This window comes from Roseburia sp. AM59-24XD, from assembly GCF_003478445.1.
Classification (GTDB): domain Bacteria; phylum Bacillota; class Clostridia; order Lachnospirales; family Lachnospiraceae; genus Jutongia.
Genome location: NZ_QUET01000009.1, coordinates 1 through 115,343, shown reverse-complemented (window position 1 = coordinate 115,343; position 115,343 = coordinate 1). Strand labels below are relative to the sequence as shown.

The 115,343-nt window shown below is 43.4% G+C and carries 117 protein-coding genes and 10 pseudogenes (1 of these 127 running past the window's edge); 117 read left to right on the top strand and 10 right to left on the bottom strand.

What is annotated here, in order from left to right; translation table 11 throughout:
- The 54 genes and pseudogenes from DXA20_RS06205 to DXA20_RS05940 form a co-directional block, all read left to right on the top strand.
- A pseudogene (locus DXA20_RS06205) lies at positions 1 to 570 on the top strand (ABC transporter ATP-binding protein); it begins 170 nt to the left of the window's first position.
- 52 nt (positions 571 to 622) lie between these two features.
- Complete coding sequence (locus DXA20_RS06200; protein WP_118559686.1) at positions 623 to 1,975, top strand: L,D-transpeptidase; 1,353 nt, start codon at positions 623 to 625, stop codon at positions 1,973 to 1,975.
- Between the two features lie 163 nt (positions 1,976 to 2,138).
- A complete protein-coding gene (locus tag DXA20_RS06195; protein WP_118559685.1) occupies positions 2,139 to 4,175 on the top strand; it encodes a sulfatase-like hydrolase/transferase in 2,037 nt (678 codons plus the stop codon).
- Between the two features lie 192 nt (positions 4,176 to 4,367).
- Positions 4,368 to 5,189, top strand: a complete 822-nt coding sequence (locus tag DXA20_RS06190; protein ID WP_118559684.1) for a sigma-E processing peptidase SpoIIGA — start codon at positions 4,368 to 4,370, stop codon at positions 5,187 to 5,189.
- 13 nt (positions 5,190 to 5,202) lie between these two features.
- On the top strand, positions 5,203 to 5,949 hold the full coding sequence (gene sigE, locus DXA20_RS06185; protein WP_118559683.1) for an RNA polymerase sporulation sigma factor SigE: 747 nt from the start codon (positions 5,203 to 5,205) through the stop codon (positions 5,947 to 5,949).
- A 94-nt stretch (positions 5,950 to 6,043) separates the two neighbouring features.
- Positions 6,044 to 6,820 (top strand): RNA polymerase sporulation sigma factor SigG, encoded by a 777-nt coding sequence (sigG, locus tag DXA20_RS06180; RefSeq protein WP_022306121.1) that lies wholly within the window; start codon positions 6,044 to 6,046, stop codon positions 6,818 to 6,820.
- A gap of 62 nt (positions 6,821 to 6,882) precedes the next feature.
- Positions 6,883 to 7,149: a YlmC/YmxH family sporulation protein gene (locus DXA20_RS06175; RefSeq protein WP_022306120.1), complete on the top strand. Its 267-nt coding sequence runs from the start codon at positions 6,883 to 6,885 to the stop codon at positions 7,147 to 7,149.
- A 70-nt stretch (positions 7,150 to 7,219) separates the two neighbouring features.
- A complete protein-coding gene (gene nrdR / locus DXA20_RS06170) occupies positions 7,220 to 7,672 on the top strand; it encodes a transcriptional regulator NrdR (protein WP_022306119.1) in 453 nt (150 codons plus the stop codon).
- Positions 7,673 to 7,837: 165 nt separating this feature from the next.
- A pseudogene (locus tag DXA20_RS06165) lies at positions 7,838 to 9,345 on the top strand (YifB family Mg chelatase-like AAA ATPase).
- The gene (gene dprA / locus DXA20_RS06160; RefSeq protein WP_118559682.1) at positions 9,342 to 10,436 is read left to right on the top strand and encodes a DNA-processing protein DprA; all 1,095 of its coding nucleotides are present in this window, start codon (positions 9,342 to 9,344) and stop codon (positions 10,434 to 10,436) included. Before DXA20_RS06165 ends, dprA begins: the two are co-directional and overlap by 4 nt.
- Positions 10,437 to 10,475: 39 nt before the next feature.
- Positions 10,476 to 12,545, top strand: a pseudogene (topA, locus tag DXA20_RS18345) (type I DNA topoisomerase).
- An 85-nt stretch (positions 12,546 to 12,630) separates the two neighbouring features.
- Complete coding sequence (locus tag DXA20_RS06150; RefSeq protein WP_118559694.1) at positions 12,631 to 13,419, top strand: GTP-sensing pleiotropic transcriptional regulator CodY; 789 nt, start codon at positions 12,631 to 12,633, stop codon at positions 13,417 to 13,419.
- A gap of 115 nt (positions 13,420 to 13,534) precedes the next feature.
- Entirely contained in the window at positions 13,535 to 13,933 is a 399-nt protein-coding gene (gene flgB / locus DXA20_RS06145; protein ID WP_022306114.1) for a flagellar basal body rod protein FlgB, read from the top strand.
- Between the two features lie 45 nt (positions 13,934 to 13,978).
- On the top strand, positions 13,979 to 14,425 hold the full coding sequence (gene flgC / locus DXA20_RS06140) for a flagellar basal body rod protein FlgC (protein ID WP_022306113.1): 447 nt from the start codon (positions 13,979 to 13,981) through the stop codon (positions 14,423 to 14,425).
- Between the two features lie 26 nt (positions 14,426 to 14,451).
- Positions 14,452 to 14,784, top strand: a complete 333-nt coding sequence (locus tag DXA20_RS06135) for a flagellar hook-basal body complex protein FliE (protein ID WP_118559681.1) — start codon at positions 14,452 to 14,454, stop codon at positions 14,782 to 14,784.
- An 80-nt stretch (positions 14,785 to 14,864) separates the two neighbouring features.
- On the top strand, positions 14,865 to 16,487 hold the full coding sequence (locus DXA20_RS06130) for a hypothetical protein (protein WP_118559680.1): 1,623 nt from the start codon (positions 14,865 to 14,867) through the stop codon (positions 16,485 to 16,487).
- Between the two features lie 156 nt (positions 16,488 to 16,643).
- A pseudogene (gene fliG, locus DXA20_RS18340) lies at positions 16,644 to 17,653 on the top strand (flagellar motor switch protein FliG).
- 25 nt (positions 17,654 to 17,678) lie between these two features.
- Positions 17,679 to 18,464 carry a FliH/SctL family protein gene (locus DXA20_RS18335; protein WP_334294586.1) on the top strand — a complete coding sequence of 262 codons (786 nt, stop codon included), beginning with the start codon at positions 17,679 to 17,681 and terminating at the stop codon, positions 18,462 to 18,464.
- A gap of 24 nt (positions 18,465 to 18,488) precedes the next feature.
- Complete coding sequence (gene fliI / locus DXA20_RS06115) at positions 18,489 to 19,805, top strand: flagellar protein export ATPase FliI (RefSeq protein WP_118559678.1); 1,317 nt, start codon at positions 18,489 to 18,491, stop codon at positions 19,803 to 19,805.
- 6 nt (positions 19,806 to 19,811) lie between these two features.
- Positions 19,812 to 20,267: a flagellar export protein FliJ gene (fliJ, locus tag DXA20_RS06110; RefSeq protein ID WP_118559677.1), complete on the top strand. Its 456-nt coding sequence runs from the start codon at positions 19,812 to 19,814 to the stop codon at positions 20,265 to 20,267.
- Between the two features lie 5 nt (positions 20,268 to 20,272).
- Positions 20,273 to 21,019: a hypothetical protein gene (locus DXA20_RS06105; protein WP_118559676.1), complete on the top strand. Its 747-nt coding sequence runs from the start codon at positions 20,273 to 20,275 to the stop codon at positions 21,017 to 21,019.
- A 58-nt stretch (positions 21,020 to 21,077) separates the two neighbouring features.
- On the top strand, positions 21,078 to 22,598 hold the full coding sequence (locus DXA20_RS06100; RefSeq protein ID WP_118559675.1) for a flagellar hook-length control protein FliK: 1,521 nt from the start codon (positions 21,078 to 21,080) through the stop codon (positions 22,596 to 22,598).
- Between the two features lie 25 nt (positions 22,599 to 22,623).
- Positions 22,624 to 23,445, top strand: coding sequence for a flagellar hook capping FlgD N-terminal domain-containing protein (locus tag DXA20_RS06095; RefSeq protein WP_118559674.1), 822 nt, complete (start codon positions 22,624 to 22,626; stop codon positions 23,443 to 23,445).
- 18 nt (positions 23,446 to 23,463) lie between these two features.
- A complete protein-coding gene (locus tag DXA20_RS06090; protein ID WP_118559673.1) occupies positions 23,464 to 23,862 on the top strand; it encodes a TIGR02530 family flagellar biosynthesis protein in 399 nt (132 codons plus the stop codon).
- Positions 23,863 to 24,010: 148 nt separating this feature from the next.
- Positions 24,011 to 25,651, top strand: a complete 1,641-nt coding sequence (locus DXA20_RS06085; RefSeq protein ID WP_147403709.1) for a flagellar hook protein FlgE — start codon at positions 24,011 to 24,013, stop codon at positions 25,649 to 25,651.
- Positions 25,652 to 25,879: 228 nt separating this feature from the next.
- Positions 25,880 to 26,074: a flagellar FlbD family protein gene (locus DXA20_RS06080; protein ID WP_022306101.1), complete on the top strand. Its 195-nt coding sequence runs from the start codon at positions 25,880 to 25,882 to the stop codon at positions 26,072 to 26,074.
- A 23-nt stretch (positions 26,075 to 26,097) separates the two neighbouring features.
- A complete protein-coding gene (locus DXA20_RS06075; RefSeq protein WP_118559671.1) occupies positions 26,098 to 26,907 on the top strand; it encodes a motility protein A in 810 nt (269 codons plus the stop codon).
- The gene (locus DXA20_RS06070; RefSeq protein WP_118559670.1) at positions 26,907 to 27,698 is read left to right on the top strand and encodes an OmpA/MotB family protein; all 792 of its coding nucleotides are present in this window, start codon (positions 26,907 to 26,909) and stop codon (positions 27,696 to 27,698) included. The genes DXA20_RS06075 and DXA20_RS06070 overlap by 1 nt, the downstream gene beginning before the upstream one ends.
- Before the next feature lie 54 nt (positions 27,699 to 27,752).
- Entirely contained in the window at positions 27,753 to 28,268 is a 516-nt protein-coding gene (locus DXA20_RS06065; RefSeq protein ID WP_022306098.1) for a flagellar basal body-associated FliL family protein, read from the top strand.
- A gap of 114 nt (positions 28,269 to 28,382) precedes the next feature.
- On the top strand, positions 28,383 to 29,363 hold the full coding sequence (fliM, locus tag DXA20_RS06060; protein ID WP_022306097.1) for a flagellar motor switch protein FliM: 981 nt from the start codon (positions 28,383 to 28,385) through the stop codon (positions 29,361 to 29,363).
- Positions 29,364 to 29,367: 4 nt separating this feature from the next.
- A complete protein-coding gene (fliY, locus tag DXA20_RS06055) occupies positions 29,368 to 30,507 on the top strand; it encodes a flagellar motor switch phosphatase FliY (protein WP_118559669.1) in 1,140 nt (379 codons plus the stop codon).
- Between the two features lie 25 nt (positions 30,508 to 30,532).
- The gene (locus tag DXA20_RS06050) at positions 30,533 to 30,922 is read left to right on the top strand and encodes a flagellar biosynthetic protein FliO (RefSeq protein WP_022306095.1); all 390 of its coding nucleotides are present in this window, start codon (positions 30,533 to 30,535) and stop codon (positions 30,920 to 30,922) included.
- 14 nt (positions 30,923 to 30,936) lie between these two features.
- Entirely contained in the window at positions 30,937 to 31,782 is an 846-nt protein-coding gene (fliP, locus tag DXA20_RS06045) for a flagellar type III secretion system pore protein FliP (protein WP_118559668.1), read from the top strand.
- A 31-nt stretch (positions 31,783 to 31,813) separates the two neighbouring features.
- Complete coding sequence (fliQ, locus tag DXA20_RS06040; RefSeq protein ID WP_022306093.1) at positions 31,814 to 32,083, top strand: flagellar biosynthesis protein FliQ; 270 nt, start codon at positions 31,814 to 31,816, stop codon at positions 32,081 to 32,083.
- Positions 32,084 to 32,112: 29 nt separating this feature from the next.
- Complete coding sequence (fliR, locus tag DXA20_RS06035; protein ID WP_022306092.1) at positions 32,113 to 32,880, top strand: flagellar biosynthetic protein FliR; 768 nt, start codon at positions 32,113 to 32,115, stop codon at positions 32,878 to 32,880.
- Between the two features lie 124 nt (positions 32,881 to 33,004).
- Positions 33,005 to 34,138: a flagellar biosynthesis protein FlhB gene (gene flhB, locus DXA20_RS06030; RefSeq protein ID WP_118559667.1), complete on the top strand. Its 1,134-nt coding sequence runs from the start codon at positions 33,005 to 33,007 to the stop codon at positions 34,136 to 34,138.
- A 63-nt stretch (positions 34,139 to 34,201) separates the two neighbouring features.
- Complete coding sequence (gene flhA / locus DXA20_RS06025) at positions 34,202 to 36,235, top strand: flagellar biosynthesis protein FlhA (RefSeq protein ID WP_022306090.1); 2,034 nt, start codon at positions 34,202 to 34,204, stop codon at positions 36,233 to 36,235.
- Positions 36,235 to 37,503 (top strand): flagellar biosynthesis protein FlhF, encoded by a 1,269-nt coding sequence (gene flhF, locus DXA20_RS06020; protein WP_022306089.1) that lies wholly within the window; start codon positions 36,235 to 36,237, stop codon positions 37,501 to 37,503. Before flhA ends, flhF begins: the two co-directional genes overlap by 1 nt.
- Positions 37,503 to 38,393: a MinD/ParA family protein gene (locus DXA20_RS06015; protein WP_118559665.1), complete on the top strand. Its 891-nt coding sequence runs from the start codon at positions 37,503 to 37,505 to the stop codon at positions 38,391 to 38,393. The genes flhF and DXA20_RS06015 overlap by 1 nt, the downstream gene beginning before the upstream one ends.
- A gap of 68 nt (positions 38,394 to 38,461) precedes the next feature.
- The gene (cheB, locus tag DXA20_RS06010) at positions 38,462 to 39,517 is read left to right on the top strand and encodes a chemotaxis-specific protein-glutamate methyltransferase CheB (protein WP_118559664.1); all 1,056 of its coding nucleotides are present in this window, start codon (positions 38,462 to 38,464) and stop codon (positions 39,515 to 39,517) included.
- Between the two features lies 1 nt (position 39,518).
- Positions 39,519 to 41,612, top strand: coding sequence for a chemotaxis protein CheA (locus DXA20_RS06005; RefSeq protein WP_118559663.1), 2,094 nt, complete (start codon positions 39,519 to 39,521; stop codon positions 41,610 to 41,612).
- Between the two features lie 28 nt (positions 41,613 to 41,640).
- Complete coding sequence (locus DXA20_RS06000) at positions 41,641 to 42,123, top strand: chemotaxis protein CheW (RefSeq protein ID WP_243100558.1); 483 nt, start codon at positions 41,641 to 41,643, stop codon at positions 42,121 to 42,123.
- 18 nt (positions 42,124 to 42,141) lie between these two features.
- A complete protein-coding gene (locus DXA20_RS05995) occupies positions 42,142 to 42,759 on the top strand; it encodes a chemotaxis protein CheC (RefSeq protein ID WP_118559662.1) in 618 nt (205 codons plus the stop codon).
- An 8-nt stretch (positions 42,760 to 42,767) separates the two neighbouring features.
- Entirely contained in the window at positions 42,768 to 43,256 is a 489-nt protein-coding gene (locus DXA20_RS05990; protein WP_022306082.1) for a chemotaxis protein CheD, read from the top strand.
- 30 nt (positions 43,257 to 43,286) lie between these two features.
- Positions 43,287 to 43,574 (top strand): hypothetical protein, encoded by a 288-nt coding sequence (locus tag DXA20_RS05985; protein WP_118559661.1) that lies wholly within the window; start codon positions 43,287 to 43,289, stop codon positions 43,572 to 43,574.
- 33 nt (positions 43,575 to 43,607) lie between these two features.
- Positions 43,608 to 44,384, top strand: coding sequence for a FliA/WhiG family RNA polymerase sigma factor (locus tag DXA20_RS05980; protein WP_118559660.1), 777 nt, complete (start codon positions 43,608 to 43,610; stop codon positions 44,382 to 44,384).
- A gap of 58 nt (positions 44,385 to 44,442) precedes the next feature.
- Positions 44,443 to 46,047 carry a DUF342 domain-containing protein gene (locus DXA20_RS05975; protein WP_118559659.1) on the top strand — a complete coding sequence of 535 codons (1,605 nt, stop codon included), beginning with the start codon at positions 44,443 to 44,445 and terminating at the stop codon, positions 46,045 to 46,047.
- A 71-nt stretch (positions 46,048 to 46,118) separates the two neighbouring features.
- Positions 46,119 to 46,436, top strand: a complete 318-nt coding sequence (locus tag DXA20_RS05970) for a hypothetical protein (protein ID WP_118559658.1) — start codon at positions 46,119 to 46,121, stop codon at positions 46,434 to 46,436.
- A 31-nt stretch (positions 46,437 to 46,467) separates the two neighbouring features.
- The gene (locus tag DXA20_RS05965; RefSeq protein ID WP_118559657.1) at positions 46,468 to 47,217 is read left to right on the top strand and encodes a DUF6115 domain-containing protein; all 750 of its coding nucleotides are present in this window, start codon (positions 46,468 to 46,470) and stop codon (positions 47,215 to 47,217) included.
- A gap of 15 nt (positions 47,218 to 47,232) precedes the next feature.
- Complete coding sequence (locus tag DXA20_RS05960; RefSeq protein WP_118559656.1) at positions 47,233 to 47,850, top strand: hypothetical protein; 618 nt, start codon at positions 47,233 to 47,235, stop codon at positions 47,848 to 47,850.
- Complete coding sequence (gene hisA, locus DXA20_RS05955) at positions 47,847 to 48,617, top strand: phosphoribosylformimino-5-aminoimidazole carboxamide ribotide isomerase (protein WP_118559655.1); 771 nt, start codon at positions 47,847 to 47,849, stop codon at positions 48,615 to 48,617. Before DXA20_RS05960 ends, hisA begins: the two co-directional genes overlap by 4 nt.
- 343 nt (positions 48,618 to 48,960) lie before the next feature.
- On the top strand, positions 48,961 to 49,500 hold the full coding sequence (locus DXA20_RS05950; RefSeq protein WP_118559654.1) for a cell wall hydrolase: 540 nt from the start codon (positions 48,961 to 48,963) through the stop codon (positions 49,498 to 49,500).
- 177 nt (positions 49,501 to 49,677) lie between these two features.
- The gene (locus DXA20_RS05945; RefSeq protein ID WP_118559692.1) at positions 49,678 to 51,351 is read left to right on the top strand and encodes a glutamine--tRNA ligase/YqeY domain fusion protein; all 1,674 of its coding nucleotides are present in this window, start codon (positions 49,678 to 49,680) and stop codon (positions 51,349 to 51,351) included.
- Positions 51,352 to 51,380: 29 nt separating this feature from the next.
- A complete protein-coding gene (locus DXA20_RS05940) occupies positions 51,381 to 52,232 on the top strand; it encodes a DUF2225 domain-containing protein (RefSeq protein WP_118559653.1) in 852 nt (283 codons plus the stop codon).
- A 151-nt stretch (positions 52,233 to 52,383) separates the two neighbouring features.
- On the opposite strand, the gene DXA20_RS05935 is transcribed toward DXA20_RS05940, so the two are convergent.
- A complete protein-coding gene (locus DXA20_RS05935; protein ID WP_118559652.1) occupies positions 52,384 to 53,106 on the bottom strand; it encodes a DUF6062 family protein in 723 nt (240 codons plus the stop codon).
- A 303-nt stretch (positions 53,107 to 53,409) separates the two neighbouring features.
- On the opposite strand from DXA20_RS05935, the pseudogene DXA20_RS05930 reads away from it, so the two are divergent.
- The 6 genes and pseudogenes from DXA20_RS05930 (at position 53,410) to DXA20_RS05905 (ending at position 62,349) form a co-directional block, all read left to right on the top strand.
- Positions 53,410 to 53,695 (top strand): annotated as a pseudogene (locus DXA20_RS05930) (co-chaperone GroES).
- Between the two features lie 56 nt (positions 53,696 to 53,751).
- Positions 53,752 to 55,376, top strand: a pseudogene (groL, locus tag DXA20_RS05925) (chaperonin GroEL).
- Positions 55,377 to 55,635: 259 nt separating this feature from the next.
- Entirely contained in the window at positions 55,636 to 56,073 is a 438-nt protein-coding gene (locus DXA20_RS05920) for a hypothetical protein (protein ID WP_147403708.1), read from the top strand.
- Between the two features lie 182 nt (positions 56,074 to 56,255).
- Positions 56,256 to 57,709: pseudogene (gene guaB / locus DXA20_RS05915) on the top strand (IMP dehydrogenase).
- Between the two features lie 69 nt (positions 57,710 to 57,778).
- The gene (locus tag DXA20_RS05910) at positions 57,779 to 58,477 is read left to right on the top strand and encodes a peptidoglycan recognition protein family protein (protein ID WP_022306065.1); all 699 of its coding nucleotides are present in this window, start codon (positions 57,779 to 57,781) and stop codon (positions 58,475 to 58,477) included.
- Between the two features lie 293 nt (positions 58,478 to 58,770).
- On the top strand, positions 58,771 to 62,349 hold the full coding sequence (locus DXA20_RS05905; protein ID WP_118559650.1) for an InlB B-repeat-containing protein: 3,579 nt from the start codon (positions 58,771 to 58,773) through the stop codon (positions 62,347 to 62,349).
- Between the two features lie 164 nt (positions 62,350 to 62,513).
- Here DXA20_RS05905 and rpsT read toward each other — a convergent pair whose 3' ends face one another.
- A complete protein-coding gene (gene rpsT, locus DXA20_RS05900) occupies positions 62,514 to 62,777 on the bottom strand; it encodes a 30S ribosomal protein S20 (RefSeq protein WP_022306816.1) in 264 nt (87 codons plus the stop codon).
- Between the two features lie 184 nt (positions 62,778 to 62,961).
- Between rpsT and gpr the strand changes: the two genes are divergently transcribed.
- The 5 genes from gpr (at position 62,962) to hemW (ending at position 68,365) form a co-directional block, all read left to right on the top strand.
- Positions 62,962 to 63,864, top strand: coding sequence for a GPR endopeptidase (gene gpr / locus DXA20_RS05895; protein WP_118559691.1), 903 nt, complete (start codon positions 62,962 to 62,964; stop codon positions 63,862 to 63,864).
- Positions 63,865 to 63,917: 53 nt separating this feature from the next.
- Positions 63,918 to 64,364, top strand: coding sequence for a hypothetical protein (locus DXA20_RS05890; RefSeq protein WP_118559649.1), 447 nt, complete (start codon positions 63,918 to 63,920; stop codon positions 64,362 to 64,364).
- A gap of 14 nt (positions 64,365 to 64,378) precedes the next feature.
- Positions 64,379 to 65,281 carry a stage II sporulation protein P gene (gene spoIIP, locus DXA20_RS05885; RefSeq protein WP_118559648.1) on the top strand — a complete coding sequence of 301 codons (903 nt, stop codon included), beginning with the start codon at positions 64,379 to 64,381 and terminating at the stop codon, positions 65,279 to 65,281.
- A gap of 74 nt (positions 65,282 to 65,355) precedes the next feature.
- Complete coding sequence (lepA, locus tag DXA20_RS05880) at positions 65,356 to 67,170, top strand: translation elongation factor 4 (RefSeq protein WP_118559647.1); 1,815 nt, start codon at positions 65,356 to 65,358, stop codon at positions 67,168 to 67,170.
- The gene (hemW, locus tag DXA20_RS05875; RefSeq protein ID WP_118559646.1) at positions 67,160 to 68,365 is read left to right on the top strand and encodes a radical SAM family heme chaperone HemW; all 1,206 of its coding nucleotides are present in this window, start codon (positions 67,160 to 67,162) and stop codon (positions 68,363 to 68,365) included. Before lepA ends, hemW begins: the two co-directional genes overlap by 11 nt.
- A gap of 197 nt (positions 68,366 to 68,562) precedes the next feature.
- On the opposite strand, the gene DXA20_RS05870 is transcribed toward hemW, so the two are convergent.
- Positions 68,563 to 69,789, bottom strand: a complete 1,227-nt coding sequence (locus DXA20_RS05870; protein ID WP_118559645.1) for a UTP--glucose-1-phosphate uridylyltransferase — start codon at positions 69,787 to 69,789, stop codon at positions 68,563 to 68,565.
- Between the two features lie 196 nt (positions 69,790 to 69,985).
- On the opposite strand from DXA20_RS05870, the gene DXA20_RS05865 reads away from it, so the two are divergent.
- The 11 genes and pseudogenes from DXA20_RS05865 to DXA20_RS05815 all read left to right on the top strand — a co-directional run bounded on the left by DXA20_RS05865 (position 69,986) and on the right by DXA20_RS05815 (position 81,891).
- Positions 69,986 to 70,651 carry a hypothetical protein gene (locus DXA20_RS05865; RefSeq protein ID WP_118559644.1) on the top strand — a complete coding sequence of 222 codons (666 nt, stop codon included), beginning with the start codon at positions 69,986 to 69,988 and terminating at the stop codon, positions 70,649 to 70,651.
- Positions 70,641 to 71,054, top strand: coding sequence for a holo-ACP synthase (gene acpS, locus DXA20_RS05860; protein WP_243100557.1), 414 nt, complete (start codon positions 70,641 to 70,643; stop codon positions 71,052 to 71,054). Before DXA20_RS05865 ends, acpS begins: the two co-directional genes overlap by 11 nt.
- Before the next feature lie 50 nt (positions 71,055 to 71,104).
- Positions 71,105 to 72,652: an NAD(P)H-hydrate dehydratase gene (locus DXA20_RS05855; RefSeq protein ID WP_118559643.1), complete on the top strand. Its 1,548-nt coding sequence runs from the start codon at positions 71,105 to 71,107 to the stop codon at positions 72,650 to 72,652.
- A 66-nt stretch (positions 72,653 to 72,718) separates the two neighbouring features.
- Complete coding sequence (gene alr / locus DXA20_RS05850) at positions 72,719 to 73,891, top strand: alanine racemase (protein WP_118559642.1); 1,173 nt, start codon at positions 72,719 to 72,721, stop codon at positions 73,889 to 73,891.
- Between the two features lie 179 nt (positions 73,892 to 74,070).
- Positions 74,071 to 74,418 (top strand): type II toxin-antitoxin system PemK/MazF family toxin, encoded by a 348-nt coding sequence (locus tag DXA20_RS05845; RefSeq protein WP_022306827.1) that lies wholly within the window; start codon positions 74,071 to 74,073, stop codon positions 74,416 to 74,418.
- Between the two features lie 78 nt (positions 74,419 to 74,496).
- Positions 74,497 to 74,976 carry a 23S rRNA (pseudouridine(1915)-N(3))-methyltransferase RlmH gene (gene rlmH, locus DXA20_RS05840; RefSeq protein ID WP_022306828.1) on the top strand — a complete coding sequence of 160 codons (480 nt, stop codon included), beginning with the start codon at positions 74,497 to 74,499 and terminating at the stop codon, positions 74,974 to 74,976.
- A gap of 87 nt (positions 74,977 to 75,063) precedes the next feature.
- Positions 75,064 to 75,752 (top strand): annotated as a pseudogene (locus DXA20_RS05835) (response regulator transcription factor).
- Positions 75,728 to 76,993 carry a sensor histidine kinase gene (locus tag DXA20_RS05830; protein ID WP_118559641.1) on the top strand — a complete coding sequence of 422 codons (1,266 nt, stop codon included), beginning with the start codon at positions 75,728 to 75,730 and terminating at the stop codon, positions 76,991 to 76,993. Before DXA20_RS05835 ends, DXA20_RS05830 begins: the two are co-directional and overlap by 25 nt.
- Before the next feature lie 177 nt (positions 76,994 to 77,170).
- A complete protein-coding gene (locus DXA20_RS05825) occupies positions 77,171 to 77,845 on the top strand; it encodes an ABC transporter ATP-binding protein (protein ID WP_118559640.1) in 675 nt (224 codons plus the stop codon).
- Positions 77,842 to 80,286, top strand: a complete 2,445-nt coding sequence (locus DXA20_RS05820; RefSeq protein WP_118559639.1) for an ABC transporter permease — start codon at positions 77,842 to 77,844, stop codon at positions 80,284 to 80,286. The genes DXA20_RS05825 and DXA20_RS05820 overlap by 4 nt, the downstream gene beginning before the upstream one ends.
- A gap of 717 nt (positions 80,287 to 81,003) precedes the next feature.
- Positions 81,004 to 81,891, top strand: a complete 888-nt coding sequence (locus DXA20_RS05815; protein WP_243100556.1) for a carbohydrate kinase family protein — start codon at positions 81,004 to 81,006, stop codon at positions 81,889 to 81,891.
- A gap of 147 nt (positions 81,892 to 82,038) precedes the next feature.
- Here DXA20_RS05815 and DXA20_RS05805 read toward each other — a convergent pair whose 3' ends face one another.
- Positions 82,039 to 82,476 carry a MerR family transcriptional regulator gene (locus DXA20_RS05805; RefSeq protein ID WP_022305961.1) on the bottom strand — a complete coding sequence of 146 codons (438 nt, stop codon included), beginning with the start codon at positions 82,474 to 82,476 and terminating at the stop codon, positions 82,039 to 82,041.
- A 424-nt stretch (positions 82,477 to 82,900) separates the two neighbouring features.
- Here DXA20_RS05805 and tnpB point away from each other — a divergent pair, with 424 nt between their 5' ends.
- The 18 genes from tnpB to DXA20_RS05725 all read left to right on the top strand — a co-directional run bounded on the left by tnpB (position 82,901) and on the right by DXA20_RS05725 (position 95,688).
- Positions 82,901 to 83,254: an IS66 family insertion sequence element accessory protein TnpB gene (gene tnpB / locus DXA20_RS05795; protein WP_118559637.1), complete on the top strand. Its 354-nt coding sequence runs from the start codon at positions 82,901 to 82,903 to the stop codon at positions 83,252 to 83,254.
- A gap of 95 nt (positions 83,255 to 83,349) precedes the next feature.
- Positions 83,350 to 83,661, top strand: coding sequence for a hypothetical protein (locus tag DXA20_RS05790; protein ID WP_118559636.1), 312 nt, complete (start codon positions 83,350 to 83,352; stop codon positions 83,659 to 83,661).
- A gap of 55 nt (positions 83,662 to 83,716) precedes the next feature.
- Positions 83,717 to 84,571 carry a carbon-nitrogen hydrolase family protein gene (locus tag DXA20_RS05785; protein ID WP_118559635.1) on the top strand — a complete coding sequence of 285 codons (855 nt, stop codon included), beginning with the start codon at positions 83,717 to 83,719 and terminating at the stop codon, positions 84,569 to 84,571.
- A 140-nt stretch (positions 84,572 to 84,711) separates the two neighbouring features.
- Entirely contained in the window at positions 84,712 to 85,236 is a 525-nt protein-coding gene (locus DXA20_RS05780; protein ID WP_118559634.1) for a GNAT family N-acetyltransferase, read from the top strand.
- Between the two features lie 142 nt (positions 85,237 to 85,378).
- Positions 85,379 to 86,071, top strand: coding sequence for a class I SAM-dependent methyltransferase (locus tag DXA20_RS05775; RefSeq protein WP_330420668.1), 693 nt, complete (start codon positions 85,379 to 85,381; stop codon positions 86,069 to 86,071).
- Between the two features lie 60 nt (positions 86,072 to 86,131).
- Positions 86,132 to 86,611, top strand: coding sequence for an NUDIX hydrolase (locus DXA20_RS05770; RefSeq protein ID WP_118559633.1), 480 nt, complete (start codon positions 86,132 to 86,134; stop codon positions 86,609 to 86,611).
- An 89-nt stretch (positions 86,612 to 86,700) separates the two neighbouring features.
- Positions 86,701 to 87,531 carry an ornithine carbamoyltransferase gene (locus tag DXA20_RS05765; RefSeq protein WP_118559632.1) on the top strand — a complete coding sequence of 277 codons (831 nt, stop codon included), beginning with the start codon at positions 86,701 to 86,703 and terminating at the stop codon, positions 87,529 to 87,531.
- A gap of 185 nt (positions 87,532 to 87,716) precedes the next feature.
- On the top strand, positions 87,717 to 87,965 hold the full coding sequence (locus DXA20_RS05760) for a DUF3791 domain-containing protein (protein ID WP_118559631.1): 249 nt from the start codon (positions 87,717 to 87,719) through the stop codon (positions 87,963 to 87,965).
- Between the two features lie 78 nt (positions 87,966 to 88,043).
- On the top strand, positions 88,044 to 88,217 hold the full coding sequence (locus tag DXA20_RS16380) for a DUF6019 family protein (RefSeq protein WP_199877058.1): 174 nt from the start codon (positions 88,044 to 88,046) through the stop codon (positions 88,215 to 88,217).
- Between the two features lie 67 nt (positions 88,218 to 88,284).
- Positions 88,285 to 88,539 carry a hypothetical protein gene (locus DXA20_RS16375; RefSeq protein WP_172749925.1) on the top strand — a complete coding sequence of 85 codons (255 nt, stop codon included), beginning with the start codon at positions 88,285 to 88,287 and terminating at the stop codon, positions 88,537 to 88,539.
- Positions 88,458 to 89,189: a phosphotransferase gene (locus DXA20_RS05755; protein WP_118559630.1), complete on the top strand. Its 732-nt coding sequence runs from the start codon at positions 88,458 to 88,460 to the stop codon at positions 89,187 to 89,189. The genes DXA20_RS16375 and DXA20_RS05755 overlap by 82 nt, the downstream gene beginning before the upstream one ends.
- A 24-nt stretch (positions 89,190 to 89,213) precedes the next feature.
- On the top strand, positions 89,214 to 90,023 hold the full coding sequence (locus tag DXA20_RS05750) for an HAD family hydrolase (RefSeq protein ID WP_118559629.1): 810 nt from the start codon (positions 89,214 to 89,216) through the stop codon (positions 90,021 to 90,023).
- A 300-nt stretch (positions 90,024 to 90,323) separates the two neighbouring features.
- Positions 90,324 to 90,563 carry a DUF6061 family protein gene (locus DXA20_RS05745; RefSeq protein ID WP_006859036.1) on the top strand — a complete coding sequence of 80 codons (240 nt, stop codon included), beginning with the start codon at positions 90,324 to 90,326 and terminating at the stop codon, positions 90,561 to 90,563.
- A gap of 249 nt (positions 90,564 to 90,812) precedes the next feature.
- Positions 90,813 to 91,502 carry a response regulator transcription factor gene (locus DXA20_RS05740; protein ID WP_009265522.1) on the top strand — a complete coding sequence of 230 codons (690 nt, stop codon included), beginning with the start codon at positions 90,813 to 90,815 and terminating at the stop codon, positions 91,500 to 91,502.
- Entirely contained in the window at positions 91,499 to 92,530 is a 1,032-nt protein-coding gene (locus tag DXA20_RS05735) for a sensor histidine kinase (protein WP_006859034.1), read from the top strand. Before DXA20_RS05740 ends, DXA20_RS05735 begins: the two co-directional genes overlap by 4 nt.
- Before the next feature lie 151 nt (positions 92,531 to 92,681).
- Entirely contained in the window at positions 92,682 to 93,347 is a 666-nt protein-coding gene (locus DXA20_RS05730) for an ABC transporter ATP-binding protein (RefSeq protein WP_006859033.1), read from the top strand.
- A gap of 14 nt (positions 93,348 to 93,361) precedes the next feature.
- Positions 93,362 to 93,601, top strand: a complete 240-nt coding sequence (locus DXA20_RS16720) for a hypothetical protein (RefSeq protein WP_243100554.1) — start codon at positions 93,362 to 93,364, stop codon at positions 93,599 to 93,601.
- On the top strand, positions 93,595 to 95,688 hold the full coding sequence (locus tag DXA20_RS05725) for an ABC transporter permease (protein WP_243100553.1): 2,094 nt from the start codon (positions 93,595 to 93,597) through the stop codon (positions 95,686 to 95,688). The genes DXA20_RS16720 and DXA20_RS05725 overlap by 7 nt, the downstream gene beginning before the upstream one ends.
- A 195-nt stretch (positions 95,689 to 95,883) precedes the next feature.
- Here DXA20_RS05725 and DXA20_RS05720 read toward each other — a convergent pair whose 3' ends face one another.
- From DXA20_RS05720 to DXA20_RS05700, 5 genes are all read right to left on the bottom strand, one after another.
- On the bottom strand, positions 95,884 to 96,591 hold the full coding sequence (locus DXA20_RS05720) for a DUF6040 family protein (RefSeq protein WP_008394183.1): 708 nt from the start codon (positions 96,589 to 96,591) through the stop codon (positions 95,884 to 95,886).
- Positions 96,569 to 98,290 (bottom strand): MobA/MobL family protein, encoded by a 1,722-nt coding sequence (locus tag DXA20_RS05715; RefSeq protein ID WP_107029154.1) that lies wholly within the window; start codon positions 98,288 to 98,290, stop codon positions 96,569 to 96,571. The genes DXA20_RS05720 and DXA20_RS05715 overlap by 23 nt, the downstream gene beginning before the upstream one ends.
- Positions 98,247 to 98,618: a hypothetical protein gene (locus tag DXA20_RS05710; RefSeq protein ID WP_044998624.1), complete on the bottom strand. Its 372-nt coding sequence runs from the start codon at positions 98,616 to 98,618 to the stop codon at positions 98,247 to 98,249. The genes DXA20_RS05715 and DXA20_RS05710 overlap by 44 nt, the downstream gene beginning before the upstream one ends.
- The gene (locus tag DXA20_RS05705) at positions 98,618 to 98,932 is read right to left on the bottom strand and encodes a relaxasome subunit MobC (protein WP_072522126.1); all 315 of its coding nucleotides are present in this window, start codon (positions 98,930 to 98,932) and stop codon (positions 98,618 to 98,620) included. Before DXA20_RS05705 ends, DXA20_RS05710 begins: the two co-directional genes overlap by 1 nt.
- A gap of 140 nt (positions 98,933 to 99,072) precedes the next feature.
- On the bottom strand, positions 99,073 to 99,303 hold the full coding sequence (locus DXA20_RS05700; protein WP_004843519.1) for a helix-turn-helix domain-containing protein: 231 nt from the start codon (positions 99,301 to 99,303) through the stop codon (positions 99,073 to 99,075).
- 171 nt (positions 99,304 to 99,474) lie between these two features.
- On the opposite strand from DXA20_RS05700, the gene DXA20_RS05695 reads away from it, so the two are divergent.
- The 21 genes and pseudogenes from DXA20_RS05695 (at position 99,475) to DXA20_RS05600 (ending at position 112,772) form a co-directional block, all read left to right on the top strand.
- On the top strand, positions 99,475 to 100,104 hold the full coding sequence (locus DXA20_RS05695; RefSeq protein ID WP_008369918.1) for a helix-turn-helix domain-containing protein: 630 nt from the start codon (positions 99,475 to 99,477) through the stop codon (positions 100,102 to 100,104).
- Positions 100,105 to 100,190: 86 nt separating this feature from the next.
- A complete protein-coding gene (locus DXA20_RS05690) occupies positions 100,191 to 101,486 on the top strand; it encodes a tyrosine-type recombinase/integrase (protein ID WP_117593971.1) in 1,296 nt (431 codons plus the stop codon).
- Between the two features lie 193 nt (positions 101,487 to 101,679).
- Positions 101,680 to 102,528: an HAD-IIB family hydrolase gene (locus tag DXA20_RS05685; protein WP_118559628.1), complete on the top strand. Its 849-nt coding sequence runs from the start codon at positions 101,680 to 101,682 to the stop codon at positions 102,526 to 102,528.
- A 143-nt stretch (positions 102,529 to 102,671) separates the two neighbouring features.
- On the top strand, positions 102,672 to 103,439 hold the full coding sequence (locus tag DXA20_RS05680; RefSeq protein ID WP_118559627.1) for a GNAT family N-acetyltransferase: 768 nt from the start codon (positions 102,672 to 102,674) through the stop codon (positions 103,437 to 103,439).
- Positions 103,440 to 103,487: 48 nt separating this feature from the next.
- Positions 103,488 to 103,712: pseudogene (locus DXA20_RS18615) on the top strand (GNAT family N-acetyltransferase); the annotation flags it as partial.
- 40 nt (positions 103,713 to 103,752) lie between these two features.
- Positions 103,753 to 104,514 carry a nucleoside phosphorylase gene (locus DXA20_RS05670; RefSeq protein WP_118559625.1) on the top strand — a complete coding sequence of 254 codons (762 nt, stop codon included), beginning with the start codon at positions 103,753 to 103,755 and terminating at the stop codon, positions 104,512 to 104,514.
- A 149-nt stretch (positions 104,515 to 104,663) separates the two neighbouring features.
- Positions 104,664 to 105,497, top strand: coding sequence for an alpha/beta hydrolase fold domain-containing protein (locus DXA20_RS05665; protein ID WP_118559624.1), 834 nt, complete (start codon positions 104,664 to 104,666; stop codon positions 105,495 to 105,497).
- A gap of 72 nt (positions 105,498 to 105,569) precedes the next feature.
- Positions 105,570 to 106,046, top strand: coding sequence for an NUDIX hydrolase (locus DXA20_RS05660; protein WP_022306792.1), 477 nt, complete (start codon positions 105,570 to 105,572; stop codon positions 106,044 to 106,046).
- A gap of 27 nt (positions 106,047 to 106,073) precedes the next feature.
- Positions 106,074 to 106,253 carry a hypothetical protein gene (locus DXA20_RS05655; RefSeq protein ID WP_118559623.1) on the top strand — a complete coding sequence of 60 codons (180 nt, stop codon included), beginning with the start codon at positions 106,074 to 106,076 and terminating at the stop codon, positions 106,251 to 106,253.
- Between the two features lie 174 nt (positions 106,254 to 106,427).
- Positions 106,428 to 107,117, top strand: a complete 690-nt coding sequence (locus DXA20_RS05650; protein WP_118559622.1) for a flavodoxin family protein — start codon at positions 106,428 to 106,430, stop codon at positions 107,115 to 107,117.
- A gap of 40 nt (positions 107,118 to 107,157) precedes the next feature.
- A complete protein-coding gene (locus DXA20_RS05645) occupies positions 107,158 to 107,583 on the top strand; it encodes an N-acetyltransferase (RefSeq protein ID WP_118559621.1) in 426 nt (141 codons plus the stop codon).
- Entirely contained in the window at positions 107,568 to 107,825 is a 258-nt protein-coding gene (locus DXA20_RS05640; protein WP_118559620.1) for a hypothetical protein, read from the top strand. The genes DXA20_RS05645 and DXA20_RS05640 overlap by 16 nt, the downstream gene beginning before the upstream one ends.
- 79 nt (positions 107,826 to 107,904) lie before the next feature.
- Positions 107,905 to 108,255, top strand: a complete 351-nt coding sequence (locus DXA20_RS05635; RefSeq protein WP_330420657.1) for an MmcQ/YjbR family DNA-binding protein — start codon at positions 107,905 to 107,907, stop codon at positions 108,253 to 108,255.
- Between the two features lie 25 nt (positions 108,256 to 108,280).
- The gene (locus DXA20_RS05630; RefSeq protein ID WP_118559688.1) at positions 108,281 to 108,733 is read left to right on the top strand and encodes a GNAT family N-acetyltransferase; all 453 of its coding nucleotides are present in this window, start codon (positions 108,281 to 108,283) and stop codon (positions 108,731 to 108,733) included.
- Positions 108,734 to 108,813: 80 nt separating this feature from the next.
- Positions 108,814 to 109,323, top strand: coding sequence for a DNA topology modulation protein FlaR (locus tag DXA20_RS05625; protein WP_118559618.1), 510 nt, complete (start codon positions 108,814 to 108,816; stop codon positions 109,321 to 109,323).
- Positions 109,324 to 109,366: 43 nt separating this feature from the next.
- Positions 109,367 to 109,642, top strand: a complete 276-nt coding sequence (locus DXA20_RS16715; protein WP_243100552.1) for a hypothetical protein — start codon at positions 109,367 to 109,369, stop codon at positions 109,640 to 109,642.
- Positions 109,643 to 109,655: 13 nt separating this feature from the next.
- Positions 109,656 to 110,027: a type II toxin-antitoxin system death-on-curing family toxin gene (locus DXA20_RS16710; protein WP_243100550.1), complete on the top strand. Its 372-nt coding sequence runs from the start codon at positions 109,656 to 109,658 to the stop codon at positions 110,025 to 110,027.
- A gap of 91 nt (positions 110,028 to 110,118) precedes the next feature.
- The gene (locus tag DXA20_RS05615) at positions 110,119 to 110,577 is read left to right on the top strand and encodes a GNAT family N-acetyltransferase (RefSeq protein WP_118559617.1); all 459 of its coding nucleotides are present in this window, start codon (positions 110,119 to 110,121) and stop codon (positions 110,575 to 110,577) included.
- A gap of 42 nt (positions 110,578 to 110,619) precedes the next feature.
- Positions 110,620 to 111,813: an esterase/lipase family protein gene (locus tag DXA20_RS05610; RefSeq protein ID WP_118559616.1), complete on the top strand. Its 1,194-nt coding sequence runs from the start codon at positions 110,620 to 110,622 to the stop codon at positions 111,811 to 111,813.
- Between the two features lie 85 nt (positions 111,814 to 111,898).
- Positions 111,899 to 112,429, top strand: coding sequence for a hypothetical protein (locus tag DXA20_RS05605; protein ID WP_147403707.1), 531 nt, complete (start codon positions 111,899 to 111,901; stop codon positions 112,427 to 112,429).
- Positions 112,430 to 112,547: 118 nt separating this feature from the next.
- Positions 112,548 to 112,772: a Lar family restriction alleviation protein gene (locus tag DXA20_RS05600; protein ID WP_022306804.1), complete on the top strand. Its 225-nt coding sequence runs from the start codon at positions 112,548 to 112,550 to the stop codon at positions 112,770 to 112,772.
- Positions 112,773 to 112,783: 11 nt separating this feature from the next.
- On the opposite strand, the pseudogene DXA20_RS18610 reads toward DXA20_RS05600, so the two are convergent.
- A pseudogene (locus tag DXA20_RS18610) lies at positions 112,784 to 114,150 on the bottom strand (MATE family efflux transporter).
- Between the two features lie 233 nt (positions 114,151 to 114,383).
- Here DXA20_RS18610 and DXA20_RS05590 point away from each other — a divergent pair.
- On the top strand, positions 114,384 to 114,887 hold the full coding sequence (locus tag DXA20_RS05590) for a DUF2798 domain-containing protein (protein ID WP_118559614.1): 504 nt from the start codon (positions 114,384 to 114,386) through the stop codon (positions 114,885 to 114,887).
- Positions 114,888 to 115,036: 149 nt separating this feature from the next.
- Entirely contained in the window at positions 115,037 to 115,255 is a 219-nt protein-coding gene (locus DXA20_RS05585) for a hypothetical protein (RefSeq protein WP_118559613.1), read from the top strand.
- The last annotated feature ends 88 nt before the right edge of the window (positions 115,256 to 115,343 follow it).

Here is a 115,343-nt window from a genome sequence, read left to right as displayed (position 1 = left end):
CGTCTCGGTGTGCTTGGACTGAACGGTTCCGGTAAGAGTACGCTGCTTAAGATCGTGTCCGGTGTGTTAAAGCCGACAACAGGATATGTACAGACCAAAGGTAAACTTGCGCCTCTTCTGGAGCTTGGCGCGGGCTTTAGTCAGGAGTATACCGGCAGAGAGAATATATATCTGTACGGTGCGGTTCTTGGATATTCCAAGGAGTTTCTCGATGAAAAGTTTGATGAGATTGTTGATTTTTCGGAGCTTGGAGAGTTTATTGATGTACCGATCAAGAATTATTCCTCCGGTATGAAGTCGCGTCTGGGATTTTCCATTGCGACAGTAGTAGAGCCGGAGATCCTGATCCTCGATGAGGTTTTGTCGGTCGGAGATAAGAAGTTCCGCCGTAAAAGCGAGAAAAAGATCATGGATATGTTTGACAAGGGCGTGACCGTGCTTTTCGTGTCACATTCCCTGGAGCAGGTTCAGAGAATCTGCGACCGTGCGATCATTCTTGATGGTGGTCATCTGGTTGCCAAGGGACCGGTTGACAAGGTTGCAAGAATCTACAAGAACATGACCGAGTAGCAGAATCAGATGTTTACCGGTGAAGATCTAAACAGATAACAGGAGGGAGAACATGAAACGGAACAACTGTATCTTTAAGAAGGCGCTGGGGATCATACTTGTGTTGGCGGTATGCATCAGTCTGGCAGGTAACAGCTCTGTCAGCAGAGCCGCTTCCAGATATAAGATCAAGGTTAACAAGCAGAAAAACTGTGTTACGATTTATAAAATGAATGCAAACGGAAAGTATAAGCCGGTCAAGGCAATGGTATGCTCTACAGGAGCAGCCACACCGGTAGGAACATTCCCTCTGGGAGAGAAGATGCGCTGGCATACTCTGATCGGACCGTGTTATGGTCAGTATTGTACCAGGATCCACGGCGGCATTTTATTTCATTCCGTATGGTACTATAAGCCGTCACCGTCCACACTGTCGTCAGAGGCATATAACCGCCTTGGAACAACAGCATCCCATGGATGTGTACGCCTTACCGTAGCAGATGCGAAATGGATTTATGACAATGTACCGTCCGGATCTCCGGTAACCGTTTACAATTCGTCCAAACCGGGACCGCTCGGCAAACCTTCAGGAATCAGGCTGCCGTCCTCCAGCAGATGGGATCCGACCGATGTATGGAGCTCCGGTAATCCGTGGAACAAGAAGAAGCCGACTATTTCCGGTGCCAGGAATCAGACCGTGCCGTATGGCGGCAGTGTTTCTGTCAAGCGCGGCGTAACCGCAAAGAATACGACAGGCTATGATGCAACATCACGGATTAAGGTTTTGATCCGTTATAATGGTGAAGTTGTCAAAAAGGTCAACACCAAAAAGCCGGGTATGTATAAAGTAATCTATAAGCTGAAGGATGAGATTGGACGTAAGGTTCAAAAGATTGTTAAGATCAAGGTAACAGCAAGTCTTCCGATTCCGAAGATTACCGGTGCCGGCGATCTATATGTACAGTCAGCAGATCAGCTTACCAAGGCAAATGCACTGAAGAAGGTCACGATCACCCAGAAGGGGAAAGCTCTTGACCGTAAGTATGTAAAAGTAATCTTTAAGAAGCTGAAAGAGGGCGTTTACAAGGTGACCTATCAGGCACAGAATGCCAGTGAGCTTGCACAGGTCAGTGTAAAGGCTTATGTGGACGATCAGGCTCCGAAGATCACCGGCGTGGAGGATGGAAAGAGATATCCGGTAGATCCGTCTGTTACCGTCACTGAGAAATATGCAAGATCGCTGATCAGTGTATCGGATAATATTTCAACGCTGCATGTTTCGGATGTTCAGGTGAAGATCACAAAGCAGAACGATGGAAGCTATCAGGTTGTTTATGAGGTTCAGGATCAGGCAGGCAACAAGACGAAGATAACGATCCTTCTGACAGCAGCGGCACAGACAGCGTCCGGGACTGCTGTTCAGTAGCGCGAATAATGAAGAAAATGGTTTCATAAAATTTTAAGAAACCAATCATAAAATTTTCGTGCAATTTGAAAAAGAAAGTGATATACTATCGGCGTGAGTAGGTCTTTATCTGCCTGCGCCGATATTTTGCATTACAGGAAACTGATATAAAGGAAGGTTGATCATGGGAGAAAAATTATTACGGCTCAAAAAGTTTGTGACTTTTTATGTTTTACTGCCGGTTATATTGGACGTCGTGATTGAGAGCTTGAATAGAAAGTCTTTATTTTCGGCATTTTCGTATATGGTCGAGCAGCCATTTTTGTTTTTATTTAATGTACTCATTATTATGCTGACTCTGTCAGTTGCAATGTATTTTAAGCGGGAGATTTTTGTTCTCGTTTTCATGTCTGTTGTCTGGCTTTTATTCGGCATTGTCAATTTTGTGATACTGCACTTCAGAGTGACACCGTTTTCTGCGGTCGATTTTACACTGATCAGCAGTGCAATCAGTGTGTCCGGTCATTATCTGACGGCGTTTAATGTGGTGATGATCTTTTTTGCAATTGCCCTTCTGGTGGTTTCCCTGGTTGTACTGTTCCGCAAGACGCCATGCATTCAGAAGAACAAGACAAAGAAGGCATATATGCTTTCTACGTTCGTGGTGCTTGTAGTTATTACAAGTATTTTTGTGATGCATAAGTCGAGTACGTCCGTTCAGGCACTGGCAGAGAATTATACCAATATCTCAGAGGCTTACGAGAATTATGGATTTGTGTACTGCTTTGCCAACAGTATCATAGACACCGGCATCAAGAAACCGGAGGATTATTCTGAGGAAAGTGTTTCAAAGCTTAAGGCTTCTATCAGTGACAAGCAGAAGGATACGAAGGTGAAGCCGGATATCATAATGATCCAGCTGGAATCCTTCTTTGATATCTGTGATGTGAAGAAGATCAGCTTTTCGAGAGATCCCCTTCCGAATTTCCATCGGCTGCAGAAGGAGTATACGAATGGACAGCTGACAGTGCCGACTGTGGGGGCAGGAACTGTCAATACAGAGTTTGAGGTTCTGACGGGAATGAGCCAGCATGATTTTGGTGTCAGCGAATATCCGTACAAAACAGTTCTTAAAAGCAAAACCTCTGAGAGTATATGCAATGATCTGGCTGAGATCGGTTATACCAGTCATGCAGTTCATAATAATACAGCGACATTTTACGGTCGTAACAAGGTCTTTTCCAATCTCGGCTTTGACAGCTTCACATCCGTGGAGTATATGAATAACATTACCCTGAATCCGAATGGCTGGGCGAAGGATGATGTGATGGTGGATGAGATTCTTAGGACATTGAACACTAACCGAGAGAAGCCGTGCTTTACCTTTGGGATTACGGTGCAGAGTCACGGAAAATATAATGATGTCGATCCGGATGCCAAGGATCCGATCGAGGTCTATAATTCTCCGGAGGGCAAAGAGGACAGTTACCGCTATTATGTCAATGAGATCAATGAGGTCGATCAGATGATCGGCAGATTGATCAGTGCGCTGGAGAAGCGTAAGAAGCCGACTGTGCTTGTGTTGTATGGAGATCATCTGCCAAGCCTTGAGCTTACCAATGAGGATCTGAATGACGGAAGTCTGTATGAGACACAGTATATTGTCTGGAATAATTACGGACTGAAGGAGAAGGATCAGGATCTGACAGCATATCAGCTCTATTCGGAGGTGCTTGATCAGGTTGGGATCCATCAGGGACTGATCACAAAGTATCATCAGCAGGCAGATCGGAGCAGTGACCGCTATAAGGAGAATTTAAGGACATTAGAATATGATCTTCTTTATGGAGAGAACTATGCATATGGAGGTGAGGCTCCGTTTGAGGCAACAGATCTGCAAATGGGAACGCAGCCTGTTAAGCTTGAGAACGTCACGGTAAGGAACGGTAAAGTGATCGTTCATGGTCAGAATTTTACCCCGTACTGTAAGGTGATATTTGATGGAAAGGAACTCGAATCCAAGTGGCTGGATGAACACCGGATTGAGTTGAAGGAGATCCCGGAACGCTCTGAACGTAAACTGGATAAGAACAAATCCTATGAGCCGGATAAACTGCCGAATACGTTTGTGGTTGAGGTTCAGAATGGGGACAGTGTGAAGCTAAGCTGCAGCAATCCGGTCCGTTTTAAGGATACCTCGCTGGCAGAAGAGGCGCAGTAGGGTGCAGAACAAATACACAGATAAACCTGATCTAAGGAATACTGTGTGATAAAGATCAAATGAAAAGTCGTGTTTTGTCGAGATGACAGACACGACTTTTTTTGTTTTCGCCCTGATTTGACATTTTTCTTGAAGGAGCTTGCATATAATTGTCCTTAGAAAAGACAGGAAGGAGATGACGTAATAAATGCGATGACCATGCGGTTTTATTGGGATGTATATCTGGTTCTGAACTTCATAATGAACCTGTTTCTGATCGGGATGACGGCATTGCTGCGGCGCAAATATCTCAAAAAAGGATGTCTTGTGGTGGCAGCATTTCTGGGGAGCAGCCAGGAAACGCTGGTTGTATTATTGTGGCTGCGTTACTGCGTGGGGAAGGCAGGAGGAATGCAGAAAATGTACCAGCCGGGAGTGTTTCTTTTGGTGGTCGCGCTTCTCACAGCACTGGAAATGCTTCAGATCACATTTCACGAAAAGCAGCTTCGGGAGCTCTTGAAGGATATTTTTGCAATGCTGCAGGTCAGTCTTGTGACAGGGGGGATGATCTATGTGTGCCGGGAGTGGATCTGCAGGTGGCGCAGTCCCGGAATATGGATGGTCTTTGCCGGTGCAGCAGGTGTATTCCTTGTACTGTTTGTGATGGAACGCTATCTCAGACATGGGGAGAAGCGCGTGAACACGATGGACGGGATCATAGGGCTGGAGGATGGCAGGCGTTATCCGTTGCGGCTGTTGTTAGATACCGGAAACTGTCTGGTAAGTCCCTACAGCGGAGAACGTGTAATGATCATGGCACAGAGTCTGGCGCTTAAGCTTAAGATTGCCGAACAGAAACGTCCGCTCATGATCCCGTATCATTCGATCGGGGGCGATGGTGTGCTTCCGGCATACCGTATTCCGCTGCTGATCCTGCAGGACGGTTCTGTAATCAGAAACTTCCTTGCGGCGGTCAGCCGCAATTGTCAGAAGATTCTGCCGTTCAGCTTATTATGTATGGAAGAAGGTAAATAGAAAGGATGAAGAAATGATAAAAATAAGTATGCCAAATAAGTTTCAACTGCGTATCATGCCCGAACTGCGGGGATGGTTTCTCCCCCAAAAGGGGGGAGAGATCCATTATATCGGAGGGGCGGAGATCCTGCCGGCACCTTTTAGCAGGGAGGAGGAAAGCAAAATCCTTGGGCTGCTTGGCACGGAGCAGGATCAGAAGGCAAGAAGCAGACTGATCGAACATAATCTGCGGCTGGTCGTCTATATTGCCAAGAAATTTGACAATACCGGGATCGGTGTTGAGGACCTGATCTCTATCGGTACAATTGGTCTGATCAAGGCGATCAACACCTTTAATCCGCTGAAAAATATCAAGCTTGCAACCTACGCCTCGAGATGCATTGAAAATGAGATCTTAATGTACCTGCGGCGCAACAATAAGGTGAAAATGGAGGTGTCGATCGATGAACCGTTAAATGTCGACTGGGATGGCAATGAACTATTGCTGTCAGATATTCTCGGCACTGATGAGAATGCAATCTCAAAGGGGTTGGAAGAGGAGGTGGACCGCAAGCTGTTGCGGATGGCGTTAGATAAGCTCGGAGAGCGGGAACGCATGATCATCGAGCTTCGCTTTGGACTTAACACAAAGGACGGGGCGGAGCGGACACAGAAGGAGGTGGCAGATCTGCTTGGAATCTCGCAGTCTTATATTTCAAGGCTGGAAAAAAAGATTATGAAGCGTCTGAAAAAAGAAATCATGCGTCTGGAACAGGTATAAAAAAGGCGGAATCGCAAATCCTACATACATAGCCGGTGATATCATGCCGGTGCTGCACAATCACAGAAATTCTTTCGCAGAATGGAGAACGCTCATGGCAATGTATAAAGTAGAGATTTGCGGGGTGAATACCTCTCAGTTACCATTATTGACGAATGAAGAAAAAGTGGAATTATTCCGGAAGATACAGGAGGGTGACCGAAAGGCAAGAGAAAGATTTATCAAGGGGAATCTACGACTGGTGCTAAGCATCATCCAGCGATTTTCCGGTTCCGGTGAAAACGTGGATGATCTGTTTCAGATCGGCTGTATCGGTCTGATGAAGGCAATTGACAATTTTGACACGACGTTGAATGTGAAATTTAGTACCTATGCAGTGCCGATGATCATCGGAGAGGTGCGCCGGTATTTGCGGGATAACAACAGCATCCGGGTGAGTCGTTCGATCCGCGACACTGCTTACAAAGCAATCTATACGAAGGAAGCTATGATGAAGGAGTCGGATAAGGAACCGACGGTGGAGGAACTTGCCGCAAAGCTCGATATTCCTGCGCAGGATATTGTTTTTGCACTGGACGCGATCCAGAGCCCGGTATCTTTATATGAGCCGGTCTATGCGGAGAGCGGCGATAATCTTTACATTATGGATCAGATCAGTGATAAAAAGAACAAGGAGGATAAATGGGTTGAGCAGATTTCATTAAAAGCAGCGATAGACCGCTTAAGCCAGAGAGAACACAGGATCATAGAGCTTCGTTATTTCGAAGGGAAAACGCAGATGGAGGTGGCACAGGAGATACAGATATCCCAGGCACAGGTCAGTCGTCTGGAAAAAAGAGCATTAAAATCCATGAAAAATTACCTCACATGATTGGAAGGCAGCGCATAAAATAATACAAATGACCGGCTTTTGCCCAGAAATGAGGATGCCATATGAGAATGTCACAGCTTCGGGAAAAGGAAGTGATCAACATCTGTGACGGGGAACGGCTCGGAAATGTCTGCGATGTAGATTTTGAAAAGAAAACAGGGAGAATCTGCAGTCTGATCATTCCGGGTCCCTGCAAGGTGCTTGGCATATTGGGGAGAGATCAGGAATATATTGTTCCTTACGAGCAGATCAAACGAATCGGCACGGATGTGATTCTTGTGGAGGTGGAACGGGAAAAGTGCCTGCAGAAATGTCAGTGGGAAGAGTAAAATAACTGCTTGCATTTTTGGACGGTTTGAACGATAATGTTGCTAAGAACAAAAGATGGAGGTAACCGGCATGAAATGTCCGTATTGTGGGGAGGACGATACAAGAGTAATTGATTCACGCCCGGCAGATGATAATGCATCGATCCGGCGCAGAAGACAGTGTGATAAATGTGGAAAGCGTTTCACTACCTATGAGAAGGTGGAGGCAATCCCGCTTGTTGTGATCAAGAAGGATCAGAGCAGGGAGAGTTATGACAGAACGAAGATCGAGAGCGGTGTGTTCCGTTCCTGCCATAAGCGCGCAGTGTCGATCGATCAGATGAATGCGCTGGTCGATCAGGTGGAGGCAGAGATCTTTAATCAGGAGAAGCGCGAGATTCCAAGCAGCTATATAGGAGAGCTTGTGATGAATCATCTTGAAAAGCTGGATCCGGTTGCGTATGTGCGCTTTGCATCGGTTTACCGTGAGTTTAAGGATGTCAGCATATTTATGGATGAGATCAAGAAGATCCTGGACAAATAATGAATCACAAAACAATCCCGATTACATAACAGGGATTGTTTTTTGTTACTGTGGGTGTTATAATACGAAAATATATATTGAGGGGAAGCTTCTTTTGCGGAGAGTGAAAGGAGTCAGTATGTACAGTAAGACGTTTTGTGTGGCGGTTCAGGCATTGAGGGCCACATGGTTCAGATCGAGGCAGACATATCCGATGGACTGCCTGTTTTTTCTTTGGTTGGAGACCTTTCTTCGGAGACCAAGGAGGCGAAGGAGCGTGTTCGCGTTGCACTACAGAATACGGCTTTCGTTTTCCTCCACGGAGAGTTACGGTCAATCTTTCGCCTGCGGACATCCGGAAGGATGGAACCGGGTATGATCTTGCCATTGCCGTGGCGGTGTTATCGGCATACGGCTATATTTCCAAATCAGATTTCAGTAATATATTGCTGATCGGGGAGCTGAGCCTGGAGGGTGAAGTGCGCCCGGTGAGCGGAGTTTTGCCAATGGTGTACGGTGCACTTTCACAGGGGATAAGCTATTGCATTCTGTCCTCCGAGAATCAGGAGGAAGCTTCGGTAGTGTCGGAAATGAATGTGATCGGTGTGAAGAAGCTTCGAGAGGTGATCGATCTGCTTGAGGAGGATATGCTAGACAATCATGTTTACCGGGGACAACACAATGGAGAGTCTGTCTGGGAGACAGGGGCGGATTTTAAGGAGGTGCTTGGTCAGGAGACAGCGCGCAGGGCTGCAGAGGTCGCAGCAGCCGGCATGCATAATCTGCTGTTGATCGGTCCGCCGGGCTCCGGTAAGTCAATGATCGCAGGCAGGATGAGCGGTATATTGCCGACGATGACCTTTGAGGAACAGATGGAGATTTCACAGATATACAGCGTGGCGGGACTTCTTTCTGGTGAGACGCCACTGGTGCGCAGACGCCCGTTTCGGTCACCGCATCACACGGCAACCCAGCGGGCACTGATCGGGGGAGGTACTTATCCGAGACCCGGTGAGATCAGTCTTGCCTCGGGAGGTGTCTTGTTTCTGGATGAACTGCCGGAATTTGAACGCAACACGCTGGAGGTGTTAAGACAGCCCCTGGAGGACGGCTGGGTCAATGTGTCAAGGCTTCGAGGAAGCTGTCGTTATCCGGCGCACACACTGTTGATGGCAGCAATGAATCCGTGCCGGTGCGGTTGGTATCCGGATCGCAGTAAATGCAGTTGCACCCCGGGACAGGTCAGAAGATATCTCGGAAGGATCAGCAGACCGCTGTTGGACCGCATTGATATCTGCACGGAGACAATGCCGTTAGAATACCGCCATCTGGAGTGGAAAGAAGGAGACAGGCGGTGTGAGCCGGAGTCTTCTGATATCATCCGCCGTCGTGTGGAACAGGCACAGAAGCTGCAGTTTGCCAGATACCGAAATGAAAGCTTTTGCCATAACAGTGATCTGACGCCGCACAAGATCAGAGAGTATTGTGTGATGTCGGCGCAGGCTGCAGAATATCTCAAAGATATCTTTCAGAAAATGGAATTTAGTGCGAGAGCCTATCATAAGATTTTAAAAGTTGGACGAACCATTGCTGATCTGGCGGGAAGTGAAACGATTGGACAGGAGCATATTGCAGAGGCTGTGTTTTACCGTTCGATTGACCGCAGATACTGGGGAGAGGGGGGAGCATCATGACGAAGGGACTGTACGAGTTCTGGCTCTCATCGATCCCGGGGATCGGCTGCCGCAAGATACAGGCAATACTTTCGGTGTTTGGAGAGCCGGAGGCGGTTTTTCAAGCGGATAGGGAAGCACTGGCGCAGGTTGCCGGACTGCGGTCGAAGGACATTGACCGTCTGATTGTTTCGAGAAACCGCGAGCAGATCAAAAGGCGGTGGGACAGCATTTGCAGCAGGGACATTTTATTTACCTGCGTCACCCATCCGGACTATCCTGCAAAGCTTCACCATATTGCAGATCCACCGTATGCATTATATTATAAAGGAAGTCTTCCGTCAGAGCATGTGCCGTCCGTGGCGGTGGTGGGGGCGAGAAATGCGAGCCACGCCGGGATGGAGACGGCAAAGCAGATCGGAAGAGAGCTTGCGGAAAACGGGATCGCAGTTGTCAGCGGGTTGGCAAGGGGAGTTGATATTGCAGCACAAAGAGGTGTTCTTACGGTGGCAGGCGGAAGAACCTATGGTGTGCTGGGCTGTGGTATTGACCGGTGCTATCCGGATAACCATATCGAGAGTTATATGCTGATGCAGGAGAACGGAGGTGTGATCTCGGAATTTAGTCCGGGGATGCCGCCGTATCCCGGTAACTTTCCAATGAGAAACCGGATCATCAGCGGATTATCCGACGGAATCCTTGTGATCGAGGCGGGACAAAAGAGCGGATCACTGATTACTGCGGAGCTTGGACTGGAGCAGGGAAAGGACGTGTTTGTCGTACCCGGAGGCATTTATGACCCATGCTACAAGGGGAGTAACAGCCTGATCAAAAACGGAGCATTTCTTGTCACACAGACGAGGGATATTCTTGACGGATTAGGTATTTTTCTGGACGAGGATGCGTCCGTCCGAAAGAAAAAATGTGAGGTAATGCTTGAAACGTCTGAAAAAATAGTGTATTCTTATTTAGGTTTAGAGCCGATTCATATATCGGAGCTGGTCCGGATGTCGGGTTTGCCTGTGCAGCGGATCATGCAGCTTGTGCTTTCTCTCGAAATGAAGGGAGTCATCAAGCAGATTGGAAACCAGTATTATGCAATAGTATTGTAGACACCTATGCCTGCAATTTGAAAGGATGGTATGTAGGAAATGGCCAAAAATCTTGTTATCGTTGAGTCACCATCAAAGGCGACGACAATTAAAAAATTTCTGGGAAGTTCATACGAAGTCGTTGCGTCCAATGGACATGTCAGGGATCTGCCTAAAAGTCAGCTTGGAATTGATGTAGACAATGATTTTGAGCCGAAGTATATTACCATCCGTGGAAAAGGAGAATTGCTGGCGAAGCTTCGTAAAGAAGTAAAAAAGGCAGATAAAATATATCTCGCAACTGACCCGGACCGTGAGGGAGAGGCGATTTCGTGGCATCTGATGACCGCACTGAAGCTGGAAAACAAAAATACAAGCCGTATCACATTTAATGAGATTACCAAGAATGCCGTTAAGCAGGCAATCAAGCAGGCGAGACCAATCGATACCAATCTGGTCGATGCACAGCAGGCAAGACGAGTGCTTGACCGTCTTGTGGGTTATAAGATCAGCCCGGTTCTGTGGGCGAAGGTGAAGCGCGGCTTAAGTGCCGGTCGTGTGCAGTCCGTGGCACTGCGGATCATTTCCGACAGAGATGCCGAGATCAATGCATTTATTTCCAAGGAATACTGGACGTTAAATGCAGATTTTATATGGATGGCGAGAAGAAGCCGCTCAATGCGGAGTTTTACGGAACACATTCCAAGAAAATGACGATCGAAACCGGGAACGAGATGGATGAGATCATCGCTTCTCTGCAAAAGTCAAGCTTCCATGTGGAGGATGTCAAGAAATCGCAGCGTACCAAGAAGTCTCCACTGCCGTTTACAACGAGTACACTGCAGCAGGAGGCGGCTAAGACACTCAACTTCTCAACACAGAAGACGATGCGTCTGGCACAGGGACTTTATGAAGGTGTTGCTGTGAAGGGCAGAGGCACCATCGGTCTGATCACATACCTCGTACCGATTCCACACGTATCAGTGAGGAAGCAAAGGCAGCAGCGAAGGATTATATTACTGAGAATTACGGGGCGGAATATTTAGCAGGTGATCCGGCACAGAAGAAGTCCGGACAGAAGATTCAGGATGCGCATGAGGCAATCCGTCCTTCCTATATTGACCTGACACCGGCTCAGGTGAAGGAATCCTTAAACAGAGACCAGTTTCGTCTGTATCAGCTGATCTGGAAGCGTTTTATTGCGAGTCAGATGGCAGCGGCAAAGTATGAGACGACCTCTGTAAAGATTGACTCCGATAAATATCGTTTTACGGCTTCCTCCTCCAAAGTGGTATTCCAGGGCTATCTGAATGTTTACCAGACCGATGAGGATAAGGTTGACAAGAAGACACTCTCCAAGAATATTGTGAAGGGTGCAGCCATGAAAGTGGACAATCTGGAGAAGAAGCAGCATTTTACACAGCCACCGGCACATTTTACTGAGGCATCCCTTGTAAAGACGCTGGAGGAGCTTGGTATTGGACGTCCAAGCACCTATGCACCAACGATCTCCACGATCATCAACCGTCATTATGTGGCGAAGGAGCAGAAGCAGCTGTATGTGACAGAGCTTGGCGAGGTGGTCAACAGCATCATGAAGAAGTCATTCCCGAGTATTGTGGATGTTAACTTTACGGCAGCATGGAGGGACTGTTGGACTGTGTTGAGGATGGCACCGTAAAATGGAAAACCGTTATCGAAAACTTCTATCCGGATCTGAAAGAGGCAGTGGAGATTGCCCAGAAGGAACTTGAGGAGATTACGATCGAGGACGAGGTGACCGATGTGATCTGTGAGGAATGCGGCAGAAATCTTGTTGTTAAGTACGGACCACACGGGAAGTTCCTTGCCTGCCCGGGATTCCCTGAGTGCCGCAATACGAAGCCGTTCTTTGAGAAGATCGGTGTGGACTGTCCGAAGTGCGGCGGTGATCTTGTGATGAAGATGAGCCGTAAGGGCAGAAGATATTTTGGCTGCATGAATTTCCCAGAGTGCGATTTTATGACATGGCAGAAGCCGTCTGTAAAGAAGTGTCCGAGGTGCGGTGGTCTTATGTTAGAGAAGGGAAGCAAGCTTGTCTGTATGGATGAAAAGTGCGGATATGTTGAGACGAAGCCGAAGGAAGACTAAGTTTTTATGCAGGGGTGCATATTACAGATACGTTTATGGTTAAGCATTTGCAGGCTTGCCAATGGAGAAGGAACAGGGATTTACTATGAGTTTGGAATTATTGGATAAAACGCGGAAAATATACCGTCTGTTAAACCGTCAGGAGTCGGATAAGGTAGATTTTAACGATTTCTGTCGTATGCTTTCTCAGGAGATGGAGGTCAATGTGCTTTTGCTCAGCCGTAAGGGGAAGGTGCTTGGAATGCGCCTTCGCAAGGAGATCCCCGTGATCCCGCAGATGAGCGGAGTTGCTTATGGAAGCTATTTTGAACGGCAGATCCATGAACGGATGTTAAATATTCTCTCCACGAAGGAGAATGTCAATCTGATGACATTAGGTTTTTCATTTGAGGGCGTACAGGATTATCAGGCAATGGTGGCTCCGGTCAACATGGCAGGAAAGCGTCTGGGAACGCTTTTTGTGTATCGTCAGGCAGGAGCCTTTTCGATTGATGATATTATCCTGATGGAGTATGGGATGACCGTGATCGGACTTGCTATGCAGCGGGCAGAAAGCGAAGAACTCTCGGAGGAGCAACACAAAGAGAATGATGTCCGGGCAGCGATACGGACGCTTTCCAGACTTGAGGCAAAGGCGATGCTGTATGTGCTCGATGAGCTGGAAGAGAATGATTCCGACATGCTTGTGACAAGCCGTCTTGCCGATCAGGTTGGGATAACGAGATCGGTGATCGTAAACGGACTTAGAAAGTGTGAGAGTGCGGGAATTATCAGTACAAAATCTGGCGGCATGAAGGGGACGAGCATTCATTTGCTGAATGAACGATTTACACCGGAGATGATCCGGAGTTGTATGGAAGAGCAAAATCTGTAAATAGGTCTTGTATTTTTTATGAATTACTTTATAATTATATGTAGTGTAATTGGGTTTATAATAACGGCATATATTGTTGTTTTTATACTTTTCACATATAGCGAGGAGGTTTTCGATGATTTCATCAGGTGCATTTAACTATATCAATATATTGGAGAAGACCGCAGATGCAAGCTGGCTGCGGCATTCTGTTATCTCCAACAATATTGCTAATGCGGACACGCCGACCTATAAGAGAAAGGATGTGACGTTCCAGAGTTATCTGGAGGAGCAGTTGACCGGCGGAGAGTCTCTGGATGATGCAGTGGCAGACGCGGAGCTTGATCTGCTCAACGGCAGTATATATACGGATTACAGCACGGTAAGCTATCGTCTGGATGGAAACAATGTAGATATTGACACGGAGAATTCTTATCTGGCACAGAATCAGATCAAGTATTATACGGTGCTCGATTCGGTTTCGCAGGAGTTTTCGAGACTGCGCAGTGTCTGCAAGAACGGAAGCGGTAACTGATACATAGAGCAGACCGGATGATACGAATGGAAAGGATTATAGAATATGGGTGTATTTTCATCATTTGATATCAGTGCCAGTGGCATGACGGCGCAGAGGACACGTCTTGATGTGATATCACAGAATATCGCAAACGTTAATTCTACCCGCGATGCAGATGGCAATATTTATAAGCGCAAAACAGTCGTATTTCAGGAAAAGGCATACTATTCATTTGACGATGCCCTGACCAATGCGGCAGGAATGTATGGAAAGGTTGGCAATGGCGTTAAGATCAGCCGTATCACGGAGGATACGGATACCGAAGGAAGGATGGTATATGATCCATCCAATCCGGACGCGGATGAGAATGGATACGTGACCTATCCGAATGTCAACACGGTGACAGAGATGACAAACATGATCGATGCCAGCCGTTCCTATGAAGCCAATGTTACTGCTTTTAATGCTGCCAAGAATATGGCATTGAAGGCGTTAGAGATTGGCAAATAATATTTGCATAAGAATGGAGAGTATATATGGAATTATCAGCACTATCAAATGTGGATCTGATCAATGCATTTAAAGTGCCGGAGCTCTCGTCTTCCCTGGATGATACTTCGACAGGAAGCGTAAAGAGAAACGGTGCTTTTGAGGCGGTATTTAATTCGGCAGCCAACATGATCAGTGATGCAAACGACTACAGCAATGCGGCAGAGGTCGAGGAAATGAAATACTCCATGGGCGAGACAGAGAGCATCCATGACCTTCAGATCGCGCAGCAGAAAGCCAATATTTCGTTGCAGTATGTTGTTGCTGTGAGAGACTCCTTCATGTCGGGGTACAGAGAGCTGATGAATCTGCAGTTCTAACGTGCAGCTGTATGATGCACCGCAGGGCAGGGTAAGATTATCAGGTTCGGGAGACAGACAAAGATTAGGAGAGTAGTATTATGAAGGAAAGAGTACAGGAAATTCCGGCAAAGCTTGTGGAATTTTGGAATAGATATTCGAGCAGACAGAAAACGATCATCATTGCAGTGATCTGTGTGGTTCTTGTTCTGATCGGTGTGATGACGTATCTGATATCAAGACCGACCTGGAGCAGATTTCAGCAGTTTGGCAATCTGGAGGATGCCTCCAGCATGGTGAAGGCATTGGACGATGAGGGTATTGCAAACAAGAGTTCGAAGGATGGTCTGACGCTTTATGTTCATGATGAGGATATGACAAAGGCGTTTTACTGCATGAGTGATAATAATCTCACAGACAAGGGATATACCTGGGATAAGGCGTTTGATAACAGTATCTCGACCACGGAGAGTGAGAAGAGCCAGAAGAGAGTTCTGGCATTACAGAGCGAGCTGAAGGCGAGTATGGTTCAGTACTCGTTTATTGATGATGCCAAGGTGTTTATTGATGTTCCGGAAAGCTCCTACAGCATTCTGGACGAGGAAAATGTCACATCAGTGACTGCAATGGTTCAGGTTAATGAAAAAAATGAGAAGCAGCTTACTTCGGATGTGGCGCAGAATCTAGCTTATTGGCTTGCCAATGCGGTAGGAACGGACGTAGATCATGTGATCATCAATGATTACAACGGCAAGTGCCTTTATAACGGATTTACAAGTGACGGGTTGGGCGGTGATCTGACAGGTGGTTCTACGGAATACTGTGAACGTCTGCGTAATACGATCGCTTCCAATCTGGTCGATCTGCTTGTACGTTGTGGCTATGATGATGTGCAGGTGGGAACACAGGGCATCCAGTTCAATATGGATAAGATCGAACGTCTGACCAAGACCTATAGTGTGGCAGACGGCAGGGATTATGGCTATCCAACCAACTATATTCATTCTAAAAATGAGGGATCTTCCGGTACGGTAAGTGGTATTCCGGGAACCGATTCCAATGATAACGATGAGACGGATTATGTGATCAATGATGGCAACTCCAACAGCTCCTCGCAGGAATATGAGAAGCTGACCGGTCTTCTGACCGATGAGACGATCGAGAATATCAAGCAGGAGAAACCGGCAATTGAGTTAGACAAGTCTTCTCTTGGTATTGTTGTGACACGCTATATTGTGTATGACGAGGCACAGCTTGAGAAGGATGGTACTCTGGACAACATGACCTTTGATGAGTTTATGGCACAGAATAATACCACCAACACCTTTACGGTTCCAAACAGTGAGATCCAGCTGTTGGCAAGTGCGTCCGGTGTGGCTGCAAACTCGATCACGGTTGTCGGATATGAGGTTCCGAAGTTTGTTCAGAAGACATCCAAAGGACACAGTATCTCCGATTATCTGATGATCATACTTGCGGTACTGATCATTGCACTGCTGATCTTTGTGGTTGTCCGCGGAACCGCACCGGTTGCAGTTACGGACGAGGAGCCTGAGCTTTCTGTGGAGCAGCTTCTTGCGACAACCAAAGAGAACCAGTCACTGGAGGATATTGAGTTCAGTGATAAGTCTGAGACAAGAAAGATGATCGAGAAGTTTGTCGATGAAAATCCGGAAGCGGTGGCGCAGCTTTTGCGTAACTGGATCTCAGATGACTGGGAATAATGACAGGAATATTAAAGGAATTGCAGATGCAATTCCTTTATCCGCTATAAACAGCGAAATCATAGATTTCGCACGGAAAGAGGAAAGAACACTGCCTGCCGTATAAGACAGACGGTGATGACAAAAGCTGCCGTCAGGGCAGAGATGGAGGGTGAAATGGCAAAATCAGAGGAAATATCAGGAATCCAGAAAGCAGCGATCCTTTTGATCGCACTGGGACCGGACAAATCATCATCTGTATTTAAGCATTTGAAGGAAGACGAAATAGAACAGATCACACTGGAGATCGCTAATACAAGAAGTGTTTCCCCGGCTGTGAAGGATAAGGTTATGGATGAGTTTTATGAGGTATGTCTGGCACAGCAGTATATCGCTGAGGGTGGTATCGGCTATGCGAAGGATCTTCTGGAGAAGGCACTTGGAGCCGAGAGAGCAAGGGATGTTATCGGCAAGCTGACAGCCTCCCTGCAGGTGCGTCCATTTGAGTTTGTACGCAAAACAGATGCCAGCCAGCTTTTAAACTTTATTCAGGACGAGCATCCGCAGACGATCGCATTGATCCTGTCTTATCTGTCCTCAGCACAGGCATCCGTGATCATTTCGGCATTATCGCCGGATAAGCAGACAGATGTTGCAAAACGTATTGCGCAGATGGATCGTACATCGCCGGATGTGATCAAGGAAGTGGAGAAGGTGCTCGAACAGAAGCTTGCCTCACTGGTTAATCAGGATTACACGATCGTGGGTGGCGTGGATGCCATTGTCGATATTTTGAATACTGTAGACCGCGGAACCGAGAAGCATATTATGGAGAGTATGGAGATCGAGGATCCGGAGCTTGCCGACGAGATCCGCAAGAAAATGTTTGTGTTCGAGGATATTCTGTCTCTGGACGACCGTTCCGTACAGCGTGTGCTTCGTGAGGTTGACAATAACGAGCTTGCCGTTGCACTGAAGGGATCAAACGAGGAGGTTCAGAACCTGATCTTTGGCAACCTGTCAAAGCGTCTTGCTACAATGATCAAGGAAGACATGGAGTTTATGGGACCTGTTCGTATGAAGGATGTTGAGGAGGCTCAGCAGAAGATTGTAAATATTATCCGAAAGCTGGAGATTCCGGGGAGATCATCATTTCCAGAGGTGGAGGTGACGAGATCGTTGTCTAATTTGATTAAATCTGTTTATTTTCAGATGGATCAGGACGATACACGTGTGATCAACTCCGATGATCATGTCGTACAGTTTGCACCGGAGCTGTTGCAGCAGGTTGAGGCTTCTTCGGTGAATGATCCGGAAGAAACGGAACCGGTCGGAGAATTTCAGCAGGGAATGAATGTCCTTAATATGGAGGATGTCCGTGAAGAGGAGCGTGCACGTGTTCAGGAGGAGACCTCTCTGGAGATGGAAAGCATGCTGGCGGACGCAAGAGCGCAGGCGGAGGAGATCCTTCAGAATGCGAGAGAGCAGGCAGATGAGATCCGTCAGCAGGCACAGGAGGAAGGTCGTAATGCCGGCTTTGAGCAGGGGCAGGCAGAGGCGCTTAAGCACTTACAGGAGGAAGCACTCAGACAGCAGGAGCAGTTTGAACAACAGCAGCAGAAATTAAAAGAACAGGAAGAGGCACTGGAACCGAAATATGCAGAACTGATGGGGGCTTTGATCGAGAAGATTACCGGTGTACTCTGTGAAGATAAAAAGGACGTGATCGTTTATCTGATCCATCAGGCACTCAATCAGCTTGAGAAAACAAAATCCGTGACACTGCGTGTTTCCAAGCCGGACATGCTGACGGTATCCGCACAGAAGGAGCAGCTTAGATCCTGTGTTTCAGGAGAGGTGGATTTTGATATTACAGAGGATGACAGTCTGCAGGAGAACCAGTGCATTATTGAGACGGATCAGAGGATCATCGACTGCAGTCTGGATGTGCAGCTCCAGAATCTGAAGGATCAGATCCGTATGCTGACGATCATGTAGAGGAAAGCGACTGGAGGAATAAGGATGGTTGATATTGATTTATCCAAATATAATATTTTATTGAACCAGTCCTACGAAAAGAAACTTGGAAAAGTGGCAAAGGTTGTGGGGCTGACCGTAGAGTCTATCGGACCATCGGCAAAGCTTAACGATCTTTGCCATATTATTACAAAGGATCATAATCAGGTGATCAATGCAGAGGTAGTTGGCTTTCGTGACGACAGGGTGCTTCTGATGCCCTATGACCAGACGACAGGTGTTGGTCTGGGAAGCCGTGTGGAGAATACCGGAGCGCCGCTAAAGGTTATGGTAGGAGATGAACTTTTAGGGAAGGTTCTTGACGGTCTGGGAAATCCGATCGACGGATCCGGACTTAACTGTACCTGTGGTTATTCCGTACAGGCAGAGCCGCCGGATCCCCTGACCAGAGAGTTGATCGATACAGTGCTTCCGCTTGGTGTGAAGGCTGTCGATGGTCTGATTACGGTTGGAAAGGGACAGCGTATCGGTATCTTTGCGGGAAGTGGTGTCGGTAAGAGTACCCTGATGGGTATGTTTGCACGTAACACCAAGGCAGACATCAACGTGATCGCCCTGATCGGCGAGCGAGGCCGTGAGGTGCGGGAGTTCATTGAAAGAGATCTTGGACCGGAGGGCATGAAACGGTCAGTGGTGATCGTGGCAACCTCCGACAAACCGGCATTGATCCGTAAGAAGGCTGCCATGACGGCAACAGCCGTGGCAGAATATTTCCGGGATCAGGGCAGAGATGTGCTTTTGATGATGGATTCGCTGACACGATTTTCGATGGCACAAAGAGAGATTGGACTGGCATCCGGCGAACCGCCGGTGTCAAGAGGGTATCCACCGAGTGTTTACGGTGAGATGCCGCAGCTTTTAGAGAGAGCCGGGCGTTCGGATAAGGGGTCGATCACAGGACTTTACACTGTGCTTGTTGACGGGGACGATTTCAACGAACCGATCGCCGATACAGCGAGAAGTATTCTGGACGGTCATATTGTTCTTGACCGCAAGATCGCACAGAAGAACCATTATCCGGCGATCGATGTGCTGCAGAGTATTTCCCGTGTTATGAGCAGTATCGTGGATAGCAAGCACAAAAAGGCATCCGGCCAGCTCAAAAATGTCCTGGCGACCTACTCTGAGGCGGAGGATCTTGTCAACATCGGAGCCTATAAGGCAGGCTCAAATCCGTCGATCGACTATGCATTATCTAAGATTGATGCGGTAAATGAATTTTTGCAGCAGGATGTATATGAGAAGATCAGCTTTGAGGAGAGCATCAGACGGCTGGAAGAACTGTTTCCGGAGGAAGGATGATAATACATGGCGCGTTTTGTATTTTCTATGGAAAGCATTCTGCAGATCAAGTGTAAGTTGGAGGATCAGGCGAGGGCGGAATATGCTGTGCAGATGGCAAGACTGCATCAGGAACAGCAGAAGCTGGATGATCTGATCCGGTATAAGGAACAGAAGCAGACACAGCTTAAGGAACAGGTGAGCGCAGTGCTTGAACTGCTGCGGATACGTCAACTGGAGGATGCAGTAGAGAATATCAAATATAATATTAATCTTCAGAAAATTGCCGTGATCAATCAGCAGAGGCAGGTGGATCAGGCAAGAGAAAAACTGAATGAAGCGATGAAGGAACGCAAAACCTACGAGAAACTTAAAGAAAACGCATTTGAAGAGTTCAAAAAGGAACAGAATGCGGAAGAACAGAAAGAAATCAACGAACTGGTCAGCTTCCGGTTTGGCAGGAAAGCGGACAGAGAGGGGTAAGTATAATGGCAAAAAATGACGATAATATGTTAGAAAGAGAAAAAGGCGGGAGCAGAGTTGTTACTGTTCTGATCGCTCTTGCGATCGTTGCCATATGGCTGATCATTTTTGCATGCCTGATTAAGTTTGATGTCGGCGGCATCGGAAGCAAGGTGTTATATCCGGCATTGAAGGATGTGCCGGTTGTAAACCGCATTTTGCCGACACCATCCGAGGAGGAGCAGGCACGGCAAGGCAACTATGAGTATAATACATTAAAGTCTGCCAATGCCCGGATCAAGGAGCTGGAAAGCCAGCTTGCTTCTGAAAACGGAACAACAAATGCCAATGCAGATTACATAGCAGATCTGGAAGCACAGGTTAAGAAGCTCCAGAAATATAAGGATTCCGAAGACTCCTTTAATAAGCGGGTACAGGAATTTGACGAAAAGGTTGTTTTTAACGACAAGGCACCGGATATCTCTGAATATCAGCAGTATTATGAGCAGATCCAGCCTGATAATGCCGAGAAGATATATCGTCAGGTGATCAAGAAGCAGCAGTATACCAAGAAAGCAGAAACGCTTGGAACCTATTATGCCAATATGGATGCGGCAGCGGCAGCTGTCCGTTTGTCAGAAATGTCAGAGGATCTGGATCTTGTGTGTGATATTCTGCAGAACATGCAGGAGAAGAAAGCTGCAGCAATTTTAGAGCAGATGGACAGTGCGTATGCCGCACAGATCACCAAAAAGATTTCGGCAGTGAATTAGTTGTCCTCGGAGTAATCCGTTGACATAGATAAAGACACGACAGAAAGGAGGTGAAAGAATGCAGAGCGTAAATGCAATCATGCCGGATAACGGGATGACAGCAGCAAAAGTCCGGACAGCAGAGCCTTCTAAGAAGATTACGGAAAGTTTTGGATCATTTATGGCCGGGACGCAGGGGGACGACAGTTTTAAAAGTACAGCTTCTGTGATGGATAATATCGGCAGAACCTCAGGTGTCAGACAGAACCGGAAAGCAGTCCGCAGTGACGATGCGTTTACCACTTCTGATACAACGAGCCAGAATGTTCAAAATGCCGGACAAAGCACAGTTGCAGATCAGAATAAGACATTTTCCGCACAGGATTTTGCCAAGGTTCAAAAGGAGATTGAAAGTGTCGTAAAAGATGTGATGAACATGGATGAGGATACATTCACACAGACGATGGCAGCGATGGGAATTACAGCCATACAGCTTTTACAGCCGGAGGTGCTGCAGCAGTTTGTTGTACTTGCCGGAGGAGGTACGGATATGACAGAGCTGCTTACCAGTGAAACGCTTATGGATCAGTTTACACAGCTCACAGATGCACTATCAGATATTGACTGGAACACTCTGATCGGTCTTGATACTGCGGATGCAGCATCGGATCTGTCTGTGGACGAATTGTTACAGCAGATCATGGATCAGCTTACGGCACAGTCGGATGCGGTGGAAGAATCTGAAATTTCGGATTCTTTGCTGGCGCAGGGGCAGACGTCGGAAGAGGTCGTGCTGACAAATGCTTTACAGGGCGGATTGGCAGAAGATGTACAGGATACACGAACTTTCCCGAAGCAGTTCAATGAGACTGTGTCTCAGGCAGACGAAACGGATTCTGTGATTTCAGATGCTGCGAAGACGGCACAAGAGTTTTCTGCCGGAACGATGGATGCAATGTCAGAGTCCGGTTCACAGGGAGCTTCGGCAGACGAAAGTATGTGGAATCAACAGACAGCAGCGCAGACGTCATATCGTGAGGATAGTGCACCGGCAATTTCACAACAGGAAGGCACTATGCTGAACTTTGTGAAGAATATGGTACAGGCAGCCAATCAGGCAGAGCAGATTTCAGAACCGGTGAATATGCAGCAGATGATCGATATCGTCAATCAGGTGGTAGAGAAACTTCAATCCTCTATGCAGGATGGTCAGACGACATTGGAGATGCAGCTGAATCCGGAACGTCTTGGCAAAATGCTTGTCAGTGTTACCAGTCGTGAGGGTGTGATGACGGCGAACTTTACCGTACAGAACGAAGAGGCAAGAGCCGCACTGGAGAGTCAGATCATTTCCCTTAGAGAGAATCTGGAGCAGAGGAATCTTAAAGTGGATGCCGTAGAGGTATCCGTATCGGATTTCACATTTTCACAAAGTGGTCAGGCAGATACCGGTGATCAGAAGGAGTTCAATCAGGGCAATGGCAAGAGAGCCCGCTTTGATTTTGAGGCGGAAGACGAAGAAACGGCAGATACCGTGGAAGAGCCGCTTTCCGGAAGAACTTCGGTAGGGAGTGGTTCCACTGTAGATTTTACAGCATAATGCAGTTTGCAGGAAAGGAGGAAATATGAGTTTAGTTGCACCGGTCAATAACGGACAGGTAAACATTTCGGAAACCTCACAGGAAACCGAGAAGAAAACCGGCTCCGCACTGGATAAGGATGATTTTCTGATGCTTCTTGTAACACAGATGAAGTACCAGGATCCACTGGAGCCTGAGTCAAATACAGAATATGTGGCACAGCTTGCACAGTTCTCATCTCTGGAACAGATGCAGAACTTAAACAGCACAGCAACCAACACGTCAGCGTACACATTGGTTGGCAAGCAGGTACGTATCATTGAGACATCCAATACAGGCGCAGAAAATGAAGTGCAGGGAATGGTTGAGTATGTCAAGATGGAGAACGGAAAGCCGTATGTATCCGTAAACGGTGAGATGTATTCCTATGATGACATTGTTGAAGTTATTGACGAGTCATATCTGATATCACAGTATGTTCCGTCAGTAAAGCAGCAGGAGATCACATATCTGCATCATGATCCACAGAATGTTCAGATTACAGGCATTAATATGGGATCAAACGGATATGAGGCAACCGGCGTTGCGGTGGCTTTGATGGCAGAAGATGGCACAACCACCAAGATCAACTCGGATAAGATGAGTTACAAGAATGGCGTGCTGACGATCCATAAGAGTGCATTCGCAAATCTTCCGGCTGGCAAGTATGTCGTTGGAATCGGTTTTGATGATCAGAATAAGACAGTAGATTATCAGAGTGTCACACTGACGATCAAGGGAAGTGTGGAAAGCGAAGAGACTGTAAAGAATGAGGGAGCTGCCAAAGGTGAGAAAACCGGTAACAGCGAAGAAAACAAGCAGGCTTAAGGCAAAGGAGTGGATGTGATGCAAAAGCTGAATAAAAATTATTCCTCCATTGATGCGATGGCGGGACAGTTGCTGCAGAGAAAAACAGCCACAGGCAGAGAGAATTCCTCGGGCAGTGAGGTATCCTTTCAGAAGATTTTAGATACGGCAGAACAGAGTCGGGATGCCGGCAGACTGAAGTTTTCCAAGCATGCCAATGAACGGCTTGCAAACCGCAACATCAATTTGTCGGAGACGCAGATGGAGCGATTGGAAAGTGGTACAACAAAGGCACGGGAAAAGGGAATTCGAGAGTCTTTGGTAATGGTTGACAATATGGCGTTTATCGTCAATGTCAAGAATAACACAGTGGTTACAGCACTCGGTGACAGTTCAGATTCTGTATTTACGAACATCGATGGAGCTGTGATCGGATAATGAAAGTGAATGTCAGATGCCGGACCTTTTGGAGGCATGAGATCCTGACTGACAGACGGATCTTTGTGACATTCCTGCAGCGAAAGATACGGGTTTTACCGTGGGAAGCCTGAGAACGCACACCTCGCTCGGGCTTTGGCAGGACAATGTGTGCAGAAAAGAGGGTTTTAATTATGATGAGATCACTTTACTCTGGTGTTGCAGGTTTGAAAATACACCAGACCAAATGGATGTAATTGGTAACAACATTGCCAATGTCAATACCGTTGGATTTAAGTCCAGCAGTGTTAATTTTTCGGATACATTTTATCAGACACTTTCACCGGCAACCGGTCCGAATGCGACGACCAACACAGCCGGAACTAACGCAAAGCAGATCGGTCTTGGTGGTCTGGTAGCATCTATCACAACAAATGTGACAGAGAACGGTGGTACAACAACGACGAACCGTGCACTTGATGTAGCGATCAACGGTGAGTCCTTCCTGGTTGTCAATGTAAACGGTGAGCAGTATTTCACAAAGTCCGGTGCATTGAACGTAGATCCATCCGGTAATCTCTACTGTACGACCAACAACGGTATCGTTCAGGGCTGGATGGCAGATGATGATGGAAATATCATTAAGGATATCGCAACCGATCTGAAGATCATGACAGCAAAGCAGACCTCTGCAGCACCAACAGCAACAACGGCAGAGACGATCCTTGGAAATATTGATCCGAACGACAAGAACCTCACACCGGTTTATGGTGATGACGGAACAACGATTGTGAGCGGTGGTGTTCCAATGACCTTCAGCTTTTATGATAAGCTGGGTGAGCTTTACACGGTTAAGATGATGGTTACCAAGGACGAGGTGGCTGATGATGCGGCAGAAAATTCACTTGTACCGTATACGGTCCGTGTGGCAGATGTATATAACTCTGAGGGCAAATCTATTTTCCTGAAGGAAGAGCCACAGACAGATGGATCCATCAAGTATGTCAACAGTGGCGCAAAAATCACTTTCGGTACCGGTGCAAGCTTTGGTGTTGATGACTCCGTGAATGGAGACGGCATTGAAAACGGTGTGAATACCGAGACAAAGGAGTTTCGTCTGAAATCAACACAAGTGCCTTTGCTTTTCAACAGTAAGGCAGGTACCTTTGCGGCTGTAGACGCTAAGTACACAGTTGGAGCAAATGGTACAGAGGTGACACCAAACCGTACCAACAAGGATTATGCAAAAACATGCATTAACTTCAGTGTCGTTCAGGGCGATGATCCTCAGCATGTCGGCAATGACAGCACATTTCCACAGTACGATGCCGCAAACGATAACGGTGGTATCGAACTTGACTTCTCCTCTCTGACACAGTATTCTAAGGGCGGTACCTGTGAGACAACCTACAAGAGAGGTGGTCAGGATGGCAAAAATGCCGGAAATTATGCCGGAACCATGAGTGGTATTTCTGTTGACGATACCGGTAAGGTGTATGGTAAATACACAAACGGCGAGACAAAATGTCTGGCACAGATCTGTGTGGCAAGCTTTTCCAATCCGTCCGGTCTCGAGGCTGAAGGCGACAGTCTGTTTAAGGCATCCTTAAACTCCGGTCTTTTCGATGGCATCGGGGAGGAAGTGTCAAAGACAGGAAGCTTCACGGTAGGTGCACTTGAGATGTCCAACGTAGATCTTGCTTCTGAGTTTACAAGCATGATCACGACACAGCGTGGTTTCCAGGCAAACTCACGTATTATCACAACCTCAGATACAATGCTTGAGGAACTTGTAAATCTTAAGAGATAGTAAGCAGTAATTTAGCATTGCGGCAGCATTCCGTCAGGCGATGAAACGGCGGCGGATGTGATTCTTTAGAAAGTATTTCCGGTACACAACAGGTGATGCTGTTGATTTTACTGTGGCAATGTGGAATATAGCGGATGATGGGCGGTATGATTTTGTGCGATACCGCTCATTTTCTGTTGTTTTACAGAGTTGCTTTACAGAAGTGAAGACAGAAAGGAGGCTGCAGATATGATTGATGTAACCAAAATGAACGGCGGAAGTATCACGGTAAATGCAGATCTGATCGAGACGGTCGAAGAGACTCCGGACACGATCATTACCCTGACCACCGGAAAAAAAATAATTGTAAAAGAAAGTAGACAAGAAGTAAAAAATCTAGTAAAATCATATAGGAGTGAGTGCAATTCATTACGAATTGACTAATCATACATAAGGTGGTGGAAAAAATGGATATAGCTACAATAGTGGGACTCGTCATCGGTATCGCATGTTGTATTATTGGTATTATTTCATCCGGTGGTGTTACCGCATTTGGTAACTTTGTGGATCCTGCTTCGTTTATCGTTACCTTTGGTGGTGCGTTTGGCTGTATGCTCACACAGGCGAAAAGTATCCCGGAGATGGGAAAGTGTATAAAGACAATCTCTCTGGCATTTAAGGTGCCGAAGGCAGACGAGGTAAATGTCATTGAAAACATTATACGTTTATCCAATATTGCACGTAAGGAAGGTCTTCTGGCACTGGAGGAGGCTGCCAATGATGTAGATGATGAATTCTTAAAAAAGGGCATCATGCTGATCGTTGACGGAACAGATCCGGAGCTTGTTCGAAGTATTATGGAGACAGAGCTTTCTGCAATTGAGGGCAGACATAATGAGAAGATTTCATTCTGGGCAAATCTGGGAAGTATGGGTCCTGCCTGGGGTATGATCGGTACCCTGATGGGACTGGTAAATATGTTGTATAACATGGACGACATGAGTAAGCTTGGTCCGAACATGGGTGTCGCTATCATTACGACATTCTACGGTTCTATTCTGGCAAACTGGCTCTGTGTGCCGGTTTCCTTTAAATTAAAGCAGAATAACGCACTGGAGATCACGATGAAGGAGATTATGGTCGAGGGACTGTTATCTATTCAGGCAGGTGAGAACCCTCGTGTCATTGAAGAGAAGCTGAAATCATTCCTGGCACCTCAGATCCGCAATAATATGGGAGATGGCGACGGAGGAGCCGCTGAAGGTGGTGAGGCATAATGGCAAAGAAAAAACAAGAGGAAGAAATCAAAACAGACCTGTGGAAGGACACGTTCTCGGATCTGATGAATCTGCTTCTGTGCTTTTTCGTGCTTTTGTATTCCATGTCTTCGGTGGATGAGGTTAAGTATTCTGAACTGGTGGCATCCATGTCCAACAGCTTCAGTATATTCAGCGGCGGAGCGCAGTCGATCGGCGAGGGTCAGTTGATCTCAAGCGGAGCGACACAGCTGAATAATCTCGACGAGTATTATTCGGATATGGGAAAGGCTTCGGAGGATACGGATTCAGAAGATCCGATGGCAGAACAGAAGAAAAAGCAGGAAAAGGATACCAGAAAGCTTTACAGCGATGTGGTCGAGAAGACAGAGAATAACCGGATCGAGGATGCGGTCAGCGTAACGATGGATGAGAATTATCAGTATGTTATGATCTCTCTGAGCGGAGGAGTCCTGTTTGATTCGGGAAGTGCGGAGATCCGAAAGGGTGCCAAAACGATTCTCAGCCGTGTGTCATACATATTAAAGAATTATAAGGACCGTCAGATCAAGATCGAGGGTCATACGGATAATGTTCCGATCCACACAAGAGAATTTCCTAGCAACCGCTGGCTTTCCACAGCGAGAGCTACAAAGGTGTTGGAGTATTTTGTGGATGAGAAGGGACTCAGCGAAAAGCATATGGAGGCTTCCGGACGAGGCTATGTTGATCCGGTGGCAGACAACTCCACAGCAGCAGGCAGGGCGAAGAACCGGCGCGTTGAGATCAAGATCTACAGTGATATTGACTAGGAAGCAGTGTCGCTGGATCATTAATAAAAGAGAAAGGTTTGGGAATATCATATTATGAAGAAAAATATATTAAGTGTTATCATCGCAGCATTGACGGTTATCAATGTGATCCTGACAGCGATCATGTTTTTTGTGATGCTTCCGACATTTCAGAAGACCAATAATCTGATCACGCAGGTCGCATCTGTATTAAATCTGGAATTGGATCAGGGTGATTCCGAGGGTTCGCAGGATTATACACTCAAGGATCTGGAGCAGTATTCGGTTGCATTTGAATCCCAGCAGACATTAAATCTTGTTGCCGGTGATGATGGTAAGATGCATTATGCGATGATTGACGGCTACACCTTATATCTCAACAAGAAGGCAAAGGATTATAAGGATGTCAGTGAGACGATCAAAGCCAATGAGAGCAAGTTTACCGATGTGATCCGCAGTGTGATCCAGTCGCATTCTGTTGATAATATTTCGGAGGAGGTTGTCAAGAAGGAGGCACTGGACAAGATTCAGGAACTTTTGGATTCCAAGGCTGTCGTAGAAGTTTCCCTGACGAATCTTGTGTATAATTAGAAGGTTGCTTTTTATACGGAATATGGTATGATTATGAATGAGTTTATACGAAGCAGCTAATTTTGACTGAGCTTTGTACGGAATCGGACAGGGTTCAGGTGTGAGGTGAAGATAATGGGAGATGTCTTATCGCAGGATGAGATTGACAGTTTGCTCAGTGCATTAAATAGTGGTGAGATTAATCCTGATGAGATTGATGATACTCCGAAGGTTACGGTGAAGGATTATGATTTTGCCAGACCTTCCAAGTTTTCGAAGGATCATCTTCGTACACTGGAGATTATATTTGAAAATTACGGCAGACTTCTGTCAACAAATTTGCCGGCATATCTGCGCAAGTCTGTGCAGATCGAGGTCATGAATGCAGAAGCCAATACATATTCTGAGTTTTCGAATGCTTTATCAAATCCGGTACTTCTTGGTGTCGTGGATTTTGCACCGTTGAGTGGAAGTATATTGATTGAACTTGCATCCAATCTTGGTTTTGCAATTGTAGATCGTATGCTTGGAGGCGGTGGCAATCCTCTGGAGAAATCAAGAGAATTTACCGAGATCGAGCTCATCATACTGGAGCGCATCATGGAGGTGTGCACAGGACTTCTTGTTGATCCGTGGCAGAGTGTTACCGAGCTTCAGCCACGACTTGAGCGGATTGAGACCAATTCGCAGTTTGCACAGTTTATTTCGCCAAGTGAGATGACGGCGATCGTGACCATGAACATGAAGATTGGCACGGTAGAAGGATTGATGAATATCTGTATTCCATATTCTTGCGTGGAATCAGTTATTGATAAATTAAATACCAAGTATTGGTATTCTACGATGCGTGAGAAGGATGGGGACAATTATCAGGAAGCGATTGAGGGGATCATCAGTCGTGCCAGGATACCGATTCGTGCTCTGTTGGGAAAGAGTACGATCTCAGTGAATGATTTTATGAATATCCAGATTGGTGATATTGTAAAGCTTGATTCCAGGGTGGATGATGAACTGGATGTGTATGTTGGCAATATCATGAAATTCAGAGCACTGCCGGGTGCCATTTCGGATTCGTATGCGGTTCGGGTGACGTCAGTGGTAAAGGAGGAGCAGTAAATATATGGATGGTATGTTATCACAGGAAGAAATTGATGCGTTGACAGGAGCCGCAAGTACAATGACAGCAGCTCCATCGTCGACAATGACGTTGACAGACGCAGAGCGTGACGCAATTGGTGAGATCGCCAATATTAACATGGGAACCGCAGCAACAACCCTGTCGACCCTGTTAAATAATAAGGTGACAATCACAACGCCAAAGGTTTCTTATGTCACGATCAATGAGATTTCAGCGCAGTATGATAAACCATGTGTTTTTATTCATATTTCGTATATTGACGGGATTTCAGGCAATAATGTTCTGATCCTGAAGGAACATGATGTAAAGGTTATCACAGATCTGATGATGGGAGGCGATGGCTCTAACACAGACGGAGAACTGACAGAGCTTCATCTCAGTGCAATCAGTGAGGCAATGAACCAGATGATGGGTTCTGCCGCAACATCACTTTCCTCCATGTTAGACAAGAAGGTAGATATCAGCCCGCCAACAGCAAGTGTGGTTGATCTCAATGACAGCATTGATGATGTGACAGTATCCAACTTTTTATCAGACGAGCTGGTGCAGGTTTCCTTTGATATGAGGATTGGAGATCTTGTGGACAGTCAGATCATGCAGTTATATCCGTTTGATTTTGCGAGAGATTTGTATCAGAAGTTTGTCGGGGAGGTTGGAATCGGTCAGGAACCGGTACAACCGGAGCCTGTAGTGGCACCGGAGCCTCAGCAGATGCCGGAGCAGACAGCATCAATGCCGGGCATGGGAATGGATATGAATATGGCAGCTCAGCAGCCACAGATGCAGCAGGCAATGCCGCAGCAGCCGTATATGATGCCGACACCGAATGTCAACGTACAGCCGGCGCAGTTCCAGCCGTTCAATGCAGGTGTAAGTCCGCTCATGCAGCAGGAAAATATAGACCTGATCATGGATGTTCCGTTGGAAGTTACCGTCGAGCTTGGACGTTCCAATAAGTCCATTAAGGAGATTCTTGATTTCTCACCGGGAACGATCATTGAGCTGAATAAGCTTGCCGGAGAACCGGTCGATGTTCTTGTCAATGGCAAGTTTGTAGCAAAGGGTGAGGTTGTCGTGATCGAGGAGAACTTCGGTATTCGAATTACCGAGATTTCCAAATAAGATAATATAAACTGGAGGTGTAGATATGATTGTAGTGTTAGTTGGTCAATCTGCACTTGCCAGTTTTTTTAAATTGTGCATGCTTTTGATCGCATTCATTTTGATTCTGGTGGCGTCCTATTATGTGACGAGGTGGTATGCCCAATCGGGCTTTGTCCGCAGACAGAACCACAATATGGAGATTGTCGATACATTGTCGATGGGACCGAACCGCCAGATATGCATTGTACGGATTGGTCAGAAATATATCGCAGTGTCCGTCTGTAAGGATCATATCCGTTTTCTGACAGAAGTTTCCGGGGATGAGATTGAATTTGAACCGAAGACCGAGACGGAGACAAGATCATTTCAGGAGATTTTTAAGGAAATGGCAGGACGCAGATTTACATCAGACGATCACAAGAAAGAGAAATAGAAAAGGGATTAAGAATGAGTCGATTTAAACAATTATTTTTTCGTAAGTCCATATGGAAAGGTTTATTTACGATTGCTGTTTTTATGCTGGTGTTTTTTGTTTCAGCACCGGCATATTCGGTAGCGGCCAAACGTGTTGATCAGACAACGCAGGATGAGATCGCTGGAAGTGCAGATGCGGATGATGATACCTTTGATCTGAATATTTCGTCCAATCTGGGAAGCACCCGTCTGGAATCAACCCTGCAGATATTGATCATGCTGACGATCCTGGCACTGGCGCCTTCAATACTGATCATGGTGACTTCGTTTACCAGAATTATCGTTGTATTTCATTTCCTGCGTACGGCGATCGGTACCCAGACCACACCGCCGAATCAGGTTCTTGTTGGTCTGGCTCTTTTCATGACGATCGCAATCATGACACCGGTATTTACACAGGTATATGATGATGGCGTAAAGCCGTATACACAGGGACAGATGGAAGAGAAGGAGGCCGTGGAGGCAGGACTTAAGCCGCTTCGCAAATTTATGCTGGGACAGACCAGAGATAAGGATTTGAAGCTGTTCATGAAGATCAACGATACTTCGTCGGATGAGATCAAGGATTACGATGATCTCTCGATCACAACGATCATACCGGCATTTATCATCAGCGAGCTTCGGACGGCATTTATTATAGGCTTTGTCATTTATCTGCCGTTTATCGTGATCGATATGGTTGTGGCATCTACTCTGATGTCGATGGGTATGATGATGCTTCCGCCAACGACGATATCTCTGCCGTTCAAGATACTTTTATTTGTGCTGGCAGATGGCTGGAATCTTATTGTGGATCAGCTTGTTCGTTCATTTCAGTAGCCGGTGATGCCGGAATAAGGAGGAGTAACTAATGACTGCAGATGTTGTGATCGATATTGCCAGAGAAGTAGTGTGGGTGATCGTAAAGACCTCCGCACCGATGCTGATCGTTTCCCTGGTGGTTGGCTTGATCATTAGTATATTTCAGACAATTACGTCTATTCAGGAGCAGACGCTGACGTTTGTGCCGAAGTTTATTGCGATCATGGCAGTGATGGTATTAGCGGGCGGCTGGATCTTAAACAGCATGTCTGATCTTTTTGTTCAATTGGTACAGAGCATACCGCAGTATATTAAATAGTTGACGGATGAGAAAGGAGGAGGTGCTGCGTGCAGTTTACGATAGAGTATTTGGAATATATACTTCTGGTCTTTATCCGGATTGCATCTATGATGGTGACGGCGCCTTTTTTTAATTCCGGCAACTTTCCGCGGATGACAAAGATGGGACTTAGCTTTTTCTTCTCACTGGTGGCAGTTAATCTGCTTGATTTTAACGGGCTCACTTATCAGGGGATCGCCGGTTATGCGGCACTGATCCTTCAGGAGGGGATTACCGGAGCGATCATCGGTCTGGCATCGGGATTTTGTCTGTATATTCTGAGCTTTTCCGGTAACATGTTTGATATGGAGATCGGATTTTCGATGGCGATGGAGTTTGATCCGGCAACGAATGTGCAGTCGACGATCACATCCAATTTATTCAGCCAGCTTTTCCTCGCATTATTTGTTGTTTCTGATATGCATTATTTCGTGATCGATGCAATTTATGATTCCTATAAGCTGATCCCGATCGGAGGAGCGAATCTGAAGGGGGATTTTTTGTCTGTTATGACAACGTACATTACGGACTATTTTGTCATAGGCTTTCGGATCATCCTGCCTATTTTTTCCTGCATTCTGATCGTGAACGTGGTGCTTGGAATACTGGCAAAGGTAGCTCCACAGATGAATATGTTTGTGATCGGTATACAGCTAAAGGTTTTTATCGGACTGTTTCTGTTATTCCTTTTGATGGGATATCTGCCGAATATCGTTGATTTCCTGTTCGTAGAGATGCAGAAGATGACAAAACTGTTTGTAGAGCAGCTTGCTTGAGTCGTAGAACGACAGGAATATGTCACAGAAAGGCAGGGATGCTCGTTGCTATTTCGAGAAAAATGAGTTATAGTATAAAATAGTTATGGCTTAAGATAGAAGACATCTTTTGAGAGGATTATTTATGCAGCAGGAAGCATGTGAAAAGCATTATTATCTGTCCTATGATCTGCAGTTGTTTGCGAAGGAAGGACAGGATGGCGAGAAAACAGAAGAACCGACAGCCAAAAAGCTGGAGGATGCCCGCAAGAAGGGACAGGTTATGCGAAGTACCGAGGTGGTTACCGCAGCAACGCTTCTCGCATTTTTCTTTATGCTTAAGATCTTTGTCGGATTTATCGGCAACCGGTTTATGACAAGTTTCCGACAGACAATCGGTTTTATCAGTGATTATACGAGTGAACCGTTTACTCTTAACACCGCCAGAACAATTATCCGTGGATCTTTCTGGAATATTATTGTGGCGGCATTTCCGATCATGATCGTTGGACTTGTTGTGACGATCGTTGCAATTGTCTTTCAGGTTAAATGGAAGGTGACGGCAGAACCGCTGAAGCCGAAGTTTGATAAGTTTAATCCGGTAACAGGCATGAAAAGACTCTTTTCCAAGGATAAGATCATGGATCTTTTCAAATCCATTGCGAAGGTGGTTATCCTTGCTTATGTGGTGTACTCTTATCTGAAGAACCAGTGGCCTTTGATCTACAAGATGTATTCGTATACGCTTCCGCAGGCAATCGCAGTGATCGGAGATACCGTGATCAATGTCGGGATCCGGATCAGTGCACTGTTTGCAGTGATCGCCATGTTTGATCTGTTTTACCAGAAATGGAAGTATCATCAGGATATGATGATGAGCAAGCAGGAGGTTAAAGACGAATATAAAAACTCCGAGGGAGATCCGAAGGTGAAGAGCCAGCAGAAGCAGAGAATGCAGCAGGCATCCCAGCGAAGGATGATGCAGGATCTGCCGAATGCAGATGTGGTCATTACAAACCCGACCCATCTTGCGGTTGCCATCAAGTACGATAAGGATACGAATGAGGCACCGGTCGTTGTGGCAAAAGGGGCTGATTATCTGGCACAGAAGATTAAGGACAGGGCACGGGAAAATGCCATAGAGATTGTAGAAAACAAGCCACTTGCCAGGATGCTGTACCACAATGTGGAGATCGGAGCTGAGATACCGCCGGAGCTGTATCAGATGGTGGCTGAGGTTCTTGCTTATGTATACAGTCTGACAGGACGTGTTAATTAGTGGATTATGATCTGCTCCCCGCAGGGCAGAGCTTTATATAGACAGAAAAGGAGAACGACTACTATGCAGAGATCGGATTTATTGCTGGGATTATACATACTGGTTCCGGTTATCTTTTTGATCATCCCGATTCCGACGCTTTTGCTGGATTTTTTGATCCTGTTAAATATCAGTCTGGCGCTGATCATTCTTTTTACGGCACTGTTTTCCAAGGAGGCATTGCAGATGTCAGCGTTTCCGACGATTCTGCTGATGACAACGCTGTTTCGTCTGTCCCTGAACGTTGGATCTACCCGTAATATTCTGTTAAACGGATATGCCGGTAATGTTGTTGCCACGTTCGGTGACTTTGTCGGCGGAGGTAATCTGATCGTCGGCGTAATCATTTTCGTCGTGTTGATATTGATCCAGATGATCGTGATCAACAAAGGTTCCGAGCGAGTATCCGAGGTGACGGCACGTTTTACGCTCGATGCCATGCCCGGTAAGCAGATGGCGATCGATGCCGATCTGAATACAGGAGCCATTACGGATGAGCAGGCGAAGGAACGCAGACAGAAGATTCAGGATGAGGCTGCATTCTTCGGTTCCATGGATGGTGCGACCAAGTACGTTAAGGGAGATGCCACGGCAGGTCTGATCATTACGGCGATCAATTTTGTTGGAGGTCTTGTGCTTGGCATCATGATGCAGGGACTCAGTATGGATGAGGCACTGCAGAAATATACGATCTTAACGATCGGTGATGGTCTGGTGTCACAGATCCCGTCACTGATCATCTCATTGTCAACCGGTATCCTTGTCACAAAGGTTTCCAAGGAGTCGGATCTTGGCGGTGTACTGATGCGGCAATTGTTTTCAATTCCCAAGGTACTTTATATCGTGGGTGGCACGATGGTATTTCTTGGCATTGCGACGCCGTTACAGACATGGATCTGTCTTGTTTATGCCGTGATGTTTATTGCAGTTGGACGAGTTATGGAATCTTCGATGGAGGAGCAGGAGATCGAGGAGGAGGTTACTGCTGAGGAGGAGACGGCGGAGGAGATCAGGCGTCCGGAGAATGTCGTTTCCCTGCTGCAGGTTGACCCGATCGAGCTTGAATTTGGTTATGGAATTATTCCTCTGGCGGATGTCAATCAGGGCGGTGATCTTTTGGATCGTGTTGTTATGATTCGTCGTCAGATCGCACTGGAGCTTGGTTGTGTTGTTCCGATGATACGTCTTCGTGATAATATTCAGCTTAATCCCAATCAGTATGTGATCAAGATCAAGGGCGTTCCTGTCAGTGAGGGTGAGATCCTGTTTGACCATTATATGGCAATGAACCCCGGATATGTGGAGGAGGAGATTACCGGTATCCCGACCTTTGAACCGTCCTTCCATCTTCCGGCACTCTGGATCACAGAGGGGCAGAGAGAGCGTGCCGAATCACTTGGTTATACCGTGGTTGATCCGCCTTCGATCATAGCAACGCACTTGACGGAGGTGATCCGAAATCATCTGGATGAGCTTCTGACGCGTCAGGATGTACAGAACCTGATCAATAATATTCAGGAACAGAATACGACATTGATCTCCGAGCTTGTGCCAAAGATGCTAAGCGTCGGAGAAATCCAGAAGGTGTTACAGAATCTTTTGCGGGAAGGAATCTCTATCAGGGATCTTGTAACAATTTTTGAGACACTTGCAGATAATGCGACAACGACAAGAGATACTGATGTACTGACGGAGTATGTCAGACAGAGTCTCAAGCGGGCGATTTCCAATAAGTATTTCCCTGCAAATGAGATGACCAGTGTTGTGACACTTGATCCGAAGATTGAGCAGGAGATCATGAGTTCTGTCAAACAGACGGAGCAGGGTGCATATATCAATCTGGATCCGGACAGAACAAAGGGAATCCTTGAATCTGTCGGGGATGAGGTGGAGAAGATGGAAGAACTCGGCAAGAATCCGATCATCATCACTTCGCCGATCGTTCGAATGTATTTCAAGAAGATTACAGAAGAGCAATTCAGGGATTTGATCGTTGTTTCTTATAATGAGATTGAGAATGACGTTGAATTACAATCAATTGGGATGGTGACAGTATAGTGATTATTAAAAAGTATATCGGAAAAACAGAAGAGGCGGCAACGGAGCTTGCCAGACAGGAACTGGGGAGAGATGCGGTGATCATGAATATAAAAAAGAACATACCAAAAGGGCTTGCAAAATTCTTCCGCAAGGAAAGTGTTGAGGTGACAGCTGCTGTTGATGAACTTGTTTTGGAGGAATCAGCGAAGGACATGCCTGATTTTGCAAAACTGCAGGAGGCGATGCGTGGAGATGTGGCACCGGCTCCGGATTCCAAGGCGGCGAAGGCAGAGGCTGCAAAGCGCGTGCTTGCGGAAAAGAATCAGGTGATCTTAGAAGAAAAAGAATCCGTGAAGGAGGAGACGGAGGCACAGACCAATGCTATCGAGCAAAAGCTGAGTGATTTGCAGAAACTGTTAGAGAAGCAGGTGCAGGCGGCAGAAACTGCAGAGAAGGAAAAGAAATCAGGCAAAAAGAAAAAGATTTCGGACAAGAATAAGGCGTATCTGCGTTTGATCCGTTCCCAGATGAAAAACAACGAAGTGGATGAGATTTACATCGAACAGATCCTTGAGGAAATTGAGGACAGTATTAAGAATGATGCTTCTCTGGATAATGTGTTATCCGGTGTTTATCAGAAGATCGTTCTTAAGATCGGGCGGCCGCATCTCATTGATCTGCATGCCAAGAAAAAGAAATATATCTTTTTCATTGGTCCGACCGGTGTAGGAAAGACTACAACAATCGCCAAATTAGCATCCATGCTGAAATTGTCAAGCAAAGCCAAGGTGGCGTTGGTGACATCCGACACCTATCGGATTGCTGCGGTAGAGCAGCTTAAGACATATGCGAATATCCTTGGAGTACCGCTTAGGGTTGTATATTCCGCCGGAGAAATGACAGAGGCGTTTGAGGATCTCAAGAAATATGATCTTGTACTGATCGACACGGCAGGACGCTCTCACAACAATAAAGAACAGAAGGAAGACATACATGGTCTTTTGGAGACTGTACCGGAAGAGGAACGGGAGGTATTTCTCGTGATGAGTGCAACCACCAAATACCGGGATCTGGTAAGGATCTCACAATCCTATTCGGAGATTACCAAATACAGTTTGATATTTACCAAATTAGATGAAACAGATGCAGTCGGAAACATATTAAATATCCGTATGTTAACAGGGGCATCATTGTCTTATGTGAGCTGGGGACAGAATGTGCCGGATGATATCGGAAAAGTAGATGCACAGAAAATGGCAAAACAGCTTCTGGGAGGGAACAGCTGATGGATCAGGCAGAGCAGCTTAGAAATATTATCAAACAACAGAATATGAAACCGCATTCGGCGCGTGTGATCACGGTCACAAGCGGAAAGGGCGGCGTAGGAAAGTCAAATGTATCGGTAAATCTTGCAATCCAGATGAGCCGCATGGGCAAGAAAACAGTGATCTTGGATGCAGATTTCGGACTGGCTAATATAGAGATCATGCTTGGAATACGTCCGAGATATAACCTTGCAGATATGATGTTCCGGGGACGTGAGGTAAAGGATATTATCTGCACGGGACCGGAGGGGATTGGATTTATCTCCGGTGGTTCAGGGCTTCGGGAGATGACCAATTTAAACAGGGATCAGATCTTAAGCCTTGTCCGTATGATGTATGAGCTGGATCATTATGCGGATGTCGTGATCATCGATACGGGTGCGGGAATATCAGATGCCGTTATCGAGCTGGTTGCCTCAAGCTCTGAGGTGCTTCTGGTAGCCACTCCGGAACCGACGTCCATTACCGATGCTTACGCACTTCTCAAAACACTTCACCGGCACAACGGCTTTGATCCGACGGCGACATCCATCAAAATGATCGGGAACAGGATCCAGAGCTACGAAGAGGGAAGAGAGCTGTATCTGAAATTAAATACAGTTGTCAACAAGTTCCTTGGAATGGATATGGATTATCTGGGAGCCATTCCCTATGATGAACGTCTTCCGAAAGCAGTGATGCAGCAGCAGCCTCTGTCGCTGGCATTTCCGGATGCGCCTGCAGCGAGAGCCATGTTGGAGCTGGCGCTGGTGCTTGAGGATGAGAAAAAGGAAATTTCCCCTATGGATACAACACGTGGAATCGCCGGTTTCTTTACAAAGGTATTTAAACATCAGTTTCGTTCCAGATAAACAGAAAGACCGACACGAGCTGGGACCTGGTTATTTTTGACATAATTATGGGAAAATGGAGTAATGACATGAAAAATATTTTGATTGTAGATGATTCTGCACTCATGAGAAGAGTTCTATCTGATATAATTAATAAAGATGAGGAATTACATACAGAATTTAGTGCAAAGGACGGACTTGAAGCATTGAAAATTCTTGAGGAGCATAGCATCGATGCAGTTGTGCTTGACATTATCATGCCACGCATGAACGGAATTGAAATGCTCAAGGAGATGAAGCGGCGCGGCTATGATCAGAAGGTTGTAATCGTCAGTACCATTGCCAAAAAAGGAGCCGGAGAGACGATCGAGGCACTGGAGCTTGGAGCCTTTGATTTTGTGACAAAGCCGGGGAGTCTTTTCAGCGTCCGCTCCGAGGAGTTCGCAGGAAAGCTTGTGGAAAGAATCCACATGGCGTTTGGCATGAGCAAGGAGGTACATGAGAACGTTTCAAAGCCACAGGAAAACAGAGTGCCGCACTCTAAAGCAGGAGGAGTGGCAGGTGCCGGCAAGCTGGTTGCAATGGCATGCTCTACGGGAGGTCCAAAGGCTTTGCAGGATGTGATTCCGAAACTTCCGGCAAATCTGGATGCGGCGGTTTTACTTGTGCAGCATATGCCGGTTGGATTTACCTATTCACTGGGCGCACGTCTTGACGAACTCAGCCAGATCCATGTCAAGGAGGCAGAGGACGGAGAGGTGCTTTGCAAGGGAACGGTTTATATTGCAAAGGGTGGTTCTCAGATGCGAGTCATTGAGAAGAACAGGCGTGAATATGTATTATCAGTCCGGGAGGAAGAAGCCAGAAATGGATTAAAGCCATGTGCGGATATCATGTATGAATCATTGAGGGAGAGCTCATTTGATGATATCACCTGTGTCGTGATGACCGGAATGGGTGCAGATGGCACCAAAGGAATATTGCAACTCGAGAAAACCAACAAAATCTATGTGATAGCGCAGAATGAAGAAAGTTGTACCGTATACGGCATGCCGAAGGTAGTTACCGAGAGTGGTGTGGTCGATGAGGTACAGGATCTGAATCTGATCGCTGACGCAATTACAAAGCATGTGGGGGTGCGATAATATGGATGTTAGTCAGTATCTTGAAATTTTTATTGATGAAACAAAAGAACATTTGCAGACATTAAGTGATCAGCTGATGATCCTGGAGCAGGAGCCGGAGAACATGGAGACGATCAACGAGATCTTCCGTGCGGCACACTCTCTGAAGGGAATGGCGGGAACGATGGGCTACAAGCGCATGCAGCGCCTGACTCATGACATGGAGAACGTATTTCAGGAGATCCGCAGCGGCAACATGAAGGTGCAGCCGGAGCTTGTTGACGTATTGTTCCGTGGACTGGATGCATTGGAGGGGTACCTTGCCAATATCCTTGACTCTGCCGATGAGGGAACAGAGGAGAATCAGGATATAATCAATGCATTAAATGATATCGTGGAGAAGGGAACCGGAAAGTCAAGCCAGCCGAAGCCGGCAGTTGCTGCCGCACAGGTGCCTGCCGCTGACAATGCAGCGGGTGGTGCATTGTATGAGTCGATTTCAATATCCGATTATGAGATCAATACCTTTGAGACAGCAAAGGAGCAGAATCTTAATATTCTCGGCATCACGGTTTATCTGCAGGAGACCTGTATCTTAAAGGCTGCCAGAGCATTTCTGGTGTTTAAGGCGCTGGAGGAGCTTGGCGAGGTTATGAAGGCGGTGCCGGATGTACAGGATATTGAGGACGAGAAGTTCGACATGAACTTCAGCCTGATCTATTTTACACAGGAATCTGCGGAGAAGGTGAAGGCAGCAATCGAGAACGTTTCTGAGATTAAAGAGGCGGTTGTCGGTGAGTTTAAGCTTCCGGAGCAGGAGGCTGCCAAGGCGCAGGAGCCTGCAGCAAAGGAGAGTAAGATTGTGCCGGAACCAAAGCAGGCAGGTGCTGCTGCCGTCCAGAAGGACACCAAAAAAGAAACCGAAAAGAAACCGGAAAAGAAATCTGCTAAGCCTGCAGTGGGCAGAACCGTCCGCGTAGATATTGAGAAGCTTGATGTATTGATGAATCTTGTCAGTGAGCTGATCATTGCCAAAAACGGTCTTGTTTCTATCAGTTCCAACACGCAGAATACCAGAAACGATAACAGCTTTAATGAGCAGATTGAATATCTGGAGAGTGTTACCACCAATCTTCATGAGTCAGTGATGAAGGTACGAATGGTTCCGATTGAGAGCGTTGTCAATCGTTTTCCGCGTATGATCCGTGACCTGAGCAAGAAACTTGACAAGAAAATGGAGCTTCATATGACCGGTGAGGATACAGAGCTTGACCGTACGGTGATTGACGAGATCGGTGATCCGTTACAGCATCTGCTGCGTAACTCAGCCGATCATGGTCTTGAGAGTAATGAGGATCGTATCGCACTTGGTAAGTCCGAGGTTGGAAATATCTGGTTGAACGCTTATCAGGATGGTAATAACGTTAATATTGAGGTGCGTGATGACGGTGCCGGCATCAATATTGAGAAGGTTCGTAACAAAGCACTTGAAAAGGGGATGATCACGCCGGAGCAGGCAGAGGTTATGACTGATAAGGAGATTATCGATCTGTTATTCCAGCCAAGCTTTTCTACTGCAGACAAGATTACCGATGTCTCCGGACGAGGCGTTGGTCTTGACGTTGTAAAGACCAAGATCGAAGGTCTTGGCGGCAATATTGAGTGTCGTTCCGTTATGGGAGAGGGGAGCAGCTTTATCATTCACCTTCCATTGACACTGGCGATCATTCAGGCATTGATGGTAGAACTTGGCAATGAGAAATATGCCATCCCGCTTGGAAGTATTCAGACGATAGAGGATGTGCCTCTTTCTGATATTAAGTATGTTCAGACCAAGGAAGTGATCAATCTTCGAGGAACCGTCATTCCTCTGATCCGGCTGGATCAGATCCTGGATGTCGAGAGCGCAGCACAGGATCTGGAAAGCCTGACGGTCGTTATTGTAAAGAAGGGTGACAAGCAGGCAGGTCTTGTCGTTGATAATCTGATCGGACAGCAGGAGGTTGTTATCAAGTCGATCGGAAGCTATATCAACTGCAGTAAGATTATCAGTGGTGCAACGATCCTGGGAGATGGTGAGATCGCTCTCATACTTGAGGTTAACACACTGGTATAAGTCCGCTGGCTGAGAATGGAGGGGTAATATGAACAACGGTAATGTACAGAATATGGACACGGTAGCAAATGAAAAGCAGTATATTGTTGTACGGCTCGGCTCAGAGCAGTATGGCATTGACATACAGTATGTGGATAATATCGTCCGCAACCAGAGAATCACAAGAGTACCAAAGGCACAGCATTACTTCAAGGGTGTGATCAATTTGCGTGGTGAGGTTATCCCTGTCATGAGTCTTCGTCTGAAGTTTGATCTGGAACCGGATGAATATACAAACGCAACCAGGATCATTATCATTAAGCTTGAGCAGCATTCCGCCATCGGAATTATTGTGGATGAGGTCAAGGAGGTTGTGACCCTGTCGGAGGATGCCATAGACAAGCCGACAAGTGCAGACAGTGCAGGTGATTCAAGAATACAGTATCTTAGTGGCATTGGAAAGCAGGCGGACGGACTGATCTCATTGCTTAACATTGCAAATGTGGTAAATGACAAAGAAGCAGTATCATAATGATATGAGGTGACATCCATGCAGATCAAGGAAGATAAGATTGAAGAGATGGAGTTTGATATTCTGACAGAGATCGGCAATATCGGAGCAGGAAATGCCACAACGGCTCTTGCGAAGCTGATCAATGGAAGGGTAGATATGTATGTTCCAAAGGTTGAGCTGCTCGCATTTAAGGATCTGGCAGAGATTCTTGGTGGAGCGGAGGAGCTGGTGGCAGGAATCCTGCTGAGCCTTGAGGGAGATATTGAGGGATCTATGCTGTTTGTTCTGGAAAACAATGCAGCACACCATCTGGTACACCGCCTGATGGGAAGCGATGGAAGCGATGTAACCGATGAGTTTACCGAGATGGAATTATCGGCACTTTTGGAGATCGGCAATATCATTGCCGGAGCTTACCTCACCGCGATATCCCAGCTTACAAACTTAAGCATTATCCCGACCGTTCCAAGCCTTGCGGTGGACATGGCAGGAGCCATTTTAAGTGTTCCTGCGATTGAATTTGGAAAGCTTGGAGACAAAGCACTCCTGATCGAGTCCCAGTTTCGGGATGAAGAAATGGATGTTTGCGGGTATTTCATTTTAATACCTACAATGGAATCTTATGCACATATATTGAATTCATTAGGAATGTAGGTGGCAAAATGAGTGAAGGAATGATCAAAGTCGGAATGGCGGACGTAAATGTCTGTCATGCTCCGGGGGCGATTACAACACTGGGACTCGGATCCTGTGTCGGTGTCGTTTTGTACGACCGAACGACCAGAACTGCGGGTCTGGCACATGTGATGCTTCCGGACAGCACAAAGGTTCGTCAGAATCAGAACAAAGCAAAATTTGCAGATACCGGAATCGATCTTCTGATCGAAATGCTTCGGAACGAAGGTGCAAACTGTTCAATGCTCACGGCAAAGATTGCCGGGGGAGCGCAGATGTTTGCGTTCAGCACCAACAATGACATGCTGCGGGTAGGAGAGCGCAACGTTGAGGCTGTAAAGGCGAAGCTAAAGGAACTCGGGATCCGTATTCTGGCGGAAGATACCGGAGCCAATTACGGGCGAACCGTTGAATTTTATCCGGAAACCGGGGATTTTCTGATAAAATCCGTTGGCAAGCCGGAAAAGATTATATAGATCAGGGGAATCCCCCGGAGGAGAAAAATTTTGAAGACAGAGTATATTCCGAAAGTGATCACACTGCTTGCCGGGGCTGTGGTATGTATTGTATCGATCGTACGCCATATGGATACGACATACAGTCTTGAGATCCTGCTGGCAGCGCTTATCATTTTCTATATCATAGGATGTCTGGCAAGACATATTATCGAGAGGGTTATGGTCAGCAACCGTTTCGTCAAGGAAGTGACGGATGAAATGGTAAAGGAAGCGCAGGAAGCTGCACAGGAGGAATCATCAGAGTCGGAAGAAGCAGAGGAGACATCGGATCACTAAGCAGCAGGCTTCATACAGGGATGAGGGGAATTTATGAATGAGAAGGAAAGAACCGCCGTATGGGAAGAATACATCAAAACGCGCAGCCCAAAGCTAAGAGAAAAGCTGATCATTGAGTATGTGCCATTGGTCAAGGTTGTTGCCGGAAGAATGGGAATGTATCTCGGGTATACGGTTGAATATGATGATCTGACCGGTTATGGGATATTTGGTCTGATCGATGCGATTGATAAGTTTGAACTGACAAAGGGCGTTAAGTTTGAGACGTATGCCAGCCTGCGGATCCGCGGTTCGATTCTGGATCAGATCCGTAAGCTTGACTGGATACCGAGAACACTGCGTCAGAAGCAGAAGAAGCTGGATACGGCGGCAAGTCATCTGGAGAGTGTGCTTGGAAGAACGCCGACCAGCGAGGAACTTGCCGAAGAGCTTCAGGTATCGTTAGAGGAACTGGATGCCATGGTCAATCAGACACAGGTGGCGAATCTTGTCTCTCTGGATGAGTATCTGGAACAGGGCAGCGAAGTTAAGGCAGAGGAGGGCAATAAGGCGGCATTCTTACAGCCGGAGCAGGTAGTGGAACGTCAGGATCTTAAGCGGCTTCTTGCAGAGGCAATCAACGAACTGACCGAGAAGGAGCAGAAGGTGATCGCACTTTATTATTATGAAGAAATGACCTTAAAAGAGATCAGCAGTATTCTGGATGTGTCGGAGTCCAGAGTATCACAGCTTCATACTAAATCACTTCGTAAAATGAAAGAAAAACTAGGCACTGAGAATATGGGAGTCCTTGGTATCTGGAACATATAGGCTGCCGCGGTGCTGTGGCAGCCTCGCATTTTAGAGATGATACAGGGAGGAGATTCGTATGAAAAGAAATGCATTTTTTCAGCTTGTACAAAAGCAGGACGGCGTCTATCTGAAGTCTTATCCGGCATTGGAGGGAGGCGCGCCACTTTCAGTTGACGATATTTTATATTATCTGGAGCAGAAAAAGATCATGGACGTTTCGGTGGATGACATCACCTCTTTTGTGCAGAAAGCGTCAGAAACGGTAAATGCTGAGAAACGGATCATGATCGGAAAGATCTTGCCGGAAAATGAGTTTCCGGTGGTCACGATCGATCCGGAGAGGAAGTTTGCAAAGATCCGCCTTTATCCCCCATCAAGCGGAGGAAAGCGACTTTCGCTCAAGGAGCTTTTGGAACGGATCGGGCAAAACGGCGTTCAGTATGGTATCCTGAAAGAAAACGCAGCGCTTTTGTTAAAAGCACATCTTTACTGTACGGATGTACTGATCGCCAAGGCAAAGCCTCCGGTACAGGGAAGAGATGCGAAGATCACCTATCACTTTGACGTTGATAAAACCTGCCATCCGGCAATGGACGAGTCGGGCAACGTAGACTTTCACCATCTGGACATGATCGAGCATGTGCGTGAGGGACAGCATCTTGCCACACTTGCGCCGGCAGATACGGGGATCAGCGGCATAGATGTGATGGGGGAAGAATTTAAGCCCCAAAAGGTCGTGCAGCGTATTTTAAAGCATGGCAGAAATATTCATCTGTCTGAGGATGGTTTAGAGATGTATTCGGATGTTTCCGGTAATGTCACGCTGGTCGATGAGACGGTGTTTGTATCGAATCAGTATGAAGTACCTGCTGATGTAGGTGCTTCAACCGGCGATATCGACTATGACGGAAGTGTTGTTGTCAAGGGAAATGTGCTGACCGGTTATACAATCAAGGCAACCGGAGACATCATTGTCAATGGCGTTGTGGAGGGAGCAAAACTTGTAACCGCCGGAAAGATCGTTCTGAAGCGTGGAATCCAGGGAAAAGGACAGGCATCGCTTGAGGCAGGGGGAGATGTGATCAGCAATTTTATCGAAAGCGCATCCGTTGAGTGCGGAGGAAGAGTGATTACTGATGCCATCATGCACAGTCATGTGACAGCGGAGGATGATATTATTGCCAGAGGAAAACGTGGCATGATCACCGGCGGTGCATTGAAAACAAAGACGAGGATCGAAGCAAAAACGATCGGCTCTACAATGGGAACTACAACGGTGTTAGAAGTTGGGATTGACCCGAAGCTCGTTGAGCGGTATCATTTACTGGAAAAGGATGCAGAGCAGCTGGCATTGGAACGGGAATCACTGGTGCAGAATGTGCTTCTTCTTAAGAAGCGGCTGGACACACAGGGAAAGCTCGATGAAGAAAAGCTCGCATCCATGAAACGTGCAGGGCTTCGGATCAAGGAGATCGATGCGGCATTGAAGGATAATGAGGCAGAGCGTGCCGGACTTTCCGAGGAGATCAGGAAAAAGGACAGCGGACGCATTGTTGCGGAGAATATCGTGTATCCGGGCGTCAAGATGACCATTTCATCCGTAAGCACCAACATCAACTCAGAGGTACAGCACAGTGCATTTGTGCGGGACGGGGCTGACATCCGCATCAGAGCAATCTGATAAGCTTTGTATACAGCGTAAAAGCTTTTGCGGCATTTGGTCTGCAAAAGACCGGAAAGGTGTGATTATTTATGTCTTTGACAATTGATTATATAACAATGCCTCCAAAGTCTCAGGAGGTATCCCAGATACAGCATGGTGATCAGGTGCGTTACGAGCAGTCACAGCAGGAGGTTGCATCGCAGGTGCAGCAGCAGGTACAGAAGAATTCCCATCAGACCATCCGTCGTACAAAGGCAGAGAATAAAGAATACAACATGCGCGATGATGAGAGACGGAGACGTCAGGACGGTTCAGGGGGACGCGGTAAGAGACAGTCAGGGGAAACATCGAAGGAAGAAAACAAGGATCCGAAAATCGGTGGAAGCTTTTTTGATATGAAGATTTAGCCATAATGAACAACAAAAGAGGAGTAAAAACATGTTAGCAGTAGAATTGATAATGATAGCGATTGGACTTGGAGCAGTGATATTCAGCTTTCGGGTATCCGGGGAGCCGTCTGAAACGAACGCAGACAGTACACCGGTCCGGTCAGAGGATTCCAAACAGGTCAGGGAGGAGATGGAACAGTATAAGGAAGAGGTGATCAACTCCGCATCGGAGGAGCTGAGCCGGATTTCCAATGACAAGCTGCTTGGAATGAATGAATATTCCGAGGAAGTGCTCGCGCGTATGACAAAAAATCATGAAGAGGTAGTATTCCTGTATGATATGCTCAAAGAAAAGGAGGAGGACGTCAAAGACCTTGTTCATCATGTCGATTCGGTCAAAGCGCAGATCCATAATGAGACAGCGCAGGAATATCAGAAGATGATGGATGCATTGAAAAAACTTCAGGGCAGCCGTATTGCTGTGGAGGCAGAAGCCTCGCAGCCGGAAGATACGAACAGGCAGCCGGACGAAGCTCAAAAGAAAAAGAAAAATAAGAATCTGAAGAGTACGCAGGCGCAGAAGCTTACGAAGGATCTGGAGAAAAAGAGCAGGGCAGCCCGTGAAACCGTTGAAGAGGATGATTCGGAGGATGTTGCATCAGAAAATCCAAACAATCACAATGCAGAAATTATAAAGCTTTATAAAGAAGGAAACTCTGTCTTTGATATTTCGAAGCTGCTTTCGATCGGTCAGGGAGAAGTAAAGCTTGTGATCGATCTATACAAAGCGAGTCGATAAGAAAGGTAGGGTATTATGGATAAGAAATCCTTTATGCGTGGATTTGGAACAGGTGTTTTGTTTGCAGCGGTGATCCTTGGAATCTCCTGTCTGATGAGAACCTCAGACACGGCAGTGATAAGGAAAGCCAGACAGCTTGGCATGACATATGCGGATTCCGATGAAAAATTATTTGAGACGGCAGCACCGAAAGCAAAGACAAGTGCTGCACCGAAGGAGGAGGCTGCAGGTGCATCGCCGGAGGCGGGAGCTGCAAGCACGGAGCCGAAAGCTGTACAGGCAACCGCAAAGCCGGAGACAACAGCTGAAACAGAACAAAAGACAGCCAAGGCAACATCCAAACCGGATAAAAGTGTTTCTAAAACAGCGGCAACCGATGAAGAGTTTAAAAAAGAAAAAGATAAGATCAAGAAAGATTTCGATAAATCAACGAAGGAATTTACGATCCATGCCGGAGAGTGGTCTTATCGTGTGAGCCAGAAGCTGGAGAATCTTGGTCTGGTATCGGATGCGAAAAAGTTTGATCAGTATCTGGAGGATAATGGCTACAGCAGTAAGATTAAAATAGGCCATTATACCATATCTAAGGATGCGGATTTTAAAGAGATTGCAAAGGAGATAACATCAAAATGAGATTTCGACCATGTATAGACATTCACAACGGCTCCGTAAAGCAGATTGTCGGCGGAAGTCTCAGGGATGCCGGGGGGCAGGCACACAATAATTATGTCTCAGAATATGATGGAGCCTATTATGCCGACATGTACCGCAGGGATGGCTTTTATGGCGGTCATATTATTCTGCTCAATCCGGTGGGAAGCGAGTGGTATGAGGCTGATTTACGTCAGGCACAGGGAGCCTTAAATGCATTTCAGGGTGGAATGCAGATCGGAGGCGGAATCTGTCTGGAGAATGCAGAGCATTTTCTGGATATGGGAGCAAGCCATGTGATCGTAACATCGTATGTTTTCCGAAATGGCGCAGTTGACTTTGAACGATTAAAGGCATTATCTGCTCTGACCGGTAAGGACAGGCTTGTGCTTGATCTAAGCTGCAGACGATATGAGGATGGCTACTATATTATGACGGATCGCTGGCAGAATAAGACAAATGTACGGTTGACGACAGAAACCATGCTTATGCTTCAGGATTACTGTGATGAATTTCTCGTACATGCAGTGGATGTTGAGGGCAGACAAAACGGTGTGGAGCGTGAGCTTGTTTCCTTCCTGGGACATGAAAATATCTGTCCGGTCACCTACGCAGGTGGTATCCATTCCATGGAGGATCTCGCCTATCTGGAGTCGAAGGGGCAGAAGAGATTAGATTTTACAATTGGCAGTTCCCTTGATCTTTTTGGTGGTAATCTAGTCTATCAGGATATGCTCAAATACCGATAAATAAAGGCTTTGCAGGCTGTAAAGCCGATTTATTGAAAGATTGTTACAAATATTACACATGAAATTGTTACAAATATTACATCAACTAATATAGAAAATTACAAATCGACAGGGAATATGTCACAATGCATTAAAAGTGACGCAATTTCCTGTCGATTTTTGTGAATTATTTATATAAAAATGTACCTTGTGACGATCCGTGAAATTTAGATATTGCAAATTGGGTTGATTTTTTAAAATAATGTGATATAATTGTTACATAAATGTTAAGCAACAGGCAGTTGCCCGACAAGAACACTACGGCAAAATACACTGCGTTGTTACTTTCATTCAGGAGGTTATCATGAAGTTTAAAAAATATGCAACACTCATACTATTAACAATCTTGGTTATTGGTTTCTCAAAGAACTCAGTATTTGCTGCTGCAAAGGCTGCCGGCACATCGACAAAGGCTGCAGTCAATACACAGAACAAAACATCATCTAAGAAGTCTTATAAAAAGTCAGATCTTCGTCTTATGGCATCCATCATTAACTGTGAGGCTGGTGGAGAAAGCTACCAGGGCAAGTTAGCAGTTGGTATCGTCGTAATGAACCGTGTCTCATCAAAGGCATTTCCGAATACGATCCGCAAGGTTATTTACCAGAGAGGGCAGTTTTCACCGGTTCGCAACGGTGCATTAAACAAGCGTCTGGCGCAGTATGATGCAGGTCGTACCGGCAGCAGCCAGTGGAAGGACTGCATCAAGGCGGCGAAGAAAGTTTTATCCGGACAGGATTATATCATGTACCGTGGTTCTAAGAAGAACTTTGACAGCTTTCACTTTTTCAGTGTATATCTTTCCGGCGCAAGATTCCGTCTGGGAGGACACCGTTTTAAGTAAGAATGATTCAGAATGATACAGGAAAGGGTTTCCGAGAGGAAGCTCTTTTTTCATGCTACAGGTGCAGTTACAGGTACTGTCAAAAAAATGTCTTTGCGAAAACCATTTATTGTGGTATGATATTAAAAGTATTTTGTCACCAAAGGAGGAGACACAGTGAGTAAAGAATTAGAGAATATGACAGAGGAGACAGAGGTGGTTTCCCGTAATTTTATCGAGAATATCATCGACAAGGACATCGAAGAGGGTCATTGCAAAAAGGTAGTGACCAGATTTCCACCGGAGCCGAATGGATATCTGCATATCGGACATGCCAAGTCGATTTTGTTAAATTCAGGACTGGCAGAAGAGTACAATGGTACTTTTCATCTTCGCTTCGATGATACGAATCCGATGAAAGAAAAGACCGAGTTCGTTGATTCGATCATGGAGGATGTCAAGTGGATCTGCGGTGATCTTGATCCGGCACAGGTATATTATGCATCCGATTACTTTGATCAGATGTATGAGTGTGCAGTGAAGCTGATCAAAAAGGGCAAGGCTTATGTTTGTGATCTGACAGCGGATGAGATTAGAGAATACCGTGGTACCTTGACAGAGCCGGGCAAGGACAGTCCGTATAGAGAGCGTTCGATCGAGGAGAACTTAGATCTGTTTGAACGCATGAAGAATGATGAGTTTCAGGATGGAGAGAAGGTGCTTCGTGCCAAGATCGATATGGCATCACCGAATATCAACATGCGTGATCCGATCATTTACCGTGTGGCACATATGAATCATCATAATACAGGAGATAAGTGGTGCATTTACCCGATGTACGATTTCGCACATCCGATCGAGGATGCAATCGAGGGAATCAGCCACTCTATCTGTACACTCGAGTTTGAGGATCATCGTCCTCTTTATGACTGGGTGGTACGTGAGCTGGAGTTTGAGAATCCGCCAAAGCAGATTGAGTTTTCCAAGCTGTATCTGACCAATGTGGTGACCGGAAAGCGTTATATCAAGAAACTGGTTGAGGAGCATATCGTAGACGGCTGGGATGACCCGCGTCTTGTATCGATCGCTGCACTTCGCCGCCGTGGTTTCACACCGGAGTCCATCCGCAAGTTTATGGAGCTTTGCGGTGTGTCCAAGTCACAGAGTTCAGTGGATTATGCAATGCTCGAGTATTGTATCCGTGAGGATCTGAAGCTGAAGCGTCCGCGTATGATGGCTGTTTTAGATCCGATCAAGCTTGTGATCACAAACTATCCGGAGAATGAGATTGAGTATCTGGATGTTTCCAATAACCAGGAGAATGAGGAAATGGGTACCCGTAAGGTGCCGTTTGGCAGAGAACTTTACATCGACCGTGAGGATTTCATGATCGAGCCGCCGAGAAAGTATTTCCGTCTGTATCCGGGCAATGAGGTTCGTCTCATGAACGCATATTTTGTGACATGCACCGATTATGTGACTGATGAGGATGGCAATGTGACAGAAGTTCACTGTACTTATGATCCGGAGACGAAGAGTGGATCCGGCTTCAATGCACGTAAGGTTAAAGGAACGATCCACTGGGTATGTGCGGATACCGCACAGAAGGCAGAGGTTCGTCTCTACGAGAATATCGTTGACGAGGAGAAGGGTGTATACAATGAGGATGGCAGCATCAATCTGAATCCAAATTCCCTGACCGTTATGGATAACTGTTTCGTTGAGCCTGCACTTGCAGAGGCAGAGCCGACAGAAAGTTTCCAGTTTGTCCGTCATGGGTATTTCTGTGTGGATTCTAAGGATTCCTCCAAGGATCACCTGGTATTTAACCGGATCGTATCCCTGAAGAGTTCTTACCGTCCGAATAAATGATAAGCAATTCATAGAATGGAGGGGTTTACATGAAAGGCATTTTTTCCGGTCTTGAAAAATTAGGTCTGGGAAAATTGGAGAAGGTAGAAGTATTCGAGGATGCATCTAAGAAGGAAAATGATACACAGGAAGCAAAGAAAAAGGCACCGGCAGCCACAGAAGCAGATTTTCTTTTTGAGAAGACATATGTCTGTCCGGTATGCGATCAGGAGTTTCACTCTAAGAAGATTCGCACCGGCAAGGTGAAACTTCTGGCGGCAGATACGGATCTGCGCCCAAAGTATCAGTATGTTGACTGTCTGAAATATGATGCAGTGGCATGTCCGTACTGCGGATATGCAGCACTCGATCGTTTCTTTAAGTTTATGATGCCGGCACAGGCAAGGCTGATACGGGAACATATCTCTGCAAATTTCAAGGGGCTTCCGGCCACGGACAGCATTTATACCTATGATGATGCACTGGAACGTCACCAGCTCGCGCTGCTCAATACCGTCATCAAGAAGGCGAAGGAGAGCGAGCGGGCATATACTTGTCTGAAGATGGCGTGGATCTGCCGCGGAAAGGCAGAGTCGCTTTCGGAGGAGCTTCCAAACTATAAGATACAGTTAAAGGAATTAAAGCAGCAGGAGAAGGAGCTGCTGGAGAATGCATATACCGGTTTTGAAACGGCATTTTCCAAGGAGTCCTTCCCGATGTGCGGAATGGATGAGATAACCGTCAGTTATCTTCTGGCTGAGCTTGCGAGAAGAATCGGCAAGTTTGAGGAGTCCAGCCGCTGGATCTCCAGAGTGCTGATCTCCAGAGATGCTAATGATCGCATTAAGAACAGAGCACGGGAGATCAAGGAGCTGTTAAATAAGGATATGCATAAGGCGTAATGAAATAAAATATACAAAACAATACCGGCAGGTCATATTGCTATGATCTGCCGGTATTGTTATTGAAAGTAATATTTAAATCAAAATGATTATGTAACAGGATACATGTGTAATCTGCCTGCAGTTCGACAAATATTTCATCCGGATCCGGTTATTGTGGAAGAATACTGTTCGTTTTATTCATACTGCGGGGCAGTGCGTCCTTGGAGTTCTTCCATGGTTTGTCCTCGTTGCGGTAGTCAAACTTGTCGGTAAACCACTCAAGATCATCCGTAACACGTTTCATGTTGGTCAGATAAACCTCATTCAGAGTCTTGATAAACTCCGGTAGGCGCTTGCCGGAAAGACTTGACGGTGCACCCTCGTAAAGCATACCGAAATGCTTCGTGCAAAAGCCCTTTGAAGCAGCAAACTTCCGGCGGAACTCCTCGTCATGCTCATAGCAGTGATAGATGGTTGCCAGATATCTGGCAAAGATCCGGTCGATCCGGTTGCAAATATAACAGGACTGATTCAGATTCTCGATATATTCCGTGACCGGGGAAGCATTCTCTGTCTTCTTGGCAAACAGCCCTTTCTTGACCGGCTTGTCAGAAGAAAGCAGATCCTCCAGATCGCGGTTGGTGCGCTGCATGTGTGTGTGAAGGATCAGAGCAAGACCGAGACGGTTCTGATGCTTGTAAAGCTGTTTCACATGGTGGGTACAAAAGCCGATCTTGTTGGTCTCCATACGGATGTCATCTTCCATATAGCTTGGTCCCATGGTAAATTCAATCGCATCCTTCTCCAGGGAATCGTACATGGAGCAGACCGGACATTCACAGTCTACGGCGAACGCATCATTTACCGGGATGGTATAAAGCTGTTCTTTCATTATGTCCTCCTTTTCCTATATAAATAATGATAGTGGAATCAAAATGTATGACAGGATTAAAATCATCATATTGTATAATGATTATATAGCAATTGACCTGCACAGTCAAAGAAAATGTAATAAAGAGATAAAAAGAGAAAAAAGGAGATATTGGAAGAAATAATAAAATATATTTCATAATACATAAAATCACTAACTTGGAAAACTTGCAGAATAAAACGAAATGCAATATATTATGTTTATGGTTAGCACTCGGATAGAGTGAGTGCTAATAGTAAAATAGTCAATAAGGAGGTCATTTTCATGAAATTAGTACCATTGGGTGACAGAGTTGTTTAAAACAGTTAGAAGCAGAAGAGACCACAAAATCCGGCATTGTTCTTCCGGGAAATGCACAGGAGAAGCCACAGCAGGCAGAAGTAATTGCTGTAGGACCGGGCGGAGTTGTTGATGGAACGAAGTTAAGATGGAAGTCGCAATCGGCGATAAGGTTATTTATTCAAAATATGCCGGAACAAACGTAAAGCTTGAGGATGAGGAGTACATTATCGTACGCCAGAATGATATCGTAGCTAAGGTTGAAGGCTAATGCATCAGGCATACAGTGACGAGACTGTTATAATTTAGATAGGAGGATTTGTAAACATGGCTAAGGAAATTAAATTTGGCGCAGATGCCAGAGCTGCTTTGGAAGCAGGTGTAGATAAGCTTGCAGATACCGTTAAGGTTACATTGGGACCAAAAGGAAGAAACGTTGTACTTGATAAGTCATTCGGTGCACCACTGATCACAAACGATGGTGTTACGATCGCAAAGGACATTGAGCTTGAGGATGGCTTCGAAAACATGGGCGCACAGCTTGTAAAGGAAGTTGCCACAAAGACAAACGATGTAGCAGGTGATGGTACAACAACCGCTACCGTACTTGCACAGGCAATGGTAAATGAGGGTATGAAGAACCTCGCAGCAGGTGCAAACCCGATCATTCTCCGTAAGGGAATGAAGAAGGCATGTGATTGTGCCGTTGAGTCAATCGCATCTATGAGCTCAAAGGTAACCGGTAAGGATCAGATCGCACGTGTTGCTGCTATTTCTGCTGGTGATGATAGTGTCGGTGAGATGGTTGCCGATGCAATGGAAAAGGTATCTAATGATGGTGTTATTACGATCGAGGAGTCCAAGACAATGCATACAGAGCTTGATCTTGTAGAAGGTATGCAGTTTGATCGTGGTTATGTATCTGCTTATATGTGTACAGATATGGATAAGATGGAAGCAAACCTTGACAATCCATACATTCTTATCACAGATAAGAAGATTTCTAATATTCAGGAAATCCTTCCTCTTCTTGAGGAAATCGTTCAGAGCGGTGCTAAGCTCCTGATCATTGCTGAGGATGTTGAAGGCGAGGCTCTTACAACACTCGTTATCAACCGTCTGAGAGGAACCTTCAACGTAGTTGCTGTTAAGGCTCCAGGCTATGGTGACAGAAGAAAAGCAATGCTTGAGGATATCGCAATCCTGACAGGTGGTACTGTAATCTCTGATGAGGTTGGTCTTGACCTGAAAGAGACAACACTGGATCAGCTTGGTCGTGCTAAATCTGTTAAGGTACAGAAGGAGAACACCGTTATCGTTGATGGTGCCGGTGATCAGGATGCAATCTCAGCACGTATCGCTCAGATCAAAGCTCAGATCGAGGAAACAACATCTGATTTCGACAGAGAGAAGCTTCAGGAGAGACTGGCTAAACTTGCCGGCGGCGTAGCAGTTGTACGTGTAGGTGCTGCAACTGAGACAGAGATGCAGGAGCTAAGCTTCGTATGGAGGACGCTCTGGCTGCAACAAGAGCTGCTGTAGAAGAGGGTATCATCTCCGGTGGTGGATCTGCTTACATTCATGCTTCTAAAGAGGTTGCAAAGCTTGCTGCAGGTCTTGAGGGCGATGAGAAGACTGGTGCCAACATTATCCTGAAAGCACTTGAAGCCCCATTGTTTACGATCGCATACAATGCAGGTCTTGAGGGGGCTGTTATCATCAACAAGGTTCGTGAGTCTGAGCCGGGTGTTGGCTTCAACGCACTGACCGAGGAGTATGTTGACATGGTTCAGGCAGGTATCGTTGATCCTGCAAAGGTAACAAGAAGTGCTCTTCAGAACGCAACGAGTGTTGCATCTACACTTTTGACCACAGAGTCTGTCGTATCTAATATCAAGGAGGATGCTCCTGCAATGCCTGCAGGTGGAGCTCCTGGAATGGGTATGATGTAAATAGCAAAATCAGAGATTTTGCATTAGAAGTTTCTGCGAAACTTCCGCTGTTAGGAACTACTTGTGATTGGTAGCTTCCACATAGCGTATCATAAAGAATTTTGCATTAGAAGTTTCTGCGAAACTTCCAACAATATAAGAGGTTTTAACACCCATAACCGGTGTTTACGAAAGGAAAGCTATGTATAACGAAGGATTGTATTCAGACACATATGTACACTCCCGGTTGACACAGCAAGAATCAATGCGCAGGCGGCTTATGTTGGCCGCCTGTGTCATTTTACCGATTCTTGCACTGGTGGCAGCTCCTGGGATGTTTAAGATCATTGGATTACTGGTGGCAGTGATCGCAGACATTGTAATGATCTATTTTCTTCCAAATCCACATATTGATTACGAGTACGTTTTTGTGGACGGGCAGATTGATTTTGATCGAATTATTGCGCAGAATACAAGAAAAACCATGTGCCGGACTGATCTGGAAAAGGTAGAGGTCGTGGCACCGGAGGGATCTCATGCACTGGACGGTTTTCAGAATCTGCCACAGCAGGATTATTCTTCCCGTAACGAAGAGGATCACCATTATATTGTCGTGGCAAAGGGAGAGAAGGGAAATATCCGGATCCGTTTTACGCCGGATGAACGTCTGTTAGATCAGATGAAAATGAAATCACGCAGTAAAATAAAAGACGAATAATTTATTTTTGCACGGGAAAACGGCTGTTTTTGGTCATATTGATTAAAAATCAGCCGTTTTGTTGTTGACAATTACCATAAAAAAGGTGTATAATTTTTCAAATATTTATAGTAATGTTTTAGACACGCAGGAATACCCCCTGCGTGTTTGCTAATACACAAAATGATAAGGAGGATAATAAAATGGGTAAGATTATTGCTGAGGGAATTACCTTTGATGACGTGCTCTTAGTACCACAGTATTCTGAAGTTATTCCTAATCAGGTGTCTCTGGAGACACATCTGACAAAATCTATCAAGTTAAACATTCCTATGATGAGTGCAGGAATGGACACGGTTACAGAGAACCGTATGGCGATCGCATGGCGAGACAGGGTGGAATCGGTATTATTCATAAGAATATGTCGATCGAAGCACAGGCAGATGAGGTTGATAAGGTTAAGCGTTCAGAGAATGGAGTAATCACAGATCCGTTTTATTTGTCACCACAGCATACATTAGAGGATGCCAATGCGCTGATGGCGAAGTTCCGTATTTCCGGTGTACCGATCACTGAGGGAACAAAGCTGGTTGGTATCATCACAAACCGTGACCTCAAGTTTGAGACAGACTTTTCCAAGAAGATTGAGGAGTCTATGACTTCCCGCGGACTGATCACTGCAAAGCAGGGAATCACTCTTGAGGAAGCGAAAAAGATCCTGTCTGCTTCCCGCAAGGAGAAGCTCCCACTCGTTGATGATGAGGGTAACTTAACAGGACTGATCACCATTAAGGATATAGAGAAGCAGATTAAGTATCCACTGGCTGCAAAGGATGCACAGGGACGCCTTCTCTGTGGTGCTGCTGTTGGTATTACCGCGAATGTACTTGACCGTGTGGCTGCTCTTGCTGAGAAGCATGTTGACTGTATCGTACTGGATTCCGCACATGGACAGAGCAAGAATGTACTCAACTGTGTCAAGATGATCCGTAAGGAGTTCCCGGATATGCAGATCATTGCAGGTAACGTAGCAACCGGAGAGGGAACAAGAGATCTGATCGAAGCCGGTGCTGACTGTGTTAAGATCGGTATCGGACCTGGATCAATCTGTACCACACGTGTCGTGGCAGGTATTGGTGTGCCACAGATTACAGCGATCATGGATGCTTATGAGGTTGCAAACAAGTATGGTGTGCCTATCATCGCCGATGGTGGTATCAAATATTCCGGAGATATGACAAAGGCTTTAGCTGCAGGTGCAAGTGTCTGCATGATGGGAAGTATCTTTGCAGGCTGCGACGAGAGTCCGGGAACCTTCGAGCTGTTCAAGGGTCGTAAGTATAAGGTATACCGTGGCATGGGTTCTATTTCTGCCATGGAGAACGGAAGTAAGGACCGCTACTTCCAGAGCAATGCCAAGAAGCTTGTTCCGGAAGGCGTAGAGGGTCGTGTCGCATATAAGGGAACTGTTGAGGATACTGTATTCCAGCTGATCGGTGGTATCCGTTCCGGTATGGGATACTGTGGTGCTGAGAATATTCCGGCACTGCAGGAGAAGGCAAAGTTCGTTAAGATTTCAGCCGCTTCCTTAAGAGAAAGTCATCCTCATGACATTCATATCACCAAGGAGGCTCCAAACTACAGCGTAGAAGAGTAATTTGGATATCTTATTTACCAAGATCAAAAGGGGTGCTTATACGGCATCCCTTTTCTATAGGAAGAGAACATGAAGAAACTGACCAGAAAGAAAAAACAGCAGCTCAGAAGAAATATCATTCTGGTAGCAGCGGCTGGGATTGTTGCGGCAGCGTTACTTGGAATGGTGTTATCGGTGACCGGATTTATCTATAACCGCTACTTTGCGAAGCATCCGGTAGTGGCATACGATAAGATCCGGGTTGAGCAGCCGGAGATCACTGAGGATTTCCTGACAACAAATCCTAATTCCAGACCGGGGACAAAGCTTAAGCACGTCAAGGGGATTGTGATCCATTATACGGCAAATCCCGGAACCGGAGCCAAGGCAAACAGGGATTACTTTGAGAGCCGTAAGGATCAGGAAGAGATAAGCTCCAATAAAGTCAGCAGTCATTTCGTGATCGGTCTGAAGGGTGAGATTGTTCAATGTATTCCATTGGATGAGATCGCATATGCATCGAATGACAGGAACAGTGATACAATCTCTATTGAATGTTGTCATCCCCGCAAGAACGGCAAATTTAACCGGAAAACATATCACGCTCTGATCCGTCTGTGTGCTTGGCTCTGTGACCGGTATGAGATCGAATCGCCGGATGATATCATCCGCCATTACGATGTGACAGGAAAGCTGTGTCCATTATATTATGTAAAGCATTCCGACAAATGGAAGAAGCTTAGGGAGGATATCTGGAATAAAGTGTTAGACAGTCAGTATAAAAGTTGATGCTTTTTTTTCGGTTTTATTTTGTGAATAACAGAGAAATATATAATTTATCGAAAGAATATATACGATTTTGTATATATTCTTTTTGCTATATTGACGTTTTTTTAAAAGAAAATTTGTGCGATTTTTCCACTTGTCGAACGAAAAGCGGATTGCTATAATGGCTTTCACAAACAGAGAGTTTATTCCGTGATGCGAAAAGTGCAGTACAGATATCAGAACCGGGAGATGAGATATCTGTACTGCAGAGAAACCTGCAATTTGTCTGAAGGACAGAGAGGAAAGAGGTTATCATGGATAAACAGTTATTTTTAATGAAACGCATGATATTACTTTGTGTTGTGTGTGTGCTTGGTTTCTTAAGTCTGATATGTTATCCGGCGAAGAAAGCCAAAGCAGAAGAAAAGCTTCCGACTGTTATGGCGGCAGATATCGGAAAACGTTACGGAAAGGGACTCAGTAACCCATGCGTGTCAGGAGTGCGTATTGCCCGGAATAATTATATGAAGGCATATGCATACGATGTGTATTCGTATACGGATGCAACCGGCTGGAAGTTTCATTTCGCCAATCTATTCGGATCGAGACGAAATGACAAGGAAGCAATCAAAATCAGAGATGGATTTTGTCTTGGCATTGGAGATGATATGGAATGTCGTGGACGTTTTATTATCTACGGTAAGTGGGCAAAGGATCTTATCAAGGATTATCCCTGTTATTCGATCAAGACAACACGTTATCAGAAGGGGGAGATGCTCAGCCTGGAGTACGAGTACAGCACGGATTCCAGAGCAAATTGGACGGATTCCAAATATTCGCTGATGCTTGCCATCGCTCAGGAAAGAACCTATTACGTTGGTATACATTCTCCGGACAGGGTTTCTTACTGGTACGATCTGAATCCCGGTATTTTTCTGGGGGATGAGGAGGATGATGTCACATTAAATGCCATGGGTGGCGAGATGTCTGAGAAGGGAGAGGCATATACGGAGCTTTCAAACCAATATGTGATCCATAAGCTGCCGGTGCCGGTCAGAAGGCGCGACCGCAACGTGTATCTGTTTGATGGATGGTATACCAGTGCAGACGGTGGTGTAAAGCTTAACGAAGGAGATTTTATCGAAAAGGGAGTCACTCTGTATGCGCACTGGAAGGCAGTTCCTAAGAAATGTGATGTCACCTGCATTGATGTTTTACAAACGGCAGGCGGCGAGGAGGTTCTTGGAACAACAACGTTTCAGGCGGAGTACGGGGAGCTTGCGAGCGGTTCGGCAATCGGCTGCAGTACAGGCTCCGGTATTTACTATCCGGGAAGGGATTATGTCGGCTGCTCTGACAGTATCGTTCAGGCAGAAGGAACTGTTGTATATCGATATTTTAAAAATGCGTCCAGAAATGTATTCTGTATTGACGTTGTTCAGGTAGGACCGGATGCCGGACAGCAGCTTGGAAGCCATTTGTGGCAGGCGGAATATGGAACGACTGCAAGTGGAGAAACGATTGGCAGCGATACATCGGTCGGTGCGTATTATACGGGATATCGTTATATATACAGCTCGATGAAGCAGGTCGGGGATGATGGCTGTACTGTCTATCGGTACTTTACACCGATCATGTATAATATTGAGTTTGTTTCCGGATGTGCTTCCGGCGGATCGATGTCTGTGATGCGCAATCTTTACTATGGTCATGATTATTCGTTGACCATGAACTCCTTTATCAACAAGAAAAGGATCACACTTGACACAAATGCACCGGAGGCATCCAGTGATACAAAATTTCTCACGGTATACTCGGATTTTGTAGGATGGGCTGAAACTGCGACAGGAAGTGCAGTCTATTACGATGGAGGCAGTGTCAACGGTCTTACCAGTCAGGAAGAAACCGTCCGTCTTTATGCTGTTTGGAGCGGCAGAGAGGCAACCGTTGATGTGCAGCCTAAGAGGCTTGGCTATGAGTTTGCGGGATGGTCATTGGATAAGGAAACCTCTGCAGGCGCAAAGCAGTTTTATATTGAGAAGGATACCACGTTGTATGCGGTCTGGACCCCGGCACCGGTTGATTATCATATCGAGTATTATAAGCAGAGGCTTGATAAGACATATGAACGTGTCAGTACATATACAATGAAAGCCCTTACAGGGGAAAAGGTACAGGTTGGAGCCGATAAGGATATGTTCCCGGGCTTTTATCTGGATGAGGGATCTTCCAAACTGACAGGGATTGTCAAGGCGGATGGAAGTTTGATCTTAAATGTTTATTTCCAGCGACGTGAATACAATGTGAGCTTTGATCCGGATGGAGGAAGTGTGCTGACAGATATCAAGGCACTTGATCCAATCTTTGGTCTGTTTGAACAGTCTGTTGTACTGCCGGAAGCACAGTTACAAAAGACAGGCTATATCTTTGATGGGTGGACGATCGAGAAGGGAAGCCGTCTGGCTGCCGGCAGACCGGGAGAGACTTATGCATTACCAAATCATGATCTCGTTTTATATGCATGCTGGCTGCCTAGAGAAGATATAAGATATCAGATCATTCCGTATTATGAGAATCTGAATGGCGTGGGTTATGTAAAGGGCGAGACAGTCGATCTGCGTGGAACGACGGATCTTAGCGTTGAGGAGGATCTGATGCAGATGTATCAGACAAAGGATGTGGCAGAAAGCATTCACAAGATGTTTGGAAGCGGATACCGTCTTGCTGATAAGACAGCTCTGGAACAGACAACGATTGCTCCGGATGGTACTACCTGCGTGGAAATATATCTGCAGAGAGATAAGTATGAATTCAATTTTTATATTGTGGAGGATGGCGAAAAGCAGAACATAGAAGTACAACAGGTGGCATACGGACAGAAGTATATTATGCCGGAGAAGATCAAGGATATCGAATATATCATTGGATATCTTGATGAGCAGGGCGAGAAAATTCTTCCGGGACATGTAATGATGGTAAAAGGAAGCTGCAGCTTTGAAATCTGTCAGGAGATACCGACCCCGGTTCCAACTGAAAAGGCAACGAATCCTCCTTCTGAGACGGAGGCCCCGGTACCGGGAGAAACAAAGAAGCCGGGCACCGGCGGAACAGATATTCCGGCACCAGGCGAGACAACAAAACCGGGCATCGGCGGAACAGATATTCCGGCACCGGGCGAGACAACAAAACCGGGCACCGGCGGAACAGATACTCCGGCACCGGGCGAGACAAATACACCGTCGCCTGTCGTTACCAGAATACCGGTCCCGGTTAGAACGAATACTCCGGTCCCGGTGAAAACCAATACGCCGTTACCGGTTAGAAGCACACAGCCGCCAGCATCAACGAAACCGTCTGCATCTCCGGATCCGTCCGGCCTTGATAAAGATGGCATGAGTGTAATCTCAACCTGGACAGGAGCAGACAGCAAGGACATTGCTTCCAAGCTGGCGGATAGTGCTGTCGATGCCTTTGTGAAAAAAGGCACCGTTGTGACGAAAAAGGGAATCCGTTATAAGGTGACGAAAAGCGGACCGAAAACACGCAGTGTCAGTGTGATCGGTATCAATAAGAATCGAGGAACAGTACGGATACCGGCTCAGATTTCGATGAGAGGATATTCATATCCGGTTACAAAGATCGGGAAGAAGGCATTTGCACAGAAGAAAAAGCTGACCCGCGTGATTGTTGGCAGAAATGTCAAGCAGATTGGCAGGAAGGCATTTTATAACAGCAGGAAGCTGAGCCGAATCTCCTTTGAATCGGCGAAGCTTACTAAGATTGAGAAAGGTGCCTGGAAGGGCTGCAGCAAGAGACTGCGTTTTACTTTCAGTAAGAGCTGTGGAATGAAGACAAAGCAGTATATATTAAAAAGGAATATGCTGATGAAATAGAATAAAAAATAGAAGGAGTCAGGTTTCCAACAGAGCATTCTTAATTTTGTAGGAATCTAAAGTTATTGAGAATGAATAATCATAGATTTTCTACAAAGTAAGAAACATACAAAAAAGAACTGCCCACACCTAAGCAGTTCTTTTTTGTATAAAAATTGATTTCATTATGCAATCTTATTGACAGCAAGTGTCAGACGGGAAATCTTTCTGGAAGCAGTCTTCTTGTGGAATACACCCTTGCTGGCTGCCTTATCGATTTCTGAAATTGCTGCAACCAGAGCAGTATCAGCTGCGGTCTTATCCTTAGCAGCTACAGCAGCGTCAACTTTCTTAATAGCAGTCTTAACGCTTGACTTGATTGCTTTATTTCTCTCTGCATTTCTGCGATCAACTAAAATTCTCTTCTTTGCTGATTTAATGTTAGCCATTCTCTTTACACCTCCCAATCGTGAAATCTACTGTTCCATCAATCTGTGGACACGGTCACTATGATGTAAACATACTCATATATAATAGGGGATTCTCTTTGTGTTGTCAATACATATTTTTCATTTTTTTACAAAAAATAGGATAAAAGGACCAATTTTGAAAAAAGAAGGGAGAACAGAGGCAATGGAGAGAAGAACCGATCTTGCACTGGAGGTCAGAGAAAGCTTTCCGGGGGATAATGTAGAGGTGTCCGGAGTGGTACTGGAGGAGGAGAATTATCTTGATGGCAGGATACGTCTTACGATTTTATCGATCAAAAACGAGAAGGGGCAGGAGCAGATGCGTAAACCCATCGGTAATTACATTACGCTTGAACTGACGGAGAAGGGAAAATATGATGATGACGATGAACGGGAAAAGACAGCGCAGACCATTGAAATGATCATTGCGCAGACGATACAAAAGCTTGCCCCGAAGGAGGGGAATGTCTATCTGGCAGCAGGTCTTGGAAACCGCTTTGCAACGCCGGATGCACTGGGACCGTTTGTTTTGGATGATGTGCAGGTAAACAGACATATTAAAGAGTATTTTCATGATCTGATGACAGGCAGCAGGACATTATGTGCTGTCGCACCTGGAGTAATGGGGCAGACCGGAATGGAAAGCAGAGAAATTCTTGGAGGAATTATCCACGAAGTAAAGCCCTGCTGCCTTCTCGTTGTGGATTCACTGGCAGCAGCAAGCGTGCACCGTCTCTGCACAACGATCCAGATTACCGACGCAGGTATCTGCCCGGGAGCAGGAATCGGTAACAACCGCAATGCGATCAACGAAAAGGAGTTAGGGATACCGGTTATTGCAATCGGGGTACCAACGGTTGTCGATGCATCTACAATCGTATCTGAATGCATGGAGAACACTCTGCTCAAGGAGGGCTATACCCTGGAACAGATCGATCTGTTCCAGAAAAGCTTCGCCGGTGAGATGATCGGACAGCTGTTTGTAACACCTAAGGATATTGATGAACAGATCCGGGAAATTGGGAAACTTGTTGCAAGAGGAATCAACGCCTTTATTGATGCATAAACTGTAATAGTGCAAATGTAAAACGGCAGCAATAGGAAAGGTATGGGGCGAGTATGGGAATCAATATGACACAAAAAGTAAAAGCACGTTTTATAGTGTTCTTTCTTCTTGGGACAGGTTGTCTGCTCGCATTGCTCTGGAAACAGAATTCTATGCTGCGAAGTCTGAACGAACAGAGTGCGGCATGGCTGGTAGAAACCGGGGCGGCAGGAAGCGATACCATATCTTATTTTAAACAGGGAGAGCAGAACAAACATGGCAGGTGGCTTCTTAATGCCGTGCCGGTTCTTGCCTATCTGGCAGGCAATGAGGAAAAGCTTGCCGTCCGGGAGGATAAAAGCATGAGTGAATTTGCAATGCTTTATCCCGGCAGAAGCTTAGCAAAAGGAACCTGGAGCGGTGCGGCAGCCACTGGGCGCGGGGAAGCCGGGCACTGGAAGCCTGTGATGAGATCGTTCTGGCAAAGAAGGAAGCCGAACAGGAGGAAGAGGATGCGGTAGAAACTTCTCTGGAGTTGGATGCGGATGCAGCCGTTGCCGATGCGGCAATGCAGGAAAATCAGACGTATCGTGAGAAAAACAATAAAAACAGTCAGAAGATTAACAAAGAAGAAATGGTTCTTTCCTCCGGTATGGATAATCAGAAAAAAATCCAGAATCTGCAGCGAACAGGAAGTCTCAACTATCTTCTTCGTAATTTTTATATTGTAGATTCTTCAACCTCCATCAACAAAAAAATCTTTGATGTCGAAGCATTGTTAAACACAAACCTGTCCATGAAAAAGACAAGTGAACCGCAGATCTACATATTTCACACGCACGGTGCTTCCGAGCATTTTATTGACAGCAAGCCGGGGGATAAGTCGGAATCGGTTGTCGGAGTCGGGACATACCTCGCGGACATTCTGGAAAAGAAATATGGCTATCAGGTGATCCATGACGAAACGGAATATGACCGGATCAACGGAAAGATTGACCGCAACAAAGCTTATAATAAAGCAGCAACGGGACTAAAGAAAGCCTTGAAAGAAAATCCGTCCATTCAGGTTGTGATCGATCTGCACAGAGACGGTGTCGGTAACAAGGTGCATCGCCTGACAACGATCAATGGAAAGAAAACAGCGCAGGTAATGTTCTTTAACGGACTTTCCAGAAACCGTAAGGGGGACATTCGTTATTTGAAAAACGATAATCTGCAGGCGAATCTGTCATTTAGCCTTCAGATGAAAATGAAATGCATGGAGCTGTATCCAAACCTTGCCAAGCCGGTGTACTTAAAAAGCTATCGGTACAATCTCCATATGAGGAAAAGATCGTTGCTGATCGAGCTTGGAAACGAAAATAACACGCTTGCGGAGGCGAAAAATGCCATGGGACCTCTGGCGAAGGTGCTGAATCAGGTGTTGTCGGAAAAATAGATTTATGATACAATGTGCGCGAAGGCAATCATTGAAGACATATGATATCATAAAGAACAGAATGAGGTAACAAAATGGAACGAATTGATGAATCCCATATCCGGAATTTTTGTATTGTAGCACATATTGATCACGGAAAATCAACGCTGGCAGATCGTATCATTGAGAAGACCGGTCTTCTGACAAGCCGTGAGATGCAGGCGCAGGTTCTGGATAACATGGATCTGGAGAGAGAGCGTGGCATTACGATCAAGGCGCAGACCGTGCGTATTGTATATAAGGCGAAAAACGGAGAAGAGTATGTATTTAACCTGATCGACACACCGGGACATGTCGATTTTAATTATGAGGTTTCCAGAAGTCTTGCGGCGTGCGAGGGAGCAATTCTGATCGTGGATGCAGCACAGGGCATTGAGGCGCAGACACTGGCAAACTGTTATCTGGCATTGGATCATGATCTGGAGATCATGCCGGTTATCAACAAGATCGATCTGCCAAGCGCAGAGCCGGAACGCGTAAAGGAGGAGATCGAGGACATTATTGGTCTGGATGCCTCCGATGCACCGCTTATTTCTGCCAAGATGGGAACCAATATTGAGGAGGTACTGGAACAGATTATCACAAAGATACCGGCACCATCCGGAGATATAGACAAGCCACTGCAGGCTCTGATCTTTGATTCGCTCTATGATGCGTATAAGGGCGTGATCATTTTCTGCCGTATCTTCGATGGCTCGGTAAAGAAGGGACAGCAGATCACAATGATGGCGACTGGAGCCAAGGCAGAGGTTGTCGAGGTTGGTATTTTTGGTGCCGGTCAGTTTATTCCGTGTGAGGAATTGTCTGCCGGTATGGTTGGCTATATTACCGCAAGTCTTAAAAATGTCGGAGATACCCGTGTCGGAGATACGGTCACATTGACGGAACGCCCTTGTGCGGAGGCACTTCCGGGTTACAAAAAGGTGCAGCCGATGGTATACTGCGGTCTTTATCCTGCAGATGGTGCTAAGTACGGAGATCTTCGTGATGCGCTCGAGAAGCTGCAGTTAAATGATGCGTCTCTCCAGTTTGAGGCGGAGACCTCTGTTGCACTCGGCTTCGGATTCCGTTGTGGTTTCCTTGGTCTTTTGCATCTGGAGATCATTCAGGAGAGATTAGAGCGAGAGTACAATCTGGATCTGGTTACAACGGCTCCGGGTGTTATCTATAAAGTTTATAAGACCAACGGTGAGGTGATCGATGTTACGAATCCATCCAATCTGCCGGATCCGTCTGAGATCGAGCATATGGAGGAGCCTGTGGTCTCTGCAGAGATCATGGTTACGACGGAGTTTGTCGGTGCGATCATGAATCTATGCCAGGAGCGCCGAGGCGTCTATAATGGTATGGAGTATCTCGAAGAGACGCGTGCTGTCTTAAAGTACGATCTGCCATTGAATGAGATTATTTATGATTTCTTTGATGCATTAAAATCCCGATCCCGCGGTTATGCATCGCTCGATTATGAGATGAAGGGATATGTACCGTCACAACTTGTGAAGCTTGACATTCTGATCAACCGTGAGGAGATCGATGCTCTGTCCTTTATTCTACATGCAGATACGGCATATGAGCGTGGAAGAAAGATGTGTGAGAAGCTCAAAAAGGAGATTCCGAGACAGTTGTTCGAGATTCCGATCCAGGCAGCGATCGGCAGCAAGATAATTGCCCGTGAGACCGTTAAGGCGATGCGCAAGGATGTGCTTGCAAAATGCTATGGTGGTGATATTTCCCGTAAAAGAAAGCTTCTGGAGAAGCAGAAGGAAGGAAAGAAGCGGATGCGTCAGTTTGGTAATGTCGAGATTCCGCAGCAGGCATTTATGTCTGTCTTAAAGCTGGATGAAGAATAAAAGAAATCTGTCGCTATATATTCATGTCCCGTTTTGCGTACAGAAGTGCCGGTACTGTGATTTCTATTCGGCAGCAGCCGGGGAGGAAGAGAAGCGGGCGTATACAGCACTTTTGTGCCGGGAAATAAAGAGCTGGGGAGAACGTCTCAGAAAGGATTATAAGCTGTACACGGTGTTTCTGGGAGGTGGGACTCCAAGCTGCCTTGCCCCGGAATGCCTTGTGCGGATCGGGCAGACGATTAGAGAGTCCTTTGAATGCAGTGATCTGATCGAATATACCACAGAAGCCAATCCGGGAACCGTGACGAAGGAGCATCTGACCGCATGGCAGCAGATGGGTATCAACCGGGTCAGTCTCGGTCTGCAGTCAGCCGTTAATGAAGAGTTAAGCATGCTCGGCAGGATCCATACCTATGAGCAGTTTCTGGAAACGTATCATCAGGTACGGGAGAGTGGAATAGACAATATTAATGTTGATGTGATGGCGGCAATTCCGGGTCAGACGATGGAAAGCTATCAGAAAACCCTAAGAAGAATTGTAAAGCTTCAGCCGGAACATATATCCTCTTACAGTTTGATCGTAGAACCGGGGACCGTTTTTGGGGACTGGGAGGAAAATGGGACATTGAACCGTCCGAATGAAGAAACGGATCGCGCAATGTACCAGTGGACGAAACGGTTTCTGGATGGAAACGGATATCACCGGTATGAGGTTTCCAATTATGCACATAAAGATATGGAATGTGTACACAACTGTGTCTACTGGACCGGTGGTGAGTACCTTGGCGTCGGAGTTAATGCGTCCTCCTATCTCGGAGGCTATCGTTTTCAGGTACCGCTGCAGGCAAAGCAGTACGAAGCATATATTAAAAAGCTGGAGGAGAGTGTTTCTATAGACGTTGTCAACAAAGACGGGATTCTTGAATGTATGCAGGATGTCGAGAAGGTGGAGAGGACGGCACAGATGGAAGAGTTTATGTTTTTGGGTCTTCGAATGATACAGGGGATCTCAAAGCAGGAATTTTCAAGTCGGTTTGGGGTGGATATCATGTCTGTTTACGGACCGGTGATACAGCGTTATGAACAGGCGCACTTGCTGGAACAGACGAGGGATGGTTATCTTTGTTTGACGGAGCATGGCATTGATGTCAGCAATCAGATCCTGGCGGATTTTCTGATCGACACAGAGTCTTAGAAGACTACCGGAAGCAATAAAAGCTTTGGGACGTTTTGCACTCTAAAATTGCTTCGTAATTCTCGCTGGATTTATACTCCACTATAATCACTTTACTGTACGAAAAACCGGACAGCAATCATTACGACTGCTGTCCGGTTTTTCGTACAGTATTTCAAAAATCTTTTGAATAACACCAAGTATCAGAAAGAAAAAAACTATAAAGTATATCCGTTCTGCTGAAGCAGTGCGCGGGCACTCTCTACGGAATCAATACCGGTTTTATTCTTGACAGGAGCAAACTCCTTCTCGCGGACAACCTCATAAGGAAGACAGGTGTCCAGAAGATGGATCATATCGAGGATCAGTGACTCGAACTTACAGCCGTTTGGTTCCTCCGGTTTAATGAACTCACCAGCCTCATTCATATATGGAATTTTCTTCTCAACAACGTGAAGCGGAAGTGCGGTATCACAGATCTCCTCCAGAGACTTTTCATGGAACAGATAATTTAAGATCACACCAAAATTGTAAGCTGGCTCGCCATCTGCATTCCTGGTGTTGCGAAGCTGCTCTGTCTGTTCATAATACTCAACGATAGAAGGTCTGCCATCCTCGAGGCACATTACTCCAACCTTCTCGTCAGGGTCAGCCTTGCGGACAACCTTGGCCCCTACCTTACATTTCCGGGAGAGTGTTGCACCGATAAAGCAAGGATCGGCAATGCGCTGCAGCACATTATCTACCGCAAATACATTCAGCCATTCGATTCCGGCGTCATGTATCAGAGAGAGCAGCCCTGCGCGCTTTAGAGAAGCAAACCAGCCGCCGTTGCCGTTTGGTGATGTGGCAATACGGCTTTTGGATTCCATATAGACCCTACCCTCATAGGTTGCTGCCGGAGCCATTTCCTGACGGAAAAAGTGGATGTACTCCGGATTGTAGCCGAAATATTTCTGCTGTTCAAAGAAAGAGGTTGTTGCCTCATGATTCTTGTCACTGGTCATGACAAACATATGGATCCATGTGCCTGCCTGGTCAACCACATCGAAAAGATTACGGATGATGCGCTCGAAAATATAAACCGGTTTTGTAATACCGATATCATACATTCCCTTTGGATTGTCGGAGCCAAGACGTGTACCCATGCCGCCTGCCAGAAGAACAGCGGCAACTTTGCCGGCACGGATTGCTTCCAGTCCGGTTTCGGTAAAGTTTTCTGCATTCTCTGAAATCTCAGAGAGTGTCATTGCCTGGATCGGCGTGATCACACCGCGTGCCTGCTCACCTTTACCGGCGGTGATCTGCTCCGTCACCGAAAAATCTGTTTGCTCGATCTGCTCCAAAAGTGCGGCTTTCTCTTTATCAGAAAGTGTATCATAATACTGCAGCACATGCTCCTGATGGTACTTTGCTAATAATTCTTTTGCTGTTTCAAGTGTCATAATATTCCCTTTCCCCGCCCAAAACTCTATTATACGGCGGCATTGCTCAGATGTTGGCTTAGAGCCTGTTTCGTATAGTTAACCAATAGTATACAAAAAAATCTTCAAATAATCAAATGTTGTTCAAAAAATGTCAATTGTGGTATAATTAGCTTTAAACAAAACCAAGCGTATGCTCGGAAGGGAGGAAACTTTCATGGGAAGAAAGAGGAAAAGACAGGAAGAGGAACAAAGGACCGTCTATTTTTTAGAATCACTTCAAAACAGGCAGATCCCGTTGCTTCCACTAGATGCAAGGTGGCATGAGCTTTTTCCGGACTTTCGCAAAACAAGCAGGATAAAGGCACTAGAAAAGCGTTTAAATAAATTGATCCAGAAGCAGGGACAGACGAATAATGATCTGAAGGAATACGAAAAAGCCAAAAAGGTATTGATGAAGAACATCGTTGATAATATGACGGATGGACATGAGGTGGACAGTCCGATCCGTTCCATGAAGCAGGACCGGAATCAAAAGCTTTTGGCAGACCTGAAGGATAAAAGGGAAAAGGCTGAGCAGCTTGTGCGTGAGCTTCCCACAGAGATCGAACAGGCGAACAGAGAGCTTTTAGTGGAATGCATGCGTGTCTGTTATCAGGAACTAATGGATAATACTCATGAGATCGAGGCAATCAACGAGTGGGTGAAGGCAACCAGAGAACGCTTAAAGGACGAAATCCTCAAGAAGCAGGATATGGAAATGCGAAATACACAAATGTACAAATATATGCATAATCTTCTCGGAGCAGAGGTCGTTGAGATCTTTGACAGAGAGCATCAGGTATGGAAGGGCAATCTGGAGGAAAACGAAATTGGAGAATAATACAGCTATTTACGGAGTTGGGACAGATCTGGTCGAGATTGCACGGGTGAAAAAGGCGATTGAGAAAAATGAGCATTTTCTTCATCGTTATTATTCAAAGAGGGAACGGGAGCTGATCCAACGGCGCGGACACAGGATGGCAGCCTGTGCAGCATCCAATTTTGCCGGAAAGGAAGCCGTCGCAAAGGCATTTGGAACCGGGATCAGCGGAAAGGTCCGGATGGAACAGATTGAGATCCTGCGCAGAAAAAACGGTGCACCGTATGTAGAATTAACAGAGGACACCCTTGCTTACGCCAGAGAGCATTATATTGGTGCGATCCATATTTCCCTGACAGACACCGATTCCCTTGCCATGGCGTATGCGGTAGCGGAACACAGTGCGGAGCATACAGACGATTAAATTAAATCATGAAATAAAATAGAATTAATAATGGAAAGGAGCGATTGCGTATGCAGTATATTACAGATGCCAGAGAGGCAAAAGAAATTGACCGTATGTCTATTGAAGAGATCGGGATCCCATCGATGGTTTTGATGGAAAAGGCGGCACTTGCCGTAGCGGCATGCGTTAAGGCAAATGCAGAACCGGGCAGTCATGTGGTAGCCGTATGTGGTATGGGTAACAATGGCGGTGATGGTGTTGCGGCGGCACGGCTGCTGTGGGAGGACGGATTTTTGGTGACAATCTGTCTGATCGGCAATGAGGAGCATGCCAGTGAAGAAATGAAAAAGCAGCTTGCCATTGTCCGAAAATTGGGACTTCACATATGCACAGGACTTCCCTCCGGTGAATATGATGTTATACTGGATGCGATTTTCGGAATTGGTCTTTCCAGAGAAATCGCCGGAGAATTTGCAGATGCCGTCAACTGGATCAACGAACAGGATGCATTGCGCTTTGCCGTGGATATTCCATCCGGAGTTAATGCGACTACCGGAGAGATCCTGGCGGTAGCTGCAGCGGCCGATTTTACGATAACCTTCGGCACCAATAAGCGTGGAATTGTATTATTTCCGGGTTGTAATTATGCAGGCACGGTGATCGTGTCAGATATTGGATTTCCGAAAAAGGCAGTGGAGGAGATCAGGCCAAGAGCGTATACCCTGACCCGTCAGGATGCCATGGAACTGATGCCGCCACGGATTCTTCGTTCCAATAAAGGAAGCTACGGAAAGGTTCTTGTGATCGCCGGATCGGCGGAGATCAGCGGCGCGTGCTATCTTTGCGCTGCGGCAGCCGGACGTATGGGAAGCGGGCTGGTAAAGGTGTTTACAGCTGCAGAAAACAGCACAGTGATCCGTACCAGACTGCCGGAAGCACTGGTGGCAACGTATGACAGCACACTTGACTATTCACAGCCGGAGAACCGGCTCGAATTGTCGGGACGTTTGCAGGAGGAAATCAAATGGGCTTCCTGCATCGTGATCGGTCCCGGAATTGGGACAAAGGAACCGGCAGGAATCCTTTTAACCGAAGTATTAAAGGAGAAAAATAAAGCGATCGTCATTGATGCGGACGGACTGAATGTTCTTTCCGGCAAGGATGAATATTTTGTAGAGCGTGAGGACGGTACAAGAAAGCTTGCACTGTCTGCCAATGTTGTTCTGACGCCGCATCTGCAGGAAATGACAAGACTTACACGCTTTGAACTTCCTCTGATCCGCACAAGGATCGTTGATCAGGCACTTTTGGCTCTCGAATGTGCGAATGGACAGACGCTGGTATTAAAAGATGCCAGAACAGTTGTCACCGACGGAGGAGAGGTGTATATTAATACTACCGGCAACAATGCACTTTCCACGGGAGGCACCGGGGATGTGCTGACTGGCATGATCGCCGGACTTCTGGCACAGGGAATGCGACCGAAGAGAGCGGCAGTTCTGGCTGTTTGTCTGCACGGCATTGCTGCCGATGAGTACGTCAGGGACAGAGGCGGACGGTACAGCATGATCGCCAGCGATCTGCTTGATATGCTGCCGCAGATCCTGCCGAAATAACAAGAAGAGCAGTGACGTTGTATAGACATAGACCTACACTGTGACTCGAAAGAAATGGAGATAACAATGAGAGATTATTATAGAGTATATGCAAATATTGATCTGGATGCGATTTATGAAAATGTCGTAAATGCCAAAAAACTCACTAAACCGGGAACAAAGCTGATGGCGATCATCAAGGCGGATGCCTACGGTCATGGAGCGGTAGAGGTTGCCAGGACACTGGACGATGTTGCCGACGCCTACGGTGTTGCGATCCTGGAGGAGGGAATCGAGCTTCGTCAGGCAGGAATTGATAAGCCTGTCCTGATTTTGGGATACACCCCAAAGGCATTGTATCCGGCGATGATCAAGCATGATATTGCGACAGCAGTATTTACCTGGAAGATGGCGCAGGAGATTTCACAGACTGCAGAGGCACTTGGCAGAACGGCACGCATTCACATCAAGTTAGATACCGGTATGAGCCGTATCGGATTTAAGCAGGATGACGAAAGTCTTGAGACGATCTGCCGGATCGCAAAGCTTCCGAATATATCAATTGACGGCTGCTTTACGCATTTTGCGAGAATGGATGAGACTGATAAGACTTGGGCGTTAAAGCAGTTTGAGCGTTATCAGGACTTTGTAAAGCGACTGGAGGAGGCCGGCGTGACATTCCCGGTCAAGCATGTTTCCAACAGTGCTGGTATCATTGAAATGCCGCAGGTAAATCTTGATATGGTAAGAGACGGTATTGCCGTTTACGGTATGTATCCTTCCGAAGAGGTGGATAAGTCCAAGATCCTTCTGCGTCCGGCAATGGAATTAAAGGCGTATGTATCCTATGTAAAAACACTGGAGCCGGGTGTTCAGATCAGTTATGGCGGCACATTTACGACAACAAGAGAGACAAGAGTAGCCACCGTTCCTGTCGGATACGCCGATGGTTATCCGAGAGCATTGTCCGGAAAAGGGCATGTCCTGATTCACGGACAGTATGCACCGATCCTCGGAAGAGTATGCATGGATCAGTTTATGGTGGACGTCACGGATATTCCGGATGTCACACAGGGGGATGATGTGACTCTCGTTGGAAGAGACGGCGATGGTTATATCTCTATTGAGGAGGTTGCCAATATGGCGTATTCCTTTAATTATGAGTTTGTCTGTGATGTTGGAAAACGTGTTCCGCGTGTGTATTACCGCCACGGTCAAAAGATAGAGACAAAGGATTATTATCCCGAATTTGACATTTAATCTGTACTATTTATGGGACAGATAGAAACAAACGTATAACGATTCCATTTTCTGGTAATAATGGAAATAACATTTCATATACGGATTCTTTCAAGAGGATTCCTGTCAGGTACATAGGAAACAAACGTCTGAGAAACGCATATGAGGTGAGAATTTATCAGAATGGAGCGTGAAATGGTTTGAATATTAAAAGAGGCGATATATATTTTGCAGATCTGCGGCCGGTTGTCGGTTCAGAGCAGGGAGGCGTCCGTCCGGTTCTCATCATACAGAACGACATGGGCAATTGCCATAGTCCCACAGTGATCTGTGCGGCGATTACATCAAGAATGAACAAGGCAAAGCTGCCGACGCACATTGCTCTGGATGCCGGCAAATATCATTTGATGAAGGACTCCGTCATTCTGCTGGAACAGATCCGTACGATCGATAAATCGCGCCTCAAGGAGAAAGTATGCCATTTGGATGATGCAATTTTGCACCGTGTCAATTATGCACTTTGCATCAGTCTGGCACTTGATGTGTAATAATGTCATGTAGACCTATGAAGAAGTCATTCATTAGAGAAAATATATTGCCGATTTACAAAAAAAGCGAGGAAAACGTTGAAAATTACGATATTAACCGTAGGAAAAGTAAAAGAAAAATATTTCACAGGGGCGATTCAGGAATACAGCAAGCGGCTGAGCCGCTACTGTAAACCGGAGATCATAGAGGTTGCCGACGAGAAAACGCCGGATCGGGCAAGTGAAAGGGAAGAGGAGCTGATCCGCCGGAAGGAAGGCGAACGCCTTGCCAGATACCTGAAGGATGACGCATATGTGATCGCTCTGGCAATCGAAGGGAAACAGATGTCCTCCGAAGCGTTTGCACGCAAGCTGGACAGGCTCGGCATCGAAGGCAAAAGCCATATTATCTTTATCATCGGCGGATCGATCGGACTTGATCCAGAGATACTAAAGCAGGCGGATGAGCTGCTCAGTTTCTCGCCGATGACCTTCCCACATCAGTTAATGCGTGTGATTCTGCTTGAACAGATTTACCGCGGGTATCGGATCATACACGGGGAACCATACCACAAATAGAGTGCAGGACGTTGGGAGATGAGTAATAAAAACAATATCTACTCTGATATTAAATATATATAGTTAATAAAGAGAGGTGCATATGCTATGCCTGGTATACTCGTGGTTGAAGATGATGAAAATTTAAATCGTGGAATTACATTTTCACTGAAAAAATCCGGATATGAGGTTTTTTCAGCAGAATCAGTGAAAAAAGCGAAAAGAATTGCAAGTGATAATAATGTGGATGTTACCATTTGTGATGTGAATCTTCCGGATGGGAATGGACTGGAATTTGTAAGGTGGATGAGATGCAATTATAATACATACATTATTTGCCTTACAGCACTAGATCAGGAGATGGATCAGGTTATGGGATATGAAGCAGGGCAGATGATTATATTACAAAGCCGTTTAGTCTTTCGGTACTTCTTTTGAAAATAGAAGCACATTTCCGCCGCAGACAGGAGAAAACGGAAGCCGGAAAGATGATTTCGGGAGATATTGTATTTATCGCAGGAGAAATGAAAGTCCTGATAAAGGGTCGTGAAATCAGTCTGACAAAAACGGAGTTGAAAATGCTGACTTTTTTTCTTCAGAATCCGAAAAAGATTCTTTCCAAAACACAAATATTGGAAAATGTGTTTGATCTGGAAGGGGATTTTGTGGATGAAAATACAATCGCTGTTAATATCAGGAGACTCCGTGAGAAAATTGAAGACAATCCGGCTGCACCGGTCTATATAAAGAATATCAGAGGTCTTGGGTATATATGGAATCAGGAGGTAAGGCAGTGACAAAAAAATATTGCAAGAAGATTCCAGTAGGGCTCTCCTTGATATTGCCTGTCATAGTATTGTTTGTAATATTAAATTGCTTTACCACGTATGTGTTTTATGAGGATTATAAATATAAAATGAATCTTATGACAGACATTGCTGCAAAGGAAGAATTTTCCGGGCTGGATGCTGTTTCGGAATTGCTTAAGGATAAAGATATTGGAACCAACGAACGGGGAAGGCGATTATTGGAGCAATATGGATACTGGGGAAATAAAGGAAATGTATTTTATTTACAATTCCGGCATCAGGTTATGGTGACCGGTGCTGTAAGCACTGTGATATGCGTGCTTCTTTTGACTTTTTTACTTTATTGGAAGAAAAAAGAAGATGCGTGTCATCAGAAAATTTTAGACCAGTTGGAAGAAATTCTGATCAGATTCCGTGAAAATAAATTTGATGATTTACTGAAAACAGAAAATCATGCAGAACTGGAAAAATTGAATGACCAGCTTGAAGCAATCGGACATCATATTCAGTTGATAAAGGAAGAAGCAAGGGCAGAAAAGGAGAACACGAAAGAAATGGTTTCTGATATTTCTCACCAGTTAAAGACACCGGTTGCAGCTTTGGATACATGTTTTAGTGTGCTGATGCAGAATGACTTAAGTGCCACAGAACAGGAGGAGTTTCGTATCCGTTGTCGGAGTGCTCTGGATGGACTGGAGACATTATTGCAGTCGCTTCTTGAAATATCCAAGATGGAAACTGGACTGATTCAGATTAATAAGAAAAAAATTCCGCTTATGGATACTGTCATATCTGCTGTGAACCGCACTTATCCTAAAGCGGATGAGAAAGAAATTGAATTCGTTTTTGACTATGAAAAAGAGCTGGAAACATGCATGATTATGCAGGATAAAAGGTGGCTTGGTGAAGCTGTGATCAACGTTTTGGATAATGCAATCAAGTACAGCTCGGATGGTTCAAAAATATTTATCCGGTTACAAAAAAGAAACGATCTTGTAAGAATGGAAATTGAGGATCAGGGAATTGGTATTCCGCAGAATGAGTATCACAAAATTTTTCAACGATTTTACAGAGGAAGTTCCAAGGAGGTTATGGAAAAGAGTGGTACAGGAATCGGACTTTTTCTATCGAGAGAAATTATCGAAAAACACGCAGGTACGATTACGGTAACCTCCGGCAAAAAGAAAAAAGGAAGTACGTTTGTGATTCAATTACCATATGTTGGTTAAATTTTAAGTGAGCAGAAATCTTACAATTCTGTAAGACTTCTGCTCGTTTTTTGAAAGTGAAATGAAAGATTGTCCTGATACAATTTGGATGCAGGTTGAAAAATGACCAAATATATAAACGGGCAAAGAAAGCGTGCTGAAAAGGTACGCTTTACAGAATGAAAAAGGAGGCATCACATGAGTGTGATATTAGAAACCAAGCAGCTTTGTAAGTTTTATGGTGCAGGTGAGAATCAGGTCAAAGCGGTTAATCAGGTGGACATTCAGATTGAGCAGGGAGAATTTGTCGCAATTGTCGGAAAGTCAGGTTCCGGTAAAAGTACATTACTTCATATGCTTGGAGGGCTTGACACCCCTACAAAAGGCAGTGTTACTTTAGCTGGAAAAGATTTATACAGGATGAAGGAAGATGCCCTTGCTGTTTTCCGCAGAAGAAAAATCGGATTTGTTTTTCAGGCATTTAATCTGGTTTCATCTGTTAATGTCTGGGAAAATATTGTACTGCCACTGGGGCTGGATGGAAGAAAAGTGGATGAAGCGTATGTAAATGATATTATTGCAACTTTGGGGATTAAAAACCGGATTTATAATCTGCCAAATCAGTTATCCGGAGGACAGCAGCAGAGAGTAGCAATTGCAAGAGCACTGGTGAATCGTCCGGAAATTATATTTGCAGATGAGCCGACAGGCAATCTTGATTCTAAGACCAGTGATGAGGTAATCGCCCTGCTTAAGATGACAGCAAAAAAATATGGTCAGACGATTGTAATGATTACCCATGATGACGAAATCGCACAGGTTGCTGATCGCATTCTGGTGATTGAGGATGGACAGGTGGTGGATTTTAGATGAAGACAATAAGCAGGATTGCATATAGCAATGACAAAAAAAACAAGACAAGAAGTATACTGATTATGATGTCCATATGTCTGACTACGATGCTGCTTGTGATTATCAGTACTGTGGGAAATGGAATGATCCGTTTGCAGAAAAGTCAGGCGGCAGGCTCATATGGAAGCAATTATGGTCTGTTTGTCGCAGCAGACGGATCGCAGTTAAAAGAAGTAAACCGCCGTGCGGAAATAGATGCTACAGGCACTATGTGCACCGAAGGTATCATAAAAGGCAACGAAAACGGTGGTTTTGTCTGCATGGATGAGACTGCAAGAAAAATGCTTCCCTATAATAAGGAATATGAGTTAAAGGAAGGAAAGTATCCGGGGGGAACGCAGGAAATTGCCGCAGGAAGAGCATTTTTTCGTGAAATGGGATATGATGATGTAAAGGTCGGAGATACGGTTACACTGGATTACCGTGCAGGGATGCAGTCAGAATATAAGCCGGAAGAGTTTGTTGTCAGCGGAATCCTATATGACCGGGATGAGTATACCATCGAGGCATCTTATGTTGCTTTCGGGTCACAGGAGTTTTATGATGAGCACGTCGCAGAGAATGACAGACAGTATAATATTTATTTTACTTTAAATGATTCTGCAAATGTATCTATGAATAATATTGAACCGGTTATAAAGCAGATTGCAGCAGCTTGTGGGATCGAAGAAAAAAACGTTATAATCAATGATTTCTATCTGCAATGGGTCTTGCAGCCGAGTTATGAAACGATTGCGGTATGTGGAATTCTGATTCTTGCAATTGTACTTTTCTCTGTTGTGGTCATTTATAATATTTTTCAGGTCGGTATTGTCAACAAGATACAGGAGTATGGAAAAATCAAGGCTCTGGGAGCGACAAAAAAGCAGATGAAACAACTGATCTTCAGAGAGGGCATTTTTTTGACAATTTTTTCAATACCGGTTGGATTGCTTCTTGGTTTTCTGATTGCAAAATGCGGTTTTAACTGGCTGGTAGAACAGGGAAACCTTGTATCAACCGGAACGGGCTCTATGGGAGTCCAAAATCAGCAGGTGCCACTGTTTTCCCTGCCTGTTATACTTCTATGTATTTTCGTATCATTTCTTACCGTTGCTTTGGCACTGCGTAAACCAATGAAAATTGTTTCACGGATTTCACCTATCGAAGCAACACGGTATTTAGAAAATGCAGAAACACAAAAAAAAGGAAAACGAAATGGCAGAAAAAATGTCACCGTGTTTTCTATGGCAATGGCAAATGTAACGGGTAATCCCAAAAGAACTATTGGTACTATCCTCACAATGGGTTTTTCTTGCGTATTGTTTGTGATTATCTCTAATTATGTGGGAAATATTGACACGGAGCATGAAGCACGTCTTTCCGTTAATCATGGACAATTTGAACTGCAGCTTGACTATTCTGCTGAGTATGATGAAAGATATCCGGAGAATAATCTGGATACGATTCTGACGGATGATCCATTGAATGATTCGCTGATTGAAGAAATCAAAAGCATTCCGGGAGTAACAGATGTCATGACGAGAGAGATTGTCTCTGTAAATCTGAACGGAACAAGATTTCCGGCTACTATTGTGAGTAAAAAGGATTTTGATTTTATGCGCCAGGAAGGGGATATTGGCTCTATGGACTATGATCAGGCGGTAAAGAATGGTGATATTTTCTTTGGCTGGTCAACGTGGATGGAACAAGATGGATATGCTCCGGGTGAATCCATTGCATTTGACTTTGAGAATGGAAGTGGAACCTATACCTATCAGGGAAAGATTGCAGGATCTTTTGTAAGTGCGGACACTTATCTTGTCATTCCGGAAGGTGTATATCGTTCCATGAATCCGAGAGGAACAGCCTATGGCTATCTGTGGGTGGACTGTGAAAAAAAAGATGTGGCATCTGTAGAACAAAGTCTGAATACTTTGATTTCTAATACTTCGCATATAAAAATGGATACTTATCATGCGCAGTTACAATCTGCCGAATTTGCAAGCAGCATGATGAAGCTTGGCTGTTATCTGTTTATGGCGGTTGTGGGACTCATCGGGTTTATGAATATGGCGAATACCATGATCATGAATATTACGACAAAAAAGCAGGAATATGGTATATTACAGGCTGTGGGTATGACAAATAAACAATTAAATTTATGCCTGCAGTTACAGGGACTGATTTTTACGGTTGGTACCATATGCGTAGCTTTGATCATTGGTCTGCCGCTCGGCTATGCACTTTTTTCCTATGCAAAACATAATGGAATATTTGGAATGAATATCTATCATGTTCCAATCGTACCAATTTTTATTATGATTTTTTTGGTCGGTCTGTTGCAGATTATACTTTCCTGCGTTTTAAGCAGTAATCTGAAAAAGGAAACGCTGGTTGAAAGAATAAGGTATCAGGGATAGCAAGTAACCAAGCTGTCACTCAGGCAATGAGTGACAGCTTAGTTTGCGAGTATACGTTAAAAGATTCTGTGCCCCTTTGACATTATCATAATTCTAAAAAATCTTCTGTATTTACCCACATCTACCGGATGTCCTGCACCCTTGTATTTTTTCTTATCAGAGTCCATAAACGCTGGTAGGACAATATAACACAAGGGAAACAATATGGGAAAGCTCACCTGTGACAAATTCAGTGTTTTCAATGGTTTACATAGAATTTAATAACAAAATATAACAGTTACTTGATGATATCTGGATCATAGCCAGAAGCGCAGAAAAACTTGAAGCGGTCAAACAGGAAATTGGCAGTAGAATCAAATGCTTACTTAAGAGTAGTGATTATGTTTCCATGCATTGTCCTTTGACAGAAAGTACAAAACCTATGGCTACGTGGAAAGAGGATTATTGCTTTACAAAGCTAAGCTATGGGTCATAAAATCGCTTGCAAACCAAGCGGAAGGCTGGTATTCTTTTTATAGGCAGTAGAAAGGTCGATCCTGTTTGATTGTTAGGTGTCGTAACTTAACAATACTACTTTTAGGACTTGCTTTCCCATACCTCAAATTGATGTATGTCCATCCTTGGTATGGGAAGTCTTAGTAATAGATACGAAATCTTGCATGAAACATTGGCTGGATGATTCGTTGTTTTAAGTTGGGCAAAAAAGAGAGTGATATTATGACTAAATCAAATACAAGTAATATTGGTATGCGCATGGATAGTAATTTAAAGACGGCTGCTGATAAATTACATGAAGAACTTGGTAGAAAGATAAATTTAGTGGCACTTCCGTGCCTGTGTGTAGATGTTTTTGATGGAACCGATGAACTGCGTGCTGGTGGTGAAGCCCTTAATTTTGCAGCTCATGCATCAAAATTTGATGAGTTCAATGTTTCAATATTGGGTGCGGTTGGACAGGATTACTACGCAAAATTTATTATGGATTCTATTTCTGATAAGAGAATAGATGTAAGTCATGTAAGAATTGATAAGGATAAAGAAACTGCGAATAATCGTACATATCTTACAGATGACGGTGACAGATATTATAAAGATGATTCGTGGACGGGTGATATTATTGATAATATGATATTGAACCATGACGAATTGGAAATTATCAAAAAATCAGATGTTGTATTTGTACATTTCTGGGCAGGCTGTTTTGGTCAAATTATAGATTTAAAAAAAAATAACAACTTCAGATTGGCCGTGGATTTTGCAGAGTACCGTAATTTTAAAGAGATGGAAAAATATGCACCATATATAGATTATTTCATGATAAGTGGAGAGAAGTCCATTCTTCCAATATTTGAACAGTTTTCAAAGAAGTATAAAGGTCTTTTTAACGTATCTTTGGCTGATAAAGGAAGTGTTACATATCATAATGGTGAAAAGTATTTTATCCCGGCTAATAAAGTTTTAAAAATAGTTGATACTACCGGCTGTGGAGACAGCTATCATGCAGGCTTTGTGTGTTCTCATATGTTAATTGGAGATATTTACGAGGCTATGAGAATTGGTACAGAATTTGCAACAGAGACGCTGTCTCATTATGGTGGCTTTTAACAAACTGACGGAATGACGTGATATGCCCCGGCTGTTTGCAACGCTGCCCGAAGTTTGCCATTCAGTACGAAAAAAACACAAAGAAGCACGGGCGTACACCAATCCGAATGTTACGGTATAAATTCCGGTTCAATAAAGAAAGAAAAATCATTCATGCCCTTTGTTATATAGTTTTTGTATATTTTTAGGAAGTTTATCAGGTAGCATGGCATTTATAGCATCTTCGTTACCGTCTTTCATTGCTATTTCATAATACCAACATTTAAATTTTAAGAGGGAAAGAGTTTTCTGAAGTTCCTGAATTTCAGTTTCAACAGCTAATTTTCTGGTTTCAAATAATTCTTTCCTTTTTTCATAGCTGGAGCTGCCTTCAGATACCCAGATAAAAAATTGCTTTATATCTTTAATCTCAAGACCCGATTTCTTCAGACATTCAATAACTCGAAGAGCTTCTAATTCATTATCACTGAAATAACGGATGTTTCCTTTGCGTTCCAGATGAGGGAAAAAACCTTCCTTGTCATAATATCTTAAGGTAGAAGCAGGAAGATCAAACATTGCAGAGACCTGACCAATTGTATACATAAAAAACCTTCCTTCAAAATTATGCTTGGCCTAAAGTTAACTTTAGATTGTATATTATTTATATAATATACAATTGTTAGTGTATTTACAAGATATTTTGTATATGGAGAATGATAAATATATTGAAAATAGAAAATTTAAAGCTGGTATCTGAACGGTTCTTAAAAATGTACATACAATTTAGGTACGCAGGCTCCGGTAGCATGCCTGTTACGACCTTCCGGAGACAGAATGCTCCGGCAGAAATGTATCTGCCACAGAAAGTCAGGATGTTGTCTGTGTAAACATCCAGCCTGATCCGGTTCGGGAAATCGCCGGAAGCTGCAAGCATTTTTCTTCAGTATGGCGGTGTCAACATCGTATTGTCAAATGACTTTGAAGAACAGACTTTAAAACGTGTTCTCCTGACACTCCGGGAGACGGTTTGCTAGGAGATATATCCGTTCTGGATAAAGTGTATATTGTCTGTGGCAGAACGGATATGCGCAAGCAGATCGACGGACTGTGTGCCATTGTTGAGGAACAGTTAAAGATGAATACAAATGATAACTGTCTCTTTCTTTTCTGTGGCAGAAAGAAAGATTGGATCAAGGCGATCTACCGGGAGAAGGACGGCATTGTCCTTCTCTATAAGTGTCTGACCGGATCCGGCAGTTATAAATGGCCGCGAAATCAGGATGAGGTCAAAAGCCTTACCTGGAAGCAGTTTGAATGGCTGATGGATGGTCTGGAGATCGAACAGCCAAAAGCCATAAGACCAACGGAACAGACTACGTGAAAATGCTGAAAAACATTGAAAAATAAGGGGTTTCCGCTTTTGTTTTATGCTAAAATCTGATATAATAATGACATCAGATCAAGTAGGAAACGCCCATGGGTGCCGATGCAAAAGACCGTCTGATCCGGGAGTTGAAAGACTCTGTTTCAGAACAGCGACAGATGAATAAAACATTCCGTGCTGCATTAGAAAACAGCAACGCCCAGGTGGCGGAACTGACTGTCCAGATCAGGCTTCTGAATGAACAGCTGGATTATATGAAGAGGAAACTCTTCGGCAGATCCAGTGAAAAACATGCAGCCGAAACTGACGGACAGCTGACGCACTTTGATGAACCGGAAGAGGAGAAGTCGGCTATCCTGCCTGCTGCAGAGATACCGGTAAGATCCCATGTCAGGAAAACTTAACAAATCGGGATTTGTAGAGCATTGAGTTGGTTTCTACAATGATATGGAGGAATATATGAAACTTACAATTGCATTCTTACAGCTTCTTCCAACAGGAAGTCTGAAAGGGAATATGGAAAAGGGAATCAAGGCTTGTTTTCAGGCAAAAGAAAAGGGGGCAGATATTGCAATTTTTCCAGAAATGTGGAGCTGCGGATACGTCTTTCCACATGAAGAGGCAAGCCTACGGGAATGTGCCATTCCTAGGTATGGCTCTTTTGTGAAAAGGTTTGCAGAACTTGCTGCAGAGTTGGATATGGCTATAGCTATCACTTTTTTGGAGCAACATGAGCCGAAACCGAGAAATACAGTTTGCCTTTTCGACAAACATGGCAAAATACAGTATTGTTATTCAAAAGTCCATATTTGTAATTTTGGGGAAGAAGATGATGAAAGTGTTCTGGATGCAGGAGATGATTTCTTTGTGACAGAATTGGATACGAATGAAGGAGTTATAAAAGTCGGATCAATGATTTGCTATGACCGGGAATTTCCGGAAAGTGCTCGAGTTATGATGTTGAAAGGAGCGGAGCTACTTCTAGTTCCAAATGCCTGCCCAATGGAACTGAACCGCCTCGCACAACTCAGGGGAAGAGCATATGAAAATATGTTAGCTATAGCCACATGCAATTATCCGGCCCCTCATCCGGATTGCAATGGACATTCTACCCTGTTCGATGGTGTCGTATATCTTCCAGAGCTTCCTGACTCGCGAGATACATGTGTATTTGAAGCTGGCGAGGGAGAGGGTGTATACGTGGCTGAATTGGATGTAGATATGTTGCGAGAGTATCGTCATCGTGAGGTATGGGGGTGCAAAAATCGACGCCCAGAAGTGTATGGTATAATATCAGAGAGGAATCATATATAAAAGGGTTCAACTTCCGGTTTTTAAGGCAGGATACATCGGAATTGACCGAACTCTTTAGATTGTTAGATGCTTCTTGTACATAAGGTAAGAAGATGAGAACTGAAATGAATTTAACTATTGGAAGTGAGAGGGTATCTACAATGAATATTGAATTGATAAAATTAACTACTGAATATAGAGAGCAGTTATTTGAAATGTTGACAGAGTGGAAGAATGACATTATAGAAAATCATACGGATATGTCTCCTTGGAAAATATGGGTAAATGATTTTCACAATTTAGAGTATTACATAGAAAATCTTGATACAAAGGAGAATGATGAAAACGGTTGGGTTCCTGATACAACATTGTTTTGCTTTGACAAAGATAGAAATATATTTGTAGGCGCTGTTAATATTCGACATGTTTTAAATGATGCGCTATTAAAAACTGGTGGGCATATAGGAGATGGAATTAGACCTAGTGAACGGAGAAAAGGTTATGCGACAGCAATGATTTCTTTAGCATTAGATGAATGTAAAAAATTTGGTATCAAGAGAGTATTGATGACTTGCAACAAAAATAATATTGGTTCAGCAAAGTCCATAACTAATAATGGTGGCATATTAGAAAACGAGATTGAAATAGATGGACATATTGAGCAACGCTATTGGATTCAATTGTAATTTGTTGAATTAAGAGTTAGGTTTTGCATGGGAGGCGAAATGTTATGGAAATAATCAATAAGAATATTGATCATGGAAGAGCATTTGACTGGGGAAAAACTTCTGAAGACTATGCAAAGTACCGCGATATTTATCCAAAAGAATTTTATGCAAAATTAGAGGAATTATCGTTAGGAGTAAAGGGGCAAAATGTACTGGATCTGGGAACGGGAACAGGTGTGATTCCAAGAAATATGTATCCTACGGAGCAAAATGGACAGGGGCAGATATTTCGGAGAATCAGATTTTACATGCAGAGAAACTTAGCAAAAATGCGGGGATGGACATTGATTATATTGTTGCTGCGGCAGAGGATGTTGATTTTCCAGACAAAACATTTGATGTGATTACAGCATGTCAATGTTTTATGTATTTTGATAAATCGGTTGTCTTGCCGAAATTTCACCGTATATTAAAGGATAACGGTCATTTTGCAATCTTATTTATGGCATGGCTGCCAGAAGAGAGTGAGATTGCCAAAACAAGCGAACATCTTGTTTTGAAATACAACCCTGCATGGACTGGTGGAAGAATGGCAAGATATGAATTGCAGGAGCCACCTTGGTGTGCCGGAATGTTTAAGGCTGCAAATATGCTAACATATGATTTGCCAGTACATTTTACAAGAGAATCATGGCATGGAAGGATGAAAGCCTGTCGAGGAATTGGTGCGAGTGGATTGAAAGAAAGTGAGATTCAGAAATGGGAGCAGGAACATTGGGAATATATGCAATCGCTACCGAAAGAATTTGATATTTTGCATTACGTTTCAATCTTGGATTTAGAGAAGATCTAAAAGAAAATTAGAGAAAAGAAATAAGTAAATCGGAATCTGGAGTTGCGAGAGGAGACATGTATGTTAGCAATAGACCAATCTGGAAATAAATTATTAGAGTTTGTAAAAATCTCAGAAGAGGATGCAGCTTTGCAGTTTTCACCCATAACGGTTTGCCTAATTGTTGTAAAGATAGGCAAAGATTATCTTATGGGATTCAATCATTGGCGAAAAGACTGGGAAATATTTGGCGGGTGCCCAGAGAAAGGTGAAACCATGCGAGAGGCAATGATACGAGAGACTAAAGAGGAGTTGGGGATTGATTGTATTCCTGAATGGTTAGGTCTTGCTCATTTTGAAATGCAACCAGACTATTTTAGCAATGTGGTACGTGAGGAGTATGGTGCAATATTTGGGGTATCATTAGGTGAAGAGTATTTGGAGCAAATCGAAAAATTACGAATAGATAGAGAAGAAGTTGAAAAAATTGCTTTGTTAGGAGAGATTTCTTCCGATGAAGAAATAAGAGAACTTGACAGAAAATTAATCGATTTTTATTAAGCTTATTGTAGTATACAGTTGAGTTTGAAGGAGTGTGAAGCTTTCGAGTGACGGAGCGATAACTTCGAATTTAGCGGAGGAGAATAAAATTGAAAAATTTTATAAGATTGACAGATTATCATGCAAAGGATATTGCTGAAATTTTTCACATAGCAGATGAAGTTGAGCTGGAAAATTATAAGGATATTTTAAAAGGTAAAAGTGTAGTTTTATTTTTCCCCAATTCCAGTATTCGAACACGAGTTACTTTTGAGAAGGGAATATATTTGTTAGGTGGACATTCTATTTTATTTCCAACAGAAACGCTTGATAAAAAAGAAGATTTAAAAGATGTTTGTGGCTATTTGAATAACTGGGCGGATATGGTGATTGTTAGGCATAAGGATATAAATGTGATTGACAAAATGTCACAATATTTATCTGTGCCTATAATTAATGCGATGACAAACATAAATCATCCTTGTGAAGTGCTTACAGATATGTATGCACTTTCAAAAATCAGAAAGAACTTTGTAAATGACAAGTTCTTATTTTGTGGCAGTAATGGCAATATTGGTTTGGCATGGAAAGAAGCAGCAACTGTTATGGGCTTTAGTCTGGAGCAGTGTTGTGGAAATGGTTATGAAATTGAGGGATTGGTATCGTATAGTAATATTTATGAAGCAATTATAGGAAAAGATATTGTATGTACCGATTCGCTACCGGCTGCTATTCTAAATGACTTTAAAGAGTGTATGGTTACATTAGATGCTATGAAAAAAGCCAATAAAGGATCTGTGTTAAATCCTTGCCCGCCATTTTATCGTGGGGAAGAAGTTTCAGCTGATGTAATTGATTCGGGTTATTTTGTTGGATACAAGTTTAAACGGTATTTACTTAATGTTCAGCAAGCAATTATGGTTTATTGTTTAACTCAATAACCTCCAGTTTGTTGGTAGGAAGAACATTTACAGTAAAATGAAATATATGACACATGTACTTCAATTCACCTTCAGAAGATATTTTTATATAGTGTTATGCTTATGAATTGTGGAAAATTCTTATAGAGGTATGATATACTAGGAAAAAGGATACTATATCGGAAGGTAGTTAGGAGGAGTTCATAATGAGCGAGAAAGCAGAAATTACCTTTATGCAGACAAGATTAATTCGACTTGCTTCAGAAGAATGGCATTTATCAATTGAGCAAATTATTGACTTATTTAAAAAAGTAGATGTTCTTGGATATATAGAAAGAGGCTATGGTATTTTTCATTGTGAAGGTGACGAGGCTGTACTTGAAGATATTGTAGAATTTCTTGATGGAAAGGGGATAAAACTTCATGCCTTTGGTGCAATGGACCATCATATATAGTTGAATTATATATGGAAGAACGAAAGAATATCAGGGATGAGAAAGAGTAGAATAAATCGGTATCTGGAGGATTGAATTATGTGGAATGAATTAGGCATAAGCGGAGGAACCGCAATTGTTATTTTGATTGTGCTGTATTTCGTTATCAAATGGGCAGTAAAAAATGGCATCAAAGAAGCCTACAGTGATATCACTGGAATGAAAAACGATGAAGCGCTGCAAGATCTTGGATCGGATTCAGAAGATCAATAACGTCTAGTTTAAAGAACTGAAAATCGGAATTTTTTCGTCAGTCTATAGAGGGGAGGAAAAATGCTCAATGGATTACAAAGATGCGATCGCAATATTTGAAAACAACACAAAAAGAAGTGTTGTTCAAATAGAACGCTGCAGTGTTGGTATTGCGAACTATGTTTTTATTGTCTCCACTGCAAACGAAAAGTTTGTTCTCAGATGCAGTAAAGATGAAAATGCCTATAAAGATACTGTTTATTGCTTAATAGGTTGTCTGTATGTGAAATACCGATACCGATTGTCTTGTCAGAGGGAAAATACAAAGACTATTCCTATCTGATTCTCTCTTATATCCGTGGAGATGATATTGGTAATGTCTATTGTAAATTGAATGATAGCGAGAAAAAGCAAATTGCCAAGGAAGTAGTTAAGATACAGCGAAAGGTTTCAAGGCTTGATATCCATGCGGATATGGAATGGACATGGAACTGCTTTGTTGACAAAATGCTGAATCGTGCTGAAAAGAGAATAAAAAGAAAGAACTATTTTGACTTTAACAAAATATATATCATAAAGAAATTACAACAAGAAATACAGGAATATTTGGATAAGGTTCCGATAGCACCGTATTTGGATGATATCAGTACAAAAAACTTATTGATTTATGAGGGTAATGTATCTGGGATAATAGATATTGATTGGATGGGATTTGGCGATATGCTTACCTTTGTTGCATTGACAAGGGTTTCATTACTCAATATGGATTTGGATACTAAATATATTGATTATCTATTAGACGAGATTCGTCCAAACACGATAGAGTACAAAGCGTTTATATTCTACTGCTTGATTTATTGTGTGGATTTCATGGGGGAAAGAGGTATGCAATTTCTTGATAAAACAATTCCAGTAAATGAAAATATAATCGAGAGATTGAATGATATCTTTGACTTTCTTATGGAAGAATGGGACAAATATTGCAAACGGTAAATTCAAGTTTGTGGAGGTAATAATGTGACTACTTTATATGTATCTGATTTGGATGGTACTTTGCTTCGAAGCAACGAAACCACTTCAGAATATACTAATAGTATTATTAATGGACTGGCAGATAGAGGAATGATATTTTCATATGCCACAGCACGTTCACTAATTACAGCTAAGAAAGTTACAAATGGTATAAAAGCAAAAATTCCGTTAATTGTATATAATGGTGCATTTATAATTGATAATGTGACAGATGATATTTTGGTTGCAAATTATTTTGATGAGTCAGTAAAAGATATACTTGATGAGCTATTTACAAATCAAATATATCCTATTGTATATGCCTATATAGATGAAAAAGAAAAATTTTCATTTGTACCAGAGTTATGCACAATAGGTATGAATAAGTTTCTAAATAGCAGACGAGGAGATATTAGAACGAATGCTGTAAAGTCTGTGGATGATTTAAAATATGGAGATGTTTTTTATATCACTTGTATTGACAGCTCAGGTAAGCTTAAACCAATTTATGATAAATATAAAAACATATTTCATTGTGTTTATCAGAAAGATATTTACACCAATGAGCAATGGCTTGAAATTATGCCTTTAGCGGCTTCCAAATCAAATGCTATAAAACAATTACAAAAATTGTTAAAGTGTGACAAATTAGTCGTTTTTGGAGATGGTAAGAATGATATTGATATGTTTGAAATAGCTGATGAAAGTTATGCGGTTCAAAATGCTCATGAAGAACTAAAGAAATATGCTACAGCTATTATTTCTTCAAATGATGAAGATGCTGTTGCTCATTGGCTTGAAAAAAACTATATTTGACAAATTCCAGTTGATATTTCACATATTTTAGGAAATTTAATAACTGTTATATTTGATTATCAAATTCTTCGCAAACCCTTGAAAATACTAAGTTTGTAGCAAGTGAACTTTCCCTTACTCTTTCCCTTGTGTTACATTTTCCCATTGCTTTTCATGAACCTTAATATGGGAAAAATTAAGGGAAAGAAAATTTCATAACACAATATAACATATAACAATAACGACATGGTGAACTGATTGAAATGTTTTCGATATTTAACTCTGTAACTGATTATCAAAAGAAAATGGAGATAAGATACGATGAGAACAATTTATGCAGAATATAATATAAACCACGATAGTATTGATGTTTACACAAGTGCTGGATATATGCTTCGCATTGATTGCTGGGAAGCTGAAAAAAATTTAAAAACCACATATGGATCAGAATGTGCGCTTACTTCATTGGCTGTGGATGAGCCTTTGGAATATGCAAGATTATATCTTGATGGCAATTTACAGATGTGGGTGGATACAGAAGATTCATTAGAACTTTATTAAGCAAGAAGTGAGATAGTGTTGTAGGGAGTTTCCTGTAGTTAAAGATACCACACCCGATATGATGAACCCACGCTTATACACTACCAGCTATGATAAAAGAAAGGACAGCAATTTGACACTGCTGTCCTTTCTTTTATAAAATTGCAGTACACAGAAAAAAGCTGTAAAATGAAAAATATATTTGTCCTTGTAACAATTCTCGGACATTTGCCTGTTATACTATCTGCAAAAAGAAAAGGAAGTGATAATATGAAGCATATTTTAATTGTCGAAGATGATAATCTTTTGAATAAAACGCTTACTTATAATTTGGAATTGGACGGTTACACAATAACTTCTGTTCTGAATGCAAGGACAGCCGCTGAATCATTAAAAACAAACATTTTTGATTTGGTATTGCTGGATATAAATTTACCAGACGGAAATGGTTATGACCTATGCCGTCTTATCAAGCCAGAGCATCCTGATACAGTAGTTATATTTCTAACTGCCAACGATCAGGAAAGCAATCAGATACGGGGATATGAAGCTGGTGCAGTGGATTATATCACGAAACCTTTTTCGATTAGTGCTTTGCAGCGAAAAATCAAAGCCATGTTCGCTATGTTGGAGCATCACAAACCAGCTAAGGATATTTACGAGGATGGTAGCTTGTTTCTGGATTTTTCGGAACAATTTGCAAGTTTGAACGGGAAACCATTAGCACTTTCTGCGATGGAATATAAAATGTTGAACCTATTTCTTAAAAATCCGAAGCAGGTACTTACTCGCCAACAATTTTTAGAAAAACTGTGGGATGTTGATGAAAAATATGTAGATGAACATACCCTTACTACTTCTATCAGCCGTATTCGCAGTAAGATTGAAGCGGATGGCGACACATATATCAAAACGGTTTATGGTATGGGGTATCAATGGACAGGAGGCGAAAAGAAATGAATCTGAATAACCTTTCTGCTAAGAAAATTTGTAGACTGGTTAGTGCTGGCATGGTTTTCTCTATGCTGGTAATTACCGGTATTTTCGGCGGTATAATGCAGGATATACGAATTTTTATAGTGGGTGGAACATTGACACTCTGTGCGTTTTTCTGGATTTGGCTATTGGTGCTGATTTTTGGAAAACGCCTTTCTCATTTTACTTCTAATTTGTGCCGGACGCTGGACAACATGATTGATGGAAACGAGGAATTACAAAAGTCAAATGATAGTGAAACTCTTTTTGCCCGTATCAACCACCGCTTAATTCGGTTGTATGAGATTATGCAGAAAAACCGGCACAAGGTAGACATGGAACGACAGGAGCTTCAAATGCTGATTTCTGATATTTCACATCAAGTTAAAACGCCTGTCAGCAATTTGCAAATGGTAACGGACACACTTTTAACAAAGCCTGTTTCAGAAGAAGAACGGATGGACTTTTTACAAGGCATACGTAGTCAGACTGATAAACTGGATTTTCTGTTCCAAGCACTGGTTAAAACGTCCCGGTTGGAAACCGGAGCAATACGATTAGAAAAGAAAGACAGCAGCTTATTCCATACGCTTGCACAAGCCATGAGCAGTATTGTATATGCCGCAGAGAAAAAAGAAATTGCTGTATCCGTGGATTGCCCGGAAAATTTGATAATCTCCCATGACAGCAAGTGGACAAGCGAAGCCCTTTTCAATCTGCTGGACAATGCAGTAAAATACACTCCGTCAGGTGGAAAGATTTCTGTATCAGTGGTTCAGTGGGAAATGTACGTAGAGGTCAAAGTGACCGACACCGGCAAGGGCATTTCAGAAAGCAATCAGGCTGCCATCTTCCGGCGCTTCTATCGTGAGGAAGAAGTACACGATCAACAGGGTGTGGGAATAGGTTTGTATTTGGCTCGTGAGATTGTAACAAGGCAAGGGGGCTATATCAAGGTTGTTTCAGAGCTGAGGCAAGGCTCAGAATTTTCTATTATGCTTCCTGTAAGGTAAGATATAACCACTTTTTTTGAAATGTCCGAGCGTTGTAACATTTCACTCTGATTTTCGATAAAAATTTTTTCTATCTCGGACATTTGTGTAACATTTGTGGTTTACAATGGCTTTATCAACAGATAGAAAGCCTTGAAAGGAGCATTTGAATATGAGCATTTTACAAACAATCGACTTAAAGAAGTATTACGGCACAGAACCAAATATTACTCGTGCCCTTAATGGTGTAAATTTTACTGTGGAACAGGGAGAATTTGTTGCCGTAGTTGGAACTTCCGGCAGCGGTAAGTCTACATTGCTTCACATGATGGGAGGACTTGATACCCCCACTTCCGGCAGCGTGATTGTACGGGGAGAAGAACTCGCAAAAAAGAATGATGATGAATTGACAATTTTCCGCCGTCGTAACATCGGATTTATCTTCCAAAATTATAATCTGGTTCCGATTTTGAATGTATATGAAAATATCGTCCTGCCTGTGGAACTGGATGGCGATACAGTAGACCAGAAATTTATGGACGAAGTTGTGTATATGTTGGCTTTAGAAGATAAACTGGAAAATATGCCGAACAATCTTTCAGGCGGTCAACAGCAACGTGTAGCGATTGCACGAGCTTTAATTACGAAGCCTGCGATTATCCTTGCTGATGAACCGACCGGAAATCTTGATAGCAAGACCAGTGCAGATGTGTTAGGGCTTTTGAAGCATACCAGCGGAGAATTTAATCAGACCATTGTAATGATTACTCACAACAACGAGATCGCTCAACTCGCAGACCGCATTGTACGGATTGAAGATGGTAAAATTGTTGGCTAAAGGAGGTGGGAATTATGAATTATCCTTTTGAAAATGATACCAGTGCAGTAATTAAAAAATTAGCACGAAAAAGTGTGCGTTTTGATAAGAAGAAAAACTTATTTTGCCTTTCGGCAATTATTGTAGCCGTTGCTATGATAATGATGTCGTTGCTCACAGTGCAAAATATCATTTATCAAAATCAGAAAGAAATCGAAGGATACATCAAGGGATTTTCTTTGACATTACGCAGGACAGTAAAGAAAAGTTGTTAGCAAACGAAGAAGTAAAAAGTGTAGGACTTTCCTGTAATATCAAAACAGTGAAAGAAAATTCTAAAGAACTGTCTCTGATTTATTATGATGATGACATGCTTAGTTTGATTCCTGCCTTTGACGGAAAATATCCAGAGAAAGCAAGTGAAATTGCTGTTACAGATGCCTTTTTTGCCAGTGAAAATAAGTCTCCGGAAATCAACGCCATAGTTCAGTTGAATCTGGATGGTACTTTGAAGAATTATACTATTGTTGGTATTTATCATGATAAAACTTCTACCGCTTATCCTGTTTTTGTTTCACTTGAAAAATGCCGGGAATTACGTGGAAATAACCTGCTTAATGGATATGTTTGGCTTGAAAATGCAGATACCCTTACAAAAGACGAAGCAACAGAAATATTATCTCAAATTTCAGAGGAGACTGGACTGAATAATTGGACAGTCAGCAGTTACTATGATTATGTAAATACAACTTTGTCCTTCAGTAATTATGCGGTATATGGTGTAGTTGCTGCCATTTTGTTTTTAGCTGCCGCACTTGTAATTTACAGCATTTTCTATATTTCGGTTGGACAAAAAGTTGCTGAGTTCGGACAGCTTCGGACAATAGGGGCAAGTAAAAAGCAAATTTATAAAATAGTTCTTAAACAGGGTTATATGCTTGCAGTTCCGGGGATTTTAATTGGTAGTATCATGGGAACGATCATCAGCTATTGTCTGCAATCAAAAGGCTGGTCAGTATTTGCATTTATTGTTTCTCTATGTGGCGCATGCCTTTTTGGAATACTGCTTGTTTATATTAGTGTTCGTAAACCAGCAAAAATTGCAGCGAATACTTCTCCAATTTCCGCCCTGAAAAATCCAGTGGGAATTGTAAATTACCGCACTCACAAAAGACATCGTATTACGCCTGTATATTTAGCGAAAATCAGCTTTTCCAGAAACAGAAAAAAATCTCTATTGACCATTTTATCATTGGGACTGTGCGGAGTTATATTTTTCCTTGCAGCAAGTTATCAGAGTTCTTTTAATGCCGAGAGTATGGCTCGTTATTGGGATATGAAGTACGGAGATTTCAAAATCAGCATTGATTTAGAAAACGAAAGTGAAAATTTGGATGCTCTCTTGCAGAAAGAATATTTTTCTGATTATGTAAAGCGTGTTGGAGATATAGAGGGAGTTAGCAATATATTTACTTATGCTACCGTACCAGTTGATTTCTCAACAGACAATGATATTTCAGATAGCACCTTGATGCTCGGCTATAATGAAAAGGATTTGGCGTCGCTAAATGCAGCGGTTTTGTCTGGAAATATTACTGATGATACAGAATTAGTTGTAAGTGATCCCGAACGTATTTATGATGTTTACCATTGGAAACCTCAAATTGGGGATACTGTGACCTTTAATTTCAAAAATCATAGTGGTAAAACAATAACAAAAGCATTCAAAATTGGTGCAATCACTTCCAGCAATGATGGAATGGGTGGCTATATTTTCAGAATGCCGGAAAATATGCTCAAAGAACTTGCAGGTTATGACTGTACATACGCAATCGAAATACAAGCAGAAACTGAATATCAGGAGATAATCGAGCAAGAACTCAAATTACTCGTTTCTGACAATAGGGATGTTCGCTTACAAACCCTTCAAGATTTTATTGTAGAACACCAATCAGACAATCGTGCAGGTTTTACATTAGCTTATGCGATTGCAGCCATCTTGTGGATATTTGCGGTCATCAATCAAATCAATCTTACTGTGACAAATCTTTTATCACAGAAACAGGAAATGGGCACACTAAAATCTATTGGTATGACAAATAAGCAGTTGAAGCAAGCATTTATGATGGAAGGTCTTTTTACTACTTTGATTGCATTGCTTATAACTGCTGTTGTTGGAATCCCCGGCGGATATGCAATCGGTATATTTTTGAAAAATGCAGGCATGTCTACGGGATTTGTATTTCCGGTTGTTGCTTTTACTCTTTTTGCTGTTGCTATGTTTATGCTTGAAAGTTTGATGACAATATTGCTTATTCATTCATGGAAGAAGCAATCTGTTATTGCAATAATGCGAAATTGATGATAGAAAGCTTTTCATATCTCGGTCAGCTCCACAATTACATTACTCTGCTGATACAGCCAGTCCGTAAATTCTTTCGGGCTGGCTGTTCCTGTTTTTACAGCCTTTTTTCTCTGTAATACTTCTTTTCATACAGTAAATTTTCACTAGGCTGGTATGGAGTAATTTTACTGTCTATACAGTAAGTTGAAAATACTAATATGGTCTTTTTTCTAACCAAACTTTAAGATAACATCTAATTCCAACATATGCGCCCTGCGAAAGTACGAAAAGCAATAGAAGATTTACTGACAGTACTTTTTTGATTGATTCTCCAAAATAAATGACAATAGCAACACTTGTCAGTATCATTAGTAGAGTAATAACATCCCAACAGTTTTTCTTATATAATTCTATAACCTTTATTTCTATCAGTATCGCCAGCATCCCTGTTCCTGCCATACATATTCCTACAATCAATATTAGCAATAACCAATATACCATTCCGGCTATAAAAGCATTTGGAATTTTTGTACTAATCTGTGCCGCAGAATGCCCGGCATCAATCGTCCATCCGACAAAGGTTTGTATGAATGATGCTAAATCATTGAAGAATGATTTACAATCGACAAGGAACATATCTGACTGTACTGCCTGAAAAAGAGTGGTTGTCAACGAATACCATGCAAGAAGGAACAAGGTTGTTTGGAACATTACCGTTTTTGCTTTATACTGTCCTGCAAGTCGCTCTTTTTGTGTTTCGTATTTTGCTTTTGCATTCTGATAGGCTGTCCGGTTACAGGCTTCACATTTTTCATAGAGTACCGGCTTTTCTACCGGTATTTCTACGATTTTCTGATGTGTCCGGGCATAATCCCGTTCCTGTGTTAAATAGCATATTTTATCTTGACATTCCTCTATCATGACGTTTGCGCTTCGCAACTTCTCTTTCTCGATCCGCAATGCTCTGTCTGCCAGCTTCAAGTCGTTCTTTAATGCTTGAATATTCCCGGCTCTGTTCTCTTTGTTTAATTTCTCGTTCAAGGTCAGAGATTCGCTGAGCTGCGTCTTCAGTTCCACGATAAGCTGTTCTTTCTGTTCTAGTTCTTCTTGTATCTCCTCGGTCAAGAGCAGAAGTTCTTCCAACTGTTCGGCGTTCTTTGATTCTCTGGATTCGTTCATCTATATCACGTCCTTTCTCTATCTGCTGTTCCAGTTCAGCAATTCGGTGTTCTGTTTCAGTAATAAACTGTTTTCGCTGTTCAGCTTCTGTGCCAATTTCTGCCATTGCTGATTTTCGTTTTCCAAAAGCTCTATCTTCGTTTTCTGTTCTTCCATCTTGGAAAGCAGTTCCTCGGTATTTGGCAAAATGTTGAGCAGCTCGGTTAACTCGTTGTTTAATTTTTGTAATTTCTGATTCTGTTTTTGCATAAGAGAGAGTTGAGTGTCCCGGTTCTGCATTTCCAGAATCATTTCTGCCATTAGGTTCTGCTGTTCTTCGATTTGACCAATCATGGATTCCATTAAGGGTATAATTTCCCGGCTTTCTTCTAATGTCATTTAATCGCTCCTTCCATAATGATAATGCACCCGATACTTTCCCAAAGGTGTTTAGTATCTTTTGCAATAACGTGTTTTGTTGTTTTATGATTTGATTTTCCGCTACTTTCCACGAGCCTTTTATTTCCTGCCCGGCAAAAAACTTTTGTTCAATCTTTCTTGCGTCAGCTCCTTCATGGATGGTAGGAATCTGGAGTTTTCCCTGCTTTTCATAAGAACGATGATCAACTTGATTATGCAAAGGCAGATGTTCATTACATACCTTTGCCCATTCACTCCGCCACAGTTCACAATTTTTTGGATTGTTCCATCCAGTAGCATCGGTCAGCACCCGTTTCCATTGCAGGCGGTTTCTTGCTCCAATCTTCTGAATTCCGTTTTCGTCTAATACAGGGATACGGATTCCATGACGGTCAGGGTTTTTCTTATCCTGCCACCAGTTCGGATGGGATTCATCAATCACGATATTTCCGTTTTTATCTCTGACAAAATCCCAATCCTTGACTTCTTTCTTTCCCCAAGAATGATCCGGGTTAAAAGGACGCATAGTTAGAAGCAGATGGACATGGGGGTTGCCATCCCCTTTGTCGTGGATACTCCAATCAGCGCACATTCCTCTATCTACAAAAGTTTTTTGGATATAGTCGGTTGTATATTGAATTTGTTCCTGTCTGCTCCATTCTTTGGGGAGGGCAAATTCAAATGACCTGCCAAGTTGGGCATCTGCATTTTTTTCAATCTTCAATACCTCATTCCATAACCTCTGTTTTTGAAATGTGATTTTAAATTTTTTTATAGCAGCTTCTTTATCTTCTGACCTTTTGTATCGGACAGACTTTTGAAAGCGTTTTATATTTTCCTCTGGTACTATCTGCCATTCAGAAGGTGCGTTTTCGCACATCATCAGACTGGTGTAGACCACTTCTTTTTTAGAAGTGTAATAACTGATACTCCCGGTTTCTTCGTTTTTCATCACATCCCCATTGAGATATGCAGAAGCGGAGATAACAGATTTTCCTTTACTTCGTCCGACTATTTTGATTGTGTAATGAAAAATCGCCATGTCTGGATTCCTCCTTTCTGCACATCCGGCATAGATTTCCGGCAACATTGCTTTCAATTTTAGAAAAAGCAGCATTGCCGGAACGCCCTCTGCGTAAGAGTGCCCTGCGCATAGCAGTCTGCATGGAATGCGCCCCTCTGGCGAAGAGTGCCTCCTGCGGCATGAGCAGGTCTGGCTGAAAGCCCCGCCGACGGAACGAGCCCGGCAAGCGTGAGCGCAGACCGGTTGCCACTTGTGGCAAACTTATTGGGACGACCTCTGGTTGTCCATAAGTGCGCCCTTCATGAAAAAGCAATGAAGGGAATGAAAAACTCATCCCCTCCGCCATTACACTTCCTCCATATCGGTATTGGCTTCTTTCTGCATTGCCTTTGAGAAAAACTTCCCATTGGCTTCCTGCCTTTTCAGAAAACCAATCAGCTTTGGGATGTCTTCCTCCTCAATAGGTGCACCAAGAACGGATTCCACTGCACCGCCAATCTGACAGAGCCTATGGGTTCGTTTTTTACTTTCTTCGGCTTTCTTTCGTTTCAGAAGTTCTTTCTTCTGTGTTGCATATCTTTTCGCCTTTTCAAGGCTTTCCTGTTCCTTCTTTTCCATTTCAAGCATTCGTTCTTCATAACTTTTTGTTGATTTTGCCATGATTACATTCCCCTTTCTTTTGCAAACATAAGTTCTCGGTTGCGTATCAGAAGAAGCACATGGTATAATCTTCTTGCGTGTAGGTATATCATGGCTTCGGTCTGATAGAACCTTTGGCGGTTTCTTTGGAAGCCGCCTTTTTAATTTGCCGCAGTTCTTGTTACGGCTTTTACATTTCCTCTATCCCTCAAATCACGACCTTCATTCGCTTCCATAAACATTTCCAGAATATCGGTTTTAATCAGGACTTTGCGACCAACCTTTAATACTGGAAGTTTCTTCCATTCTACAAGCTGTCTTAAGGTATTTCTGCCGATTCCCGTATAATCAGCAGCTTCTTCGATGGATAATGCAATTTTTCTTTGCGTCATATAATCACCTCCTTATAAATTGCATTATGCAATTCTTGTGATGTAAGTATATCCTTTCCAAATCTTTTTGTCAAGCGTTACGAAATATTAAAAATAATTTTTATATTGCATATTGCAATTTCAGAAAAACAATGCTATAATTCATACATACCGAAAAAGGAGGCAGTCAGCATGAAAGATAAAGAACTACGCAAGCTGATAGGCAGCAGAATAAAACAGCGCCGTCTGGAATTGAATCTGACACAGCCTTATGTCGCAGAAAAGATGGGTGTTACCGCTTCTACAATCCTGCGTTATGAGAATGGTTCGATTGACAATACGAAAAAAATGGTGCTGGAAGGTCTTTCGGAAGCACTCCATGTATCCGTGGAATGGCTCAAAGGGGAAACAGATGAATATGAAACCGACATTACGGATAAGAGAGAATTACAGATTCGTGATGCGATGGGAGATATTCTGGAACAGTTACCGCTTGCCCTTACCAAAGAAGAAGATGCTTTTTCAAAAGATTTATTACTGCTGATGTTAAAACAATATGGTCTGTTTTTGGATTCCTTCCAGTTCGCCTGCAAAAACTTCAAGGGAAATGCTGGTCAGACGGATATTGCCAAAACAATAGGGTTTGAATCGAATGATGAATATAATGAGATTATGTTCTTAAGGGAAATCACTCCTACCATCAATGCTTTTAATGAGATGGCAGACATTGTAAGGCTCTATTCCAAGAAACAAAAAACAGCAGAACAAAGGCTTGCAAATCTTTTATCAGAAGTCTTATACGAAGATTCCGAATCGGTATAGTAAGACAACCGGAGTTATGATATACTTACACGCACGAAGCATTTCATCAGTTCCGATTGTCTAATATCGAAAGGAGACATACGATTATGGCAAAAGGATCTGTAAGAAAAAAAGGAAAGAAATGGTACTACCGCTTCTATGTAGAGGACGCAAGCGGCAATCTTGTTCAGAAAGAATGCGTTGGAACAGAAAGCAAAAGTGGAACTGAAAAGCTGCTCCGTCAGGCAATGGATGATTATGAGAAAAAGAAATTTGTTGCCAAAGCGGAAAATCTCACAGTCGGACAACTTCTGGATGTGTGGGCAGAGGAGGAATTAAAAACAGGTACGCTCAGCAATGGTACGGTGGAGAATTACCTCGGAACAATCCGAAATATTAAGAAACACCCATTGGCAGAACGGAAACTGAAAAATGTAACCTCTGAACATTTGCAATCCTTTTTTGATTTGCTTTCCTTCGGGGGAGTTCATCCCGACGGAAAAGAGAGAAAGGGTTACAGCAAAGATTACATCCATTCTTTTTCCGCAGTCATGCAGCAGTCCTTCCGCTTTGCAGTATTTCCAAAACAGTATATTACGTTTAATCCCATGCAGTATATTAAACTGCGGTATCAGACGGATGAAGTTGATTTGTTTTCAGACGAGGACATGGACGGAAATATCCAACCAATTTCACGAGAAGATTATGAAAGATTGCTTGCTTATCTGAAAAAAAAGAACCCAGCCGCAATACTTCCAATCCAGATAGCCTATTATGCCGGGCTTCGTATTGGAGAAGCCTGCGGTTTGGCGTGGCAGGACGTAAATCTGGAAGAACAATGCCTTACCATAAGACGTAGCATCCGATACGATGGCTCAAAGCGCAAATATATCATCGGACCAACCAAGCGGAAAAAAGTGAGGATTGTTGATTTTGGAGATACGCTGGTAGAGATTTTCCGTAATGCCCGGAAAGAGCAGTTAAAAAATCGAATGCAGTACGGAGAACTTTATCACACGAACTACTACAAAGCGGTCAAAGAGAAAAACAGAGTGTACTACGAATATTATTGCTTAGACAGAACAGAGGAAGTCCCGGCAGATTATAAAGAAATTTCTTTCGTCTGTTTAAGACCGGATGGTTGTCTGGAACTTCCAACTACTTTGGGGACTGTTTGCAGAAAGGTGGCAAAAACATTAGAGGGATTTGAAGGCTTTCATTTCCACCAGTTACGTCACACCTATACAAGCAACCTTTTAGCAAATGGAGCTGCCCCAAAAGATGTGCAGGAACTGTTAGGACACTCAGATGTAAGTACCACAATGAATGTCTATGCTCACTCCACAAGAGATGCTAAACGAAAATCAGTTAGGCTTCTTGATAAAGTGGTAGGCAATGATTAAAAAAATTCCCTTATTTCCCTTGTGATTATCTCATAAGGGTAAAATAAGGGAAACTACATATCATTTCACTAATGGACAGGCGGGAAAGCCTATAAAATGGGGAAAGTTAGAGAGATAATTATATAAATTCCAGTTTGCTGGTCTAAGAACATTTACAGTGGAATTAAAAATTGACTGTTGTGAGGATTGAAAAATGACTACTTTATATGTTACTGATTTAGACGGGACATTAATGAGAACTGACAAAACATTGTCAAGATACACGCTTGAAACCGTCAATAGATTGATAGATGAGGGGATGCTTATCACATATGCTACAGCAAGATTATTTCAAAGTGCATATGAAATCACGAAAGACATTCATTTTAATCTTCCTGTTATTACACGAAATGGTACAGTTTTCGTAGACCCTATCAAGAAAAACGAAATTGAAATTTTACAGTTTTCAGAACAAGATATGAATAATCTTAAAATATTATTAGGAGATAAGATAAGAAAATTTGGATTTGTAACATCATATATCGATGGGAAAATAGTAAAAAATTTCGGAAACAGAGAAATCAGTGATGGATTAGAAAATTATACGGAAGATCATAACGATAAGCGAATACGAATAATAAATGATGATCAGGATATTTTTGAGGGAAATGTTATATATTGTACTTTGATTGCGAAAAAGCAGGAACTTCAACCATTGTATGAAGAAATGAGAAAAGCAGGCAATTGGGAGTGTGTATTTTCAAAAGATACATATGAAGAAGATTATTGGTTAGAAATTTGTCCGTTAAATGCCACGAAGGCAAAAGTGATATTGAAGTTCAAAGAGAAAATGGGATGTGATCGCATTGTGGTATTTGGAGATTCGGTCAATGACATTTCAATGTTTGAAATTGCGGATGAAGCTTATGCAGTTGAAAATGCAATAGATGAGTTGAAAGAGAAAGCAACCTCGGTTATTGATGACAATGATGAAGATGGAGTTGCAAAGTTTTTATCGGAACGATGGGATGGTGACAAATTTGTTACAGATATCGATGGGTAAACAAGGAAAATGTAGAACGCATCAGCAGGCAGTCTTATAACGAGACTGTCTGATTTTACATTACAAAATACGATAAAAAATGTACATACAATTCTTTCGATATAAAGTATAATAGAGTTATATAATATGTGAGGTAATGAAATATGACAAATAACGAGATCCTTGATATCGCAATGCAGCAATCGGCATACGATACGAATGCGAAGGCTTCCGATTTTCTTATGGACACAAATGTGTTTGTAAAGTCTGAAATTGGACCATTGGCCAAAAGATACTATAAAGAACCTATTGCCTGCAATTTAATTTCGTATGGAAGTAATATAGTTGCGTCTGTAAAAGATGAATATAGAGAAATTGTTGAAAGGTATCTAAGTAAATATGAGTTTTATCATTGTTTTGAAACTCCCAATATGCATTGGTTAGATGAACGAATGAAAGAATATGGGTACCGTGTTTGTTTTATGGCAGAGTATTTTTTGCCGGATGTGAATGCCTTGAAAAGAAGAAAATGCAGCTATCCGCTTAAGGTGCTGGAACAAAAGGATTTTTCGGATTTGTATCTCCCAACCTGGGGGAACGCACTCTGCGAAGATAGAAAGCAATTGGATGTTCTTGGGGTGGGTGCTTATGATAACGGAAAACTGATCGGACTTTCTGCCTGTTCTGCAGATTGTGATGATATGTGGCAAATCGGAATTGATGTTTTGCCTGAGTATCGCAGGCAGGGGATTGCTTCTTCATTAACAAGTAATTTGGCGATAGAGATAATTGATAGAGGCAAGGTGCCATTTTACTGTTGCGCCTGGTCGAATCTTAAATCCGTTAAAAATGCATTACGGAGCGGCTTTGTTCCGGGATGGGTAGAGATGACAGTAAAAGATGCAGGCTTTGTTGAGAATATGAATAAATAATAAATTGACCGAGCTTTTTGAGCAAGGGATGCTTTTTGTTCGAAATATCATCGACAGGGATATGCTTTTGAGGCTCTAACCGTTTTGCATGAGCATCTTCATAAGATGGCTCCAAAATGGGAGTTTATCAGTTTTACAGAATGCGAGAATATAGCCAGTATTGGATTGCTTGAAAAATTAGGGTATAAGAATCTCGGCTATGTTCCAAGCATAGATTCTCAGGCATTCGGCAAGTGGACAACATCGGTTACAGAGAAAAAATTTGCTCGATAAAGTAAATAAATTCATATTTGTTGGTTTGGAGGTTTGAAAAATGATAACAGATACATTTGACAATTTATCGGAAGAAATAATTAAGGTTAATCGTAACGACAAAGCGGTTAAGGTAGATGCTTGCATTCTTACTTTTTCTCATGTAATTTTAAAATATGTTTTAGAAAACTTTGAGTGCAAAAAAATTGGAGATTTATTTTCATCTAATGGTGTGAATCCTGTTTATGAATTTGAGTATAAGAATAGGTATTTTGCTGTATATATGTCTTATGTTGGAGCACCAGCATGTGTGGCAGATATAGAAGATACTATGTCGATTATTAATACGGATAAATATGTTGTTTTTGGTGGTTCGGGATGTTTGAATAAAGAGATTGCACGTGGAAAGGTTATGGTGCCTACTGAGGCTTACCGTGATGAAGGAACTTCATATCATTATGCGCCTGCTTCAGATTATATTAAAATCCAAAATGCAGATGTAGTAGCGAATTTTATGGAAACAGTTGGTTTACCTTATGTGAAAGGAAAAACATGGACAACAGATGCAGTGCATAGAGAAACGAGAGCGAATTTCGAAAAACGTAAAGCCGATGGCTGCATTTCGGTCGAAATGGAATGTGCTGCAGTTCAAGCTGTATGTGATTATAGAAAACTGAATGCATATTTCTTTTTTACTTGTGGTGATTTGTTAGATGCGCCTAAATGGAATGAACGGATGGAGAAAAATCAGGTTAAACATACACAGCATGACACAGGACATTTTGATATTGCTCTTGAATTGGCTTGCTATATTGTAGAATAGAAATATTGGAAATTTAGATTTAGTGATTCAGGAGAAATGGAAACTCGGTTATAATATTTTGGAATAGTAAATAGTCAAATAGTAAAAGAGAGTATGCAATGAATTAAAAATTGAAATAGCAGTATCGTGAAAGTATATAGGAGAACATAATGAAGAAAGAAATAGAAGTTAAATTTAATGATTTGGAATGGCTGTATTCCCCCAATTGGGAATATTTTGATTATGGGAATTGTAAACGTCATTTGCAAGTTATCATGCCATATAGTAAAAAGGGACTTGAAAAGAAATACCCAGTTATTTTTTATATTACTGGTGCAGCATGGCACAAACAAGAAATGTATAACGATATTCCAAAACTCGTAGAGTTAGCGAAAAAGGGGGCTGCAATTGTATCAATTGAGGTTCGTGAGTCTGATATTGCAATTTTTCCAGCGCAGATAGAGGATATTAAAAATGCGATGGAGTGCGTTGCAGAAAAAATAACAAAATTTGATCTTCCGTTTGATATAAAAGAAGCTTATCTTATGGGACATTCTTCAGGGGGGCATTTAGCTATGATGGCAGTGCTACATAACGCCTGTGGAATGATTGAAATGCCGAATGTAAAAGGAGTAATTTTAGAGAGTGCATCCTCTGATATTTTGATTTGTGCCAATGAGCCATTACCACCTTGGATGTCTGTTCGCCCCTCAACAGTTCTTCTGGGGATTAATAGTATTGAGGAAAATGAAGAAATTGCATATAAAGCATCATGTACATCTTTAATTAGTGATGACATAATATTGCCACCTGTATTGATGTTTCATTGTATAAACGATCCTGTTGTTTCTGTTGAAAATAGCAGAATATTATATAAAAAATTGGAAGAGAAAAATCACAGCGTGGAGTATTATGAGATAAAGGATTGGGAAGAACATGGAGGAAATATATATTTTTCAGAAACAGTTCTAACTATTATTCAAGATTTTATAAAAAAAGACTAAGTAAATTGTAATAAGATTAAAAACTTTTTTGGGTTTTGAAATGGTGTAGTAAATTGAAATTTGGAGAACGAAATGGATATTTCATATAAATACGAAAATCAAAAATTTAATTACAGAGTATGTGCAATGATAATCTCCGGGAATAAAATTCTGGCGATGCACGATGAACAATCGCCGTACTTTTACCTTCCCGGCGGAAGAGTTACGATGGGGGAAACGGCTGAGCAGGCGGTGGTACGGGAAGTTCAGGAAGAACTTGGTGTGACACCGAAGATTACGCGTCCGGTCTGGCTCAATCAGGCGTTTTTTACAGAAGATGTGGATGGCATGTGTTATCATGAATTGTGTATTTACTTTTTGATGGATATTTCAGATACAAATTTACTGGAAAAGGGCAACACCTTTACTTTGACAGAAGGTAAGCATATACTTACATTCGAATGGCTGGAGTTTGATAGATTGAAAGAAGAGTATTTTTATCCGCTATTCCTGAAAAAAGAGATTTACAGTCTTCCGGATGAATTTACCATTCGTACTGAAATAGAGTGACAGATTTGAAGTTGTGGAGGAATACATATGATACTTTCATTTTCCAGAAACTTCTTCGAACATCATTTAAAATATTTATTGCCATTAAAAAGAAAATGGTTTTATGGAAGAGAAAATGTGGATGTTTTAAATGTCGACAATCTGAATGCTGATGAAGTTGGAAAGAAAGTAAAAGAATGGGTCGATTTCTGTATGGAACATTACTAAATAAATTGGAGTTGCAAAGTTTATGTCAGAACGATAGGATAAAGGTCAGGTGAATGAAAGTACGGATATGGTATGTTGATGGAACTGTAAATAGAGGGTAAATGTCTTGAGACAATTACAGGTAAGAAAGGAAGGCAATCGGTATGGAAATTAAGGAATGGAGATAATGATAATATGAAGATAGTAATTATACACGGTCAAAATCATAAAGGTTCCACTTATCACATTGCCCGCATGTTGGCAGAGAAAATAAAGGGGGACATAAAAGAATTCTTTCTTCCAAGAGATTTTGGAGAATTTTGTGTTGGATGTACAAAATGTTTTATGGAATCAGAAAAGAAATGTCCCCATTATGAAAAACTGAGACCATTGACTGATGCAATGGATGAAGCCGATGTTATTATCCTGGCAAGTCCGGTTTATGTATATCATGTAACAGGAGCCATGAAGACTTTTTTAGATCATTATGGTTACAGATGGATGGTGCATCGTCCCCAAGGATCTATGTTCAGGAAGCAGGGAGTATGCATATCTACAGCGGCTGGTGCAGGCATGAAGCCGACGAACAAGGATATGGTGGATAGTCTGTTCTTCTGGGGAGTAGCGAAAAGATATCAGTATGGTGTCCGTGTTGCCGCGGTGAACTGGAATGGTGTCAGTGAGAAGAAAAAATGTGCAATTGATAAAGCAACGTCAGGAATTGCAAAGAAAATTGTAAATAATTCAAAACACGTGAAGCCCGGAATAAAAACAAGAGCAATGTTTTGGGCTATGCATTTCGCACAGAGAAAAGGGTTTAATCCCTGTGATGCTGAATACTGGAAGTCTAAGAGCTGGACAGGGAAAAAGAGACCTTGGAAATAAACAATGATGCAACAAAGGGATTTTGTAGAGGACAATTATTATGATTAGAGAATTACAGAAATCAGATATAGATCAAGTTGCTGATATCTGGTTAGATACCAATTTAAAAGCACATTATTTTATTTCTGCTCAATATTGGAAAAATAATTTTGAATTAGTGAAAGAAATGTTGTCGCAGGCAGAAGTCTATGTATATGAAAATGGTAAAATGATACAAGGATTTATAGGTTTAAGCGGCGAATATATTGAAGGCATTTTTGTTTCTGTTGAAATGCAGTCACACGGCATAGGCAGACTTTTGCTTGATTATATAAAGAATAGAAAAACTAAATTATTCCTGAATGTATATCAGCAAAACACACGTGCTATTTCCTTTTATAAAAGAGAAGGATTTGAGATCAAGTCTTATAGCCTTGATAAAGCTACCGGAGAAAAAGATTATTTCATGACATGGCAGCAGAAATAAAAAGTCATTGTAGGAAAGATGTATGTACGATAAAATATGAAATGCCTGCAATTATAATAGTAAAATCTGATGGCAAAGAAGTGTGTTTAAGAGTCACAACATCATGTGAAGGTGTAATTGAAATTCCTGATGTGGATAGGTATGATTGCGATTCTTTGAATTTTGAGAAAATGAGTTTACCTGAAATATTAGAATATAGTTATATCGCTAAGGTCGCTTCTGTTTCATATAAAGGAAGGTGACTGCGGAGTACGGCTTGATCAGTGTAAAATCTGGTCTGCATTAACACAGATGAGATATGCCTGGATTGACGATTTTCTTATGAAGAAAACCGGTGTTACAAAACTACCGCCGCAATGGAACTGGATTCGTTATGCGGTAGGCGGAAAAATGTTTGCGGCAGTGTGCCTTGGCGAAAACAACAGACCCTATTACATAACTTTGAAATTAGAGCCGTCAGAGGGAAGCTTTTTGCGTCAGCAATATGAGGATATTATACCGGGGTATTACATGAACAAGCAGCATTGGAATTCCATCAATCCCAATGGTGAAGTCGAAGATGATTTACTAAAAGATTTGTTAGATAAATCATATCATCTTGTGCTTAGTGGCTTCAGTAAGAAGAAACAACGGGAGATTTTAGAAAGCGGGAATGCAATAAATGGCATTTGATTTTAAGAAATTGGAGACAAAAGAAATGCAAATCGAGTATAGAAAGCTAAGTGAAAAGGATTTGAACACATTCATTGAAATGAGAATAAATCAGCTGAGAGAAGAAGGTGCAAAAGAAGATATTGATTTAAAGCCGGCTTTACTGGATTATTATACACGTCATATGAAGGATGGTACATTTGTTTCATGGATTGCTGTAGATAATGGGAAAATTATAGGAACAAGCGGGATGTCTTTTGTAGAAAAACCGCCATATTTCGGATGCCCCAGCGGAAGGATTGGGCTTTTATCCAGTATGTTTACAAATCCAAATTACAGACGGAGAGGAATTGCAAAAGAACTTTTAAATAGAGTTGTCGACGAAGCCAGGGATTATGGGTGTGGTACGATTCAGATTACAGCTTCAGATATGGGCGTGAAATTATATACAGCATATGGATTTGTTCATAATGGTAATTTCATGCAATACAAACTCTAAATAGTTTCGATTTTCTTTACCATTGAATTCATTGCAGGAGATAAGAAACAAAAAAACATCTGGCTTGAGGAGGTCTTTGTTTGAAAATAGACATTATCGGTTCGGTTGCAAGCGGAAAAACAACCCTTGCCAAACGAATATCAAAACAATATAATATTCCGTATTATGAAAAAGACAATATTGTCTGGAAAAGGACTTCGAGTGGAGATGTGAAAAGAAGCCCGGAGGAACGAGATCGATATTTTCATGATATCATAGCAGAAAATAACTGGATTGTAGAAGGCTCTCCGAGAAAAATCCTGAAGGAGAGCTTTAAGTGCTGTGATTATATTATTGTGCTGGATGAATATACGGCGACAAGATTGATCAGGGCATTTAAGCGATGGATGAATCAAAGAAATGGAAGAGAGTCTTATAATTCAAAACCAACATGGAATTTTTTATGGTGGAACATAAAATGGGTAATAGAATTTAATCGAATAAAAAACGACTTATGGCAGGAACTGAGTCAATATGGTGCAAGGGTTAAAATATTTAAACATTCAGAAGAAGCCTATGAATTTATTACAAATAATTATTCGCAGTTTTAATATGAGAATAGTGGAAAGCGTGTATGAAAGGGGTGATTAGTGTATGGCAACAGAAATTATGCTATTTGAAACGAAAGACAATGAAATCAAATTGACAGTACCTGTTGAAAATGATACTGTATGGCTCACACAAGCTCAGATGACGGAGCTTTTTCAGGTAGACAGAACGGTTATTACGAGACATGTGAATAATGTTTTCAAGGAGAAGGAATTAGTTAGAGAAAGCAATGTGCAAAAAATGCACATTGCAAATTCTGACCGTCCAGTTCAATTCTACAGCCTAGAGGTAATTATATCTGTGGGTTATCGAGTAATATGAAGATTGTTGTAATATGGTAAATCGAATGGAAGATTCTTTTCATTCAGATGCTTTTGGCATTGAAAAAGAAGTAGGAAAAGTAGAAGGTATTCTTGTGTCAATTTATCAAAGTGCGTTTGGTGAAGATGTGTATCCTTCATTAGAGGAAAAAGCAGCTAATCTTCTGTATTTTATGATAAAAGATCATCCATATGCGGACGGCTGTAAGAGGATAGCGGCATCATTGTTTTTAGAGTTTTTGGCTCGTAATGATGCCCTGTATAATGAGGGGCAGAAAAGAATAAGTGATGGTGCATTAGTGGCAATAACATTGATGATTGCAGAGTCAGATCCAAAAGAAAAAGACATTATGGTTAATTTAGTGATGAATTTATTGATCATCTAGAGCAATTTCGAAACAGACATTAGGCAAGAGAGGAACACATCATGACAATGCTTGGTTTGTATTTTATAAAAAAATAAAAGGGAGAATAAAAATGCATGAAACGTTTACGGTAAGAAAAGCTACAGAAAAGGACATCGCCTTGCTTCAAACTATGATAAAAGGGTTGGCTGCCTATGAGAAGAGACCGCAGGATATGACGGGGTCCCAGGAGAAATTGCATTATTGGATCTTCCAGAAGAAAATAGCAACTGCTTTGATTGCGGAATATGATAACGAGGCAATCGGATATGCTGTTTATTATCCGGTGTTTTGTTCGTTTGCGGCAGAGGGCGGGGTTCATATGGAGGATATGTTTTTAATTGAAAAGTATCGCCATTGCGGACTAGGAACAATATTTTTTGCAAAGCTGAAGGAATTTGTGAAGCAGGACGGTTTCTCACAGATAGAATGGAGCTGCCTTGACTGGAATACACCATCCATTCGTTTTTATAATAAAATTGGAGCAGGGCAGGAGCAGGGAAGAAAATATTTTTCTTATCGTTGCCAATAAATTTTCTCCATCAAAACAAAGAGAAAAAAGGAGATAGAATGAATGAAACGAATCAGAATCTGTAATTTTGGAAGGATCATGCTGAAGCTTTTTTGTGTGACTACGATATTAGTATCTGTTTATTTGCTGTTTGGATTTTTCGGTTATTATCAGAAGTGGTTTGACGGACCGGCAGGGATCACACAGCAGACAATGTACTGGCTGATCCGTCTAGGTATTGGTATTCTTGTTGAGGCTCTTATTTTTTGGATCGGTATCATTACGGTTTATCTTACATCGGAACAGCTCGGCATCCGCTGGAGAGTTCTTGGAATCGTGTGTGGGTGGATCCCAATCCTTCATCTGATCATGCTTCATATTATTATCAAAACCGTTGATCAGGAGATCAAAATGGAACGGATGCGTGACCGGAGAAATCAGGAGCGTAAGGAGCAGCAGATCTGTCAGACAAAATATCCGATACTGATGGTACACGGTGTGTTTTTCCGGGATTTTGAGCATTTAAATTATTGGGGAAGGATCCCGGCAGAGCTTGAGCGAAACGGTGCTACGGTCTACTATGGCAATCATAACAGTGCATCTGCGGTGAGAGACAGTGCAAGGGAACTTGCCGTGAGAGTGCATCAGATCATTGAGGAAACCGGCTGCGAAAAGTTAAATATCATTGCGCATTCCAAGGGGGGGCTGGACTCCAGAGCAATGATCGCACTGACGGACGCGGCACCTTGCATCGCATCGGTGACAACGATCAACACGCCGCACAGAGGCTGTCAGTTCGCCGATTATCTGCTTCATAAAATTCCCGAAAAACAGCAGCATATGGTTGAATCAGCATATAATACCGGTGCCGCTAAGCTTGGAGATGTGAATCCGGATTTTCTTGCAGCCGTATATGATCTTACCTTTGAAAACTGCAAGGCATTTAACGATGAGATCAAAGATGATCCGGCAATTTATTATCAGTCGGTCGGATCAAAGCTCAACCGGCCAATGTCCGGAAGATTTCCGCTTAATTTTACCTATCCGCTGGTGAAATATTTTGACGGTGCAAACGATGGGCTTGTGGGAGAGGAATCCTTTCCGTGGGGCGAGAACTATCAGTTTCTGACGATCAAAGGAAAACGAGGAATTTCCCATGGCAACGTGATTGATCTGAATCGCGAGAATATTCCCGGTTTTGATGTACGCGAGTTCTATGTGCAGCTTGTTGCCAATCTGAAGGCGCGGGGATTTTAAGCTTCAAAGACAATTGCATATTATCATCTTCCCAGTCTGTTTGACTTTTATGAATGAAAAAAGAATTAAGAAAATGGAGACCACAATGAATCAATCATACCAAATCACCGTAAATGACAGTGCGTTATCTACAAAACGCTGGGGCTTACATGCAGCATTTCTTTTTATGGGGTGTTATGCAGTGGAATTTCTGGCATACTGTCTGATCGACCACATCTTTGGAATCTACAATTATTATGTGGAAGAATATATGCCGGAAGGCGCGTTTGTTATCGCATTGTTGATCGTATGTGTGTATTATGCATTTCGCGAAAAACGCACAAAGGGCGTGATGCAGTTAAAGCTTCAGTTCGATAATGATGCGATCAGTCTCAATGTCAATCGCAGGCAACATGTGGTGCGATATCACGATATCACAGAGGTGCGCAAGATCATGGTGATCGACCGGACGCATACCGAAAAGGGATGCTACCGTATGACCATCAAATGCCGGGGCAAAGGTAGTCTGGAATTTGAAACGACACAGCAGGAATACGAGGCACATCTGGATTTTGAGGAAACCGGTCTTGCTGCTTTTTATAATGCCTGCAAAGAAGCCGGTTTAAAATGCTGTTAGCCATTTTCTGATATCAAGTTGACTTTCAGTGCTGTTTTGCTCTATATTATTGAGAGAACGATTTTCGTGATCCACCTGCTGGATCAATATAAATTTAAAGAATAGAAGAGGAACGCTTATGAATATTGAAGAAATGTTAGACATCAATGATTGTCCGTTATGCGATGGCGGTGCACTGTTGGAAGAGGAATGCGGCTGTGGTTATTATGTGATGTGTCTGGAATGCGGATGCCACTCTGTAACCATTGATTTTCATTCGGAAGAAGAGAGGCTTGACGCCGCGAAAAGGACGGTAATGCTCTGGAATACCGGAAAAGTTATTTCAAGCAGTCCTGGAGAATGATCCTATAATGATCACGATGTCTGCTCCATTCGTTTCAGCTCCGGCAAAACAATGCAAAGCATGGTGATAAAACACATGCCTCCGCCAATGATATTGGACACCGGCTCTGCCAGAAAGACGCCGGAAGTTCCCATATGAAAGTCAAACGGCATCAGATATGTTAACGGTACTACAATAATTACTTTACGAAGCAGGGAGAAAAATATCGCCTGCTTCTTTTTGTTCAGGGATTTGAAAACGGTCTGTCCCATATACTGCAGATCCATAAAAATAAATGCGGCAAAATACTGCTTGAGTGCAGGGATGGAGTCCTGAACAAGAGCGTGGTCTGAGCTAAACACCCGGATCATCGTACCCGGAGCAAGAATGATAAGCCCCCACATAACTGCCGTATAGCCAAGGATCATCGTACCCATGACAATACCGGACTTGCGGACACGGGACGGGCGTTTTGCTCCGTAATTGTAGCTTAAGATCGGCGAAGCCCCCTCATTGATCGCATAGATTGGTGTTTCCACAAGCTGACGAACACTTGATACGATTGTCATAACCGAGATGTATATATCACCACCCGTAATAGACAAAACATGATTGCAGCAGATGGAAACAAGACTGTTGGTAAGCTGCATGATAAATCCTGCCGTGCCAAGGCTGATAATATTTTTGGCATAACCAAGACAACCGCGAAGCTCCTCTTTTCGCAGAAGGCGTACCTTAAATTCAGCCTCCGTGTCAGAAAATGACCGACAAATGTGGCGGATAAAAACTGTGAGATCACCGTTGCGATTGCGGCCCCCTCCACACCCAAGCCAAACACAAAAATAAACAACGGATCAAGCACTAAATTGGCGACAGCACCGATTGCCACGGATGACATACCGATCAACGCATATCCCTGCGCATTGATAAACGGATTCATTCCGACAGCGATCATGGAGGGAAGGGTGCCGATCAGATAGATCATCATGTATGGATAAGCGTAGGGCAGTGCATCTGCGGAGGCACCAAACAGCACCAGCAGAGGACGTGCCAGAAACAGTCCGAAGCACATCAGAATAACCGCACCGAGGCAAAGCATTGTAAATGATGTGTTCATGATCCGGACGGCTTTGGACTCCTCCTTCTGACCACGGTATATTGAGAAAAGGGGGGCACCTCCGCCGCCAAACAGATTGGCAAAAGCAGTAATGATCGTGATCAAAGGGAAACAAAGTCCCACAGCGCCAAGTGCTTTGGTTCCTGTTTCCGGTATTCTTGCAATATAGATTCGATCCACAATGTTATACAATAAATTAAGAATCTGCGCCACCAGCATTGGCAGAGCTGCGCCAAGTATATTTCCGGTAACGGTTCCTTTTTCAAAATCAATTCGTTTCATGATAAATCACCCTTATATCAATTTATTCTGTATTATCAAGTATAGCAATTGTTTCTTTATATGTAAAATATCCGCCGACATATACCAACGAGAATAAATTTTGCTATTGCAATTTCGAAAAGATCATGTTATAATCCACAAGTTAATAAAATATGGTCGAAATTGGAAACGCACAATCCTCCGGGATGATAACGAACAACACATCGAAAGGTTATCATCAAGGAGGATTTTTTATGCCAAAAAACAAGTTTCAGGATGTTGTGTTCACTGCAATCATGGCCACTGTTATGGTGTACGGAATGGTTGTCTACAATGTAGCTCATAATATGGGCAAGGTTACAGGAGCGACATTTCTTGCCGCAGTTCATGAGCTGCCGGTCATGGTGCCTGTCGCATTTATCTTAGAATTTTTCGTTGTTGGACGAGTTGCAAGAGGGCTGGCATTTACCGTTATGAAACCGGATGACCGACCACAGTTTATCACATATGCAATTTCTATCTGCATCTGCTGTATCATGTGTCCGATCATGAGTCTTGTCGCGACAATCCTGTTTAAGGAGACGAAGACCTTCGGAACATGGATTCAGACATGGGCAATGAATTTCCCGATGGCAATCTGTTATCAGATGTTTTATTGCGGACCATTTGTTCGTCTGATCTTCCGGACGATCTTTCGGAATGAGACAGAAGAAGAGAAGAAAACAAAAATCATAGAAGAACCGGACGCGGCGTGTTAAAACGATGGCGGATAAACAAAATTGTTTATCCGTCATTTTATGTTGTATAGATAATGTTCATATCCACAGATGAAAAAATGCGTCAAACGTGTTACAATAACAAAGAATAAACACGTATGGTCTACACTATGGGAGAAAGGCAGGTTTTTATGTCGTTATTTTGGAATTTGTTGCTTACGGTCGGCGTAGTCTATGAGATGGTTGCACATCTGAAGGTATGGATCAAGGGGATTATACCGGGACTTAGAGCCATGAATAAAGCCAGGAAAGACCCGGACACAATCATCGCAAAGACGCTTTTATATAATTTGAAGCAGTACATTTTTCGCGTAGTTTTTCTGATGTTTTATAATGGACTCGTAAATTAAGGCACTGAAAGCGACATTTCTTAATGAATCTGATATACTATAATCACCAAAAGAAAGAAGGTACTTATTATGTCCAGATCAAGAAGAA

What these genes read in the sequence shown, in the direction of transcription:
- DXA20_RS06050 (WP_022306095.1), top strand. Translation starts at nt 30,533, where the DNA reads ATGATTGTAGTGTTAGTTGGTCAATCTGCACTTGCCAGTTTTTTTAAA.
- DXA20_RS05715 (WP_107029154.1), bottom strand. Translation starts at nt 98,290, where the DNA reads ATGGCGATTTTTCATTACACAATCAAAATAGTCGGACGAAGTAAAGGA.
- DXA20_RS16715 (WP_243100552.1), top strand. Translation starts at nt 109,367, where the DNA reads ATGGCAACAGAAATTATGCTATTTGAAACGAAAGACAATGAAATCAAA.
- DXA20_RS05660 (WP_022306792.1), top strand. Translation starts at nt 105,570, where the DNA reads ATGGATATTTCATATAAATACGAAAATCAAAAATTTAATTACAGAGTA.
- DXA20_RS05830 (WP_118559641.1), top strand. Translation starts at nt 75,728, where the DNA reads ATGGAATCAGGAGGTAAGGCAGTGACAAAAAAATATTGCAAGAAGATT.
- cheB (WP_118559664.1), top strand. Translation starts at nt 38,462, where the DNA reads ATGAAAAATATTTTGATTGTAGATGATTCTGCACTCATGAGAAGAGTT.
- fliJ (WP_118559677.1), top strand. Translation starts at nt 19,812, where the DNA reads ATGGCGCGTTTTGTATTTTCTATGGAAAGCATTCTGCAGATCAAGTGT.
- DXA20_RS05945 (WP_118559692.1), top strand. Translation starts at nt 49,678, where the DNA reads ATGACAGAGGAGACAGAGGTGGTTTCCCGTAATTTTATCGAGAATATC.
- DXA20_RS05650 (WP_118559622.1), top strand. Translation starts at nt 106,428, where the DNA reads ATGAAGATAGTAATTATACACGGTCAAAATCATAAAGGTTCCACTTAT.
- DXA20_RS05975 (WP_118559659.1), top strand. Translation starts at nt 44,443, where the DNA reads ATGAAAAGAAATGCATTTTTTCAGCTTGTACAAAAGCAGGACGGCGTC.
- DXA20_RS06090 (WP_118559673.1), top strand. Translation starts at nt 23,464, where the DNA reads ATGCAAAAGCTGAATAAAAATTATTCCTCCATTGATGCGATGGCGGGA.
- DXA20_RS16375 (WP_172749925.1), top strand. Translation starts at nt 88,285, where the DNA reads ATGGATTACAAAGATGCGATCGCAATATTTGAAAACAACACAAAAAGA.
- hemW (WP_118559646.1), top strand. Translation starts at nt 67,160, where the DNA reads ATGAAGAATAAAAGAAATCTGTCGCTATATATTCATGTCCCGTTTTGC.
- DXA20_RS06105 (WP_118559676.1), top strand. Translation starts at nt 20,273, where the DNA reads ATGGCAAAAAATGACGATAATATGTTAGAAAGAGAAAAAGGCGGGAGC.
- DXA20_RS06095 (WP_118559674.1), top strand. Translation starts at nt 22,624, where the DNA reads ATGAGTTTAGTTGCACCGGTCAATAACGGACAGGTAAACATTTCGGAA.
- DXA20_RS05635 (WP_330420657.1), top strand. Translation starts at nt 107,905, where the DNA reads ATGAAGAAAACCGGTGTTACAAAACTACCGCCGCAATGGAACTGGATT.
- gpr (WP_118559691.1), top strand. Translation starts at nt 62,962, where the DNA reads ATGGAGAGAAGAACCGATCTTGCACTGGAGGTCAGAGAAAGCTTTCCG.
- DXA20_RS05735 (WP_006859034.1), top strand. Translation starts at nt 91,499, where the DNA reads ATGAATCTGAATAACCTTTCTGCTAAGAAAATTTGTAGACTGGTTAGT.
- DXA20_RS06015 (WP_118559665.1), top strand. Translation starts at nt 37,503, where the DNA reads ATGGATCAGGCAGAGCAGCTTAGAAATATTATCAAACAACAGAATATG.
- DXA20_RS05995 (WP_118559662.1), top strand. Translation starts at nt 42,142, where the DNA reads ATGCAGATCAAGGAAGATAAGATTGAAGAGATGGAGTTTGATATTCTG.
- flgC (WP_022306113.1), top strand. Translation starts at nt 13,979, where the DNA reads ATGGGTGTATTTTCATCATTTGATATCAGTGCCAGTGGCATGACGGCG.
- dprA (WP_118559682.1), top strand. Translation starts at nt 9,342, where the DNA reads ATGACGAAGGGACTGTACGAGTTCTGGCTCTCATCGATCCCGGGGATC.
- DXA20_RS05870 (WP_118559645.1), bottom strand. Translation starts at nt 69,789, where the DNA reads ATGACACTTGAAACAGCAAAAGAATTATTAGCAAAGTACCATCAGGAG.
- DXA20_RS06190 (WP_118559684.1), top strand. Translation starts at nt 4,368, where the DNA reads ATGACCATGCGGTTTTATTGGGATGTATATCTGGTTCTGAACTTCATA.
- DXA20_RS05585 (WP_118559613.1), top strand. Translation starts at nt 115,037, where the DNA reads ATGTCGTTATTTTGGAATTTGTTGCTTACGGTCGGCGTAGTCTATGAG.
- DXA20_RS06175 (WP_022306120.1), top strand. Translation starts at nt 6,883, where the DNA reads ATGAGAATGTCACAGCTTCGGGAAAAGGAAGTGATCAACATCTGTGAC.
- DXA20_RS05990 (WP_022306082.1), top strand. Translation starts at nt 42,768, where the DNA reads ATGAGTGAAGGAATGATCAAAGTCGGAATGGCGGACGTAAATGTCTGT.
- DXA20_RS05940 (WP_118559653.1), top strand. Translation starts at nt 51,381, where the DNA reads ATGAAAGGCATTTTTTCCGGTCTTGAAAAATTAGGTCTGGGAAAATTG.
- DXA20_RS05605 (WP_147403707.1), top strand. Translation starts at nt 111,899, where the DNA reads ATGAATCAATCATACCAAATCACCGTAAATGACAGTGCGTTATCTACA.
- DXA20_RS05690 (WP_117593971.1), top strand. Translation starts at nt 100,191, where the DNA reads ATGGCAAAAGGATCTGTAAGAAAAAAAGGAAAGAAATGGTACTACCGC.
- DXA20_RS16710 (WP_243100550.1), top strand. Translation starts at nt 109,656, where the DNA reads ATGGTAAATCGAATGGAAGATTCTTTTCATTCAGATGCTTTTGGCATT.
- DXA20_RS06075 (WP_118559671.1), top strand. Translation starts at nt 26,098, where the DNA reads ATGGATATAGCTACAATAGTGGGACTCGTCATCGGTATCGCATGTTGT.
- fliP (WP_118559668.1), top strand. Translation starts at nt 30,937, where the DNA reads ATGAGTCGATTTAAACAATTATTTTTTCGTAAGTCCATATGGAAAGGT.
- DXA20_RS05820 (WP_118559639.1), top strand. Translation starts at nt 77,842, where the DNA reads ATGAAGACAATAAGCAGGATTGCATATAGCAATGACAAAAAAAACAAG.
- DXA20_RS05815 (WP_243100556.1), top strand. Translation starts at nt 81,004, where the DNA reads ATGACTAAATCAAATACAAGTAATATTGGTATGCGCATGGATAGTAAT.
- DXA20_RS05790 (WP_118559636.1), top strand. Translation starts at nt 83,350, where the DNA reads ATGGGTGCCGATGCAAAAGACCGTCTGATCCGGGAGTTGAAAGACTCT.
- DXA20_RS05670 (WP_118559625.1), top strand. Translation starts at nt 103,753, where the DNA reads ATGATAACAGATACATTTGACAATTTATCGGAAGAAATAATTAAGGTT.
- DXA20_RS05745 (WP_006859036.1), top strand. Translation starts at nt 90,324, where the DNA reads ATGAGAACAATTTATGCAGAATATAATATAAACCACGATAGTATTGAT.
- hisA (WP_118559655.1), top strand. Translation starts at nt 47,847, where the DNA reads ATGAGATTTCGACCATGTATAGACATTCACAACGGCTCCGTAAAGCAG.
- DXA20_RS05665 (WP_118559624.1), top strand. Translation starts at nt 104,664, where the DNA reads ATGAAGAAAGAAATAGAAGTTAAATTTAATGATTTGGAATGGCTGTAT.
- DXA20_RS05655 (WP_118559623.1), top strand. Translation starts at nt 106,074, where the DNA reads ATGATACTTTCATTTTCCAGAAACTTCTTCGAACATCATTTAAAATAT.
- DXA20_RS05590 (WP_118559614.1), top strand. Translation starts at nt 114,384, where the DNA reads ATGCCAAAAAACAAGTTTCAGGATGTTGTGTTCACTGCAATCATGGCC.
- fliM (WP_022306097.1), top strand. Translation starts at nt 28,383, where the DNA reads ATGGGAGATGTCTTATCGCAGGATGAGATTGACAGTTTGCTCAGTGCA.
- DXA20_RS06070 (WP_118559670.1), top strand. Translation starts at nt 26,907, where the DNA reads ATGGCAAAGAAAAAACAAGAGGAAGAAATCAAAACAGACCTGTGGAAG.
- alr (WP_118559642.1), top strand. Translation starts at nt 72,719, where the DNA reads ATGAGAGATTATTATAGAGTATATGCAAATATTGATCTGGATGCGATT.
- DXA20_RS05935 (WP_118559652.1), bottom strand. Translation starts at nt 53,106, where the DNA reads ATGAAAGAACAGCTTTATACCATCCCGGTAAATGATGCGTTCGCCGTA.
- DXA20_RS05630 (WP_118559688.1), top strand. Translation starts at nt 108,281, where the DNA reads ATGCAAATCGAGTATAGAAAGCTAAGTGAAAAGGATTTGAACACATTC.
- fliQ (WP_022306093.1), top strand. Translation starts at nt 31,814, where the DNA reads ATGACTGCAGATGTTGTGATCGATATTGCCAGAGAAGTAGTGTGGGTG.
- DXA20_RS05720 (WP_008394183.1), bottom strand. Translation starts at nt 96,591, where the DNA reads ATGATAGAGGAATGTCAAGATAAAATATGCTATTTAACACAGGAACGG.
- DXA20_RS05600 (WP_022306804.1), top strand. Translation starts at nt 112,548, where the DNA reads ATGAATATTGAAGAAATGTTAGACATCAATGATTGTCCGTTATGCGAT.
- DXA20_RS05950 (WP_118559654.1), top strand. Translation starts at nt 48,961, where the DNA reads ATGAAGTTTAAAAAATATGCAACACTCATACTATTAACAATCTTGGTT.
- DXA20_RS16720 (WP_243100554.1), top strand. Translation starts at nt 93,362, where the DNA reads ATGAATTATCCTTTTGAAAATGATACCAGTGCAGTAATTAAAAAATTA.
- fliY (WP_118559669.1), top strand. Translation starts at nt 29,368, where the DNA reads ATGGATGGTATGTTATCACAGGAAGAAATTGATGCGTTGACAGGAGCC.
- DXA20_RS16380 (WP_199877058.1), top strand. Translation starts at nt 88,044, where the DNA reads ATGTGGAATGAATTAGGCATAAGCGGAGGAACCGCAATTGTTATTTTG.
- sigE (WP_118559683.1), top strand. Translation starts at nt 5,203, where the DNA reads ATGATAAAAATAAGTATGCCAAATAAGTTTCAACTGCGTATCATGCCC.
- DXA20_RS05760 (WP_118559631.1), top strand. Translation starts at nt 87,717, where the DNA reads ATGAGCGAGAAAGCAGAAATTACCTTTATGCAGACAAGATTAATTCGA.
- DXA20_RS06130 (WP_118559680.1), top strand. Translation starts at nt 14,865, where the DNA reads ATGAAGGAAAGAGTACAGGAAATTCCGGCAAAGCTTGTGGAATTTTGG.
- DXA20_RS05730 (WP_006859033.1), top strand. Translation starts at nt 92,682, where the DNA reads ATGAGCATTTTACAAACAATCGACTTAAAGAAGTATTACGGCACAGAA.
- DXA20_RS05710 (WP_044998624.1), bottom strand. Translation starts at nt 98,618, where the DNA reads ATGGCGGAGGGGATGAGTTTTTCATTCCCTTCATTGCTTTTTCATGAA.
- nrdR (WP_022306119.1), top strand. Translation starts at nt 7,220, where the DNA reads ATGAAATGTCCGTATTGTGGGGAGGACGATACAAGAGTAATTGATTCA.
- DXA20_RS05705 (WP_072522126.1), bottom strand. Translation starts at nt 98,932, where the DNA reads ATGGCAAAATCAACAAAAAGTTATGAAGAACGAATGCTTGAAATGGAA.
- DXA20_RS05965 (WP_118559657.1), top strand. Translation starts at nt 46,468, where the DNA reads ATGTTAGCAGTAGAATTGATAATGATAGCGATTGGACTTGGAGCAGTG.
- DXA20_RS05920 (WP_147403708.1), top strand. Translation starts at nt 55,636, where the DNA reads ATGTTGGCCGCCTGTGTCATTTTACCGATTCTTGCACTGGTGGCAGCT.
- DXA20_RS05910 (WP_022306065.1), top strand. Translation starts at nt 57,779, where the DNA reads ATGAAGAAACTGACCAGAAAGAAAAAACAGCAGCTCAGAAGAAATATC.
- DXA20_RS06080 (WP_022306101.1), top strand. Translation starts at nt 25,880, where the DNA reads ATGATTGATGTAACCAAAATGAACGGCGGAAGTATCACGGTAAATGCA.
- DXA20_RS05960 (WP_118559656.1), top strand. Translation starts at nt 47,233, where the DNA reads ATGGATAAGAAATCCTTTATGCGTGGATTTGGAACAGGTGTTTTGTTT.
- DXA20_RS06135 (WP_118559681.1), top strand. Translation starts at nt 14,452, where the DNA reads ATGGAATTATCAGCACTATCAAATGTGGATCTGATCAATGCATTTAAA.
- DXA20_RS05685 (WP_118559628.1), top strand. Translation starts at nt 101,680, where the DNA reads ATGACTACTTTATATGTTACTGATTTAGACGGGACATTAATGAGAACT.
- DXA20_RS06065 (WP_022306098.1), top strand. Translation starts at nt 27,753, where the DNA reads ATGAAGAAAAATATATTAAGTGTTATCATCGCAGCATTGACGGTTATC.
- flhB (WP_118559667.1), top strand. Translation starts at nt 33,005, where the DNA reads ATGCAGCAGGAAGCATGTGAAAAGCATTATTATCTGTCCTATGATCTG.
- DXA20_RS05905 (WP_118559650.1), top strand. Translation starts at nt 58,771, where the DNA reads ATGGATAAACAGTTATTTTTAATGAAACGCATGATATTACTTTGTGTT.
- DXA20_RS05890 (WP_118559649.1), top strand. Translation starts at nt 63,918, where the DNA reads ATGGGAATCAATATGACACAAAAAGTAAAAGCACGTTTTATAGTGTTC.
- DXA20_RS05700 (WP_004843519.1), bottom strand. Translation starts at nt 99,303, where the DNA reads ATGACGCAAAGAAAAATTGCATTATCCATCGAAGAAGCTGCTGATTAT.
- DXA20_RS05865 (WP_118559644.1), top strand. Translation starts at nt 69,986, where the DNA reads ATGGGAAGAAAGAGGAAAAGACAGGAAGAGGAACAAAGGACCGTCTAT.
- DXA20_RS06200 (WP_118559686.1), top strand. Translation starts at nt 623, where the DNA reads ATGAAACGGAACAACTGTATCTTTAAGAAGGCGCTGGGGATCATACTT.
- DXA20_RS05680 (WP_118559627.1), top strand. Translation starts at nt 102,672, where the DNA reads ATGACAAATAACGAGATCCTTGATATCGCAATGCAGCAATCGGCATAC.
- DXA20_RS05770 (WP_118559633.1), top strand. Translation starts at nt 86,132, where the DNA reads ATGTTAGCAATAGACCAATCTGGAAATAAATTATTAGAGTTTGTAAAA.
- DXA20_RS05615 (WP_118559617.1), top strand. Translation starts at nt 110,119, where the DNA reads ATGCATGAAACGTTTACGGTAAGAAAAGCTACAGAAAAGGACATCGCC.
- DXA20_RS05610 (WP_118559616.1), top strand. Translation starts at nt 110,620, where the DNA reads ATGAAACGAATCAGAATCTGTAATTTTGGAAGGATCATGCTGAAGCTT.
- lepA (WP_118559647.1), top strand. Translation starts at nt 65,356, where the DNA reads ATGGAACGAATTGATGAATCCCATATCCGGAATTTTTGTATTGTAGCA.
- flgB (WP_022306114.1), top strand. Translation starts at nt 13,535, where the DNA reads ATGATTTCATCAGGTGCATTTAACTATATCAATATATTGGAGAAGACC.
- DXA20_RS05970 (WP_118559658.1), top strand. Translation starts at nt 46,119, where the DNA reads ATGTCTTTGACAATTGATTATATAACAATGCCTCCAAAGTCTCAGGAG.
- DXA20_RS06100 (WP_118559675.1), top strand. Translation starts at nt 21,078, where the DNA reads ATGCAGAGCGTAAATGCAATCATGCCGGATAACGGGATGACAGCAGCA.
- DXA20_RS18335 (WP_334294586.1), top strand. Translation starts at nt 17,679, where the DNA reads ATGGATCAGGACGATACACGTGTGATCAACTCCGATGATCATGTCGTA.
- flhA (WP_022306090.1), top strand. Translation starts at nt 34,202, where the DNA reads ATGCAGAGATCGGATTTATTGCTGGGATTATACATACTGGTTCCGGTT.
- DXA20_RS05855 (WP_118559643.1), top strand. Translation starts at nt 71,105, where the DNA reads ATGCAGTATATTACAGATGCCAGAGAGGCAAAAGAAATTGACCGTATG.
- DXA20_RS06150 (WP_118559694.1), top strand. Translation starts at nt 12,631, where the DNA reads ATGAGTTTGGAATTATTGGATAAAACGCGGAAAATATACCGTCTGTTA.
- DXA20_RS05780 (WP_118559634.1), top strand. Translation starts at nt 84,712, where the DNA reads ATGAATATTGAATTGATAAAATTAACTACTGAATATAGAGAGCAGTTA.
- DXA20_RS05980 (WP_118559660.1), top strand. Translation starts at nt 43,608, where the DNA reads ATGAATGAGAAGGAAAGAACCGCCGTATGGGAAGAATACATCAAAACG.
- DXA20_RS06005 (WP_118559663.1), top strand. Translation starts at nt 39,519, where the DNA reads ATGGATGTTAGTCAGTATCTTGAAATTTTTATTGATGAAACAAAAGAA.
- DXA20_RS06000 (WP_243100558.1), top strand. Translation starts at nt 41,641, where the DNA reads ATGAACAACGGTAATGTACAGAATATGGACACGGTAGCAAATGAAAAG.
- DXA20_RS06195 (WP_118559685.1), top strand. Translation starts at nt 2,139, where the DNA reads ATGGGAGAAAAATTATTACGGCTCAAAAAGTTTGTGACTTTTTATGTT.
- DXA20_RS05805 (WP_022305961.1), bottom strand. Translation starts at nt 82,476, where the DNA reads ATGTATACAATTGGTCAGGTCTCTGCAATGTTTGATCTTCCTGCTTCT.
- fliI (WP_118559678.1), top strand. Translation starts at nt 18,489, where the DNA reads ATGGTTGATATTGATTTATCCAAATATAATATTTTATTGAACCAGTCC.
- sigG (WP_022306121.1), top strand. Translation starts at nt 6,044, where the DNA reads ATGGCAATGTATAAAGTAGAGATTTGCGGGGTGAATACCTCTCAGTTA.
- DXA20_RS05825 (WP_118559640.1), top strand. Translation starts at nt 77,171, where the DNA reads ATGAGTGTGATATTAGAAACCAAGCAGCTTTGTAAGTTTTATGGTGCA.
- DXA20_RS05740 (WP_009265522.1), top strand. Translation starts at nt 90,813, where the DNA reads ATGAAGCATATTTTAATTGTCGAAGATGATAATCTTTTGAATAAAACG.
- rpsT (WP_022306816.1), bottom strand. Translation starts at nt 62,777, where the DNA reads ATGGCTAACATTAAATCAGCAAAGAAGAGAATTTTAGTTGATCGCAGA.
- DXA20_RS05695 (WP_008369918.1), top strand. Translation starts at nt 99,475, where the DNA reads ATGAAAGATAAAGAACTACGCAAGCTGATAGGCAGCAGAATAAAACAG.
- DXA20_RS05645 (WP_118559621.1), top strand. Translation starts at nt 107,158, where the DNA reads ATGATTAGAGAATTACAGAAATCAGATATAGATCAAGTTGCTGATATC.
- DXA20_RS05640 (WP_118559620.1), top strand. Translation starts at nt 107,568, where the DNA reads ATGGCAGCAGAAATAAAAAGTCATTGTAGGAAAGATGTATGTACGATA.
- DXA20_RS05785 (WP_118559635.1), top strand. Translation starts at nt 83,717, where the DNA reads ATGAAACTTACAATTGCATTCTTACAGCTTCTTCCAACAGGAAGTCTG.